We start from the raw sequence: 98,986 nt of genomic DNA, 5'->3' as shown, positions 1-98,986 counted from the left end.
TCCTGTGGGGGGGGGTGGGGGACCGTGAACAGGGAGGGGGGGGAAGGGGAGCCGGTTCCCACCCACCCGGGCCCTGTGTTGTTGGCTCGGGGGGGGAGCCCCCCCCCTCCCCCCCCCCCGCCGGGGTTTTCGGTACCGGACGACGGGGTACCCCGTGTCCTAACTAGACGATGAGGAGTAGACGATGCCGATCGCCCAGATGCTTGCCAACGAGGCCACGCCCGGCCCCACCTGGATCGGCATCGTCTTCGCCGTCCTCGTCGTGATCGGACTCGTGTTCCTGCTGATGATGCTCAAGCGCCGGGGCCGGTGACCCCGCCGGTCAGAACTGCCACTGACCGCCCAGGCTGCAGCCCGGGGCGCCGGCCGCGAACCCGTACTGATCGTTGCCCTCCAGGTCCTCACTCACCGCGACCCCCGGTCCGGCCTGGCAGGACCCGCTGGTGGAATAGCCCTCCTCCAGGTTTCCGGGCATCGCCTGGTAGCCGAAGCCGCGACCGGCCGGGAAGCCGACCCCGGCCGAGAAGTTCAGCCCCCAGTCGCCGGTGTCGTCCTGGGAGTAGCCGACCCCCAGGCAGATCCCGAAACAGCCCTGGAAGCCGATGGTCTCGGTGAGCAGGCCGGTCGGGTCGGTGTTGTTGATCGGGTTGTCGCCGGCGTAGGCGTACCGGTTGCCGGTGCCGGGGTCGCCGATCACGTTCAGGCTGTCCTGCTGGGTGAAGCGGCCGGTGTTCGAGTCGTACCAGCGCTTGCCGAACTTGATCAGGTTGCCGTTGCGCAGCCCGCCGGCAAAGCCGAGCGCCACCTCGTTGATGAACGGCTCGTTGGCGGTGACGTTCGTGGTGCGGCCGTACGGGTCGTAGGTGTAGTGACCGGCCAGCGAGCCGTCCTCCTTGATGAAGCTGACCACCGAGCCGAGCCCGTCGATCGTGGCGAAGTAGGTGGCCCGCTCGTTCGTCGACTTGGTGTAGACCCGCAGCCCGACCACCGAACCGCCGCCGTCGCGGTCGACGAAGTGGTCGTCGTAGCTGGTGGTGGTGTACTCCTCGAGAGCCGGCTGACCGCCCGCGTCGGACCGTCCCCAGGAGAAGTAGGTGTCGTCCTCGCCCTTGGTGATCATCTCGAGCTCGGTCTGGTCACCGCCGAGGTACTCCAGCTCCTTGGTGTCGGCGCCGGTGCCGAGGGTCAGCGTCTGACCGGCCCCGTTGTAGGTGGCGCCGGCCGCGATCGAGCCGTTCGTCTGGTTGCCCGCGCCGTCGTAGCTGTAGCCGCTGGTGGTGATCTGGTTGCCGGAGTTGAAGGTGAGCCGCTGCGTCTCGGTGCCGTTGAGCTTGACGCTGGTGCGGTTGCCGTTGCTGTCGTAGGTGTAGTCGTAGCTGCCGCTGGCCAGGTTGGTGGCCTTGGTCAGCCGGTTGCTCTTGTCGAAGGTGTAGACCTGCACGGCCCCGCCGCGGTGGTGCTCGGTCTGCCACTGGCGGATGCCGGTGTCGTCGGCCTTGGCGGTCGAGCAGGCGGCCGTGCCGACCCGCTTGGCATAGCAGTAGGACACGTCGTAGACGACGAACTCCTGGTCCGCGCCGTTCACCTTCTGCCACCGCTTGGTGGTGGTCCGGGTGAGCCGGCCCGAGTCGTCGTACGCGTTGTGCGTGGACGCCGCCGTCTCCGGAGCACCCCACTCGCCGGCCATCTTCGTGTCGGTGCGGCGCCCCTCGTCGTCGTAGCTGAACGTGTACTCGGTGAACCGGTCGACCACCATCTTGGTCAGCAGGTTCCGCTTGTCGTACGTGTACTCGGTGTCCCCGCGCCAGTCCCCGTGCAGCCTGGTCAGGTTGCCCACCGGGTCGTACGTGTACTGGAAGGCGTAGTACTCCGGCCCGCGCTGGGTCAGCCGGTTCATCCGGTCGTAGACGAACGTCTCGTCCTCGCCGTCGTGCGAGCGTCGGATGGTGTTGCCCGCGCCGTCGTACTCGAGCTCGACCGGGCTGGTGTCGTCGGAGTACGAGACCCTGGTGGTGCGGTCGTCCAGGTCGTACTCGAACGTGGTGGTCCGGCCGCCGCCGTCGGTCGCGGTGCGAAGGCGCCCGAACGCGTCGTACGTGTAGTCCCGCTTGCCCAGGCTGTTGCCGGTCGGCGGGGTGACCGAGGTGAGCTGCTTGTCCCCGTCGTAGCCGTACCGGCTGGGGTTGCCGGTGTTCATCGGGTCGGTGGCCGTCTTGACCGTGCCGTCGCTGTTGTAGTCGACGTCGGCCTGGGCGGCGTCGGCGTTCTTGGACGACGTCCGGTTGCCCGCCCCGTTGTAGGTGTACGTGCTCTCGTTCTTCTGGCTGTCGGTGCTCGACGACGGCTGGAACGAGCCGGTCGGGTTGGTCGGCGTGGCGGCGTTGCCATAGGCGGCGGACGCCCCGGCGCCGGTCGGCGAACTGGTCCCGGTGATCGACTGGCCGCCGTTCGCCCCGTACGTGTTGGTCGAGACTTTGCCCATGGCGTCGGTCGACGTGGCGACGTCGTGGTAGGGCGTGTAGGTCGTGGACCGCTCGTGCCCGTCCGGGTCGACGGACTTGGTGACCCGCCGCTCGTCGTTCACGGTGTACGTGGTGTGCGCGACGTCCGAGACCCGCTTGGTCAGGTCGGTGTTCGCGTCGGCGAGCTGCGTCTCGGTCGACGACAGATAGGCCCACCGGGTGACCGCGAGCCGGCCGTCCGGGTTGTCGGTCGACTCGTTCGCGAGCACCCGGGTGATCGCGGAGACCCGGTGCTGGCTGTCGTAGTCGATGCGGGTCTCGGTGCCCGGCTCCGAGCTCAGCCCCGCGGTGATCTTGTTGACCCGCTGCGACGAGTCGTAGCCGAACCGCACCGCGTGCCCGGACGACGGCAGGATCTGCGAGAGGTTGCCCTTGTTGTTGTACGTGTACTGGATCTGTCGCGCGTTCGAGGCGTCCACCGACTGCAGCAGCCGGGTGATCTTCCCGTTGGCGTAGTTGACGACCACGGTCTTCGCGCCCGTGGCGCCCCGGTCGGAGACCACCTTGGTCAGCTCGTCCGACCCGTTGTACGTGTAGTCGGTGACGTTGCCGTTGCGGTCCTCGATCTTGTCGAGAATCCCGGCGGACGTGAAGAAGAGCTTGCGCCCGGCCTCGTTCTCGGTGAACTTCCAGCCGTCGCCGTTCTTGGTCAGCGTGCCCTTGAACTGCTTCGGCGTGTCGTAGCCGGTGCCGTTGACGGTGAACCGGCCGACCACGCCGTCCGCGGCGACATAGGTCAGCGAGTTGTCGTCGGCCTTGATCAGCTTGACGTCGGCGCCCGCCCGGGCCCGCCACCCGCGCCCGTGCGCGCCGATCTCGATGTCGCTGCCGACCAGCAGGCTGTTGTACGCGGCCCCGAGCACATGGTTGCTGGAGACGCCCGGCAGCACCAGATCGGTGGTGCGGATCAGCAGGTTGCCGGACCCGGCGTTGACCTGGATCTTGACCCGGTCGGTGACGTCGAACGAGGTGAACGTGGCGCTGTTCTCCGGCCCGGTGCCCTTCGGCGTGGAGATCGGCCCGGCCATCAACGGCACGGTTCCCTTGCTGGGCCCGAGCGCGATCCGATCGCCGGATCGGGGCGAACCGGGCTGGCTCGGCGCGGCGGACCTGGACTTCGGCCGGTCCGGCGCCGGTGCGGCGGCGGCCGGTCCGGAGACCGGCACGATGACGGCGGCCGCGGCCAGCAACGCGGCGCCGAACAGCATGGACTTACTCACTCACTGCCTCCCCCGTGATCACTGAATGAAGTCATCAGAGAGTGTCAAACGCCACAGTGGAGGGTGGGGACGCCGCCGAGAAATTCAAGATGGTGAGCGCATTGCCGAACGGGTCACACGGCGCGACCTGTTTGCGCTATGGCAAACGTTTATCCATGGCAGCGCAGCCGGGTTCCACTGTGCTCAGTGCAATGAGTCCAGCCAGCTCACGACGGGAGCGACGCCGTCCTCGGCGCCCAGAACGGCGGCCAGGTGCCTCGCGCGGGCGCGGCGGTGCGGGTTGCCGGTGGCCTCGGTCAGGGCCGCGGCCAGCGTCCCGGACGTCAGGCGGCGCAGCGGGATCGGGCGGGTGGCCGCGCCCAGCGCGTGCAGCCGGCCGGCCCAGAACGGCTGGTCCGCGAGCACCGGCACCGGCACCGCCGGAACCCCCGCGCGCAGACCCGCCGCCGAGGTGCCCGCTCCGGCGTGATGCACCACGGCCGACATCAGCGGGAAGAGCCGATCGTGCGGCGCCTCGCCGATGGTCAGCACCTCGGCGGAGGAGGCCGGGTCCAGATCGGCCCAACCGGCCTGGACCACCGCCCGGACGCCGGCCGCCCGGACCGCCTCGCGGATCACGCCGGACAGGTCCGCGCCGGGCCGCATGCTGCCGAAGCCGATGAACACCGGCGGCGCCCCGGCCGCCAGGAAGTCGCTCAGGCCGGCGGGCGGCTCCCAGGGCGATCGCGCCGGCCACCAGTAGCCGGTGATCCGCAGCTGCGGGCGCCAGTCGGACGGGCGCGGCACCACCGCCGGGCTGAAGCCGTGGAACGTCGGATGCCGGCCGCCGTCCTGCCACGCGCGCAGGCTGCCGATCGGCTCGTGCGGCAGGCCCAGCTCGCGGCGCAGGTCGCGGACCGGGCCGGCATAGAGCACCTGGCTGACCCGGCCGGCCAGGGCGGTGACCGCGTGGTTGCCGCGCCGGCCGATCCAGCGGCCGCCGAGCAGCACCGAGCCGAAGTCGCCGGTCGGGGCGATCGGCTGCAGGAACACCCCGGCCCACGGGATGCCGAGCGCCTCGGCCACCTGGTAGCCGAGCGGCGCCACCAGCGTGGACAGCAGCAGGACGTCCGGGCGGAACGCCTCCGCCGCGGCCGCGATGCCGGCGCCCAGGTCGGCGATCAGCGGCCGGGCCAGGCGCAGCAGGCGGGTCAGCGCGCGTGGGCCGGTGCCCGGAACGGCCCGCGTGAGCAGCTCGCGGAGATCTCCCGGGATCGGGGTGAAGGGGAGGCCGGCGGCCTCGAAGGCGGCGGCGAACGGCGCGTGCGAAGCCACCGCCACGTCGTGGCCGGCCTCGCGGAGACCACGACCCAGACCGGTGTACGGGGCCGCGTCGCCCATCGACCCCGAGGTCACGATCAGCACCCGCACCCTCGAAGAATGTCACGACCCAGCATGCCTTGACAGTTATATAACTGACCTGGCATGTTCGGGGCATGGCGCTGGATTCCTTGACCGTGCTGGCCGAGCCGTCCCGGCGGCGCATCGTGGAGGTGCTGCGGGCAGGCGAGAGCAGCGTCGCGGGGCTGGTCGCCGAGCTGCGGATGAGTCAGCCGGCGGTGTCCAAGCATCTGCGGGTGCTGCGCGACGCCGGTGTGGTGAGTGCCCGGCCGGTCGCCCAGCAGCGTCTCTACCGGCTCGAGCCGGGGCCGTTCCAGGAGCTCGACGCGTGGCTGCGGCCGTACCGCGAGCTGTGGAGCCGGCACCTCGACCAGCTCGAGCGTCACCTCGACCGCAACCCCTGACTGGAGTGATCATGTCTTTGGATCTTGGCGAGCCGGGCGGCGCCACCGTCGTCCCGGCGGACGACGGCTGGACCCTGATCTTCGTGCGCGAGCTGCGGCACCGGCCCGAGCGGGTGTGGACCGCGCTGACCGACCCGGCGGAGATCGACCGGTGGGCGCCGTTCGCGGCGGCGCGACCGCTCGGCGCGACCGGCGACACCACGCTGACCATGGTGGACGGCGACGAGCGCACCGACCTGCCGGCCACCGTGCTGGCCGCCGACGAGCCGCGCCTGCTCGAATACACCTGGGGCGAGGACCGGCTGCGGTGGGAGCTGGAGGCCGTCGGCGCGGGCACCCGGCTGACCCTGCGGCACAGCTCGCCGAACGCGGGCATCGAGCCGATGGTCGCCGCGGGCTGGCACCTCTGCGTCGTGGTCCTGGGCCGGCTGCTGGACGGCGACCCGGTCGGCGTGATCCGCGGCCAGGATGCGAAGAACCACGGCTGGGAAGACCTCCGGGACGGGTACGCGAAACTGCTGCAACCTTCCTGACCCGCCCGGTGTCCTGGAGAGTGACACAACGGGGGAGGGCGACGGTGGGCGGCGACTTCGACGAGTTCGTGCGCACCCGCAGCACACGACTGCTGCGGGTGGCCTACCTGCTGACCGGGGACCGGCACGCCGCCGAGGACCTGCTGCAGGAGGTGCTCGAGCAGATGTACGTGCGCTGGCGCCGGATCGGTGACTCCGCTGAGGCGTATGCCCGCCGCGCCCTGGTCAACCGCTCGACCAACCGCTGGCGCCGCCGCGGCCGCCGGCCTGAGACGCCGCTCGACCATCACGACGTGCCGCAGCGCGACCACAGCGACGACGTGGCGATCCGCGCCGCCGTGCTCGACGCGCTGCGCGAGCTGCCACCCCGGCAGCGGGCCGCCGTGGTGCTGCGTTACCTCGACGACCTGCCGATCGCGGACGTGGCCAAGGCCCTGGACTGCTCGGAGGGCGTCGTCAAGAGCAACGCCTCACGGGGCCTCGCCCGCCTGCGCACGTCCCTGGGGATCCACGAGGGGAGCCTGCGATGACCGATCTCGACGTCCGCGACGCGCTGGAGCGCGCCACCGGGCACCTCGACGCGCCGCCCGACCTGCTCGACCGGGTGCGGGCCGGTGGACACCGCCGGGTGGTCCGCCGCCGTGCCGTGCTGGGCGCCGGGCTGGCGGCCGCGGTCGCGGGTTCGGCGGCCGCGATCCGCTGGCACCCCGGCGGGCCGGACGCGGTGCCGCCGGCCTCGGACCTGCTCGACCTCCCGACCCGCGGCGACCTGGCGGGCGACAAGGACTTCCTCCGGCAGGTCCGCGCGGCCTGGCCGGCCGACATCGGTGAGGTCCGCACGGTGGGCCCGCCGCACGTGGCGTGGGCCGGGCAGACACCGGCCGGGCCGGTCGCCCTGGTCGCGCAGCGCATCCCGATCCGCGAGGTGCCCGGGGCCGGCGTGCAGGAGTTCGGCATCATCGGGTTCCTCGAGCGGGTCGACGGCCGCCTGGGGAAGGCCTCGTTCGAGGGACTGTCGACCGCGTCGGACCACAGCCGCGCCTTCCTCGCCGGGCCGCGGCGCGATGTGCTGGTCGTGATCGACGACGGGCGGCCGGTGGACTACTCGCCCGAGCTGCGCTGGGACGACGAGGGCCGGCCCGATCGCAGGTTCACGCGGCTCACCTTCCGCGACGGCGCTTCGGTCACCAGGGTGCCCGCGCAGGCCGGCGGCATGACCATCGCGCTGCGCTCCGGCGGCGACGGCGGTCCCGGGCTGGCGAACGTCACCACGATCACGAATGTGCGAACCGATCCGATGCCCACCATCGTGCGGCAGCTCGGCCGCGTCGATATCGACTGGGACCCGGCGGTGGGGGAGGACTATCACGACCGGTTCGGCTTCCCGGTGCCGCCCGAGGTGATCACCTGGCGGATCACCGGCGCGTTGCCGGGCGGCAGCCCGTTCGTGGTTCAGACGGTCGCCGTCAAGCGCACCGTCCGAACCTACGCCTACCTCGGCGGCAAGTCGTTCTTCTTCGGCGTGACCGAAGGGGACCCGGCGCAGCCGGCGAGCCTGCGGGTGCGGTTGCCCGGCGACCGCGGCTTCGTGGTCGCGACCGAGAGCGCGAGCCTCGCCTACCGCGTGGGCAACGGCGACTGGCTGCCGGTGCAGGGCGACGCCGCCCTGCTGCCGCCGGCAGCCTCGTCGCTGCGGGTCACCCGGGGCGGCCGACCGGCGGTGGAGGCCCTGCCCGATTAGGGTCGGACCATGGACGTCGTGATCGGGATCGACACCGGGACCACCGCGACCAAGGGCGTCGCCGCCGGGCTGGACGGCGAGCTGCGGGCGCTGACCAGCGTGCACTACCCGCTGTCGGTGCCCGCGCCGGGCCGCGCCGAGCTCGACCCCGACCAGCTCTGGAAGGCCGCCGTCAAGGCGATCGTCGACGTGGCCGCGGAGTGCACCGGGCGCGGCGACCGGGTGGTGGCGGTCAGCCTGAGCGCGTTCCTGCACGCGCTGGTGCCGATGGACGACGCCGGTCGCCCGCTCGGCCCGCTGGTCACCTGGGCGGACGGCCGGGCCGGCGGGCAGAGCGAGAAGCTGGCCGGGCGGGCGAAGGCGCTGCAGGCTCGCACCGGCACCCCGGTGCACCCGATGTCGCCGCTCACCAAGCTGGCCTGGTGGCGGGAGAACGACCCGGACACGCTGCGCGAGACCCCGCGCTGGGGTGGCGTCAAGGAGCTGGTGCTGGCCGCGGTGGCCGACGCGCCGTTCCTGGTGGACCTCTCGATCGCCTCCGGCACCGGGCTCTACGACATCCACACCCGGCAGTGGGACCCGGAAGCGCTGGAAATCGCCGGCGTGCGGGCCGACCAGCTCGCCGAGGTGGTCCCGACCACCACGAAGCTGACCCTGAAGCCATCGGTCGCGGACGCCGCCGGCCTGCCCCGGGACACCCCGCTGATCATCGGCGCCGCCGACGGCCCGCTGGCCAACCTGGGTGTCGGCGCCACTCCGGCCGGCGTCGCCGCGGTCTCGCTCGGCACCAGCGGCGCACTGCGCACGGTGGTGAACGCGCCGACCGCGGACGCCGCCGGCCGGCTGTTCTGCTATGCGCTCACCGAGGACCGCTGGGTGGTCGGCGGCGCGGTGAACAACGCCGGCTCGGTGATCCGCTGGGCCGGGCAGAGCTTCGCCGGCGGGTTCGCCCGGCCGGCCGCCGAGGGCGAGGACGCCGACGAGACCGACGCCGCGCTGCTCACCGAGGCGCAGACCGCGCCGCCCGGCAGCGAGGGCCTGCTCTGCCTGCCCTATCTGCTGGGCGAGCGGGCGCCCTGGTGGCGGGCCGGGATGCGCGGGGCCTATATCGGGCTGCGCCGCGAGCACGGCCGGCCGCACCTGGTGCGCTCCGCGGTCGAGGGCGTGTGCCAGCAGTTGGCGCTGGTCAGCGACTCGTTCGCCGCCGAGGGCTTCCCGCTCACCGAGGTGCGGGCCACCGGCGGCGCGGTCGCCTCCGAGCTGTGGGTGGGCGTGCTGGCCGCCGCGCTCGACCTGCCGGTGTCGATCGCGGACACCCCGGAGGGCACCGGGCTGGGCGCCTGCCTGCTCGGCTGGCACGCGCTCGGCGACCTGCCCGACCTCGATCAGGCGGCGGCGCTGGTCAAGATCGCCGAGCCGACAGTGCCCGACCCAGACAACGCCGCCCTCTACCGCCGGATGCGGCCGCTGATCGAGCGGTCCGCGCTGGCCGTGGCCGATCTGGTGGCCGAGCTGGACAAGATCGCGCCCGAGCCGCTGCCCGGCACCGAGAAGGCCGTGTCGACCCGCGGCGGAAAACAGACGGAAGACGGCGTCGCGAACGCATCACATTGACGGTGCACCTTCCCGTCGGGTTGAGTGGCGGTCGAGCGGTAGTGGAGGAACCCGGTGCGAATCCGGGACGGTCCCGCCACTGTGACCGGGGATCCTGCTGATCCCGGGAGTCAGGAACTCCAGCCGCTCGATGCACCGGAGCGCGGGCGTGGACACCCGCCGGAAGGGATGACCGTGCTGCCGCCGTACCCGTTCTCGGCCGTCGTGGGCCTCGACGATCTGCGCCTCGCGTTGCTGCTCACCGCCGTTTCCCCGGCCGTCGGCGGGGTGCTGGTCCGCGGCGAGAAGGGCACCGCGAAGAGCACTGTGGTGCGGGCGCTGGCCGCCCTGCTGCCCGAGGTCGAGGTGGTGCGCGGGTGCAGGTTCGCGTGCGATCCGGGCGCGCCGGACGCCGACTGCCCCGACGGCCCGCACGACGCCGACGCCCCGCACGGCCCACGGCCCGCGACGCTCGTGGAGTTGCCGGTCGGCGCCACCGAGGACCGTGTCGTCGGCACCCTGGACATCCAGCGCGCGCTGGCCGACGGCGTCAAGGCCTACGAACCGGGTCTGCTGGCCGCCGCGCATCGCGGCGCGCTCTACGTGGACGAGGTCAATCTGCTGCCCGACCACCTCGTCGACCTGCTGCTGGACGCGGCGGCGATGGGCCGGGCACACGTCGAGCGCGACGGGGTGTCGGTCAAGCACGCCGCCCGGTTCCTGCTGGTCGGCACGATGAACCCGGAGGAGGGCGAGCCTCGCCCGCAGCTGGTCGACCGGTTCGGCCTGGTGGTCACGGTCACCGCGCCCCGGGACGCGAAGCAGCGCGCCGAGGTGGTGCGCCGGCGGCTGGCCTACGAGGCGGATCCGGTCGCGTTCGCGGCCCGCTTCGAAGGGTCGGACGCCGAGCTGGCGGCCCGGATCGCGGCGGCCCGCGCGGCGGCGCCGTCGGTCCTGCTGCCCGATGCGGAGCTCGACCGGATCGCGCGGGTCTGCCTGGCCTACGGGGTGGACGGCATGCGCGCGGACATCGTGGTGGCGCGCTGCGCGGTGGCGCTGGCCGCGTGGCACGGGCGAAACCGGGTGACCGGCGAGGATGTGCAGGACGCGGCGCGGCTGGCGCTGCCGCACCGGCGCCGCAAGGATCCGCTGGACCCGCCGGGCAGCGACGAGCAGAAGCTGCAAGACGCGCTCGACGCGGCCGGCGACGGCGAGGACGACGAGGACCCGCCCCCGCCGCCGCCACCGCCCGGTGGGGGAGACGGGCCCGAGCCGTCCGACGGCCCGCCGCCGGAGAGCGGCGACGGAACGAACCGGACCGAGGAGCAGGTGGAACAGGACGGGCAGCCGGTCCGGGACCAGCAGCCGGCCCAGGACCAGCAGCCGGCCCACGACCCGCAGCCGGTGCCGGTCGCGGCGCCCGCCGCGGCCGGGCCCGCCTACCGGCCCCGCACGTTGACGATCGCGAAGCGCGGCGCGGTGGCCGGGCACGCCGGGCGGCGGTCGCCGTCTCGCGCGCGGCGCGGCCGGGTCACCGGGTCGCGGGAGCCGGTCGGCAAACTGGCCGGGGCGCCGCACCTGCCCGCGACGCTGCGCGCGGCGATCCACCGAGGATCGCGCACGGTCGAGCCGCGCGATCTGCGCGAGGCGGTGCACGTCGGACGCGAGGCCAATCTGGTGCTCTTCGTGGTGGACGCGTCCGGCTCGATGGCGGCGCGCAAGCGGATGACCGTGGTGAAGACGGCCGTGCTGTCGTTGCTGCGGGACGCGTATCAGCGCCGGGACCGGGTCGGCATGATCACGTTTCGGGGCAAGACGGCCGAGCAGGTGCTGCCGCCCACGTCGAGCCACGAGGTCGGGGTGCTCCGGCTGGCGACTCTGCGCACGGGTGGGCGTACCCCTCTCGCCTTGGGTTTGCGGGCCGCGGTGACCACCATCGCGACCGAGCGACGGCGCGATCCACGACGGCGGCCGCTGTTGATCGTGGTGACCGACGGGCGCGCGACCAGCGGGCCCGACCCCGCGCTGATCGCGCCGAGCCTGGCCGGGGTGGCCGCCGTGGTGGTCGACTGCGAGTCCGGGCCGGTGCGGCTCGGCCTGGCCGGTCGGCTCGCCGCCGCGCTCGACGCCGACCTGGTGCCGCTCGACGCCCTGGAAGCCGCCTGATGCCGCAGGGAAGGGTCGAGGTCGTTCCCGACGACGGGCTCACCACCCGCCAGCGCCGCCGGCAGGCCGTGCTGGCCGTCCACACCGGACACGGCAAGGGCAAGTCGACGGCGGCGTTCGGGATGGCGTTGCGGGCCTGGAGCGCGGGCTGGGACATCGGCGTCTTCCAGTTCGTGAAGAGTCCGAAGTGGAAGGTCGGTGAAGAGAAGGCGCTCAAGGCGCTGGGCGAGCGGATCACCTGGCACAAGATGGGCGAGGGCTGGTCCTGGATCCAGCGGCCGGGCACCGAGCGCGACCACGCCGCCGAGGCGGCCGAGGGCTGGGCGCAGATCAAGCGCGACCTGGCCGCGCAGACGCACGCGTTCTATGTGCTGGACGAGTTCACCTATCCGATGAAGTGGGGCTGGGTGGACGTCGCGGACGTCGTCGACACGTTGCGGAACCGGCCGGGCACCCAGCACGTGGTGATCACCGGGCGGGACGCGCACCCGGACCTGATCGACGCGGCCGACCTGGTCACCGAGATGACCAAGGTGAAGCACCCGATGGACGCGGGCCGCAAGGGCCAGGCGGGCATCGAGTGGTGAGCGTCCCGCGGGTGGTGATCGCCGCGCCCGCCTCCGGCCACGGCAAGACCACGGTGGCGACCGGGCTGCTGGCCGCCTTCGCCGCCCGCGGCCTGACCGTGGCGCCGTTCAAGGTCGGGCCGGACTACATCGACCCCGGCTACCACGCGCTCGCGGCGGGCCGGCCGGGCCGCAACCTCGACCCGGTGCTGTGCGGCGAGGAGCTGATCGGGCCGCTGTTCGCGCACGGCTCGGCGGGCGCGGAGCTGGCCGTGGTCGAGGGCGTGATGGGCCTCTACGACGGGCGCACCGGGGCCGGCGAGACCGGTTCGACCGCGCAGGTGGCGGCGCTGCTCGAAGCGCCGGTGCTGCTGGTCGTGGACGCCGCCGCGCAGGGCCGGTCGGTGGCCGCGCTGGTGCACGGCTTCCGCAGCTTCGGCAACGCGCGGATCGCCGGGGTGATCCTCAACCGGGTCGGCTCGGAACGGCACGAGGGCATCCTGCGCGACGCCTGCGAGGAGGTCGGCACGCCGGTGCTGGGCGCGTTGCGGCGCGCCGATGCGGTGGCCGCGCCGTCCCGGCATCTCGGTCTGGTCCCGGCCGCCGAACGCCGCGCCGAGGCCCTGGCGTCGGTCGCCGCGCTCGCCGACCTGATCGCGGCCGCGGTCGATCTCGAGGCGGTGCTGGCGGTCGCGCGATCCGCGCCCGCCCTCTCGGCCGCGCCGTGGAGCCCGGCGGCCGAGGATCCGGTGCCGGGCCGTCCGGTGGTCGCGCTCGCCGGTGGTCCGGCCTTCTCCTTCGCGTACGCGGAAACGGCCGAACTCCTGGCCGCCGCCGGCGCCGACGTGGTGACCGTGGACCCGCTGCGCGACACCGCCCTCCCGCCGGGCACCCGGGCGCTCGTGGTGGGCGGCGGCTTCCCCGAGGTCTATGCGAGAGAACTGTCGGCCAACACCCCGATGCTCGAGGCGGTCGCCGACCTGCGCGGCCCGATCGTCGCCGAGTGCGCCGGCCTGCTCTGGCTCTGCCACACCCTGGACGGCGCCCCGATGTGCGGCGTGCTCGACGCGGACGCCTCGATGACCCCGAAGCTGACCCTGGGCTACCGGGACGCGGTCGCCCTGACGGACAGCCCGCTGGCGCCGGCCGGCACCCGGGTGACCGGCCACGAGTTCCACCGCACGAGCGTGCACCCGCGGTCCGGTCTGCTGCTCTCACCGGCGGGTGGCGCGGCCTGGCAGTGGCGCGGCGACGACCCCGAGGGCTTCGCCACCCGCGCTCTGCACGCGTCCTATCTGCACCTGCATTGGGCCGGGCATCCGGCCTTCGCCCGCCGGGTGGTCGCCGCGGCAGCGGCGGTCTGACGGGCCCGCCCGGCGCCGGGGCGGAGGGGGTGACCCGCGACGGCCCGGCGGGTGTGCCACGCCGGATTCTCCGTCGCGCGTAGCCGTCTGAATTTGATCTTGACGTTAGGGCAGTGGCCACTCGTGGACGGGGATGTTCTCGTGCATCGGCGGCAGGTAGCGGCGCAGCATCTCGTGCAGCGCCTCCTGCCGGTCCAGGCCGTCCGCCTCCAGCGCGTGCAACGTCGCCACCTGCCACGAGGCGCCGTTGCGGTGGGTCAGGCAGCGCTGCTCGATGATGCCTAGCATGCGGTCGCGCTCGCCGGCCGACACTCCCCAGCGGTCCAGGCCCTCCTTGGCCATCGGCAGCAGCCGGCGCAGCACCAGTTCGGTGACCGGCACATAGCCCAGGCCCGGCCAGAACACCGAGGCGTCGATGCCGTGCCGGGCGCCGGCGTGGAAGTTCTCCTCGGCCGCGCTGAACGACATCTGCGTCCACAGTGGCCGCTCCGCCTCGGCGAGGACCCGGACCAGCCCGTAGTAGAAGGCGGCGTTCGCGATGGTGTCGACCACGGTCGGGCCGGCCGGCAACACGCGGTTCTCCACCCGCAGGTGCGGGCGGCCTTTCACGACCGCGTAGATCGGCCGGTTCCAGCGGTAGACCGTGCCGTTGTGCAGGCGGAGCTCGCTCAGCTCCGGGGTGTCCCCGCGCTCCAGGATCTCGGACGGTTCGTCGTCGTCACAGATCGGCAGCAGCGCCGGGAAGTAGCGGACGTTCTCCTCGAACAGGTCGAACACCGAGGTGATCCAGCGCTCGCCGAACCACACCCGCGGGCGCACCCCCTGGGCTCTGATCTCCTCCGGCCGGGTGTCGGTGGCCTGTTCGAACAGCGGGATCCTGGTCTCGCGCCACAGCTCGCGGCCGAACAGCAGCGGCGAGTTCGCGCCCAGCGCCACCTGCACGCCGGCCACCACCTGGGCGGCGTTCCAATAGGCGGCGAACTGCTCGGGGCTCACCTGCAGGTGGAACTGGGTGCTGGTGCAGGCCGACTCGGGCGCGATGGTGTCGGTGGTGACCGACAGCCGGTCGATGCCGTCGATCCGGATCTCCAGGTCCTCGCCGCGGGCCGCGAAGATCTGCTCGTTCAGCAGCGCGTACCGCGGGTTGGCGGAGAGCGCGTCCGCGGTCATGTGCTCGCGGCGCAGCGTCGGCAGGATGCCGATCATCACCATGTGCGCGCCCACCGAGCGGGCATGCTCCTCGGCGTTGTTCAGGCTGGCCCGCAGCGTGCGCTCGAGGTCGGCGTTCTCCTCGCCGGCCAGTCGCCGCGGCGGCAGGTTGATCTCGACGTTGAACTGGCCGAGCTCGGTCTGGAAGTCCGGGTCGGCGATCGCGCCGAGCACCTCGGCGTTGCGCATCGCCGGGTCGGCGTTCGCGTCGATCAGGTTGAGCTCGATCTCCATGCCGGTGAGCGGCCGCTCGAACTCGAAGCGGGACTCGCGCAGCATGGACGCGAACACGTCCAGGCTGCGCCGGATCTTGTGGCGGTACTTCGCGCGGTCCTCGCGGGTGAAAACGCGCTGCTCGACCTCTTCGCCCACCGCGTACCGCCCTCTCACGCACTGTAGTTGCCCGACCTATGATCTCCCGCTGACCGGGCCCGCGCCAGCGGTGAGGCGTTGTTACACGCTCTTTACAGCGGCCTCCTAGACATCGAGACTCATGCATGTCTGCCATGCATAGGGGGAGTTCAATGCGAGGTAAGGGACTTATTGCCGCCGGAGTCGTCGCGGCGACGCTCGCCTGGGGGTCGCCCGCTCAGGCCGCGGGGGCCGGGGATTGGACCACCACGTGGGCCACCGCGCCGGCCGCGGCGGTCGGCGGCAACCAGCAGGGGTACGTCGGATTCACCATCCGGAACGTGGTGCACACGACCGTGGCCGGCACCAAGGTCCGGGTGCACCTGTCCAATCGGTTCGGCACCGCGCCCGTGCTGATGGGCCACGTGACGGTTGCCGTCTCCGCGCACAAGGGCGGGCAACGCACCGGCGCCATCGACCAGAGCGACGGCGCGGCGGTGCCCGGCACGATGCGCGACGTGCTGTTCAACGGCCGGTCCACGTTCACCATCCCGGCCGGCGCCGACGTGGTCAGCGACCCGGTCGCGCTGCGCGTCAAGGCCGACCGTGACCTGCTGGTCAGCACCTGGACCCCGCAGCCGTCCGGCACCGTCACCTTCCACCCGGCGGCGATGCAGGACTCGGTGTTCAGCCGCGGGCCGGCCGACCACGCCGGCGACGAGGCGGCCACCGCGTTCGCCGAGCGCACCCAGGTCTGGCACTACGTGAGCGGCGTCGACGTGCAGGGCGGGCCGGGCACCGTGGTCGCGCTCGGCGACTCGATCACCGACGGCGTCACCTCCACCTTCAACGCGAACCGGCGCTGGACCGACTACCTGGCCGCGCGGCTGGCCCGGTCGCCGGTGCCGGACTACGGCATCGCCAACTCCGGGATCAGCGGCAACCGGGTGCTGCTGGACAGCAACTACCCGAACTACAACATCTTCTCGACCTTCGGGCGCAGCGCGCTGGTGCGCAACGGCCCGGACGTGCTGGACCGGGCCGGGGTGCGCACGGTGATCATCTTCGAGGGCGTGAACGACATCCAGCAGGACCCGCACCAGACCGACCCGCAGCAGATCATCGCCGGGCTGGCGCAACTGGCCGCGCAGGCCCGAAACCGTGACGTCCGGGTGATCGGCGCGACCATCATGCCGTTCCGGGGCTGGTTCTCCTGGTCGCCCGAGCTGGAGGCCACGCGGGTGGCGGTCAACGAGTGGATCCGCGCGGGCGGCGACGGCGCGTTCGCGGGAGTGGCGGACTTCGACGCGGTCACCCGCGACCCGGCCGACCCCACGCGGATCCTGCCCGTCTACGACAGCGGCGATCACCTGCACCCGAACGACGCCGGCGACGCGGCGATGGCCGGCACGGTGCCGCTCGGGAAGCTCTGACCGCCGCTATCTGATCCAGGCCGCGGTCACGCCGATCGCGATGGTCACGCCGAGCGCGGCCTGGATCAGCAGCGCCGGGCCCAGGTGCGACCAGAGCGTCGGGATGCGCGGCGTGAGCGGCTGCATGGTGGTGAGATTGACCATCCGGGTCAGGCGCGCCGGCAGCTTGGGGTCGGCCTGCGGCTGCGTGGTCACCTGCACCAGGTCGCCGCGGTGCAGGGCGGACGCCGCCAGATGGCCGTGCATCTCCACCTCGTAGACCTGGCCCAGGTCGTCGCGCAGGCGCACCGGTGTGACCAGGAACTCGGGACCCTTCTTCAGGTCCTTGAAGCGGCGTCGCACGCCCCGGAGCCGGATCAGCGCGCCGATCAGCCGGGCCACGGTGGCGGAGACGAACACGGCCAGCACCAGCGGCTGGCCGACCTTGATCTCGCGGGTGTACGAGGTGCGGAAACCGAGGAACCGGCCGGTGATGATCGGGCCGGCGTGCCGGAGGATCTGCTCGCGGTGCAGCTCGGTGTCGTCCATGCGTTTTATGGTACGAACGGTCACTGTCTGATCACAGAAAGTGAATTTCGGGGATTCACGTGACTGTTTGATCGTTCACCGGGCGGGCATTCCGCGCCGCATGAAGCTTCCGTCCTCACGAGGGCCGGTCTCCGAGGCCCTGATCCGGGCGCTGGCCGCCGCCCCGCACGATGTGTCCGTCCCGATCTCCGCCCCGGACGAAGACGACCTGCAGCTGTCGCTGTTCCTGCTCTACGAGCTGAACTACCGCGGCTGGGACGGGGTGGACGACGCCTGGGAGTGGCAGCCGTCGCTGATCGCCGTGCGTACCGGTCTCGAAGTCGCCTTTGAAGAGCGGCTGACCGAGCTGGTCGGGCCGGTGCGGGCGCCCGATGGGCCGATCGCGACCGAACTCGTCGCGCTGACCAGCGCGGACACCGGCCCGTCGCTGTCGAAATATCTGCGCGGGCGGGCCACCCGCGCGCAGTTCCGGGAGTTCGCCGCGCACCGCTCCGTCTATCACCTCCGCGAGGCGGACCCGCACACCTTCGCGATTCCCCGGCTGGGCGGTGCGGCCAAGGCCGCGTTGATCGAGATCCAGATCGACGAGTACGGGTACGGCCGCGCGCCCCGCATGCACCAGGAACTGTTCAAGCGGACGATGATGGCGCTCGACCTGGACACCACCTACGGCGCCTACGTCGACGCCGTGCCCGCGGCCACCCTGGCGACCAACAACGTGATGTCGCTGTTCGGGCTGCACCGCCGCCGGCGCGGGGCGCTGCTCGGACATCTGGCGGCCTACGAGATGACCTCGACGACGCCGAACCGGGCCTACGGCAACGGATTGCGGCGCCTCGGCGGCGACCCCGAGGCGACCGCGTTCTACGACGAGCACGTGGAAGCGGACGCGGTGCACGAGCAGATCGCCGCCAACGACATGTGCGGGACGTTCGCCGACGCGGAGCCGGAGCTGGCCGGGGACGTGCTGTTCGGGGCGCGCTGCGCGCTGGCGCTGGACGACGCTTGGGCCGCGGGGGTGCTCGCGGCTTGGAAGGCGGGCGGCTCGTCGCTGCGCGAACCCCTGCTGTGACCCCTTTGCTCTGCTTCCTCTGAGGGAGCGGCCGTCCTTGCTCTGCTTCCTCAGCGGGAGCGGCCGTCCTTGCTCTGCTTCCTCAGCGGGAGCGGCCGTCCTTGCTCTGCTTCCTCAGCGGGAGCGGCCGTCCTTGCTCTGCTTCCTCTGAGGGAGCGGCCGCTCTTGCTCTGCTTCCTCTGAGGGAGCGGCCGCTCTTGCTCTGCTTCCTCAGAGGGAGCGGCCGCGCACGCCGGAACGATCCCACGGCCGGCTCAGTCGCGGGGCGGGTCGCTGTCGCGGGTGGTGCCGGCGCGGAAGCCGATCGCCTTGTGGGTGCCGTCGCAGAACGGCTTGATCGCCGACTTGCCGCACCGGCACAGCGCGACCGTGCGACGCCCCGGCTCGATCTCCTCGCCGTCCGGGGTGAGCAGGGTGAAGTCTCCGCGAAGCAGCAGCGGCCCGTCCTCGTAAGGGGTGACGGTCGCGCCGTGGCCGGGTTCACTCATGGCGGGAGGCTGCCCTCCGCCCGGACCGCTCAAACCCGCCGGTGCGCGAGAGGCCGGTGGGACGGATGTCCGCCATGGGGTTACCGATTGCGCGAAACCGGCACGGAGCCGCGTACGAGACGGTGAACTTGGGCTTGACGTGTGTTCTCCCGGCGCGGCCGGGCGGCGCGCCGACGGGTTCGACGGGGGATGAGGGCAGGATGGCATCGACTGGCACTTACGTGAGGCCGGACAGCGTGCTCGCGCGCACCGCTCGCGAAATGGTGGAGGCGCACGCGGGCGGGGCCGGCCCGCGCGAGGGCATGATGATCTGCCCGGTCTGCGGGGAACCGCTGCCGTGCCCGTCCGGGCGAGCGGCGGCCGAGGTGCTCTTCGCCGCCGGGCTCGCCGAGTCGTCCGGCCTGGTCGAAGCGGCCCGCGCCCAAGGCCTCGGGGCCAGCACGCCGCTGGGCCTCCCCGATCTGCCGGCCGCCGGCTCCGACGCGGCAAGATCCTCCGGGTACGCCCCCACCGGCGCCGCCGTCTCCTTCACCACCCCGGCGCCCTCCTTCACCACCCCGGCGCCGGCGGAGAAGCCAGGTGACGCCGCGGCCCTGTCGTCCGGCGAAGTCCCGCCGCCAGAGGCTTCCGCAGAGGATTCGGCCGCGTCGGACGATTCCCCGACCCGGCGCATCGGCGGCGATCTCGTGGAGGCCGCCGTGGATCCGGAGCCGACCCGTGTTGGTGCGAGCGGCGACGGGTCGAGTGCTTCCTCGCACGGCAAGCTGCCGGGCCTGTCCGGTCCGGCCGCGGAGGTCGCCGGGGCGCCGGTCGGTGAGGACGAGCCGAGCGGCCTGGCATCGGAGGGAACACCGCCCCGCCCGGCGGCCGGCCCCGAAACCCCGGCCGACATCGCGAACCCGGAGAACGCGGATCCAACGGGTCTGAGCCGGACCGGTTCGGCGCCGACTGGCTTGGGTCAGGCTACTTCGGAGTCGACCGGTTCGGAGTCGACCGGTTCGGAGTCGACCGGTTCGGAGTCGACCGGTTCGGAGTCGACCGGTTCGGAGTCGACCGGTTCGGAGTCGACTGGCTTGGGTCGGGCTGCTTCGGGTTCGACCGATTTGCAGTCGACCGGCTTGGGTCGGGCTGGTTCGGAGTCGGCTGGTTCGGAGTCGGCCGGGTCTGGGTCGATCGGCTTGGGTCGGGCTGCTTCCGAGTCGACCGGATCGGAACCGACCGGCATGGGCGGGGCCGGCTTGGAGTCGACGGGCGTGCAGTCGACGGGCGTGCAGTCGGCCGGGGTGCAGTCGACCGGCTCGGATCGGACCGTTTCCGGACCGGCAGGGTGGCAGCCGACCGGGTTGGACGAGGCGGGGTCGGAACCGACAGGCCTGCCGCCGGCCCGGATGACACGTCCCGACCTGGATCCGACCGAGCCGGAGCCGGCCGTCGCGCAGCCGGAGCCGCCCGCATCGGAGCCGGTGATCGATCCGCTGCTGCTCGGCCCACCGCTCTTCGACCGCCAGAACCGCCCGCTGGACGCCCCGGCATTCCCGCGGGCGCCGCGCCCCGCCGAAGCCCCGACCGCCGCGGCACAGTCGGCGTTCGCTTCCGCACCGGCCGCCGCGGATCCGCCGCTTCCCGACCCGAACCGCCTCGGCCAGCCCGCCCACGGCCCGCAAGCCGCGCGCGGCCAGAGCGGGTTCCCCATGGCGAGCACTCCGCCTGCCGCCGCGCCGGCGACACCGGCCCAGCCGTCACCCGCACCGCAGGCCGCCCAGCCGGAGAGCCCGTTCCTGCGCTCCCAGCCCGCGCACCCGGGCGCAGGCCTCCTCGGCGCGGGCCAACCGGGTCCCGCAAGCACCACCGCCCCGACGCCCGCTCACCCATCCGCCACGCACCCGGCCGGCGCGCAGCCCGGTCAGCCCGGGGGAGCGCGGCTCGGCCAGGCCGGGGGAGCGCAGCCCGGTCAGACCGGCACCGCCAAGCCGGGTCAGCCTGGGACAAGTCAACCTGGGACAGGTCAGCCTGGTCAGTTCGGCGGCACTCAGCCTGGCGACGCACAGCCCGGCCGGCCCAGCGGCATCCACTCCGGTCAGCCCGGCAGCACCCAGCCCAGCGGCACCCAGCCCGGCAGCAGCCAGCCCGGCAGCAGCCAGCCCGGCAGCAGCCAGCCCGGCAGCAGCCAGCCCGGCAGCAGCCAGCCCGGCAGCAGCCAGCCCAGCGGCGCGCAGCCAGGCCAGCTTGGAGAAGCCCAGCCGGGTCAGTCTTCGGGTCCGCAGTTCGGCCAGTTCACCGCACCGCCCACCGAAACCCTCCCCACCGGCCACCCGCAGCAACCCGCCGCTGCCACAGCGCGCCCACCCCTGGAACCCCCGCAGATGGGCCAGCTCAACCGCCCGCCGACGACCCAGGACCCGCACACCTCGGCCACACCCGGAAGCCGGCCACCCACCGCGAGCCAGCCGGGAGCCACCCACCAGTCGAGCACCGTCTCGAAGCCTCCGGCAGGCGGTCAGCCGAGCGCCGGTTCCGACAGCCCGTTCCTGCCTCGCGCAAGCCAGCAGCCCGGCGCGTCGTCCCAGCCCGGCGCCGGCCACCAGCCGCCGCCGGCAAACCAGCCCGGCACCGCCTCCCGGCCCGGCCAGACCCAGCAACACCCCGGCGCGGCAGCCCAGCCCAGCGGCACCCACCAGCCCCCGACCGGCATTCAGCCCAGCGGAACCCACCAGCCCTCGACGGGCAATCAGCCCGACAGCGTCTTCCTGCCTCGCGCGAGCCAGCAGCCCGGCACGACGCAGCCACCGGCAGGCGGCCACCAGCCACCGAGCGCCAACCAGCCGGCCACCGCCTTCCAGCCCGGCGCGGCCCTTCAGCCCGGCCAGGGCCACCAGCCGCCCTCGGGCCACCAGCCGACCGGCGCCTTCCAGCCGGGCCCCGCGCAGCACCCGGTCGGCGTCCACCAGCCTCCGACCGCCGACCAGCCAGGCACCGCAGTGCACTCCAACCAGGGTCACCAGCCGCCCACGGGCAACATGCCCGGCACGGCGACGCACCCCAACCAAGGTCACCAGCCGCCCAGTGGCATCCAGCCCAGCGCGGCGCAGCAGCCCGTCGGCGGTCACCCTTCGCCCACCGGAACCCAGCCCGGTTCAGCGTTCCAGCCGGGCGCCTTCCAGCAGGCCGGCACCGGCCACCGTGGACCCGAAGGCCACCCGGGCGGCACCCAGACCGCATCCGCGCAAGGGCACCAGGCAGCCACCGCACCGCAGGGCCGTCCCCCACTCGAACCCCCGCAGATGGGCCAGCTCAACCGCCAACCCGCCATGCCAGACGCCGTAACCGGGCCAGCACCGTCGGGCCTGATGCCACCCGCCCCCGCCGCGGCCCCGACCCCCGCCGCGGCCCCGACCCCCGCACCGGGCACCGAAGACCCGGAAGCCGCCCCGAGCGGCCTCACCGGCCTGCCCGCCGCCCCACGCGTCCCCGACCGCCCCGAGCCGGAGCTCCCGCCCGAGGACGCCCCCAGCGGCCTCCCTCGCCGCCCCGGCCCGGACCAGCACTAACAGCAACCTGCGACCAAAAACCGAACGCCGCCGGCCCCGAAAGGCCGGCGGCGTTCGCCGTAAGCGGGTGTTGCGGATATGTGTGCAGAGCAAGGACAGGTCACGCCACGACGAGGCGGGTCCACACCACCTTGCCGTCGGAGAAGGGCAGCACGCCCCAGGACTCGGTGAGTTCGCGGACCAGGCGCAGCCCGCGCCCGCCCGCCGCGTCGAGACGAGGGTCGGCCGGCCGCGGAAGACCGCGGCTTCCGTCGCGTACGGTCAGACAGATCTTGTTGTCCCGCAGCCCCAGCGTGAACTCCATTGTGGTGTGCGCATGCCGCACCACGTTGGCCACCAGTTCGGTCGCGACCAGCGACGCCGTGGCCGCCGCCTCGGACAGCTGCCATGTCCCGCACGCCTGTGTGACCAGCTGCCGCACCTGGCGGCACGCGTCCGGCACCGGCCGCAGCCGCACCCGGATGCGCCGCGGTTCCGGCTCGTCGGCGATCGCGGCCATCGCGTCGTCGCAGCTCTCGGCATAGGTGATCTGCGCACAGCCCAGGTCGTGGCCGGCCGAGCCGGGGCCGCAGACCACCATCGGCACGTTCGGCCACTCGGCGGTCTCGGTCATCAGCGCGGGCAGCACGCGCAGCCCGCGCGGGTCGGTGATGCGGACCTTGCCGAGATCGACCAGCAGGGCTTCGGGCTGCGGGGCGACGATGCGGGCGACGGCTCGGCGCAGTGCGTCGCTGGTCTGCAGGTTGAGCTCCCCGCGCACGCTCAGGACGGCCACCGGCAGGGCTTTCTCCGGCCGGCAGACCAGATGGCTCGCCATTCGCCCCCTCCCACCGATGCGTCCGGGCAGCCCTCGATGCCCGCTGCGGACCATTGATAAACCCTCAGCCGGACCCGAGTCGCTGGTAAAGCCGCTGGTAGGACGCGGCCATCACGGCCGGCGTGAAGCGTCGCGCCGCCTCCGCGCGGCAATCCCGCGGCGACAGGGCGGCCGCCTTGTGCACGAGTTCGCCGAGTTCGTCCTCGGCCGGGGTGAGCAGGCCGGTGTGGTCCTGGTCGATCAGTTCGGGCAGGCAGCCGCGGGCGATGCCGACCACCGGCGTGCCCAGGGCGAGCGCCTCGACCACCGCGGTGCCGCCCGGTTCGTCCCAGCGCAGCGGGAACAGCGCCGCCCGCGCGGTCGCCACCAGGTCGTCGCGGTCGCGGCCGTGCACCATGCCGACCCAGCGCACCCGGTCGCCGTCCACGTGCGGCGCCACCTCGGTGCGCCAGAAGCGCACGTCCGGGTTGTCGTCGTCGCCGGCCGCCGCAAGATCAACTTCATTCTGGTACGGGCCCACGGGCCCCGCCAGCACGAGGTCGAACCCGTGCTCGTGAGCCAGCCGCGCCGCCAGGTCCTGACCCTTGCCCGGGGTGATCCGCCCGAGCACCACCGCGTGCCCGCCCTTCGCCACGTCCGGTCGCCGGTCCGCGTCGGTGGCCAGCGGCGTGGCCAGGTGCACGTGCCCGGCCGAGTGTGCCCGCAGCGCCGCCGGGGCGTGCGTGAGCTGGTCGGCGGAGACCCCGTTCACCCGCAGCCGCGGCCCGGCGTCCAGGCTGCCGTACAGCTCCGGGTGCTTGGTCAGGTCCCAGTGCAGGGTGTGCAGGACCGGCGGGCCGTCCGGGTCGTAGGAGGTCAGCCCGGCCGCCTCCACGTGGTCGTGCACCAGGTCGATGTCGCCGTCGCGCAGCCGCCGGCGCACCCGGTGCTGATGCGCCGGCACGATGCCGCACACCTGGTTGTACGGCCGCTGCAACCGGGCGAACTGGCCGGCCGCGAACACCGACACCCGCTCCTCCACCGGCAGCTCGCTCTCGCCGACCGTGGCCAGCACCACCTCGACGCCCAGCCGGCGCAGCTCGGGCACCAGGGCGGCGATCACGTTCTCGATGCCGCCGTAGCCGCGCGGCGGCACCGCCAGCCACGGCCCCGCGTTGATCAGAACCCGCATGCCGGCACTCCCCGCTGCAGGGCGGCGAGCGGCGGCCGCTCGTCCACGCCGATGTCGCCGACCACGATCTCGCGGTTCAGCCCGGGCATCGCGTGCTCGCCACCGCGCCGGAACTGGGTGAGCACGGTGGACGGTGGCCGCTGGTCTCGGGTCAGGCCGGCCCGGTGCAGCCGGGACCACGCGGTCACCATGATCTGCGCGGACATCCTGCCCAGCGCCTCGGTGTCCTGGTGGCGGTGGTGCCGCTCGCCGAGGTCCACCTGGGCCAGCGCGTCCAGCCCGACCAGCTCGAGCAGGTCGATCAGCATGGCGAGCTCGACGCCGTAGCCGGAGACGAACGGGATCCGTTCCAGCGTGCGGCGGCGGCCCGCGTACTCGCCGGCCAGCGGCTGGACCAGGCCGGACAGTTCCGGCCAGCACAGGCTGATCAGCGGGCGGGCGGCCAGCTCGGTGACCCGGCCGCCGCCGTCCGGCTCGGTGCCGGACGCGTGCCGCAGCGGGCGGTGGTAGAAGCCCTTGACGAACTCCACCGACTGATCGGTGAGCAGTGGCCCGATCAGCCCGGTGACGAAGTGTGCGGAGAAGTCGCGCAGGTCACCGTCGACGAAGGCGACCACGTCGCCGCCGGCCGCCGCGAGGCCGGCCCACAGCGCGTCGCCCTTGCCCTCCATCCGCGGCAGGCCGCGGGTCATCTCGTCCTGCGAGACCACCCGGGCGCCGGCCGCCTCGGCCACCTCCGCGGTGCGGTCGGTGGAGCGCGAGTCGACCACCACGATCTCGTCGACCAGCCGCACCCGGTCCATCAGGCACCGCCGGATGGTCGCCACGATCGGGCCGATGGTCGCCTCCTCGTCGCGGGCCGGCACCACCACGCTCACGGTGGTGCCGCCTTTGGCCCGCACCAGCTGTGCTGCCGGCCAGTCGCCGGCTGAGCTGCTGCGATAGGCCGCCCAGGCCTCCACCACCGGGGAAACGGTCACGTGCGAAGGCCGCATGGCCACCACCTCCGATTCGATGAGAGTCGCTTGGTCGATCGGGGACCGAGTTCCCTGTCCGGACGTCGTCAATCTGAACGGCACATAACAATGTCGATCTCGGGTAAGCGATGACGATGCTGACTCGAGTGGGGATGATCGGCGCCGGTGGCGTCGCGCAACGACATGCGCGGGTGCTGTCCGGGCTGGCCGGAGTGCGCCTGACCGCGGTGACCGACGTACGGCCGGAGTCCGCCGCCGCCCTGGCCGCCGAACACGGCGCCGCGGCCGTGCCGGACGTGCCGGCCCTGCTCGCCGGGGAGCCGGACGTGGTGTACGTGTGTGTGCCACCGTTCGCGCACGGGCCGGCCGAGCGGGCGGTGATCGCGGCCGGGCTGCCGATGTTCGTGGAGAAGCCGATCGCCCTCGACCTGGACACCGCCACCGACCTGGCCGGCCTGATCGCCCGGCGCGGCATTCCCACCGCGGTCGGGCACCACTGGCGCTACCTGGCCGTCGTGGAGCAGGCCCGGGCGCTGCTGGCCGACCGGCCGATCCGGCTGGTCACCGGCGCCTGGCTGGACAAGGTGCCGCCGGTGGCCTGGTGGGCGCGCCGGGACCGCAGCGGCGGCCCGGTGATCGAGCAGGCCGCGCACGTCCTCGACCTGGCCCGGCACCTGGCCGGCGAGGTGACCGAGGTGTGGGCGGCGGGCAACGGCACGCCGCCGCCGGTGGACGGCGCGGACGTGGACGGCGCCACCGCGGCCACCCTGCGGTTCGCGAGCGGCGCGGTCGGCAGCCTGGCCACCACCAGCGTGCTCGGCTGGAAGCACCGCGCCGGGCTGGAGATCTACGCCGACGGGCTGGCGCTGGCGATCAGCGAGACCGAGCTGGTGATCCGGGATGCGGACGGCACGCGGACCGTGGCGGCGGATGCCGAGGCGGCCCGGGTCGCGGTGGATCAAGCGTTCATCTCGGCCGTGCGTGGTGAGGGGGACGAGGTGCGGGTGCCCTATCCGGAGGCGCTGCGCACCCATGCCCTGGCCGTGGCCGTCGCCGAGTCCTCGGCCGGCGGCGGCGTGGTCCGCCCGCGTACCCCGGAGATCTCTCTTGTCTGACGAGCTGACCGTGATCGTCGCCGCGCCCGGCCGGCCGGAGATCACCACCGCGCCCGAAGAGGCCGTGCCGGATCGCGGATTCCGGGCCCGCACCCTGTTCAGCGGCGTCTCGGCCGGCACCGAGCTGAGCTTCGTCAAGGGCGTCCACCCGGCGCTGCACCACGGCTTCGACCCGGAGCTCGGCCTGTTCGGCGGGCCGGTCGGCGAGCCCTATCCGGTCGGCCGCCTCGGCTACATGGAGGTGGCCCGGGTGGAGGACAGCCGCACCCCGGCGTTCCGGGACGGCACCATGGTCGCGATGGCCTACGGGCATCGCACCGCCTACCCGGCCGACCCGCTGCGCGACCGCGTGGTGGTGCTGCCCGCGGACCTGGACCCGATCCTCGGCGTCTACGTCGCGCACATGGGTCCGATCTGCGCGAACGGCCTGCTGCACGCCGCGGCCGACGTGCACGGAACCGAACTCGGCGACGGGGTCCGCGGCCGGCGCGTCGCGATCACCGGCGCGGGCGTGGTCGGCCTGCTCACCGCCCTGTTCGCCCGCGCGCACGGAGCCGCCTCGGTGGTCGTGCTCGACCCGGACCCGGAGCGCCGCGCGATCGCCGAGGCGCTCGGCCTGACCGCGATGGACACCGCCGACGACCCCGCGACGACGCTGAAGACCGCGTGGCGGCACCACGCCGGGGACCGCGGCGCCGACGTCGTGTTCCAGTGCCGCGGACAGGACTGGGCGCTGCACCTGGCGCTGCGGCTGCTCCGGCCGCAGGGCACCGTCATCGACCTGGCCTTCTATCAGGGCGGCGCGGACCAGGTGCGGCTCGGCGAGGAGTTCCACCACAACGGCCTGGGGGTGCGCTGCGCACAGATCGGCCGGGTGCCGCGCGGGCTGGCCCCCGCCTGGGACCGGGAACGCCTCTCCGCGGCCACCGTGGACCTGTTGCGCGCGGACGGCCCGGCGATCCGCAAGCACCTGATCACCGCGGTGGTCCCGTTCGCGGAGGCGCCGCGGCTGCTCGCCGATCTGGCCGCCCGGCGCAGGCACGAGTTGCAGGCCGTGCTCGCGGCTACGCTTCCCCCATGGGGGACGACGACATAACCCGGGTCGGACTGCGAGCGCTCGGTCCCTACCTGCGCATCCATCGCGGCACGCTGATCGTGGTCGCCGTCCTGTCGCTGCTCTCCGCGCCGTCCGCGCTGCTGCAGCCGCTGCTGATCCGCGAGCTGCTGGACGCGATCGGGGCGAGCCGCCCGGTGGCCCGGCTGGTGCTGGCGCTGATCGGCCTGCTGCTGGCCGGCGCCGCCCTCTCCAGCGTGCGCGACTACCTGCTGCAGCGCACCGCCGAGGGCATGGTGCTGACCACCCGGCGGCGGCTGGCCGCGCACCTGCTGCGGCTGCCGATCCGCGAATACGACGCCCGGCGCACCGGTGACCTGCTGTCCCGGGTCGGCGCGGACACCACGCTGCTGCGCGCGGTGGTCACCTCCGGGCTGTTCGAGGTGGCCAGCGGCGCGGTGATGGTGGTCGGCGCGACGATCGCGATGCTGGTGCTCGACCCGCTGCTGTTCGCGGTGGCGGCGGTCGGGCTGGGCGCGGGGCTGACCGTGGCGATCGTGGTGTCCCGGCGGATCCGCCCGCTCTCCGAGCAGGCGCAGGCCCGGCTGGGCGAGATGACCTCGGCGGTGGAGCGGGCCATCTCCGCGGCCCGGACGATCCGGGCCAGCGGCGCGGAGGAGCGCGAGGCCGAGACGGTCGGCGTCGGCGCCAACCGGGCGTACGAGGCCGGCCTGCGCGTGGCCCGGCTGCGGGCGTTGATCGGCCCGGTCGCCTCGGCCGCCACCCAGGGCGCGTTCCTGCTGGTCCTCGGCGTCGGCGGGGCCCGGGTGGCGGCCGGCGCGATCGGCGTCGGCGACCTGGTGGCGTTCATCCTGTTCCTGTTCTTCCTGGTGATGCCGCTGGGCCAGGCGCTGAACGCGTACACCCAGCTGCAGACCGGCCTCGGCGCCCTGCAGCGCATCGAGGAGATCCTGGCGCTGCCCGCGGAGAGCTTCCTGGACGCCACCGGCGACGTCTCGGACCGGCCGGGCCCGGCGATCGTCTTCGACGCGGTCACCTTCGCCTATCCGGGTGGCGAGCCGGTGCTGCGCGACGTGACCTTCGAGGTGCCGCGAGGCAACCGGGTCGCCCTGGTCGGCCCGTCCGGCGCGGGCAAGTCGACGGTGCTCGCGCTGATCGAGCGGTTCTACGAGATCGGCGCGGGCACGATCCGGGTCGGTGGCACGGACATCCGTGAGCTGCCGCGCGACGCGTTGCGCCGCCGGCTGGGATATGTCGAGCAGGAGGCGCCGGTGCTGGCCGGCACGCTGCGCGACAACCTGCTGCTGACCGCGCCGGACGCCGACGACGACCGGCTGCTGGCCGCCCTCGCCCGGGTCAACCTCACCGGCCTGATCACCCGCACGCCGGACGGCCTGGACGCGCAGGTCGGCGAGGGTGGCGTGCTGCTCTCCGGCGGCGAGCGGCAGCGGCTGGCGATCGCCCGCACGCTGCTCGCCGACGCGCCGATCCTGCTGCTGGACGAGCCGACCAGCAACCTGGACGCGCGCAACGAGGCGGCGCTGCGCTCGGCGATCGGCGCGGCCGCCCGGGAACGCACCCTGGTGGTGGTCGCGCACCGGCTCAGCACCGTGATCGACTCGGACGTCATCCTGGTGCTCGAGGCCGGCCGGGTGGTGGCGAGCGGCCCACACGACGTCCTGCTCACCACCAGCCCGCTCTACCGCGAACTGGCGGCGCACCAACTGCTCCTCCCGGAGACGGAGGAGTCGGCACCAACCGTCCAGGAAAGTGAAGTACCGTAGCGCACCATGGGTGTGTCGCAGCGATTCAAGAAGCGCTTCCGCAAGTTCCTGCAGCGTCCGGGCACGACGGTCGATCTCGGCCCGTTCGAGAAGCGGCTGCCCGCCATCGAGGCGCGCGAGGAAGCCCTCAAGGAGCTGGACGACGCGGCGCTCACCGAGGCGGCCGGCAAGGCGAGCGACTTCACCGAGATCTGCGCCGTAGGCCGGGAGGCCGCCCGGCGCGCCCTGGACGAGCGGCCGTTCGACGTGCAGCTGCTCGGCGCGATGGCGCTGCTGGCCGGCAAGGTCGCCGAGATGGCCACCGGTGAGGGCAAGACGCTGACCGCCACCATCGCGGCCTACGGTCATGTCCGCCTCGGCCACGGCCCGGTGCACGTGGTCACGGTGAACGACTACCTGGCCCGTCGCGACGCCACCTGGATGGAGCCGATCTACACCCTGCTCGGCTGCACCGTCGGTTGGGTCACCGAGACGTCCACCCCCCAGGAGCGCCGCGAGGCCTACCTGGCCGACGTCACCTATGTCTCGGTCTCCGAGGCCGGCTTCGACTACCTGCGCGACCAGCTGGTCACCGACGTGGCCGACCGGGTGCAGCGCGACCTCGCCACGGCCATCGTGGACGAGGCCGACTCGATCCTGATCGACGAGGCCCGGGTGCCGATGGTGCTGGCCGGCAGCCTGTCCTCCGAGGCCGACCCGGTGCACGAGGCGGCCGAGCTGGTCCGCGAGCTCAAGGCCGGCAAGGACTACGAGGCCGCCGACGACGGCCGCAGCGTCGCCTTCACCGAGGCCGGTCTGCAGAAGCTAGAGGCCAGGCTGGGCATCGACCTCTATGCGGACGACCAGACCGAGCACCTCTCCGCGCTGAACGTCGCGCTGCACGCGCACGCCCTGCTGCGCCGCGACGTCGACTACATCGTGCGCGGCGGCAGCGTCGAGCTGATCGACGAGATGCGCGGCCGGGTGGCCCAGCGCCGCCGCTGGCCGGACGGCCTGCAGGCCGCGGTCGAGGCGAAGGAGGGCCTGACCGCCACCGCCGAGGGCGAGGTGCTGGACACGATCACCGTCCAGGCCTATGTGGCTCTCTACAAGACCGTCTGCGGCATGACCGCGACCGCCGTGCACGTCGGCGAGCAGCTGCGCGAATACTTCAAGCTCGAGGTCGCGGTGATCCCGTCGAACACCGAGAACATCCGTGAGGACGAGCCGGACCGGATCTACTCGGCACACGACACCCGCGACGAGGCCCTGGTCGAAGAGATCAAGATCGCCCACGACAAGGGCCGCCCGGTGCTGATCGGCACCCTCGACGTGAAGGCGTCCGAGCTCCTCGCCAAGCAGCTCGCCGCGGTGGGCGTGCCGAGCGTGGTGCTCAACGCCAAGAACGACGACGAGGAAGCCCAGATCATCGCCGAGGCGGGCGCGCTCGGCGCGGTCACCGTCTCGACCCAGATGGCCGGTCGCGGCGTCGACATCCGGCTCGGCGGCAGCGACGAGAAGGACCGCGACAAGGTGGTCGAGCTGGGCGGGCTCTTCGTGGTCGGCAGCGGCCGGCACGACAGCCGCCGGGTCGACGACCAGCTCCGCGGCCGCGCCGGCCGGCAGGGCGACCCGGGCGGCTCGGTGTTCTTCGTCAGCCTCGAGGACGACCTGGTGGTCCGGCACGCCGGCGACATCCTGCCGGCCTCGCCGCGGATGGACATGGACGGCGTCGTGCACGACGACGCGGTGGACTACGCGGTCGAGCACGCCCAGCGGGTCGCCGAGGGCGTCAACCACGAGATCCACCGCAACACCTGGCGTTACAGCGTGGTGATCGAGCAGCAGCGGGTGGCGATGGCCGAGCGCCGCGAGCGGCTGCTCACCTCCGAGGTGGCGACGATCATGCTGCTCGAGCGCTCCCCGGAGAAGGCCAAGGAGACCGACGAGGACGTGCTCTCCGACGCCGCCCGGTCGATCGCGCTCTTCCACCTCGACCGGCTCTGGGCCGAGCACCTGGCCGAGCTCAACGAGGTGCGCGAGGGCGTGCACCTGCGGGCGCTGGGCAAGCTCGACCCGCTGGACGAGTTCCACCGGGCCGCGGTGCCGGCGTTCCAGAAGGTGTTCACCGAGATCGAGCAGCGCACCATCGCCACCTTCGAGGAGGTCGACCTCTCCGACGGGTGGCAGCCGGACCGCGCCGAGATCGTGCGGCCCAGCGCCACCTGGACCTACCTGGTGCACGACAACCCGTTCGGCTCCGAGCTCGACCGCCTGATCGCCGCGGTCGGCCGCCGCCTGACCTCGACCGGCAACTAGCTGTGTGACGGGCCCGCATGGTGGGCGGCGAGGATGTCCCCGCCGAACTCGCCGTGCGGGCGCCGCAGCACACTGTGCGCGTGGTTGCCGTCCACAGTGGTGTTGTCGAATTCGATGAGCAGGTCGTCGCCCTGGATCCGGTAGTAGTGCGCGGTTCCCGGGCCGGGCGGGCCCTCCCACGCGAAGTGCAGATCGCCGGTGCCCAGCGGGATCGCGGACCGGCCGAGATAGACACCGACCAGCTCGTCGAGCATCTCCCGGGCGGCCGGCGGCAGGTCCGCCCGCGGCACGCCGAGCGGCTCGATGGCCGCCGCCGACGGCCGCGGTCCGGAGTGGATGTCATAGGGCGCCGCGTCCGCCACCACGGCCCGGTCACGCAGCCCGGCCGGCAGGGCGAGCAGCAGTTCGCGGCCCAGGTCCTCCTCGACGCCCAGCGGGCGCAGCACCGGGCGGCCGGCCAGGTCGACGCGGGCCGGGTTGGCGCCCAGGAAGATCGGCGCCGGTGACACCACGCCGTTCACCACGGTCATCGTGACCGACAGGTGGTGGCCCTCGAACCGCCACGCCCAGCGGTCGTCGCCGGGCGTGCCGAACAGCACCACCCGGTAGTCCTCGCTGTGCCGGCCGCGCTGCCACTCCTCCCGCCGGTCCAGCACCTCCTCGAGGGCGATCACGGCCATCGCCTGCGCGTAGGCCGGCGGGCTCAGCGCGGTGGCGAGCAGCCGGTGCGCGGCCTTACGGGCGGCCGGGCCCATGTCCGCGAGCAGCAGCCCGGGCCGGTACTGCGGGCGGTACTCCAGCCAGCGGCGCTCGCCGTGCTCGAACGGGCGGCAGGCGTCCTCCCGCTGCGCGTCGTCCAGCAGGGTGAGCAGGGCGGTGGCCTCGGATTCCTGGAGCACCACCGGAGGGTAACCTTCCGGGCTGTGGGTGACAGCGTCTACGTCGGCCAGGCGGGTGCGGACGGTGCCCGTAACCAGGGCTGGTTGCTCGGTCATTTCATGCCGCCCGGGCATCTGCTCCATTCCGAGGACGTCGAGATCAAGTGGGGTGTGCACCCGCCCGGCGACCGGCGCGCGGCGTGGGCCACCGACGAGACCCGCACCGCGCTGCTGGTGCTGATCCACGGCGCTTTCGACATCGAGTTGCGCGACCGCACGGTGTTGCTGCGCAAGCCCGGCGACTACGTGGTGTGGGGGCCGGGGGAGGACCACTCCTGGCAGGCCGGTGACGAGGAGACCGTCGTACTCACCGTGCGTTGGCCCTCGGTTCCCGGCTGGCGTCTGCCGCGTGACGATTAAACAAACGTCGGATTGGTGACGGAAATCGCACTCGGAAACGCGTCTTACCCGACTGCGGTTCGTAGCACGATCGCGCTACTGTTTGCGCTGCCACGGGTGGGGAAATGCATTTTCCCCACCATTCTGGTTCGCCAACGGGGAGGGCACGACCATGCCGGTCACGGCAGTCAAGCGGCGGCACAGCACCCGGCCCGCGCGAGTGCCCGCCGCACGTCGTGCGGCCGACCTGGCGAGTGCGGCCGACACCGAAACCGCCACCGCGACCATCGAGCCGCCGGCGGTGACGCTGACCATCAGCATCCCGATCACCGACGACGCGCTGAGCCCGCAGGCGCAGCGGCTGATCGACGCCGTGCGTGACCTGGCCGCCGTCGGCGGCCGCGTGGTCACCACCGAGGCGCCGGCCGTGCCCGCGCCGCGGCACCAGGAGCAGCCCGGCGACGGCCCCGAGGTGCGCCTGCTGACCGCGTCGCGCCGCGTGCTGGTCGACGGCGAGGCGTTGCCGCTGACCCGGCTCGAGTTCGAGCTGCTGCACTTCCTGGCCGGCAACCCGCGCCGGGTGTTCTCCCGGGCCCAGCTGCTGACCGGCGTGTGGGGTTACGAGCACACCGGCGAGCGCACGGTCGACGTGCACGTCCGCCGCCTCCGGCTGAAGCTCGGCCCCCAGGTCCCGCTGATCACGACGGTCTACGGCGTGGGCTACCGCCTGTCCGACGACGCCCACATCGTGGTCCTCCCGCACGACTAGGTTTTGCGGGTCCGCCCGGTCTCGCCCGAGACCCTCACCGAGGAAGTGGCCACCCGCCTGGCCGCCACCGACCCCGGTGCGTTCGTCCGGGTGGCCGTGGACGGCGCTCCCGCGGCCGAGCCCGCGGCCTTCGCCGACGCCCTGGTCGACCCGCTGCGAGTCCGCGGCCGCCCGGCGGTGCGGATCAGCACCGACGACTTCCTCCGTCCCGCCTCCGTGCGCCTGGAGTTCGGCCGCACCAACCCCGACACGTTCTATGCCGGCTGGGTGGACGAGGCCGGCCTGCGCCGCGAGGTGCTCGACCCGGCCGGCCCGGGTGGCTCCGGCCGGGTGCTCACCCGGCTGTGGAACGCGGCCACCGACCGGGCCGCCCGGGAGCCCTACGTGGCGTTGCCGCCCGGCGCGGTGGTGATCGTCAGCGGCGCGCTGCTGCTCGGCGCCGGGCTGCCCTTCGAGTTCACCGTGCACCTCGACGTCTCGCCCGCGGCACTCGACCGGCGCACCGCCGCCGACCAGCGGTGGACGCTGCCGGCGTACGTCAGATATCGGGACGAGGTGGACCCGTCGGCCTTCGCCGACCTGGTCGTGCGGGTCGATGATCTGAAGCATCCGGCGGTCGTCGAAGAGGGATTCTAGGTCCTACGTTCTGGACGTCCCACACGTCCGTCACCTGCGATGCGAAGACGCGTTCGCGCGGTCCGTAGCGGAAACCCACACGGACAGTTATGCTCCGACTACTTTTCAGCGAAGATCCCGTTTGGGAACTTCCGCGGTGGGTATCAGGCGGCTCCACGGTGCGGGAGCTCGGCTGCGGGGGAGCCCACCGGCAAGGGGCAGAGGGAAGGGCAGGGGGAACGCATGCTCGTCAATGGAGCAGTGATCGCGGGTAAGGGTGCCGAGACCGCCAAGGGGCGTTCCGCGGAGGACATCGAGCAGATCCGGGTGGTGCTGCGGGAGCGGTTCGACGCCCTCGACAGCGAGTACTCCCAGGCCGTGGCGGAGAACCAGAAGTTGCGGCTGGTCGAGATCGGCGACGCGGCCGGCGACGATCAGGCGGACAGCGGATCCAAGACGGCGGAACGGGACGCGGCCACTTCGCTGCTGCGCACCCTGCTGGACCGCCGCGAGCAGGCCGAGCTGGCCCTGCAGCGGCTGGACGAGGGCACGTACGGGAACTGCGAGGGGTGCACGAAGCCCATCCCGGTGGCCCGTCTCGAGGTCTTCCCGTCCGCCACCACCTGTGTGGCCTGCAAGTCGACGCGCGAGCGCCGCGCCGGCTGACCCCGACCGACGTCAACCGGTCCGTCGCCTGCGAAGGTCGGCGGACCGGTTTAGATTCCAGGTCATGGGCGAGATCGAGGTCGGCACGGCCTCCTGGACGGACCGCACGCTGCTGGACTCGGGCTGGTACCCGCAGACCGCGGACAACCCGGAGAAACGCCTGGCCTATTACGCCCGGCAGTTCCCGGTGGTCGAGGTCGACTCGACCTATTACGGGCCGCCGAGCGAGCAGACCACGCGGCTGTGGGCCGAGCGCACGCCGGCCGGCTTCACCTTCAACATCAAGGCGTTCAGCCTGCTCACCGGGCATCCGACCAAGGTTTCCGCGATCTACAAGGATCTGCGGCCGGAAACGGACAAGAAGAACGTCTACCCGGCCGACCTGCCCCCGCAGACGTACGAGGAGATCTGGTCCCGCTTCCTGAGCGCCCTGGACCCCCTGGTCGAGGCGGGCAAGCTGGGCGCCCTGCTGTTCCAGTTCCCGCCGTGGTTCGGCATCCGCAAGTCCAACAAGGAGTACATGCTCGAGGTCGCGGCCCGGTGCAAGCCGCTGCGCCCGGTCTTCGAGCTGCGCAACGCCTCCTGGTTCGAGGGCGCCAACCAGAACGAGACGCTCGACTTCCTGCGCGCCCACCGGCTGCCGTTCGTCAGCGTGGACATGCCGCAGGGGCATCGCTCCTCGATCCCGCCGGTGGTGGAGGCGACCGCCGATCTCGCTGTGGTGCGCTTCCACGGGCACAGCGACAAATGGACGAGCAAGGACATCCACGAGAAATTCGGCTACCGCTACTCCGACGACGAACTCGGCGCGTGGGCCCCGAGACTGAAGGAACTCGCAGCTCAGGCCGACACCACGCAGGTCTTCATGAACAACTGCTACTCCGACTACGCCCAGCGGAACGCAAGCACACTAATGGGGCTCTTGAGCGATTAGTGCACCGTTGTCGTACCGTACCCCGGGAAGTTCCGGTGAACGGAGGGAGTCGGCGCGGTGGTTTCCTGGGTCCTCGTGCCCTGTCTGGTGAGCCTGCGCGCGGAGTTCAACACGCTGTCGCCAGGTCGTGACAGGACCAGCGACGGGTCGATCGGCGATGAGGCGCACGCGGGCTCGTCGAGCGATCACAATCCCGATGAGACCGGCGTCACGCCTTATGAGGACGCTGACAACATCAACGAGGTCCACGCGATCGATGTGGACAAGGACCTGCGCAAATCCGGTTGGACCATGGACCGCGCACTGCAGGTGATCATCGGCCGGCATCGGGCCGGGCGCGACGACCGCCTGCAGAACGTGATCTACAACCGCCGCATCTGGTCCCGTTCGTGGGGCTGGACGGCGCGTGAATACACCGGTTCCAACCCACACGACAAACATGCGCATTTCTCTGCGCGTTACACGACCTCCCAGGAAAGCGACACGAAACCCTGGGGGCTCCTCGAGGAGGACGAATTGCCGCTGACCAACACGGACGCGGACATCATCCTGGCCCGCGACAACGTGCCGAATCCGTACGCGGACTCGGCCACGAATCCACGGATCACGGTGGCCACGGCGCTCAGGGCGGCGGCTCAGGCCGACGCCACCACGCGCAGCATCCTCAACATCGTGGCCGGCCTGCAGACCGAGGTCACCCGCCTGAGCGAGACACTGGGCCGGGTGGAGAGCCGGTTGACCAGCCTGGAGCAGCGGCTGGGCTCGCCGGACGTCTGAGCCGTCAGATCTCGTCCCACGGGACGGTGTCCCAGGCGGTGTGCAGGGCCTCGAGCAGCTTGTCCTGCTCCTCGAAGACGACGTCGTCGACGGCGGCGATCGGCTGGGCCGGGCACCGCGAATTGACCGCCGCCGCGGCCAGCAGATCGGGGAGCTGGTCGCGGCGCACCGGGCGCAGCGTCCACGGGATGCCGCTCATCGACAGGGCGATCTGCAGCAGCACCATGGTCACGCCCTTGAGCATCGGCGCCTGCGGGAACACCACCTGGGCGCCGTCCCAGAAGGCGACGTTCCACACCGTCCCCTCGCTGATCAGGCCGTCCGCGGTGACGAACAATGCGTCGTCGAAGCCGTCCTCGCGCGAGCGTCGTTGCGCGTACCAGAGGCCCATCGTGGCCGCGTGCTTCTGCTCCGGCCAGGGCCGCTGATAGGTCTCGGTCCGGACCCGCAGGGCCGGACCGGCGACGTCCGGCGCCGGGTCCGAGACCGTGATCAAAACCCCTTCCGACGTGTACGCGACGCGGAGCGTCGCGTCCGTCAGATCTCCGAGCGCGTGCCGCATCCAGCCCCGCAGCCGCAGCTCGTCGTCCACGTCGCCGCGCTTGCCGAAGAACGTGTCGTTGCCGTCGTCGAGCCGGGCCAGGTGCAGCGCCATCCCGCGGACCTTGGAGTCCCGCACCTGCATCGACGTGAAGTGGCCGTAGTTGGCGACGGCGATGGCGGCCAACTCGTCCGTGGTCGGCTCGCGCCCGTTCAGCTCGACATTGCGCACCGCATCAGGCTACGGCGTCCGGCTCACCGCACGATGCCGGAGGCGGGCGCGCCGAGCGAGGGTGACCGCGTCGGAGGGCGCGGCGCCGTGCTGGTCGTTGTTGAAGTAGATCCACGCGTCGCACCGGGCCGGCAGCCGCTTCAGCCAGGAGTCCAGAGCGGTGTTGCCGTAGCGCGGCCACGGCCGGGCCCGTCCCTCGTGCAGGCGCAGATAACACCAGTCCGCGGTGACCCACAGCGGCGTGACCGGGCGGCCGCGCCGATCCGCCCAGCTCAACGCCGCGTTGTGCCGTTCCAGCACGCCGCGCACCTCGTCCGTCCACCAGGACGCGTGCCGCGGCTCGACCGCCACCCGCACCCGCGCCGGGAACAACTTGAGCGTCTCGTCCAGCGCGTCCGGCTCGGCCTTCAGCGTCGGCGGCAGCTGCAGCAGCACCGGGCCGAGCTTGTCGCCCAGCCCGGCGGCCCGGTCCAGGAAGCGCTCGACCGGCTCGGCCGGCTCCTTCAGCCGCTTCACGTGGGTGAGATAGCGGCTCATCTTCACCGCGAACCGGAAGTCCGCCGGGGTCGTCGAGCGCCACTTCTCGAAGGTGCTGCGCTCCGGCAGCCGGTAGAAGGCGTTGTTCACCTCCACGGTGGCGAACCGCTCCGCGAAGTGCTCCAGCCAGAGCCGCTGCGGCAGCCCGGCCGGATAGAAGCCCGGCTTCCAGTCGCGGTACTGCCAGCCCGAGGTCCCGATGTTCAGCACACTTGCGGGCATACCCGCTGTTGTGGTCGGCCGAACAGGGTTATCGGCGGGCCGGTGGGGTAGTTCTCCCACCGCCACTGATCAACAACAGCGCGAGGAGTGTTCCATGCGACTCAACGACGACGACATCACTTCTGGCGGAACCCCCGCGGGCGAGGGCCCGGCGGACGGCGGCGCGAACCCGGGCGGCCACGACGGCGGTGCGGACGGCGGCGCGGGCGAGGGTCCGGCGGACGGCGGCGCGAACCCGGGCGGCCACGACGGTGGCGCGGACGGCGGCGCGACGGTCGCGGGCGAGGGCCCGGCGGACGGCGGCGCGAACCCGGCCGGCCACGACGGCGGCGCCGACGGCACCGCCTGAGCATGAGCACGCCGAACGACGAGGTGCCGGGCGGGGACTCCCGCCCGGCATTGCCCCGGTGCATCGCCACCGACCGGCAGAAGTTCGCGGACGCCTACTGGGGTCGCCAGCCCCTGCTGTCCCGCGCCGACGAACTGCCCGGCGACTTCACCGACCTGCTCTCCCCGGACGGCGTAGACGAGCTGCTCAGCCGCCGCGGCCTGCGCACACCCTTCCTGCGGGTGGCCGACCGTGGCACGGTGCTGCCGGCCGCGCGGTTCACCGGCTCCGGCGGTCTGGGCGCGGAGGTGGGCGACCAGGTCGCCGACGACAAGATCATGCAGCTGTACGCCGACGGCGCCACCCTGGTCCTGCAGGGCCTGCACCGGATCTGGCCGCCGCTGATCGACTTCGCCCGGCGACTCGGCGCCGAGCTGCGCCAGCCGCTGCAGGTGAACGCCTACCTGACCCCGCCCGGCAGCCAGGGCTTCAGCACCCACTACGACACCCACGACGTGTTCGTGCTGCAGGTCGACGGCACCAAACGCTGGCGCATCCACCCGCCGGTGCTGCCCGACCCGCTCGAGCGCCAGGCCTGGGGCGGCCGCAAGGACGAGGTCTCGGCCACCGCCGACGGCGAGCCGGCCATGGACGTGGTGCTGGCCCCGGGCGACGCCCTCTATCTGCCGCGCGGCTGGCTGCACTCGGCCGAGGCGCTGGGCGGCCGCTCGCTGCACCTGACCGTCGGGATCCGCGCCCTGACGCGCTATGCCCTGGTCGAGGAGCTGCTCGGGCTCGCCGCCGAGGACCAGCGCCTGCGCGCCACCCTGCCCTTCGGCCTGGACGTCACAGACCCGGACGACGTCACGCCGGAGCTGACCGAGACGGTCGAGGCCCTGCGCGACTGGCTGCGGACCGCGGATCCGGCGGTGGTGGCCGACCGGCTGCGCGAACGCGTCTGGCCGGCGAGTCGACCGGCACCGATCAGCCCGTTGGCCCAGCTCGACTTCGCCGGGCTGCTCAGCCCGGACAGCCGCATCCAGGTGCGCGGAGGCCTGCGCTGGCGGCTCGCCGAGGACGGCCCGGAGCACGTGGTGCTGCGCCTGGACGGGCGCACGCTGCGCTTCCCGGCCTACTGCGCCGCGGCGCTGCGGTTGGTGCTGGGCGGTGCCGCGTACCGCGTGGGTGACCTGCCCCTCGACGACGACCCGGACCGTCTCGTCCTGGCCCGCCGCCTCCTCAAGGAGGCCCTGGTCGTGCCGGCCTGACCGGTTCCGGCCAGCGCCCACCAGCGGGTGCCGCTCGGCGCGAGGCTGATCCCGGCGCGTTCCGGCACGCGCCGGGAGGGGGACCCCGATGGGCGACTTCATGCACATGGACACCGACGCGGTGAGCGGTCTGATGCGGGCGCTCGGCGACGCCGGGCGCGACCTCGACGGCGTGTGGCAGGGGTTGCGCGAGGCGATCACCGGCGGCGAGGACGCGTTCGGCGGCGACCGGATCGGCGATGCCATCCGTGCCGCCTACGAGCCGGCCCGCACGACGCTGCACGAGCACGCCGACCGGATGCCGCGCGCGATGATGGCCGACGCCGAGATCGGGGAGGCGAGCGCCGCGGACTACAAAGCGGCCGACGCCCGCGGAAGCGCCGCCCTGGGCGCGGTGCTGGACTTGAACCCGTTCGCCTAGGCCTCGGTGTTCAACGGGCGAAGTGGCGTTCGCTGAGTTCGAGGAGTCTCCGCCGGGTGCCGGCGTCATGGGACACCGGCGGTGTGGCCTTTTCGATGTCGCGGTCGAAGTACCCGCCGGTCACGCCGGTCAGGCTGGGATCGGTGGCGATGCGCAGCGTGGTGTCAGCTCCCTGGGCGGGGGTGCTGAGGCTGCGACGGATCAGTGCGCGGAACGGGCGCATCGGTGCGGGTATCAGGTCGTCGACGATGCCGGTGGCGACGATCCCGGGATGCAGAGCGTTCACGGTCACTCCGTCGGCGACGAGGTCGCATGCGAGGGCGTAACCGGCGGTGACGGTCATCAGCTTCGCGCGTGCGTACGCCTCGAACGGCACGAACCCCGCCGTGGGGTTCAGCTGGGCCAGGTCGTCGACGCCGGTCAGGTCGAGGGTCGCCGGGCGGGGCCGGCCGACGAGTTTGACCTGGCGGGTGTCGTTGACGGTGTCGCTGGCGACGTTCACCACGCGCGCCCGGCCGCGCCGCAGCGGGCCGTTCAGCAGGGTCATGAGGCCATAGGCGGCGAGGTAGTCGAGGGCGATGTGCATCTCGACGCCGTCGGCCGAGACGCGGTGCCCGGGGAAGTGCGCGCCGGCGTTGTTGATCAGGATGTGGATCTGGTCGTGCCGGGCGCCGATCCTCTGCGCGGCGGTTACGACGTCCGCACGTCGGGACAGATCCCCCGGCGATGACCTCGAGCCGGTTCGCCGCCCGCGGTCCGATGCGCACGCGCAGGGCGTCCACGCGGACCGGGTCGCGGGCACGTGCGCGCCCGCGCGGGCGAGGCGGGCGGCGATGATCTGACCCATGCCACCGGTCGCGCCGGTGACGACGGCGACCTTCTGCGTCAGGTCGGGGGTCGCGTCCGGGTCACTCCGGCCGTGTTCATCGCGGCGACGGCTGAGCGGATGCCGTCCGTGCAGACGGTCGTCGGTCCCTTGCCGGCTCCGCCCAGAGCGCTGATCACGACGTCGGCGCCGGGCAGGGCGTGGTCGAGGGTCGAGGTGTCCGTGACGTCGGGCCAGGTCATCTCGATCAGCCTTTCCCGGGGCGCGAACGACCCCGGCCGGCGGACGAGCGCCACCGCCTGGTGTCCCCGCCGGAGAGCGGTGGACACCACGTGCCGTACCCACCGAAACAGGTCCTCGATTTCTGCGCAGCCGGGAAGCGATCCTGCATGCCGCGCGCGAGCTGCTCCTCCAGAGGGGCCCGACAGCGGTGACGCACGTCCTCGTCGCCGAGCGGGCCGGGGTGGGGCGCGCCACCGTCTATCGGCACTGGGCGCGAGCCGAGCTCCTCCTGGTGGAGGCGATGGCCGCGGTACCCATGCCGTTCTTCGACGAACACACCGTCCCGACCAGGGACTGGCTGCGACGAGAGCTGACCGCGATGGCCCGGCAGCTCGAGCTCGACGAGGTGCGCGCCGTGTCCGCGACCCTGGCCTCCACCGCCCTCTGGGACGAGAACATGGACGCCCGGCGCGCCCAGTTCGCAGGCGTCGTGGCCGGCCGTCTCGCAGCCGCTCTCGACGACGCCCAGACGCGCGGCGAACTCACCCTCGCCATGCCCAGCCAGCATGCCGCCGCCATGGCCATCGGGCCGATGTACTACCGCAGCACGATCGAGCGCTCGTCCACCGACTCCAGCCTCATCGAAGCCACCATCGAGGCGCTGGGCACCTGGTCCACCACCTGATCGCGAACCTAACCCGCGGGGCCGCGCAGCACCGACCAGAGCACGCCCGCGGTCAGCAGGCCGGTGATCAGCACCGTGGCGATCTTCGAGGCGTCCAGGCCGACGCCGCGGCGGTCGGCCACCCGCTTCGCGCCGAAGACGGCCAGCACCGGCCCGACCAGCATCACGATCAGCGCCAGCACCGGCAGCCCGACCGCCCAATCGCCGCCGGCCGCACGCCCGGCCCAGCGCAGCAGCTGGTGCGCCACCACCCCCAATGCCCCGCCCAGGAATCCGAACGCCGCGAACATCGCCGTCGTCACCGTGGTCAGCGGGCGCGGCGGCGGTGTGTGCCGGACCTTGGCGGCGGCCTCCTCCAGGTATTCGTGCGCGTCCCGATCACGCTGCCGGGGCACGGTCGGCGCGGGCGGCGTCTTGCCGAAACGCTCGGCCTGCGGCCCGGTGTCGTGCACGAACCCCGACCACAGGTTGTAGACGTCCGCGTCGATGGTGTCGCGGGCCTTCTGCGCGTCCCGCACCGCCCGCTCGGCGGTGCGCACGTCCTCGTCGGCCGCCCGCACCCGCTCGTCCGCGGCGATCACCTTCTGATCGTGCCAGTCGGTCGCCTCGGCGCGGTCGGCGGCGGCCCGCGCGTCCAGCCCGGCCAGCCGGCTCAGCAGCCCTCGGTATCCGGCCGTGCCCGGGCCGGGCAGCTTGGCGGTCACGACGGACCGTACGGGATGATCACCTCGGCGCCGCGGTGCACCGAGCGGTCGAAGTGCAGCGCGCGCCAGGGACGCGGATACCACGGTGGCGCGCCGGCGCCGGGGAAGTACGGCGACAGCTCGCTCCCGTGCACGTCGAGCGCCACCCACGAGCCGATCGCATCGGTGCGCGACGCCTGCCCGCCGAGCGTGTCCCGCAGCAACGCCGCCCCCCGCCACCAGCCCAGCACGTGGATCCGCCGCTCCGGACCCTGCCGCAGGATCCGCCGCACGCTCCCGCCGTGCGCCGGCGCCGCGTCCACCGCATAGAGGAAGAGGAAGTGCGGCCGGTCGCCCGGCGCCTCCTCGGACGCCGCCGCGGCATCCTCCAGCAGCCAGTCCACATCGGAGCCGTCGTAGAAACCGGTGTCCGCCGGATTGAGCTCGCCGCGCAGCGCGTCCACCGCGGCGCCCGCGTCGGCGTCCAGGCAGGCCACCGAGAAGCGCGCCGCGCCCGGGGCGAACTGCGCGGCCAGCGACCGCGCGGCGGTGCCCAGCACCGCGCACGCCTCGTCCACCCGGGTGCCCAGCACCGCCAGGTTGCGGCCCGGCGCCCGGCGCAGCGTGGTCTTCGCCGACCGGGCGGCGACGTCGATCGTCTCGCCGAGCAGCACCACCGGCGCGGGCACCGACGCGGCCGGGGCGAGCCGGTGGAAGTCGGGGCTGTCGCCGAGCTTGGGCACCGCGTCGCCGTCGAAGAGCCGCGGCGCCGCGAGGTCGTGCGGCCGGCGTCGCCAGAGCCGGTGCTGCAACTCGTTCCAGCTCTCCCGGTCACCCGCCGCGGGCACCCGGACCACCCGGTTCGCCGGATATGCGCCGGAGTCCGCGTTGACCACCGCGTGGTAGCGCGGCAGCGACTCGGCCGCCGGGTTGGTCTCGGCCAGCACCCGTTTCGCCCGCGGCAGCGCGATCCGCAGCGAGAACTGCGCGACCAGCGCCGGCCGTCCCCAGAGCGCCTCGATGCCGGACACGTCCTGTGACGCCAGGACCAGGTGGATGCCCTGCGAACGACCCCGCCGGGCCAGGTCCTCGAGCAGATCGACCGCTTCGCCGGCGACCGCGTCCCGGCCGGCCAGCAGCACCTGGAACTCGTCGACCACGGCCACGATCCGCGGCCAGTGCCCCTGCGGGTCGTCCGCGCGCAGCTCGGCGAGGTTGGTCACCTCGTGCTGCTTGGCCGCGTCGGCCCGGCGGCGCAGCTCGCCGCCGAGGAAGCGCAGCAGCGCCAGTCCGAACTCGCGGTCGGTGTTCACGTTCACCCCGACCAGGCGCACGTGCGGCAGCCAGCTCGGGTCGCGGCGGCCCGGCGCGAACCGGGCGAAGGACACGCCCTCCTTGAAGTCGAGCAGGTAGAACGCCAGCTCGGTGGGGGAGTAGCGGGCCGCGAGCGCGCCCATCCACGCGTAGATCAGGTTGGTCTTGCCGGTGCCGGACGGGCCCGCGATCAGCGCGTGCGGCGGGTAGTCGCTGAGCGTCACCCGCACCTCGGTGCCCTGCGGGCTGTCGCCCAGCGGCGCGGTCAACCCGAGCGCCGAGTCCTCCTGCCACTCCACTTCGGGCAGCAGGCTGGCCAGCGCGGTCGGCGCCGGCCCGGCCGCCACCTCGTCGGCGATCCGCCTGCTGGTCAGGGTCAGCACCCCGGCCGGCGGGCCCGGGTCGAGCTGGATCGGCAGGTCGCCGGCGCCGCTCATCCGGGCCCGGTCGCCGGCCGCGGCGTCGATCACCTCGATGCCCGGCACGGCGCGCACGCCGAGCCCGCGCACCACCAGGTGTACGCCGCACTGAGCACCGCTGCGCAGAAGCCGCTCGAGCTGCTCGCGCTCGTGCCGGCTGAGCCGTCCGGGGCGCAGCAGCACCGCCACTCGCCACGGCTCCGGGCGGCGGCCGGTGGCGGCGGCCAGCTCGCGCAGCGACGTGTGCTCGCCGGCCAGCACGGTCTCGTTGATCCGGCGCACGTGCTCGACCAGGTCGTCGAGCAGCCCGGTCAGCCCGCCCGGCCCGACGAAGGTGAGCACCCCGGCGGTGGCCAGCGGCGCGAACCCGGCCAGCCCGCCGCCCAGGTGCTCGGGGTCGTAGCCGGTGAGCTGCACGGCGCCCGGCGTGGCGGTGCCCAGCGCGCGCAGCAGCAGCGCGGCCACCACCTCGTCGCCGAGCCGTTCGTCGCCGCGCACCACCACGTGCCCGCGATCGAGCAGCGGCACCAGCGCGGGCACCTCCCCGTCATAGGGCAGCAGCAGCCGGCCGATCCGCAGCTCGGGGGCCGACTCGCCGGGACCGCCCGGGGTCGGCTGCCACCGGTCCCACGGGTCGCCGGCCGCGCCCGGCGCATCCGCCTCGCCGGCCGCCGCGGCCGCGCCGGACAGCGCCGCCAGGTCGTCGTGCTGCCGGTCGCCGATGTCCCGCAGACGCTGGTCCCGGGCCAGCGCGAGCTGAATCTTCTGCTTCTCGGCGGCGGCCGCCACCCGGTCCCGGCGCTCGATCGCGGCGACGTGCCGGCGCTCGGCGGCCTCCAGCGCGGCGTCGGCGGCGCCCAGGGCCTGCGCCAGTGCCGCGCGCACGTCGATCACGTGCTGTGCTTGCTGATCAGGCATCGGCTGCTGCGCGGTGCGGCGGCAACGGCTCGGGGGCGTGCGGGTCCAGCGTGGACGGATCGCGGCCGAGGCGGGCCAGCAGCACGCCGGCCAGCACGCCGCCGGACACCGCGGTGTCCGCCGGGTGCGGCGAGGGCTGGTCCTTCGGGGCCGGCGCCCGGCAGATCCGGGCCAGGAGCTGCTCGAGCACGGCGGGCGGCACGCCGGGCAGCAGCGACCGCACCCGGCCGTTCACCGCCGTGCGCAGCCGGCCCAGATCCTCCGGGCGCGGCTCGTGGCCCAGCAGGTCGCCGGTCAGCCGCCGCAGCACCGGCGCGGCCGCTGCGGAGAGCGACAGCCCGGTGGCGGCGTTCACCTCGTGCAGGTCCTGACCGAGCCGGGCCCGGTCGCCGGAGCGCACCCGCGAGGCGACCCGGCGCAGCAGCTCGGCGGTGTCGATGCGGGCGCGCTGCCCGGCCGCCACCGAGGTGTCGCCGATCTGCTCGTGCGGCGGCGGCGCTTCGCCGGTGAGCTGCTCGACCCGGCGCTGCCACCAGGGCCCGAGACGCTCGGGGGAGGGCTGCCGGTCGGCCTCGCCGGGCGGCGGGGCCACCTCGGCGTCCCCCTGCCGGCGCTGCTCCTGCTGCTGTTCGAGACCGGCCCGCCAGTCCCCGTTCTGACCACCGCCGCCGTCACCGGCCAGCCCGAGCGCGGACAGATAGGCGGCGATCGCGTCCTGGGCCAGCCGCAGCGCGGCGGCGGCGTGCTCGGCGTGCTCGGTGGCGTTGCCGAGCTGCGGCACGCCGATCGGGTCGACCGAGGTCTGGCGCACCCAGTTGAGCAGTTCGGTGGCGCTGCGCAGCCGCTCCATCGCGGCCACGACCAGGCCGGTGGGCAGCTCGTCGGAGGTCGCCCTGAGCTGGGCTCCGAGTTCTTGCACGAGGGACATCGGAGTTACAGCGTCGCCGTGTAGGTCTGTGCCTGCTCGACCGCGAGCAGGGTGGCGCCGAGGCACTCCTCGAGCTGCTGGTCCGCCTGCGACAGGGACGCGTGCGCGGCGCCGACCGCGTCGTTCGCGCTGCCGTCCAGGGCGGCGGCCAGGCTCTGCTGGGCCTCACCGAGCTTTTCCCGAGCCGCCTGGATGGCCGCCTGACCCTCGGTGACCTGTTGCAGCGCGGCATCGACCGCCGCGCGCACCTCGGCGACGCTGGCCACTCGCGGAGCCTCCCGTGACTGAGTAGGTGGACCTCTCGTCAGAGTATCGCCCGCCCTGGGGCCCGTGTGCCTCACCGTCCCATTCACTCACCGCATTCTTTCGGGTAGCGCAGCGTAAACCCCGCAAAGTGGTAGTTCCGGCGTGCATCGGGGCGCCGGAGGCACTGCTGGGCTACCACTGTCATCGGGGCACTGACGACGGACCGCGCACCTCGGCGCCGAGCTCGGTCACCCGGCGGCGGAGCTCGCGGTCGGCCGTGACCACCACGACCCGCCGATCGCGGTTGGCCGCGACGACCTCGACGATCGTGTCGTCACCGGAGGCGGGCGCGCGCTCCACCCGTACCCCGGGGATCGAGGGTGTGTCCCGGGCCTTTCCCTCGACCACCAGGAGCACGTCGAGCGGGCCGGGAAGATCCGTGAGCCCCGCCGACGTTATGTCAACCAGCCGGTCGCGCAGGCGGATCGCCGCACCGGCCCGGTCGCGCCACCACCCGTCGGGCACCGAGCCCACCACGTTGGCGGCGTCGACCACGAGCAGCGGCTCGGCCCCGGAAGTCATGAGATCAGCGTCTCACGCGGGCATGGATGAAACGGCCGCAGACGCTGTTGTATGACGAAGCAAACGAGGAGTGAAGACATGGCTGACAGTCCGATGGGGCCGGGGCGACCCGGCGAGTGGGACGACCTGTTCGCGCGCTTCTTCGGTGCGGCCGAGCCGCGCCGGGCAGCGCAGCGGATCGATATCACCAAGTACATGAGCGACGACGCGCGTGCGGTCCTGTCGGACGCCGCGCGCCGGGCCGCCGAGACGGCCACCGGCAGCATCGCCGACCTCGACACCGACCACCTGCTGTGGGCGTTGCTCCAGCAGGAGCCGATGCAGGCGCTGGTGCGCCGGGCCGGCGCCGAGCCCGAGGCGCTGCTGTCCGGTCTGGGCACGCCGGCCCGGGAGTTCGGCGCGGAGCTGCCCGACCGGGTGGCGCTGACCCCGGCCGCCAAGCGCGCGCTGCTGGACAGCCTGCAGATCTCGCGGGCGCTGGGTTCCTCCTATGTGGGGCCCGAGCACATCCTGATGGCGCTGGCCGTCAACCCGGAGTCCGCGGGCGGGCGGCACCTGGCCGGCCGGCTGGACCCGCAGCTGCTCGCGCAGCCCGATCAGCCGGCCGCCGCGAAGAGCATCAGCAAGACCCCGACGCTGGAGCAGTTCGGCGTGGACCTGACCGAGCTGGCCCGGCGTGGCGAGATCGATCCGGTGATCGGCCGGGCCGACGAGATCGAGCAGGCGGTCGAGGTGCTCTCCCGGCGCACGAAGAACAACCCGGTGCTGATCGGCGAGGCCGGCGTCGGCAAGACCGCGATCGTGGAGGGCCTGGCCCAGCGCATCGTGGACAACGACGTGCCGCTGACCCTGGAGGGCAAGCGGGTCATCCAGCTCGACCTGGCCGGCCTGGTGGCCGGCACCCGCTACCGCGGCGACTTCGAGGAGCGGCTGCGCAAGGTCATCGACGAGATCCAGGAGAGCGGCGACGGACTGATCGTCTTCCTGGACGAGATCCACACCCTGGTCGGCGCCGGTGGCGGCGGCGGTGAGGGCGGCGGCATGGACGCCGGCAACATGCTCAAGCCGGCGCTCGCCCGCGGGCAGATGCGGGTGGTCGGCGCGACCACGCTGGACGAGTACCGCAAGCACATCGAGAAGGACGCGGCGCTGGCCCGGCGGTTCCAGCCGGTGCTGGTCGGCGAGCCGAGCGTGGACGACACCGTGCAGATCCTGCGCGGGCTGCGGGACAACTACGAGGCGCACCACCAGGTGCGGATCACCGACGAGGCGCTGGCCGCCGCGGCGGAGCTTTCCCACCGCTACATCACCGACCGGTTCCTGCCGGACAAGGCGATCGACCTGATCGACCAGGCCGGCGCCCGGGTGCGGCTGCGGGTGAAGACGACGCCGGCCGCCTACCGGGAGCAGCTCGAGCAGCTGGTCCGGGACCGCGACCAGGCGGTGGCGGCGGAGAACTACGAGAAGGCGTCGGAGCTGCGGGATCGGCTGGCGGCGATGCAGAAGCCGGAGGAGACCCCCGGCGTGCCGCAGGTGACCGCGGACGACATCGCCGACGTGGTCTCGCGGGCCACCGGCATCCCGGTCGCACAGCTCACCGAGGAGGAGCGGGACCGCCTGCTGCGCCTCGAGTCGCACCTGCACGAGCACGTGGTCGGCCAGGACGACGCGGTGGCCGTGGTCGCCGAGGCGGTCCGGCGCTCGCGGGCCGGGCTGGGCGACCCGGACCGGCCGGTGGGCAGCTTCCTGTTCCTCGGCCCGACCGGTGTCGGCAAGACCGAGCTGGCCCGGTCGCTGGCCGGTGCGCTGTTCGGCGACCCGGACCGGATGGTGCGGCTGGACATGAGCGAGTTCCAGGAGCGGCACACCGTGTCTCGGCTGGTCGGAGCGCCGCCCGGATACGTCGGCTACGACGAGGCCGGGCAGCTGACCGAGGCGGTGCGGCGGCGGCCGTACAGCGTGGTGCTGCTGGACGAGATCGAGAAGGCGCACCCGGACGTGTTCAACGTGCTGCTGCAGGTGCTCGACGACGGCCGGCTGACCGACAGCCAGGGCCGCACGGTGAGCTTCCGCAACACGGTGCTGATCATGACCAGCAACATCGGGTCGGACCTCATCACCGGCAGCAAGCGCAGCGTCGGCTTCGACACCGGCGCGGGTGGATCCGCTGACCAGGCACTCAGGGACAAGCTGGACCGCCGGCTGGGCGAGCACTTCCGGCCGGAGTTCCTGAACCGGATCGACGAGGTGATCGTGTTCCGTCGGCTGGAGACCGACCAGCTGCGGCAGATCACCGCGATGATGCTGGACGAGACCCGGGGCCGCCTGCACGCGCAGGACATCACCATGGACGTCACCCCGGCGGCGATCGACTGGCTCGCGGAGAAGGGCTTCCAGCCCGACTTCGGGGCCCGGCCGCTGCGCCGGACCATCCAGCGCGAGCTGGACAACCGGCTGTCCCGGATGCTGCTCAGCGCCGACCTGGCGCCCGGGCAGAAGGTCATCGTGGACGTGGCGGACGGGCAGCTGTCGCTGACCGCCCTCGCGGCGGCGTCCGTCTGACGAACCGGAGCTAGGCGGCCGCCAGCGTGTGGCCGCCCAGCTGCGGGTAGTCCCGCATCCACTCGACGTACATCGGGTTGCGGGCGACGACCTCCTGATAGGCGTCGATCGCCATCCCGGTGAGCCGCGGCGCGATGCGCGCGGCCGGCGAGTCGGGGTGCCAGCCGAGCACCTGCCGCCAGCGCACCGGCGCGCCGGCCAGCGGGCGGTGGGTGAGCCCCTCCGGCGGCCGGAAGGTCGGCTGGCACAGGCCCAGGGCCAGGCCGGACTCGACCATGTCGACGACGCCACGGATGTCCGTCTCCAGCAGCCGCTTCTGGGTGAACCCGGCCCGCGCGCAGGCGGCCGCGAAACAGTCGCTGAAGCAGCCGTCGCCGGTGCCCGCGGCCCACTGCTCCTCGGCCAGCTCGGCCAGATCGATCTCGACGTCCTTGGCGAACCGGGAGTCGGACGGCATCAGCACGCACACCGCGTCCACCGCGATGGTCTGCCAGACCAGGCCGTAGTCCGCCGACGGGATCGCGTCACCGCAGACGCCGACCTGCGCGTAGTCCAGCTTTCCGGCGAGCACCATGTTGGCCAGCTCGTCCACGTAGTACGACGCGTGGGTGGAGATCTGCGCCTCGGGCTGGGCCTCGGACAGCCGGTGCACCATGCCGCCGACCACCGGTCCGCCGATCGCGCCGATCCGGTAGCGGGTCATGGTGTCGTCCGAGCCGGCGCCGGCCAGCCGGGCGGCCTCGTCCTGCAAGCCCTTCATCGCGGGCAGCAGCACCCGCGCCCGGGAGAGGACCAGTTCGCCGAGAGCCGTGGGACGGGCGCCGCGCCGGTCCCGTTCGAAGAGTGGACCGCCGAGGGTCCGCTCGATACGTTGCAGCTGAGCGGTGAGAGCCGGCTGGGCGAGCCCGAGCAGGGATGCCGCCTTCGTCACGCTGCCCGTCTCGGCGATCGCGCAGACCACCTTGAGATGCCGCAGCTCCAGGTTCATAGCGTGACGGTAGGACGTTCGCGGGATCCCGGCTAGACCTTCGGCCAGTCAAAGATCCTCCTCTTGTGACAAACGGGTTAACCAAAAGGACTAATTGGCCCAACCCGACCGCCGAAATCCCTGCGTTACGGAGCGGTAACGTCACGTAGAGTGGAATTGTGTCTACTTTGTACTTTCTTTAAAGGTCGTTAAGGTAGGTCGTCCGGCGGCCCGCGACGTCCCGGGCCTTGTCGATCATCGCGACCACCGGGTCGACCACCTTGTTCCACGGCGGACGCGACGGCGTGCCCGGGTGCGGACGGGTCGGCGCCGCCTCCGCGGCCAGCTCGACCCGGTTGCCGATCCGGATCAGATCCTCCACCGGCACCATCTGCGTGAGCAGCGGGAACAGCTCGGTCGCGTCGGCGGTCACGTGCCGCTCGACCGCGGTGATCAGCTCGTCCTTGCTCGCGTCGCCACGGTCGAGCCGCTGCAGGATGAGCAGCAGCTCGTGGTCCTCGGCGAGTTCACGATCGATCAGCGCGTCGCCGTCCGGCACCACCGTGCGTACCGCGGGGTAGAGGTATTGCTCCTCCGCGGAGAGATGGCGGGACAGTTCGGCGATCAGGACCTGCGTCTCCTTCACCGAAGCGGCACGGGACGCCAGGGCGAGCAGGTCACGATGCTGGCCGGTGAGCACATCGACCACGTTGCGGCCGGTCGTCTCGCCGCCGATCGGCGGGAGCGGGGGAAGATTCAGCGCGGACACGGCGCCGTTGGTACCCGAGACGATCTCTACACAAACGGCTGGTATGAAGTGTGGATGACCGACACCGCCGTCGACGAGGTCGCCGGAATCTGCCAGGACCTGCTGCGGATCGACACCAGCAACACCGGCGACGCCCGCACCACGGTGGGGGAGCGTGTCGCCGCGGAATACGTGGCGGAGAAGCTCGGCGAGGCCGGCCTGGAGGTCGCCCTGCACGAGTCCGCGCCGAGACGCGCGAACCTGGTCGCCCGCATCCCCGGCGCCGACCGCTCCCGCGGCGCGCTGCTGGTGCACGGCCACCTCGACGTGGTGCCGGCCGACGCGTCCGAGTGGTCGGTGCCGCCGTTCGCCGGCGAGGAGAAGGACGGCTACCTGTGGGGCCGCGGCGCGATCGACATGAAGGACTTCGACGCGATGATGATCGCCGTGGTCCGCGACTGGCACCGCACCGGTTACGTCCCGCCGCGCGACATCGTGCTCGCCTTCACCGCCGACGAAGAGGCCGGCATGGAGTACGGCTCCCAGTTCCTGGTCCGCGAGCACGCCGACCTGCTGGAGGGCTGCACCGAGGCGATCGGCGAGGTCGGCGGCTTCTCCTACACGGTGAACGACGACCTGCGGCTCTATCTGATCGAGACGGCGGAAAAGGGCATCGACTGGCTCCGGCTGCACGCCCGCGGCCGCCCCGGCCACGGCTCGTTCGTGCACGACGACAACGCGGTCACCGCCCTGGCCGAGGCGGTCGCCGCGGTCGGCCGGCACCGCTTCCCGATGGTGGTCACCCCGACCGTGCGGCAGTTCCTCGAGGAGGTCTCCGACGCGCTCGGCATCGAACTCGACCCGGACGAGCCCGAGCTGGCCATCTCCAAGCTCGGCCCGATCGCCAACCTGATCGGCGCGACCGTGCGCAACACGGCCAACCCGACCCGGCTGGAGGCCGGTTACAAGGACAACGTGATCCCCGGCAAGGCGTCCGCCACCATCGACTGCCGCACCCTGCCCGGCCAGGCCGAGATCTTCCTGGACCAGCTGCGCGAGGTGATCGGGCCGGACATCGAGATCGAGCACCTGCAGCAGCAGGCCGCGCTGGAGACCGGCTTCGACGGTCCGCTGATCGAGGCGATCGGCGCCGCGCTGCGCGCGGAGGACCCGGCGGCCCGGGCGGTGCCCTACATGCTCTCCGGGGGTACGGACGCCAAGGCGTTCACCAAGCTGGGCATCCGGTGCTTCGGATTCGCCCCGCTCAAGCTGCCCGCCGACCTGAACTTCTCGGCGTTGTTCCATGGCATCGACGAGCGCGTCCCGGTCGACGGACTAAGGTTCGGCGTGCGCGTGCTCGACCGGCTTCTCCGCACCAGCTGAACTCTCTCTCGACATTCATTGGAAGGGAACCACCCTGATGACCGACCAGAACGCCGACCTGGACGCGGCGCTGGACCGGGTGGTCGAGGCCGCCCGTGCGCACCTGACCGCGGTCAAGGCCGCCGAGGGGCGCATCGACGACGACGCGGTCTGGCAGGCGTACGTGAACCTGAACAACGCGTCCTTCGCCTATGACGAGCGGCTGCTGGACGCCTTCGGCGAGGTCACGCCGTGGGATGTCGAGTCGATCGACCCGGACGAGGCGGACCAGCGTTTCGGGCTGGGCGTCGGCGGGCTGGACGGCACCGAGGCGGCCGACCCGCACCCGCAGGTGATCTCGGTCCGGCAGCGCCGCGACTACCGCGTGCCCAGCATCGCCGCGCTGCTGCGCGTGGCCGAGTCGGCGCGGCGCACCGCGGTGCCGGAGGACGAGGACCCGGGCCCGGTCGAGTCGGTCGGCGAGGCGGTGCTCGAGCTGCTGCAGGCCGGCGACGGTTCGCTCTCGTCGCTGGACGTGCCCGAGATGGAGCCGCTGGACGGTCTCATCACGGTCAGCGAGACGGCCAAGCCGCTGGACCTGGAGGCATATGAGGACTCCGACGGCGCGGGCCCCTTCACGCCGGCCGCGGACGACCAGCTCGTCGGCCGGCTGGACGAGCACCCCTACCTGCCGGACGAGGACGACGAGGCCTAATACGAGAGACCCGGCTGGTTGGTGTCCCGCCTCTTGCGGCGGAGCATCACCTGCCGGGTCCCATCGCGGAAGAGCTGCACCCTGGCCAGCTCCCATCCGGAGAATTCCGCCTGGATGGCCAGCTGCGCCGCAGCGGTCGGACGATCGACATTCGAAGGCAACCGGAGCGGCGCGTATTCGTAGTCCATAGCCTCTAATATGCGTCAGCGATCCCGGCCCGCACCAGCCCCTCCGGCTGCTCGATGATCGCGCGCCGCCGCAGGTGATAGGCGAGGGTGGCGGCGCCCAGCGCGACCCCCCAGAGCGGGAAGAACGCGATCGGCAGGGTCGCCAGGCTGATCTCGCCGGTGAACTCGGTGAAGAAGCCGTCGCTGGTGATGAAGGCCACCGCGGCCGAGGTGACGGCCAGCGCCACGAAGGTCGCCGGGATCGTCGCCAGCCGCACCGGCACCCGCCTGCCGGCCAGGCCGATCATCCAGCGCGGGAAGACCTCGCCCCAGCGCTGGATCAGCCCGAGGGTCAGGATGGCGCCGACGAGCGCGAAGGCGCCCAGCCCGGCGCCGGCGATGATCATGCCGTTCGACTGCATCTCGTGCAGGAACTCGCTCGGGATGCCGAGCGGGATGCCGGCGAACCAGGACAGCCGGACGATCGCGTACAGGGTGGGCACGGCGACCGCCACATAGGTCGCCCAGCGTCCCCAGCGGGCCGCCCGCTCGGGTGCGGTCCAGGCGGGCGCCGGGCCGCGGCGGGCCAGTGCCGCGCGGGCCAGCAGCACCCCGCCGGCCATGCACACCGCCTGGTTGCCCAGCGTCCAGGTGAACACGTCGGCGTAGTCGATCGGCGGATAACCGAACGGCGCCCCGATGATCAGGATCGGCAGGTAACCGGCGAGGGTCAGCAACCGGGTGTCCGGCACGACGATCACCAACCCGAAGACCACGATCCAGAGGTACGCCCGCAGTGCCCCACCCACCCGCGTCGTCCCGTTCATGATCAGCAGGACCACCGCGGTGAGCAGCATGATCCCGGCGAACAGCGGGGCGCCGACCTCCGGGGTCAGCGCGCGCAACGGGCTCGCGTCGCGCCCGGGGTCGGCGGGCCCGAACGGGAAGCCGCGACCGGTGATCGTCCAGAACAGTGCCAGGGTTCCGTATCCGGCGGCGAACCCGGCCGCCTTCGCGTAGATGCTCATGCCGGCAACGCTCGTCGCTCCCCGGACGCGGCAGATCCCGCCGAGGTGGGGACGCCCTCCCCAGTCAGGGGGAGATGAACCCCGAGCGGTACGCCAGCACCACGGCCTGCGTGCGGTCGCGGACACCCAGCTTGGTGAGCACGTTGCCGACGTGCGTCTTGATCGTCTCCAGGCCCAGCACCAGCCGCGCGGCGATCTCGGCGTTGGACAGCCCCTCGGCCATCAGCCGCAGCACCTCGCCCTCGCGCTCGGTCAGCTTCGCGCCGTTGATGCTCGCCTCGCGAGGCCCGTATGCCGCCGCCAGCCGCCGCACCGCCGCCGGGAACAGCAGCGAGTCGCCGCGCGCCACCACCCGGACCGCCTCCACGATCTGGGCCGGCCGGGACCGCTTGAGCAGGAAACCGCTGGCGCCGGCCCGGAGCGCCTCGTACACGTACTCGTCGTTCTCGAAGGTCGTCACCACCAGCACCCGCGGCGGGTCGTCGAGCCGGTCGAGCAGCAGCCGGGTGGCCTGGATGCCGTCCACCCTGGGCATCCGCACGTCCATCAGCACCACGTCCGGCCGCAGCTTGATCGCGGCCGGCACCACGTCGGCGCCGTCCGCGGCCTCGCCGGTCACCTCCAGATCCGGCTCGGCGGCGAGGATCGCCCGCAGCCCGGCCCGGATCAGGTCGTCGTCGTCGACGATCAGCACGGTGGTCATCGGGCTTCACCGGGCAGTCGCGCGAGCACCCGCCACTGCCCGTCGCTCGGCCCGGCCTCCAGCGACCCGCCGAGCAGGCGCACCCGCTCGCGCATGCCGGCGATGCCGCGCCCGCCGCCGCTGGTCGTTTCGCCGGCCACCGGGTTGATCACCTCGATCGTCGTCACGTCGTGGTCCTCACTCATCCGGAATCGCACCGTGCCGGTCCCGTGCTTCGCGGCGTTGGTCAAGCTCTCCTGCGCGATCCGGAATGCCTCGCCGGAGAGCCCGGTCACCGCGATCTCGGTGTCGACACGCACGCCGCCGGACCGTACGTCGGACAGCAACCGGTCGAGATCAGCCGGGGTCGGTGGCGGCCGGTCCTCGTCACCGGTCGCCCGCAACACGCCGAGCACGTGATCCAGATCGTCCATCGCGGACCGGCCGACCTCCTCGATCGCGGCCAGCGCCCGGCGCGCGAACTCCGGGTCGCTGTCGAACACCGCCCGCGCCGCGCCCGCCTGCAGGGTGGTCGCGGTCAGCGCGTGCCCCACCGAGTCGTGCAGCTCGCGGGCCAGCCGGTTGCGCTCGGCCAGCCGCCGCTCCCGCGCCTCGACCGCCGCCATCCGCTCGGCCGGGGACGGTCCGAGCAGCACCGGGGCCATGGTCGCGGCCAGTGCGCCCAGTCCGGCCGTCGCGTAGGCCGTACCGATCAGCAGCAGGACCCCCACCGCGGTCCACCACCACACATCGGTCGCGTGCAGCGGGCCGATGTCCAGGCCCGCGAGGGCCCCGTCGGTCAGTCCGAGCCGTTCGGCAAAGGCGATCAAAGCCATGGGTACGGCGATCAGCAGCGCCGTCCCGACGACGGCGCCGACGGCGAGGTGCACGGCGAACCACAGTGCCGCGCGCAGCCGGGTCTCCAGGGCCAGCGGCGCCTGCGGATCGTGCGCGGGCAGGTCGACCCGCAGCAGCGCCCGGACCGCGGCGATCTCCAGCTCGCGGGTGCCACCCAGGAACGGCGGCAGCAGCGCGACCACCGCCGCGGCCACGACGATCAGCAGCACCGCCGCGCGATGCTCGGTGTCGTCCACCAGCATCCGGCCGAGCAGCCCGGCGAGCAGCACATAGGGCAGCAGGAGCACCGAGCCGAGCAACAGGTAGACCGCCCGTCTGCCCATTTATCCCTCTCGCTCCGGGTAGCCGAACGGGACGGCCGAGACATCGTCGAGCGCCCGGGCGATCTCCCCGGGCAGGGTCAGCTCCTCGCTGAGCAGCGCGCCCTGCAACTGGCCGGCAGTGCGCGCCCCGATGATCGGCGCGGTCACCCCCGGGCGGTCGCGGATCCAGGCGATGGCCACCTCGATCGGCGACACGCCCAGCCCGCGGGCCGCGGTGGCCACCGACTCGACGATGCTCGAGCTGCGCGGCTCGAGATAGGGCTGCACGAACGCGGACAGGTGCTCGGACGCGGCCCGCGAGTCGAGCGGGCGGCCGTCGCGGTATTTCCCGGTCAGCACCCCGCGGCCCAGCGGCGACCAGGGCAGCACGCCGATGCCCAGCGCCGCGGCGGCGGGCAGCAGCTCGCGCTCGATGCCCCGCTCGAGCAGCGAGTACTCCATCTGCGCGGCCACGATCGGAGCCCGCCCGGGCCAGGCCGCCTGCCACGTCGCGGCTCGCGCGGTCTGCCAGGCGGCGAAGTTCGAGACTCCCGCGTACCGCGCCTTTCCGCTGGTCACCGCGTGATCGAGGGCGGCCAGCGTCTCTTCGAGCGGGGTCTGCGGGTCATAGCCGTGCACCTGCCACAGGTCGACGAAGTCGGTGCCCAGCCGGCGCAGCGACCCCTCCAGCGAGCGCAGCAGGTGCCCGCGCGAGCCGTCGCGGCGGCGCCAGCCGTGCGGCGTCAGCCCGGCCTTGGTCGCGATCAGCAGCTCGTCGCGCGGCACCAGCTGGTCGAGCAGCGAGCCGATCACCGACTCGGCGTCGCCGTCGCCATAGACGTCCGCCGTGTCCAGCAGGTTGCCGCCGCACTCGACGAAGAACTTGAGCTGCGCGGCCGCGTCCTCGGGCTCGGTGTCCCGTCCCCAGGTCATGGTGCCGAGCGCGAGCCGCGAAACCGCCAGCCCGCTTCGGCCGAGCGGTCGCTGTTGCATGGGTGAACCATATTCAGACACCGCCACGCGCGACATCCCGCACCACGTCGGTTACCGGACCGAAATCACTCTGGGTGTGTCAGTAGGCTCGGGGTCGGAGACTCGTTGATCTGGAGGAGGTCGCGTGCGGCTCGGACTCAGCCTCGGCTATCAGGCGGCGTGGACCACGCCGGCCGACCATCTCGCGCTGGCACAGGAGGCGGATCGGCTCGGCTTCTCGGTGGTGTGGGCCGCGGAGGCGTACGGCTCCGACTCGCCCACGATGCTGTCCTGGATCGCCGGCCAGACGCAGCGCATCGACCTGGGCGCCGCGGTGATGCAGATCCCGGCGCGCAGCCCGGCCATGACCGCGATGACCGCCGCGACCATCGACGCGCTCTCCGGCGGCCGGTTCCGGCTCGGCCTGGGCGTCTCCGGCCCGCAGGTCTCCGAGGGCTGGCACGGCGTCCGGTTCGCCAAGCCGCTCGCCCGCACCCGGGAATATGTGGACATCGTCAAGCTGGCGGTGGCCCGCAAGCCGGTGGCCTACGACGGCGAGCACTACACGCTGCCGCTGCCCGACGGCCCCGGCAAGGCGCTGCGGCTGGGCTTCCACCCGCCGCGCGAGCACATCCCGATCTACCTGGCCGCGGTCGGGCCGAAGAACCTCGAGCTGGCCGGCGAGATCGCGGACGGCTGGCTGGCCATCTTCTTCGCCCCGGACGCGGCCGGTGAGCTGCTGCAGCACATCGAGCGCGGGCGGTCCAAGTCGGGCGCGGGCCTGACCGGCTTCGACGTGGCGCCGAGCGCGCCGGTGGTGATCGGCGACGACGTCGCGGCCTGCGCGGACGTGATCCGGCCCTACGCGGCGCTCTACGTCGGCGGCATGGGCAGCCGGGAGCAGAACTTCTACAACCAGCTCGCCGTGCGCATGGGATATGCCGACGCCGCCAAGACCGTGCAGGACCTCTACCTGGACCGGAAGATGCGCGAGGCGGCGGCGGCCATCCCGCAGGACTTCATCACGCGCACCTCGCTGATCGGCCCGAAGCCGCGGATCGTCGAGCGCATGCGGGAATATGCGGCGGCCGGGGTCGGGACGCTGTCGGTCAGCCCGTACGTGGGGGATCTGGAATCGGGTCTGGCCACGCTCCGCACGGTGGCCGAAGCGTTCGACGAGGCCGGGGTGGCGTCCTAGTGGCGACTGTTCTGCTGATGCGGCACGGGCGCACCACCGCGAACGCCTCCGGTGGGCTGGCCGGGCGCCTGCCGGTCGAGCTCGACGAGGCCGGGCGCGCCCAGGCCGAGCGGGCCGGCGAGCGGTTGCGCACGCTGCCGCTGGTGGCGGTCGTGACCAGCCCGCTGATCCGCTGCCGGCAGACCCTCGAACTCGCCCTGCCGGACGCCAAGCCGATCGAGGACGAGGGCCTGATCGAGTGCGGTTACGGCGACTGGGAGGGCCAGCCGCTGAAGAAGCTGGCCAAGGACCCGTTGTGGCCGGTGGTGCAGCAGCACCCCAGCGCGGCGGTCTTCCCCAACGGCGAGGCGATGGCCGCGATGTCGGCGCGCGCGGTGGCCGCGATCCGGCAGTGGGACACCCGGATCAACGCCGAGCACGGCCCGGAGTCGCTCTGGCTGGCCTGCAGCCACGGCGACGTGATCAAGGCGATCGTGGCCGACGCGATGGGCCTGCACCTGGACGAGTTCCAGCGCATCGTGGCCGACCCGGCGTCGATCAGCGTGATCCGTTACACACCGACCCGCCCGTTCCTGGTGCGGCTCAACGACACCAGCGACCTGTCCTCGCTCGTCCCGCCCAAGCTGAGCCCCTCCAAGAGGCCCCGCCGGCGGGCCTCCCGAGCAGCCTCTTCGCAGAGCGACGCGGCGGTCGGCGGTGGCGCCGGCGGAGGCGTCTGACGACACAGCGTGACGAAGCATTGTCGCTGGGTAGGTGCCCGTTTGCGCCCTCGGCGAACCCCGCCGGTGCGCTGCGCGTCCACGCCCATGGGCGGATAGGGTCGTTCTCATGACCCACCAGGTGCATGCCTTCGAGCCGCCGGAGCGGTTCGTCGCCGGGACGGTGGGCGAGCCCGGTGACCGGACGTTCTTCCTCCAGGCCCGGGGTGGCGGCCGGGTGATCAGCGTGGCGCTGGAAAAGGTGCAGGTGCAGCTCCTCGCCGAAAAGCTCGAGGAGCTGCTCACCGAGGCCGGCCGCCGGTTCGGCGTCGACATGCCCGACGCGCCGGTGCTGCCGCTGCACGACAACGAGCCGCTCGACACCCCGGTCGACGAGGAGTTCCGGGTCGGCACGCTGGGGCTGGCCTTCGACGTCGACACCACGACCGTGGTGATCGAGGCGATCGAGGCCGGCGAGGGCGACGCCGAGGTCGATCTGGGCGCCGAGGACGACGACGATCCGCCGGTCGACGATGACGATGATGACGAGCCCGACGACGACCTCGACCGGCTGCGGGTGCGGCTGACCCCCGAGGCGACCAGGGCGTTCATCGACCGGGCCCGCCGTGTGGTCGCCGCCGGGCGCCCGCCGTGCCCGCTCTGCGGCCAGCCGCTCGACCCGGCCGGCCACCTCTGTCCGCGGCACAACGGCTATCACCGGTGACCGTCTCGGTGCTCCCCGAGGACGATGCCGTCGAGTTGCTGACCCGCGGCGAGATGGAGCTCGAGGGGCGTCTCGTGGACGCTTCGAACACGACGCTCCGCGCCGAGATCTCCCTCGACGGCCTGACCCGCCGCTGTGTCTACAAGCCGGTCCGCGGTGAGCGGCCGCTGTGGGACTTCCCCGACGGCACGCTGGCCGGCCGCGAGGTCTCGGCCTACCTGGTGTCCCAGGCCACCGGCTGGGGGCTGGTCCCGCCGACCATCCTGCGCGACGGCCCGCTCGGCGTCGGCGCCTGCCAGCTGTGGATCGACGAGCCCGAGGACGCGGCGTCGCTGATCGGGTTCGTGCCGGCCTACGACGTGCCGCAGGGCTGGCTCGCGGTGGCCAACGCCCGCGACGAGGACGGCGACGCCTATGCGCTGGCGCACGCCGACGACGCCCGCCTGGCCCGGCTCGCGGTGCTCGACGCGGTGATCAACAACGCGGATCGCAAGGGCGGCCACGTGCTCTATGCACCGGAGGACCGCATCTTCGGCGTGGACCACGGCGTGTCCTTCCACGTGGAGAACAAACTGCGCACCGTGCTCTGGGGCTGGACCGGCAAGCCGCTGCCCGAGGAGTCGGTGGAGACGCTGACCGCGCTGGGCGTGGCCCTCGACGGCCGGCTGGGCGCGACGCTCGAGGAGCACCTGACGATCACCGAGGTGCAGCACGTGCGGCTGCGGGTCAAGCGCCTGCTGCGCGCCTCGCGTTACCCGAAGCCGCCGACCGACTGGCCGGCCGTTCCGTGGCCGCCCGTGTAAGAGGTTTGGATCACTGATCCCGGAAATTGTCGGGTGTCCTGGCTAGGCTCGCCAGCATGGATGCATGGGTGGGGCACGAGGTGCCGACGCTGCCGACTCCGGCCGGCTCTGTGCCGCTGCGGCTCTACGACTCGGCGCGGCAGGTGGTGGCCGAGTCCACCCCGGGCGAGACGGCGACGATGTATGTGTGCGGCATCACGCCCTACGACGCCACGCATCTCGGCCACGCCGCCACGATGATCACCTTCGACGTGGTCCAGCGCCTGTGGCGCGACGCCGGCCACCGGGTGACCTATGTGCAAAATGTGACCGACATCGACGACCCGCTGCTCGAGCGCGCGGCCCGCGACGGGGAGGACTGGGTGGTCCTCGCGATGCGCGAGACGGCCCTGTTCCGCGAGGACATGGAGGCGCTGCGGATCATCCCGCCGGCGCACTACGTCGGCGCGGTCGAGTCCATCCCGCGCATCGCCGCCCACGTCCGCGAGCTGCTCGCCTCGGGCGCGGCATACACGCTGGAGGACGGCTCCGGCGACGTCTACTTCTCGATCGCCGCGGCGCCGAGGTTCGGTTACGAGTCCAACCTGTCCCGCGCCGAGATGCGGGTGCTGTCCGCGGAGCGCGGCGGCGACCCGGACCGCGCCGGCAAGCTCGACCCGCTCGACCCGCTGCTCTGGCGCGGCGCCCGCGACGGCGAGCCGGCCTGGGAGGGCGGCGACCTCGGCCCCGGCCGTCCCGGCTGGCACATCGAGTGCGCCACGATCGCGCTCGGCCTGCTCGGCAACCGCATCGACGTGCAGGGCGGCGGCAACGACCTGCTCTACCCGCACCACGAGTGCTCGGCCGCGCACGCCGAGACCCTGACCGGCGAGAGCCCGTTCGCCGCGCACTACGTGCACGCCGGCATGATCGGCCTGGACGGCGAGAAGATGTCGAAGTCCAAGGGCAACCTGGTCTTCGTCTCCCGGGTCCGAGCCGACGGCGTCGACCCGATGGCGGTCCGGCTGGGCCTGCTGTCCGGCCACTACCGCGAGGACCGCGAGTGGACCGACGACGTCCTCAAGACCGGCGAGGAGCGCCTGTCCCGCTGGCGCGCGGCCGCGTCGTCGGCGTCCGGCCCGTCGGGCGACGGCCTGCTGGCCGCACTCCGCGAGGCCCTGTCCGACGACCTGGACACCCCGGCGGCCCTGACCGTGGTCGACGCCTGGGCGGACGCGACGCTGGCGGGCGCGGGCGACGACCCCACCGCACCGTCCACGATGGCCACCGCGGTCGACGCCCTCCTCGGCGTCCGCCTCTGACATGCCCTTCAGGCTCGTGCCTCCTCCTCCTCCTCCTCCTCGCCGGCGGCGAAGTGCGGCTCGGCCGACGCCTGGGCGGACGCGACGGTGGCGGGCGCGGGCGACGACCCCACGGCACCGTCCGCGATGGGCACCGCGGTCGAGGCCCTCCTCTGACATGCCCTTCAGGCTCGTTCCTCCTCGTCGCCAGCCGCGTAGCGCGGCTCGGCCGACGCCTGGGCGGACGCGACGGTGGCGGGCGCGGGCGACGACCCCACGGCACCGTCCGCGATGGCCACTGCGGTCGACGCCCTCCTCTGACATGGCCTCCAGGCTCGTGCCTCGTTGCGGGCGGCGCAGCGCGGCCCGGCCGACGCCTGGTTCTCTGCGGCGGCTGAGCGCGGCTGGGCCCGGGCCTGGTTCTTTGCGGCGGTTGAGCGCGGCTGGGCCCGGGCCTGGTTCTTTGCGGCGGTTGTGTGCGGCCCGGCCCACGCCTGCTTTTCAGCGGCGGTTGAGCGCGGCCCGACCTCCGCTTCCTTCGTGGTCGCAGATCCGCTTGGGCGGGCGCTGACGATGATCGCGGGGGCACCGCGTGAGCGGGTGGCAGCCGAGCCTGCGCTTCCTATCTGGTCGCAGATCCGCCAACCTGTTCGACCTCGCCGCGGTGACCGTGCCCAACGGGTGCACCGCCGACGGCCGCCCGGCCAGGGCGGGCGCAGACTGCGGGAGCGAGACGTCGCAGGCGGACCGCGATGACCGCGGGGGCACCGCGTGAGCGGGTGGCAGCCGAGGTCGCGGCGCGCGGCGCGGACGCCGTCGTCGACGGATGCCTGAGCCTGCTGGCCGGGCACGAGGCGGACGTCGCCCTGCTGGTCGTGCTCGGCGGGTCGCACGCGCCGGGCTACCTGGACGCCCCGGCCGAGCACCGCTATTGGTTGCGGGTCTGGGCGGCCCGCGGCCTGCTGTGGGCGCCGTGGCGGTCCCGCGCGGCCGGCCCGATCTCCGACGCCTTGAGCGACGAGGCGTGGCGAGTCCGCGAGATGGCCGCCAAGGTGGTGGCCCGCCACCGGGTCGACGAGGCCTTCGACGCCATCACCACCGCCTTGAGCGACGAGAACCACCGGGTCCGCCACCACGCATCCCGTGCCTTGCGCCTCCTGACGGTGGCCGACCATGGCTAGGCGCTATGTGGCGCGCGGCATCCCGGGCGGTTACCAGATCTGGGACAACAAGCGCCGCCGCTTCTGGGGCGAGCCCTTCGAACTGTGCCCGGACGACCTGCTCACCGAACTCAACGGCGACGCCGACCACACCAAGATCACAGCGCTCCTGAAGCACTACCGAGCCCTCAAACGCTGACCCGACCTCACGCGACCGTCTCGCGCCGCGAGGGCTTTCGAATCTCCTCGCGCGCCCCGCCGCCGCCCCCACCCCGGCACTGGGTGGGCTTCAACTTGGGCCGGCGGTACGACAACTTCCCGCGGCGCAGTGGCATCTCTGTGGATAGCCGGGCAGGCCGCGAGCACGTGCGCGGCCGGGCTTCGAACCCGACGACCGTCGGAGGGGCGGGACTGATAGTTGAGGAGGGTGAGTGGGCACGGACATGGCAGGCGACGCGCAGCGAGCCGATCTCGGCGGGAGCTGCGGCGCGCGACCACCCACCAGGGTGCGACCGAAAGAATGTGATCTTCAGGCGAGCGCGAACCCAGGGTCCGGGTCGGGGTCCGGCGTGGGCGCGGGGATGCGGTAGTCCTCGGTGAGCGTCGTCATCGGGCCCGGCCACGTCGCCTGCGAGACCTCGATCGGCTTGCGGCTCTCGTCGAAGGCCACGTGCAACAGGTGCAGCACCGGCGTGTCCGGGCGGATCTGCAGGATCTCCGCCTCGTCGCGGCTCGGCTGGCGGGCCGTGATGGTGTCGGTCGCGGAGGCGTAGCGGCGGCCCAGCGCCTCCTCGGCCTCCTGATAGAGCGGCCGCCCGAAGGCCTCGCGCCGTTCCAGCGACGTGCCGGTCACGTCCTTCACCCGGAACCAGGACGCGCCCACCTCGACCGTCGCGTCGTCGGTGCGCACGATGTGCCGCCGCACCAGCATCTCGGTGCCGTCGCGCACGCCGAACGCGTCCGCGACCTCGGGCGGCGCCGGCTCGCGGCCGACGCCCGCCAGCTGCTGGCGGTAGCGGGCCGCGAGGTCCGCGTGATAGCCGCGGTGACTGCCATATCTGCCGCGGGCCAGGCGGTTCAGTCGCCGTCTCGTTCCTCTGACGTACGTTCCGGAGCCCGGCTTGGTGATCAGGATGCCCTCGACCCGGAGCTGGTCGACGGTCCGCTGCACGGTCTGCTTCGCCACGCCGAACATCTCCGCCATCGCGGGGATCGACGGCAACCGCTCGCCCGGCTGCCAGTCGCCGCGCCGGATGCGTTCCTTCAGCTGCGACGCGATCTGCCGGTGGGGAAACTCCGCGGTGCCCGGGTTGATCGTCATGGCGTGCCCTCCAAGCCCTAGGTTCCTAGGATGCCGCAGCGAATGTGTGCGGGGCGGCAGCGACACGCCATCTCGTGTCTGAGAAGCTCTCCGGCGTGGAAGCTCTCCGGTTGATCCTTCGATACGCCCACCTGATCGGATTCGCGCTGCTGCTCGGCGGGGCGATCGCCCAGTTCGTGTCCGCCAAGCTCCGGATCAATCCGGCGATGCTGTGGGGCTCGATCATCCAGGTGCTGACCGGCATCGCCCTGGCCGCGCCGCTGCGCGGGGGCGGCGACGCCGAGCCGAGCCCGATCAAGCTCGGCGTCAAGCTGCTGATCGCGATCATGATCTTCGTGATGGTGTTCTTCTCCCGCAAGCGCGCCGACGTCAACCGCGGCCACTTCATCGGCATCATCGCGCTGACCCTGGCGAACGCGGCCGTGGCGACGTTCTGGCGCTGAATCTCGCTTGCCCGGGTCCCGGGTCTCGCCCAGTGTCGGGGACATGCTGACTTCTGAGGTGCTGGCGTACTACGAACGCGGCGGCGAACTGTCCCGCCTCGACGCCGGCAACGGGCGCCTGGAGTTCCTCCGCACCTGGGACATCCTGAGCCGGGTGCTGCCTCCGCCGCCGGGCCGGATCATCGACGTGGGCGGCGCCACGGGCGTCTACGCCGGGCCACTCGCCGCAGCGGGCTACGACGTGACCGTGGTCGACCCGGTGCCGGCGCACGTGTCGGCGGCCGGCGAGCTGCCCGGGGTGTCCGCCGTGCTGGGCGACGCCCGCGCGTTGCCGCAGGCCGACGAGTCCGCGGACGCGGTGCTGATGCTCGGCCCGCTCTATCACCTGACCTCCGCGCCGGACCGGCTCGCGGCGTGGCGGTCGGCGGTCCGCGTCGTGCGCACCGGGGGAGTCGTCGCGGGCGCCACGATCAGCCGGTTCGGGTCGATGCTCGACGGCTTCGCGCACGGCTCGCTGGCCGACCCCGAGTTCCGGCTGATGGCGATCGACGACCTGGCCGACGGCGTGCACCGCAACGTGGCGGAGCGGCCCGGGTGGTTCACCACGGCGTACTTCCACCGCCCGGAGGAGGCCGCGGCCGAGGCCCGCGAGGCGGGCTTGAGCGAGGTGCGCACGGTCATGGTGGAGGGCCCGTTCGGCATGGCGGTCGATCGGGTACGCGCATGGCTGGCCGACGCCGAGCTCACCGTGGTGCTGCTGGAAACACTGCGCCGCTTCGAGGCCGAGCCCAGCCTGCTGGGCGCGAGCAGCCACGCCCTCACCGTCGGTGTTCGCGGTTGATCGGCGCATTTCGTCTGAAACCACTCAGGCGTGAGCCGATTTGGCACATGACGTCGGCTGCACCGCAATCTGCTGTATAGCTATTACGTCCAGTTGGGCCGCATAATGAGTCCAGCGTCACGAATGGGGGCCGGAGACGAAGGAGGCGACGCCCAGCTGCAACTGAGCGCCGCCTCGGGCATCCGACCCCGGATCGGGAAGGGATGTGCCCTCTCAAAAGCCATCCTTCTCCCACGTTCCGGGTCGATGCAAGACCCCGTGCGGAAGGAGGTGAGAGTTGTGACTGACTTCTACCGAAGCCGGGAAGTGGTGATCACCCAGGACCGGATCCGGGTGCGGATCTCCGGCGGCTGGCAGGTCTGGGTGCTGTCCGATCTGAATGATCTGGGGATGATGCACGAGGGCATTCCGCCGGCCACCGGGGTGTGGCCCATCGGCACGTCCTCCGTCCTGGTCGGGCTGCTGGCCTTCCAGCTCGAGGGCTGGGCGATCCCGGTCGCGCCGGTGGTCTTCTCGGTCGCCCTGGTGGTGGCGTACTGGGAGAGGCGGCGGGTGCGGGCCCGATCGCGGTCCCAGCTGTGGGCGACCTACCACGGAGCGGACGTCGTGGTGTTCGAGTTGCCGCGCAGGCAGTTCGAGACGGCTTGCCGCGGGCTGATCAAGGCCTTGGAGTTCAGGCAGGAGTTCGGCTAGGGCATGTCCCGGAAAAGGAGGGCTCGTCGGCGTAGTGTACGGTCCGGATCTGCGGTACAGCTGGTAGTGGTACGGCAGGATTACTATCCGTGGTCATGAGGGGAACGTCGCATCGTGGCGTCGCAGGGAGAGTCGCCGGCCGTCGCTCGACGGCGGGTCCGGCTCGCCCTGCGAAGAGCGCGGGAGTCGAAAGGCATGACCCAAGGCGAGGTCGCGAGAAACTTCGGATGGTCTCTGTCGAAGGTGCAGCGCATCGAGGCCGGCGATGTCAGCGTCTCCGGCACGGACCTGCGCGCCCTACTCGATCTTTTCGGGGTCATTGACGACGAGGAAATCGACCAACTCGCGGAAGAGGCGAGGATCTCCCGCCGTCAGCGGTGGTGGACCGCTACGGAATACCGTGAGCACCTCACCCCGGGCTACCTGCAGTTGCTGCAATTCGAAGCCGAGGCGACCGCGATCCGAAGCTTTCAGATTGTGCTGTTCCCCGGTCCGATGCAAACCCCAGGCTACGCCGAGGCGCTCCTCGGGTTTTACGACCGCACACTCTCCGCTGATGAGCGAAGGGTTCGATTCGAGGTCCGGATGCGTCGGCGGCAGATGCTCGAGGCCGAGGATGGCGTGCGTTACCTGGCGATCCTCGACGAGTCGACTCTCAAGCGGGAGATCGGCGGCTTGGAAGTGATGGCCGATCAGCTCCTCTATCTCGCCGAGCTGGCGCAGCGGCCGAACGTGAACATCCGTGTCGTGCCGATGAGGGAGGGCGCGATGTTGGGCACCATCGGGCCGTTCACGGTGGTCGACCTGGGGGATGACGACCCGGAGGACGCTGTCCTCTATCGAGAGACTTTCGGGCGTGATCACATCGTTCATGAGCCGGCCGAGGTGAGATTTCATCGACAGGGATTCGAACGTCTGTGGTATCGCTCCCTCGATGAAGAGAAATCTCTCCGCGCTATTCAGGCCGAGGAAGCGTCTCTGCGTGCGCGCCGCGACCGCGAGTAAGGCCGCATTCGTCGCGGCTCGGCGGTGGTCGGGCGGCGGTTTCCCTGATGGATTCGCAGAGGAGAGGTTCGGAATGAGCAAGGCCACGATGAAGTGGGTCAAGAGCAGTTTCTGCTCTGAAGGCACGTGCGTGGAGATTGCGGTCGACGGCGACCGCATCGTTGTGCGGGATGGCAAGGACACCACGCGGCCGGCTCTCGGCTTCTCGCGTGTTGACTGGCACAGCTTCCTCGATCAGGTCGTCGCCGGCGAGGTCGTGCGTTGAGTTGAGCAGGTGAGCGGTGCGCGCCGGACCTGGTCTGGCGCGCACTCACGCTCGCTTAACCTTCGTTAAGTCTGCGACACTCACCTAGGCTGATGTGCGCGACGAGGGAGGGTTCCCATGAGTTCGACGTCTGAGAGCCTGGTCTGGACCCGAAGCAGTTTCTGCTCCGACGCCACCTGTGTCGAGGTCGCCGTCCTCGGTGACCAGGTGTTTGTTCGCAATAGTCGGCAACCCGAAAACGTGATCGAGTTTACCGTGCGCGAGTGGGAAGTGTTTCGGCTCGGGATGGTTGACGGCGAGTTCTGACGGTCACCAGGAGCCGGCGGTCGGGCCGGCCGAACCACCGCGCCGCCGCAGATATTTCTCGAACTCGCTCGCGATCTCGTCGCCGGTCAGCGGCTTGATCCCGTCGTCGCCGACGCGTTCCTCCAGCTCACGGACATATTCGCCGAGCTCTGCGTCCTGCTCCGCCGCCGCCTTGATGCGCTTTTCCCACTCGTCCGCCTCCTCGGCCATCTCGGCCATCGGCACCGGCAGGTCGAGCACGTCCTCCAGGCGGTTGAGCAGGGCCAGCGTCGCCTTCGGGCAGGGCGGGTTGTTCGCGTAGTGCGGGACGTGCACCCAGAAGCTCACCGCGTCGAGCTCGGCTCGCTCGCTGGCCTCCTGCAGGACGCCGACGATGCCGGTCGGTCCGTCGTAGCGGGTGGGGACGACCTTGTACTTCTCGGCGACCTCGCTGCGGGACGCGCTGCCGCTGATCGGGAGCGGACGCGTGTAGGGAACGTCGGCCAGCAGGGCGCCCAGCAGCACGATGCGGTTGACCTCGAGGCTGTGGCACAACTCCAGCACCTGCTCGCAGAACGTGCGCCACCGCATGCTCGGCTCGATGCCGCGGATCAGCACCACGTCGCGGTCGGCCCCGGGCGGGCTGGCCACCATGAACCTGGTGGTGGGCCACTCGATCGTGCGGGTCTCGCCCTCGGCCATCGTGACCGTCGGCCGGCTGACCTGGAAGTCGTAGAAGTCCTCCGGGTCGATGGTGGTGATCTCGCGGGCCTGCCACACCTGCTCCAGGTGCTCCACCGCCGCGGTCGACGCGTCGGCGGCGTCGTTCCAGCCCTCGAAGGCGGCGATCGCCACGGGGGAGCGCAGCAGGGGGAGGCCGTCGAACTCGGTCACGGTGTCAACCTTCCGGTATTCGTACCCCTGAGACTACGTGTCGCGTCCGGGCCGCACCCGGCGGCCGCGCCGCGCGGCGTGCCCGGCCGAGAGCCCCATCACATCGGTGCGGCACCACGGGTGACGGGTTCGGCACGCCCGCGCTCAGCGACTAGCCTGGCAAGGTGCCGAACTCCGCTGACTTCCTCGCCGCCCTGGCCGATCGTGTCCTTGTCGCCGACGGGGCCATGGGCACCATGCTGCAGGCCGCCGACCTGAGTGTGGACGAGGACTTCCAGGGACTCGAGGGCTGCAACGAGATCCTCAACGTGACCAGGCCCGACGTGGTCCGCGGCGTGCACGAGGCCTACCTGGCGGCCGGTGCCGACTGTGTCGAGACCAACACCTTCGGGGCCAACCTCGGCAACCTCGGCGACTACGACATTCAAGATCGGATCCGCGAGCTCTCCGAGGCGGGCGCGGCGATCGCGCGCGCCGCGGCCGACGCGTTCTCCACCCCCGACCAGCCGCGGTACGTGCTGGGCTCGATGGGTCCGGGCACCAAGCTGCCGACCCTGGGTCACACCACCTACACCACGCTGCGCGACGCATACCACGAGAACGCGGCCGGCCTGATCCTCGGCGGCGCCGACGCGCTGATCGTGGAGACCTGTCAGGACCTGCTGCAGACCAAGGCCGCCGTGGTCGGGTCGCACCGGGCGATGGCCGAGGTGGGGCGCAAAATCCCGCTGATCGTGCACGTGACCGTGGAGACCACCGGCACGATGCTGCTGGGCAGCGAGATCGGCGCGGCGCTGACGGCCCTCGAGCCGCTCGGGATCGATCTGATCGGGCTCAACTGCGCGACCGGGCCGGCCGAGATGACCGAGCATCTGCGCTACCTCGCGCAGAACGCGGGCGTACCCGTCTCGGTCATGCCGAATGCCGGCCTGCCGGTGCTCGCCGCCGGCGGCGCCTATTACCCCTTGACCCCCGATGAGCTCGCGGAGGCTCTCGGGCGGTTCGTCAGGGAATACGGCGTGTCGCTGGTCGGCGGCTGCTGCGGGACCACGCCGGAGCACATCGCCAGGGTGGTCGAGGCGGTGCGCGGCGATGTCGCGTCGGCCCGGCAGCCCGCACACGACCCGGGGGTGTCGTCGATCTATCACGAGACGCCGTTCCGGCAGGACGCCGGCGTGCTGATGATCGGCGAGCGCACCAATGCGAACGGTTCCAAGGCGTTCCGTGAGCCGATGCTCGCGGGCGACTGGCAGGCCTGCGTGGAGATCGCCCGCGGGCAGGCCCGGGACGGCTCCCACGTGCTCGATCTCTGCGTCGACTACGTCGGTCGCGACGGCACGCAGGACATGCGCGAGCTGGCCGGCCGGTTCGCGACGGCGTCCACGCTGCCGATCATGCTGGACTCCACCGAGCCGCAGGTGGTCGAGGCCGGCCTGGAGATGCTCGGCGGCCGCTCGATCGTGAACTCGGTGAACTACGAGGACGGCGACGGTCCCGGCTCCCGGTTCGGCCGGATGATGCCGATCGTCAAGGAGCACGGCGCCGCGGTGGTCGCGCTGACCATCGACGAGGAGGGCCAGGCCCGCACGGCGGAGTGGAAGGTGCGGGTCGCCTCGCGGCTCATCGACGCGCTGACCGGCGAGTGGGGCATGCGGCGTTCGGACATTCTGGTCGACTGCCTGACCTTCCCGATCGCCACCGGTCAGGAGGAGACCCGCAAGGACGGCCTGGAGACGATCGAGGCGATCCGGCGGCTCACCGAGCTCTACCCGGGCGTCAACTTCACGCTGGGCATCTCGAACGTGTCCTTCGGGCTCAACCCGGCGGCCCGGCAGGTGCTCAACTCGGTGTTCCTCAACGAGTGCGCGCAGGCCGGCCTGACCAGCGCGATCGTGCACGCCAGCAAGATCCTGCCGATGTCGCGCATCCCCGACGAGCAGCGCAAGGTCGCGCTCGACATGGTCTACGACCGCAGGGCAGAGGGGTACGACCCCCTGCACCGGTTCATGGAGTTGTTCGAGGGTGTGGACGTGGCGTCGGCCCGCGAGACCCGGGCGCAGGAACTGGCCGGGCTGCCGCTGAACGAGCGGCTCAAGCGGCGCATCGTGGACGGCGAGCGCAACGGCCTCGAGGCCGACCTGGACAGCGCGCTGGAAACGACACCGGCCCTGGCGATCGTCAACGACGTGTTGCTCGACGGCATGAAGACGGTCGGTGAGCTGTTCGGCTCCGGCCAGATGCAGCTGCCGTTCGTGCTGCAGTCCGCCGAGGTGATGAAGGCGGCGGTGGCCTATCTGGAACCGCACATGGAGAAGAACGAGGACGAGGCCGGCAAGGGCCGCATCGTGCTCGCCACGGTCAAGGGCGACGTGCACGACATCGGGAAGAACCTGGTCGACATCATCCTCAGCAACAACGGTTACGAGGTCGTCAACATCGGCATCAAGCAGCCGATCAACGCGATCATCGAGGCGGCCGAGGAGCACCACGCCGACGCGATCGGCATGTCCGGCCTGCTGGTGAAGAGCACCGTCGTGATGAAGGAGAACCTGCAGGAGATGGCCTCCCGCGGGATCGCCGCGCGCTACCCGGTGATGCTGGGCGGCGCGGCGCTCACCCGGTCCTACGTCGAGGACGACCTGCGCTCGCAATACGACGGCGAGGTGCACTACGCGCGCGACGCCTTCGAGGGGCTGTCCCTGATGGACCGCGTGATGACGGCGAAACGTGGTGGCGTCGCGGTGGTCGACCCCGAGCGCGAGGCGGCACTGGCCGCCCGCCGGGCCCGGCGCGAGCGCCAGCGCGCCCAGGTGACGGAAAACTTGCCCCCGCTGACCGACACGTCGGTCCGCTCGGATGTGGCGACCGGGGTGCCGGTGCCCCGGCCGCCGTTCTTCGGCACTCGCGTGATCAAGGGCGTGCCGCTGTCCGACTACGCGTCGATGCTCGACGAGCGGGCGACCTTCCTCGGGCAGTGGGGTCTGCGTGGCTCGCGCGGCGGCAGCGGCCCGTCCTATGAGGAGCTGGTGGAGACCGAGGGCCGGCCACGCCTGCGTTACTGGCTGGACCGCCTGATCGCCGACCACGTCCTCGAGGCGTCGGTGGTCTACGGCTACTTCCCGGCATACTCCGAGGGCAACACGCTGGTGGTGCTGGACGAGAACGGCGCGGCCGAGCGGGCCCGGTTCGAGTTCCCGCGGCAGCGGCAGGAGCGCCGGCTGTGCCTGGCCGACTTCTTCCGCCCGCGCACCGACGGCGAACTCGACGTCGTGGGCCTGCAACTGGTCACGGTCGGCCAGCCGATCAGCGAATACACGGCGAAGATGTTCGCCCGCGACGAATACCGCGACTACCTGGAGGTGCACGGCCTGTCGGTGCAGCTCACCGAGGCGCTGGCCGAATATTGGCACCGGCGCGTGCGGGCCGAGCTGGCACTGCCGGACGGGACGACGGTGGGTGCGTCGGATCCGGCGGACCTGGCCGGCATCCTGAAGAACGACTACCGGGGTTGTCGATACGCGTTCGGTTATCCGGCGTGCCCGGACCTGGAAGACCGGGCCAAGGTGGTCGACCTGCTGGACGCGACCCGCATCGGAGTCACCCTCTCCGAGGAGTTCCAGCTCGAGCCAGAGCAGTCCACCGACGCGATCATCGTCCACAACCCGGACGCAAACTACTTCAACGCCAAATAGCCGGCACACCGCCCTGATGGCGCCTTGACGGGGGATCTGATCTCAGCCACAAAGTTTTCTGGCGGTCCCCGCTATGTCGAACGCCAGGCCGATGAATGCGAGCCCTTCCGCTGCCACGGCCAGCAGGATCGTCAAGAAGGCGATCGTCGAGTTCGAAGCCTTTGTCGGACGCACGAAGAAGGCGTCGATCACCGCGGCGATCGCCGCAGCGCCGATGCTCGCCAAGCTGCCACGATCCAGCCAGGACACGAACACGTCGGTGACATACATCTGACAGGCGGTGGACCCGCCGAATCCCTCGAAACGGTGGGCCGTCAGGCGCCTTTCGGGCTCATTCGCCTGCCGGCCCGCCACCTCACCAGGCACCGCAGGGGGCTGGTGCCCGGCGCGGGCGTGCTCGCAGACTGGTCCTACGGCGCGGTGATTTCCCAGGTCACCGGAGCAACGAAACAGGGGTAGCCCTGATGCACATCACTCCTCGCGACGAGTGGAACGCCCGGGCCCCGCGGTCGCGGGTCACCGTCAAGGCGTCCCGTCGCCGCTTCTTCGTCATTCACCACTCCGGCGGGCCGGTGACCCAGACCGTGCGGGCGATCCAGGACTGGTGCATGGACGGCCGCGGGTTCGCCGACATCGACTACAACTTCCTCGTCCGGGCCGACACCGGCGAGATCTACGAGGGTCGCGGCTGGAATGTGATCGGCTCGCACACGCTCGGCTTCAACACCGAGGGCATCGGCGTGTGCGTGATCGGCGACAACGCGGACCTGTCCGACGAGGCGCGCATCGCGCTGCTCTGGCTGCGGGACGAGGCCGATCGGCGCTGCGAACGGACGCTGATGGTTCGCGGCCACGGGTCGCTCACCGAGACCGACTGCCCGGGCTCCAAGCTGAACGGCTTCATCACGGCGGGCATGCCCGCACCCGAGGAGGAAGAGATGACCGACGAGGACATGCGGAAGTTGGCCGGCTACATCGCCGAGGCGATCATGGGTACGCCGGTGAAGGTGGGCGAGGAGGACTGGAAGCTCTCGACCGCCGTCGGCTACCAGACCCGCAAGCTGTTCGAGATCGACAAGAACACCCAGCAGAGAGGCTGACTCCGCGGCGATGCGGCGGATCGCGGCCGGAGGAGTCAGTCGGGGAGCCGAGAGCGGATCTCGGCGGTCAGCGCGGCCAGGTGCGCCGGGTCGAGGATGCGCTGTTCCTTGCCGTAGAGCTCGCCGAAATGCGGGTCGTCGAAGACCATCCCGTGCCACGCGCGATCCCGGCGGTATCGCGGGACCACGTGCAGGTGGACCTGGGCGTCGGCGTTCATCAGGAACGCGTGGTTGAACTGGTCCGGGGTGAACAGGGCGCCGACGGCCGCCGTCAGGCGGGTGATCTGGTGGTGCAGGTCCAGCCACTCGTCCCGGTGCAGGGCGGTGACCGACTCGACCGGGCGGTTCGCGACCAGCATCGTCTTGCCGATCAGGTTCTGGTTCCAGTTGACCGTCAGGGTCCACAGCGGGCCGGTCTCGATCACGGTTTCCGACGGCAGCGCGAGAGACATGACGGTCAAGATAACGCAGCCGGATGAGGGCGTGGAATGGTGCGGCGAGTGGCCCGGGAGGAGCACCTCCCGGGCCACAGAAATGGGTTACCAATGCGTCAGACGGTGATTCATTCGGCATTGTATTGACGCTGCCGAATCAAGTCTATTTGCAGGTGGAAATGGTGCCGCGGGCCCGATTCGCGTCCGTCCGGTCCGCGTCGTCGAGCACGTGCCGGATCGTGGTCGCCAGGCCGTCCGCGGCGGCCAGCAGTGTGCGGGCCGCCCCCAGATCACCCCGCTCGGCCGCGCGCCGGGCCAGCGCGTCCGACGCGAGCACCTGCACCTCGAGGTTCTCCGCGCGCCGGGCGTCGTGCAGCACGGCTTCCAGGTCCTCGGCGGTGGCCGCCCGCAGGCATCGGGTCAGCAGAGCGCCGTCGCCGCCGGCGACCCGATACCAGTGGTCGGCGAGTTCCAGCAGGCCGCGGGCGGCGTACTCGTCCCCGGCGGCCAGGTGGATCCGGGCCAGGTGCACCCGGGCGGTCGCCGTGATCCGCGGGTCGCTGCTCTTCCGGGCGGCCACGATCGCCCGGTTCAGCGTGTCGATCGCCGCGGCGGTCTCGCCGGTGCGCTGCTGCACCCGGCCGAGCGTGGTCAGGTGCAGGGCGGCCTGACCCAGGAAACCGAGCCGGTCGGACTCCGCGGCGGCCCGGGACAGTGACCGGGCGGCGTCGTCCAGGCGGTGCTCGGCCTGGGCGACGGCGCCGAGCATGCCCTCGGCGTGGACCAGCCCCCACGAATCGCCGATCGGACCGAGCAGCCGGGCCGCCTCGTCCGCCGCGCGGGTGGCCGACGCGGTGTCGCCGAGCATGATCGAGCCGAAGGCCGCGAGCAGCAGGCTCACCGCCGTCTCCCACGCCAGGCCGAGCGGCCGATAGACGGCCAGACTCGTGGCGGACGATTCGAGCACGTCGTGCGGACGGCCCTGCTGAATGCGCAGGAACGCCAGGTGCCGGTGGGCGTCGGCGACCAGGCGCTCGTCGCCGAGCTGCCCGGCCAGGCGGAGCGCTTCGTCGAGATCCGTGGCGGCGAGCGCGACATCGCCGGCCGACGCCTCGAGCCACCCGGCGAGCAGGAGGCCGTCGAAACGGGCGCGGGCGAAGGCCAGCGGCGCGGCCGCCAGGGCCGCGCGGACCCGGGCGGCGCCGGCCACCCCGTCGCCCAGGACCACCCAGGTCCATCCGAAGCCGTTGACGATCCGCACCCCGAGCCCCGGATCGTGCTCCGCGCACCAGGCCAGCGCCGCGTCGACGTTCGCCCGCTCGGCCCGCGCGAACGCCAGGCACTCCGCCTGCGCGGCGCCCCGCACGACCTCGGACCGACGCGCGGCCTCGGCGGCGAACCACGACGCGTGCGCCGCCCCGGCCACCTCCGCGACCCCGGCTTCGCGCAGACGCGACGACGCGTACGCCCGGATGCTGTCCAGCAGCCGGTAGCGCACGACATCGCCGAACTCGGCGCTGACCAGCGACCGGTCCACCAGCCGCCCGACCACGTCGACCGCGGACGACGGCGGGACGCCGAGCGCGGCCAGCACGTGCTCGGCCGCCGCCAGCGGCGCGCCGCCGGCGAAACACGACAGCGCCCACAACCCGCGCTGGTCGTCCGGGAACAGCAGGTCGTAACTCCAGGCGATGGCCCCGGCCAGCGAACGGCGGCGCGAAGCCGGGTCACGCAACAGCGCGAAACGATCGTCGAGGCGGCGCGCTATCTCGCGTACCGAAAGGGATTTGATCCTGGCCGCGGCCAGCTCGATGGCCAGCGGCAGGCCGTCCAGGGAACGGCAGACCTCCGCCACGGTCTCCCTGGTGGCGGCGTCGAGCACGAACTGCCGCCGAGTGGCGTGGGCGCGCGCCGCGAACAGCTCCACCGAGTCGGCGATCGCCAGCGGCTCCAGCGGCAGGACCGCCTCGCCGTCCAGGCCGAGCGGCAGCTGACTGGTCGCCAGCACCCGCAGCCCGGGCGCCGCGTCCAGCAACCGGCCGGTCAGCGCCGCCACCGTCTCGACGAGGTGCTCGCAGTTGTCCAGCACCAGCACGGTCTCGGCGCCGGCCAGCCGGTCGTCCAGATCGGCCGGGGCCACCCGCAGCGTCTCGGCGATCATCCGCCGCAGCGAGGTGCCGGCGTCGGCCGCGTCGAAGCGCACCAGCCACACCCCGCCCGGCGCCTGCAGCCGGCGGGCCACCTCGATCGCCAGCCGGGTCTTGCCGACCCCAGCCGGGCCGACCAGGGTCACCAGCCGCCGGTCGCGGATCCGCTCGTCGACGGCCGCCAGCTCGGCGACTCGTCCGACCAGCGGGGAGGACAGCGCGGGCAGATTGCCCACCCGCGGCGCTGCGGCGAGCGCCGGGCTCTGCCGCAGGATCCGGCTTTCGAGGGTACGCAGCTCCGGCCCCGGATCGACGCCGAGTTCCTCGACCAGCAGCCGCCGCACGCGAGCACCGGCCGCCAGGGCGTCGGCCTGCCGCCCGGCCCGGTAGAGCGCCGTGATCAGCGTGTGCCACAGGCCCTCCCGCAGCGGGTGCTGCTCGACGAGTGCCTCGAGCTCGCCGATCACCTCCCCGCCGGCGCCCACGTCGACGCGGGCGGCGAGCAGGTCCTCGATCAGGCCGAGGCGGATCTCGCCGAGGCGTACCCGATGGGGTTGAAGCCAGTCGGCCTCCGGCAGCTCGCCGCGGAAGAGCGCCAGCGCCTCGGCGGCGAGCGTCAGCGCCGTCGCCGGGTCCGCGGACCGCCGGGCCGCGCCCACCGCCGCGGCCAGCCCCGCCACCCGCAGCGCATCGACCTGCTCCGCGCCGATGGCCAGCAGGTATCCGCCGTCGCGGCCCACCACCAGCGCCGGATCGCCCAGCGCGCGGCGCAGCTGGGACACCTTCGACTGCAGCGTGTTGCGTCCGGTGGCGGCGCCCCACAGGTCCTCGATCAGCCGGTCGGCGCGCACCACCCGCCCGGCCTCCAGGGCGAGCCGGACGAGCACCTCGGCGGTCTTGCCGGACGGCACGCTCAGCGGGGCGCCGTCGCGGTGGATCTCGAGCGGGCCGAGAACCGCCACGGTGATCACAGCGTGAGCCTAAACCCGCGCATCGCCGCAGGTCGTCAGGCCGCCGTCAGCGCATCGTCAGCGCCCGTCGCCAGGGTGTGTCCATGGCCGACGACATCGAGAACCTGATCCGCCGGATGATCGGCGGCGCCGGCGACGCCGCCACGGAGATCCTCGACCGGGCCGCCACCGACGAGACCCCGGCTCTGCTGGTCGCCTGGATCGCATTAGGAGCACGCACATGAGAGACACCCTTCGCTGGCTGGTCACCTTCCTCGGCTTCCCGGCCGGTGGGCTGACCGCCTTCCTGCTCGCCGGCCCGGTCGACGGTCCGCTGCCGGCCCTGCTCGGCGGCCTGATCACCGGCGCGATCCTCGGCGCGGCGCAGGCCTGGGGCCTCGGCCCGGGCCGCCCGCCGGTCGCACAGTGGATCGCCGCCACCGGCATCGGCCTGGCTCTCGGCCTCGGGGCGGGCGCCGCCGCGGTCGGCTACGCCACCGACCTCGGCTCGCTGGTCGTGCAGGGCGCGATCTCCGGCCTCGTGGTCGGTGCCGCGCAGGCTCTGGTGCTCCGGCACCGGGCGGCTCTGGCCTGGCCGGTCCTGCTCGCCGCGATCTGGGCGCTCGGCTGGACCGTCACCACCGCGATCGGCGTGCAGGTCGAGGACCGGTTCACCGTCTTCGGATCCAGCGGCGCCGCGGTGGTCACCGTGCTCACCGCCGTGCTGCCGCTCGCCCTCAACCGCCGCGCCCGGGTCCTGGAGCGTGCCGCATGAGCCGGCACGTGGTCTTCGGCACCGGACAGGCGTCGCCCGCTCACCTGGTTCGGAAAGGAACAGTCATGAACTCCGCCAACCGGCTCGCCGCCGCCCTGCTGTCGGCCGCCGCCCTGCTCGCCATCGCCGGGTTCACCGCCCTCGGCTCGATCCTCGACTATCCGCAGATCCTCGAGGAACCCACCGCCGACATCCTGGACCTCTTCCGCGCGCACCGGACCGGCGTCGTGAGCTGGTTCCTGGTGCTGGTGATCAGCGCCGCGATGCTGGCGCCGGCCGGTGTGCTGCTCGGCCGGATCGCCGGCCGGACGCGCGGCCGCTGGATCGCCGGCCTCGGCATCGCCGCCGCCACGGTGCAGGTCGCCGGACTGTCCCGGTGGGTGCTGTTCGTGCCCGGCATCAGCGACCACGCGACGTTCGAGCGGTTGCACTTCTGGCTGGGCGAGATCGTCGGCGAGACCATGGGTTACGCGCTCACCGCCGCCTTCACGGTGCTGGTCGCCCACGCGGTCGCGCCGCGCTGGTTGACATTCCTCGGCTACGCCTCGGCCGCTCTGATCGCGACCGGCGTCATCGTCCCGCTGGGCGCGGACTTCGCCACCAGAACCAACTTCGCCGGGTACGTGGCCTGGTGCCTCTGGCTGATCGCGATGTCGGCCGCCCTCTGGCGCTCCGCGTCCGCACCGGACGTCACTGACGAGCGAGTTCCTCGACCTGCCCGGCCTTCGGGTTCACCAGCCATCGGCCGGCCACGTGCACGGTAGGCACCGTCTCGTTGCCGTCCGCCACCGCGCGGACGGCCGCGGCCGCCTCCGCCGACTCCCAGATGTTGATCTCGGTGAACGCCAGCTTCCGGCGCCGCAGCCCCCGCCGCAGCATGAAGCAGTACGGGCACCCCGGCCTGGTGTAGACCACCACTTCCGTCATGCGTCCGCCCTCCGCGACTCCCGCAGCCGGCCCGGGAGGTCCACGATGGACCGGAGCCGGTGAGCCTCCGGGACCCGCGGGTCGTCGCCGATCAGGAACGCGTCGATGCCGGCCGCCCGAGGACCCAGATAGTCCGCGCTGACCGAGTCTCCCACGAAGACCGCCTCGGCGGCCGGCACGCCCATCGCGGACAGCGCCGTCGCATAGACCGACGGGTGCGGCTTGCGCCGGCCCACCACGACCGACAGCACCACCGCGTCGAAGTGCTCGGCGACCCCGAACCCGGCCAGCAGCGACGGCACCATCGCCGGGCTGTTCGTGTTCGACACCACCGCGAGCCGGTGCCCGCGCGAGCGCAGGTCCGTCAGGAGTCCGTCGAGCCCGGCGACCGGGGTCACCGGCGCGGACCACTCTTCGAGATAGACACTCTCGAACTCGGCCACCGCCGGGTCGTCGATCGGCCGGTCCAGGAAGACCGCCATCATCTCGGCCATCGAGGACTCCCGGTCGCCGTCGTCGAAGCCCGCGAACGTGCGGTCGAGCCGGGCCACGAAATCCGGGTAGGACAGCGACGGCACCAGCGCGTGCGACCGCGGGTAGCCCTGCGACGTGCGGCTGGGGGAGTAGTCGACCAGGGTGCCGAAGAAGTCGAACAGGATCGCCTTCATCGGGCCGGGACGGCGCCGTGCACCTGCGGGGCCAGGATGGCCGTGCAGCGCAGGTTGCGGTAGTGCCCGTGGTAGTCCAGGCCATAGCCGACGATCAGGCCGGACGGCACGTCGAAGCCGATGTGGGTCGGGGTGTCGCCGAACTGCGGGGTGTCCGGCTTGCGCATCAGCGCGCACACCGCGACCGACGCCGGGCCGCGCTGCTTCAGATTCGCGATCAGCCAGGACATGGTCAGGCCGGTGTCGATCACCCCGTCGACGATGATCACGTCCCGCCCGGCGATGTCCAGATCAAGATCCTTGAGCAGGCGTACGGACCCGGAGGCCCGGTTGCGCGTGCTGTACGACTTGATCGCCATCCAGGAGATCTCCACCTGCCCCGCATAGGCGCGCGCCAGGTCGACGGTGAACGTGGCCGCTCCGCCGAGCACCCCGACCAGCACCGGGTTGCGTCCCGCGTATTCCTCGCCCAGCTCCGCGGCCAGGGCGCCGACCCGGGTGAGGATCTGCTCCTCGGTCAGCACCACCGACTCGAGATCGTCCGCCACGTGCTCGGCGTCCACGCCAGCCCCCTGGGAGAGAACAACAAGAACAGGACCGAATCCTGACACGCCCGCTGCCGTGCACCAATTTCGTGAGACGTGCTCGTCGCGCTTTGTCCGTTTGTCCGCTGGCCCTATGCTCCCTGTCGTCTTCTGTTCACCTTCACATCACATCAGCGGGGTTGCGGCAATGGTGGAACGGGTTTCGCTGGCCGAGGTGCGCGATCGCACGTACAAGGATCGCGACGCCTGGTGGACGGTGTGGCTGGTGGACCCGCTCGCCTCGCGCCTGGTCCGGCTGGTCGCGCCGTGGCGGGCGCTCACGCCGAACCGCATCACGCTCGCCGCGTTCCTGCTCGGCGTCGCCGCCGCCGCGTGCTTCTGGCAGCAGACCTGGGGCTGGCTGATCGCCGGCGCCGTGCTCTTCCACCTGAGCTTCGTGCTGGACTGCATGGACGGCAAGATCGCCCGCCTGAACGGCACCGGGTCGGTGTTCGGCGCCTGGCTGGACTACGTCTTCGACCGGCTCCGGGTGCTGGTGTGCACGATCGCGCTGATGGGCGGGCAGTACGCGCGTACCGGAGAAATGGTTTTTCTCTGGCTCGGTGGTCTGGTCATCTTCCTGGACATGTTCCGCTACCTGAACGCCCTGCAGATGGGCAAGGTCAAGAAGGACATGAAGGACAAGCTCGCCGAGGCGCGCGGGGTCGGTTCCGTCGCCTTCTATGAGGAGACCGTCACCGTGCACCGGGAGGACCGGGCCGACACGGACGACGCGGTGGACGTCTACGGCGACTTCCGCGGCCGGTTCGGCGCGTTCGTGCGGCTCCGCAACAAGCTCGTCGGCCAGCGCATCCGGGCGCACCTGTTCAGCGGCATCGAGTTCCAGATGTTCGTCTTCATCGTCGGCCCGATCACGGGCTGGATCATCGGCACCACGCTGATCTCGGCGGCGCTGCTGATCGCGTTCGAGCTGCTGCTGATCTACAAGCTCTACACCGCGACGAAGAGCTTCGCGCGCCAGCTCGCCGCGCTGCCGCCGCTCGAGGCCGTGCTGGTCACAGCATCCGATGCAGTTGCACCAGGTCGGTGACCCTCTCGAAGCCGGCCCGCCGATAGAGCTCGAGCGCCCGGGTGTTGTCCGTCTCGGTCTGCAGCGACAGCCGGTGCGCGCCCTCGTCGTGCGCCGCCTCGGCCACGTGCGCCAGCAGCGCCCGGGCCAGACCCCCGCGGCGCGCGTCGGGCGCCACGTAGAGATCGCGGATCAGCCAGACCGTCCGCAGGGTCAACGACGCGGGTACGACGGACACCGTGCACACGCCCCGGACCAGATCGTCGCGGGCCGCCGCATAGACCCGCAGCCGGTCGGTGACCATCTGGTCGCGCATCCACTCCTCGACCGCGGCGGGCGCCGGGTTCGCGCCGTAGTGCTGCCGATAGCCGTCGAACAGCTCCACGACGTCGGCCACCCACGGATGCGACAGCGTCAGCCTCACCACCACGGTCATGTGATCATGATGTCGCATCGGCCCTGAGGCCGGGTGAAACCGGGCATAATGCGCCTGTGGATCGCGACCAGCCCGCCATCGGATCGGCCGAGGAAACGGCCGTCTTCGTCCAGCCGCGCGGCCAGGTCTTCGTGACCATGCTCTGGGTCATCGCGGCCGCCCATGCGATCTGCCGCGGCCTCCTGCTGCTGGCCACGCTGCTGGCCGGGGCGCGCCCGCGGGCCGACGACATCGCCCCGACCGTGACCAGCCTGATCGTCGTGCCGGCCGTGGCCGCCGCGGTGATCGTGCTGGTGGCCTGGAACCGCCTGGGCTGGCTGCACAGTTCGGCGCACGGCCTGGAGTTCGCGGCCACCGGCCGGCGCGGCGTGGCGATCCCGTGGTCCGGCGTGGCCTCGGTCGCGCTGCGGCACCGCGGCGTGTTCACCGAGCTGGTGGTGACCCCGGCCGGCCCCGAGGCGGTCACCGAGCTGTCCGGCCCGGGACGCCGGCCGCGCCGCCACCGCGGCGCCTACCTGGTCGACATCGGGCTGATGTCTCCCGGCCCGAAGACCCTGCTCGCCGAGCTGCATCGCCGCATGCCGAGCAAGGTGTAACGTCCAGCGACCATGAGCGACCTGATCATCACGCGGATCTTCGACGCGCCGCGGGCGGAGGTCTACCAGGCCTTCGTCGACCCCGGCCGGCTCGCGCAGTGGTTCGGTCCGGTCGGCTGGACGGTGCCGCCGGACACCGTCGACATCGACGCCCGCACCGGCGGGCATCAGCGCTTCACCATGGTCAGCCAGGAGGACCCGAGCCAGACCTCGGTGGTCGAGGCGACGTTCCTCGAGGTGGTCGAGGACCGGCTGATCGTCGGCGAGGCCGGCGGCATGCGGCTGAGCATCGAGTTCCACGACGAAGAGGGCGGCCGCACCCGCCTGGAGCTCACCCAGGGGCCCTATCCGGACGAGTTCGAGGCGCCCGCGCGCGAGGGCTGGAGCTCGAGCTTCACCAAACTCGACAAGCTGCTCAGCCGGGGTCGCTGAGCACCGGGTCGCTGAGCACGGCCGGCGCGCCGAAGGTGACCGCCACGCCGGGGGAGTGCAGCACGCTCACCGGCGGCCCGGCCGGCGCGGGCAGGCCGGTCGCCGCGATCAGCGACTCGTCCAGGTGCACCAGCGAGGCCCGGTGCAGCGGCCAGCGCGGGTGCTCGTTCGGCAGGTGCAGGGTCTTCCCCCAGGCGCGGGTGTGCAGGCCCCAGCGGGCGGTCACGAAATGATCGACCGGCGTGGGGTCGGTCAGCTCCGGGCCGCACTCGACCGCGAACGAGCCGGCCGCGTCACGCCGCCGGCTCTGATAGGTGAGCACGTCCCGGTCGCGCACCACACTCATCCGCGCCCACCTGTAGGGCAACCGCAGCGTCGCGCGCGCGACCAGCACCGGGATCAGCCGCTCGGCGTCCAGCGACAGGAACACCACCGCGCGCCGGCCGAGGTCGTCCACGCTGTAGAGCCGCACGTTGGTCTCGCAGAAGGTGCCCAGCCACGGGATGCCGGGCCCGCGCAGCAGCCCGAGCCCGACCATCCGGAAGCCGATCAACCCGACATAGGTGGCCCCGTCGAGCACGTCCGGCCGGGTGCCCGGCGGCAGGAACGGCGCCACCACCGCCGGATCCACCGCCCAGTGCAGGAACGCCAGGTCGTGCCACGACTGCACGAGCCATGGGCGGCGCACCGGGCGGGACGTCTCCGGCGTGACGTCCTCGATGGGGGTCACGCAAGCCTCATGAGTGGAACCTACGCTTGTTCCGGGTTCGTAGGCTCGCGGCGTGACGAGACTCGCGCACCTGGTCGGCAGCGTCCCGCTCGCCTCCGCGGAAGAGGTGTTCCGGACCGCGGCCGGGAAACTCGGGCCGCACCTGGACCGGATCCCGGACGGCGAGACCGGCGAGCGGACCAACTGGGTCAGATTCCAGCGGCGCCTGCTGGCCACGCACCCGGGGATCGAGGAGATCGGCGGCCGGCTGCGGTTGCGGGCCGGCGAGGTCACCTTCGACGAGCTGGGGTACGCCCGGGCCGCGATCGACTCCTACGCGACCTTCGCCCGGCTCAAGGCCGACGGCGTGATCCCGGCCGCCACCCGTTTCCAGGTGAGCCTGCCGACCCCGCTGGCCCCGATGATCCTCTACGTCGACCTCGCCGATCAGCTGCGGACCGAACCGGCGTATCGGGCGGCGATGCTGGCCGAGCTGGACCGGATCGTGGCCGCCGTCCCGGCCGGTCAGCTGGCCGTGCAGTGGGACGTGGCACCGGAGATCGGCCTGCTCGAAGGCGTCTGGCCGGCGCCCTTCGCCGACGTCCGCGGCGAGGTGGCCGACCGGCTGGCCGCCCTGGCCGCGCACCTCCCGGCCGACGTGCCGGTGGGCTTCCACTTCTGTTACGGCGATCTCGCTCACCAGCACTTCGTGCAGCCGAAGGACACCGCGACCGTGGTCGGCCTGGCGAACGCGCTGGGCGAGCGGATGGCCCGGCCGCCGGCCTGGATCCACCTGCCGGTGCCGCGGGACCGGGCCGACGAGCCCTATTTCGCGCCGCTCACCGACCTGACGCTCGACCCGGGCACCGACCTCTTCCTGGGTCTCGTGCACGCCACCGACGGCGTCGCCGGGGCGCGCGCCCGGATGGCCGCGGCGGACACCGCGGGACTGCCGTTCGGCCTCGCCACCGAGTGCGGCTTCGGGCGGCGCGACCCGTCCGGTGTGGCGGCGCTGCTCGATCTGCACCGGGACCTGCTTCAAGGGCCGAGTTCCCACATCAGCCGGTAGTAGGCCAGACGTTCGGGGTCGGGCTCCACGTCGTACGCCGCGTAAAAGGTCTTCTCCCAGCCCGGCCCGAAGTTCCAGTCCAGACTCCAGGACGCGACCGCCAGGTCGGCCCAGCGGTCGGCGACGCCGAGGGTGGCCATGTCGACGTGCCCGGTCCAACTGCCGTCCGGGCCGACCAGCGTGTTCGGCGCGCACGCGTCGCCGTGGCAGACCACCAGCCGGTCGATCGGCGGCCGGTCCACCGCCTGGTTCAGCGCGTCGGTGACGGTGAGGTGCTGGTAGTCCGGATGCCACATGCCGGTGTCGATCAGGCCGCGCGCGGCGCGCTCGCACGCGGAGGCGAGGCGGCTCTCCGCGGACCAGCTGAACGGGCAGTCGTCGACCGGCAGGGCGTCGTGCAGCGCGCGTAACCCGCGGCCGATGGCGGCCACCGCCGGGGCCGGATCGGCCAGCCAGCGGGCATCGACGGCGTTGGTGCCGGGCAGGGCCGCGGTCTCCAGCCAGGTGCCGGTGTCGTCGGTCCCCGAGCTCAACACCCGCGGCACCGGCGTGAATCGTTTCGCCCACGCCAGGCGCTCGGCCTCCCGGTGCAGCGGCAGCCCGCTCCCGGCCGGCGCGAACTTCACGAAGCTGCGGCCGTCGTCACCGTCCACCTCGAACGTGACCCCGCCGAGGACGTTCAACCAGACCGGCCGCAGGGTCCTCCCGGCGGCGACGCTCAACACTGCGGACGGGATCATGATTTCCCTCTCCGGTACGCCCGACAGCATGAACGCCTCCCGATCCGGTGATGATCCGTGTTCGGCTCTTACACGTATCGTGGAGTACCCCGGTCACGCCAGCCCTCGGAGGACCCGCATGCCGGCGCCGCGCCGCCCTCGTCTCGCGCTCCTGACCGCTGTGCTAGCCGCTTTCGTTGCGCTGGGCTGTGTTTCGGCTCCGCAGAGTGGTGGCGCCGGCCCGGCCGGAGAAAATGAGACGCCCGCCACACCTGACGCCACGGCGTCCGGAAACGATCCGGACGGCACCGACACCCCGGAGGAATTCAAGAAGGACATCGGCGACGCCACGGAGATCGCCGAGGTGTACTGGGCGGAGATCTTCAAGGACAACGGGCTGCGGTTCACGCCGGTGACCCAGGTGATCCCCTATGAGACCGAGGGCGAGGTGGAGTGCGGCGGGCAGCCACTCGGGCTGAACAACGCCGCCTACTGCTCGGCGGGCGACTTCATCGCCTACGACATCAACTGGGCATTCGGCGCCTTCCGCCAGATCGGCGACGCGTTCATCTTCTATCTGCTCGGTCACGAGTACGCGCACGCGATCCAGCTGCGGCTCGGGATCCAGGCGCAGTTCACCATCCAGCAGGAGCTACAGGCGGACTGCATGGCCGGCGCGTACATCGGGGACATGGAGCGCAAGAAGCGGCTGAGCCTGCAGGACGGCGACACCGAGGAGCTCGCCGCCGGACTCGAGGCGGTCGGCGACGACCCGGGCCAGCCGTGGTTCGCGGAGGGCTCGCACGGCAGCCCCAAACAGCGCACCAGGGCTTTCGTGAACGGTTATCAGGAGTCCCTGGAACCCTGCAACCTGACCTGAGCGACAATGGACCGGCTCCCACCCGCTTCCCTGGAGGCCAGCCCTGACAGCACGACTACCGGCCGCGGTGCTCTTCGACATGGACGGCACGCTGGTCGACAGCGAGCGGGTCTGGGATGTCGCGCTCCGCGAGCTCGCCCAGCGGGCCGGCGGCACCCTGACCGACGCGACCCGGCTCGCCATGGTGGGCAGCAACATGGCCCGCACGATGGCGTTGCTGCGCGCCGACCTGGGTCAGCCGGACCGTCCCGAGGCGCCCGACGCGCAGTGGCTGACCGACCGGGTGTTCGACCTGTTCGGCGAGGGCCTGATCTGGCGGCCGGGCGCGTTCGAGCTGCTCAAGGCGGTGCGCGCGGCCGGCCTGCCGACGGCGCTGGTGACCTCGACCGGGCGCCGGTTGGTCGAGGTGGCGCTGCGCACGATCGGCCGGGAGAACTTCGACGTGATCGTGGTCGGTGACGAGGTCAAGAGCCCCAAACCCGACCCCGAGCCCTACCGTACGGCCGCCGAGCAGCTCGGCGTCCCGATCGAGGAGTGCGTGGCGATCGAGGACAGCCCGGTGGGCGTGGCGAGCGCGCTGGCGGCCGGAGCCGCGGTGCTGGCGGTCCCGGCCGAACTGGAGCTGCCCGCCACGGACGGCGTGCACCTGCGCACGTCCCTGGAGGGCATCGACCCGGCATACCTGGCGACCCTGCTCAAACGCGCCGACTGACCGGGTGTTGGGGGGGGGGGGGGGGGGGGGGGGGGGGGCCCCCCCCCCCCCCCCCCCCCCCCCAACAGGCTTGATCACTCGTGGGCGATCGCGCCCAGGACGTTCAGGCGGGCCGCCCGGATGGCCGGCGCCACCGCGGCGATCGCGCCGACCACCGCGGCCAGGCCCAGATAGGTGCCCATCCGGGTCCACGGCAGCACCAGGTCGGTGATGCCCTCGCTGTTCAGCGCGCGGACCACCGCGGTGCCCAGGCCGGCGCCGACCGCGACGCCCAGCAGCGCGCCGAAGACCGAGATCACCACCGCCTCCACGGTCACCATCCGCATGGTCTGCGCACGGCCCAGCCCGACCGCGCGCAGCAGGCCCAGCTCCCTGGTGCGTTCCAGCACCGACAGCGCGAGCGTGTTCACCACACCCAGCACCGCGATCAGGATCGCCAGCGCGAGCAGGATCTGCACCATCGTGATCAGCTGGTCGAACTGCTCCGCCTGCTGCCGGATGAACGCCCCGCGGTCCTGCGCGGCCACCTCGGGGCTGTCCGCCAGCAGCGCCTTCACCTCGGGCAGCACCTGGGCGATCGGGGTGCCGTCGGTGAGCCGCACGAAGCCCAGCACCGGCTGCGGGATGCCGAAGTTCTTCGTCGCGGCGGCCGGCAGCTGCACGTTGCCGGGGACGGCGTCCTCCGCATAGGTGGCCACCACCGTGTAGATCTGCGGGTCGCCCTTGGCCAGTTGCACGGTCACCTTCGTGCCGAGCGGCCAGCCCTTGTCGACGCCGGCCGCCATCTCGTCCGGCTTCAGGGTGCGCAGCGTGCCCGTGGTGGCGGTCGCGCCATAGGCATCGGCGAGCTGGCCCAGGTCGTCGGCGGCGAACAGGTATTGCCGCTCGCCGTTGACCAGTCCCTGGTCGTTGTAGAGGCCGGCGGCCGCGCGTACCCCGGAGATCTGCCTGGTTTTGGCCAGGACCTCGGCGTCGAACGTCGGCGGGCGGGGACCGGACTGCTCCCCGCTGATCACGAGCTGCGCCTTGATGGTGTCCTCGGCCGACGCGGAGAGGCTGTGCTTGGCCGATTCCATCACCACCGTGACGCCGGTGACCAGCGCGATGCCGACCATCAGCGCGGCCGCGGTGATCGCCGTGCGGCGCGGGTTGCGGCCCGAGTTGCGGCGGCCCAGCCGGCCCGGCAGCGACCAGGAGAACAGCCGGCCGAGCACCGACACCACCGGCTTGCTGATCAGCGGGGTGAGCAGCGCGACGCCGATGAAGGTCAGCAGCACGCCGGTGAGGATCACGGTGAGCGTGTTGGAGATGTCGGCATAGAGGCCGACGCCCAGCGTCGCCGCGCCGGCCGCGCCGATCGCCGCGCCGGTCACCGTGATTTTGGTGAGCGGCCGGTCCGGCGTGGCCACGTCCTGCATCGCGGCGACCGGCGGGATCCGGGCCGCCCGCAGCGCCGGCAACACCGCCGCCACCACGGTCACCACGACTCCGACGATCAGCGAGCTGAGCACCGCGGCCAGCGGCACGCCGACCGGCGCCAGCGTCAGGCCACCGGCGAACGTGGCGAACAGGTAGGCCAGCCCGAAGCCCACGCCGACCCCGGCGGCCAGTCCGACGATCGCCGCGAGCACGCCGATCACCAGCGCCTCGACCAGCACCGACCCGATCACCTGGCGGCGGCTCGCGCCCATCGCCCGCAGCAGCGCCAGCTCGCGGGTGCGTTGCGCCACGATGATCGAGAACGTGTTGAGGATCAGGAAGACGCCGACGAACAGCGCCACCCCGGCGAAGCCCAGCAGGAACTGCGTGAAGAACGCCAGACCCTCCTGGATGCCGGCCGCCGTGTCGGTGGCCAGCTGGTCGCCGGTCTTCACCTCGTAGCCCGCGCCCAGCGTGGCCGCGATCCGGTCGCGGAGCTGCTCCTGGGTCACCCCGTCGGCCGCCTGCACGCTGATGTTGGTGAACACCCCGGTCTCGCCCAGCATCAGCTGCTGTGCCACCGGCGTGGTGAACAGCACTTCTTGGGTGCCGCCGAGGCTGTCCCGGTCGCCCGAGTAGCCGAAGACGCCGGCCAGCGTGAACTCCTTCTTGGGCTGCAGCGTGAGCACGCCGACGCGGTCGCCGACCTTGAGCCCGGCCTGCTCGGCGACGAGCGCGTTCACCACGATCTCGTCGTCGGAGCGCGGCTCGTGCCCCTCGCGCAACACGATCAGGTCGCCGGGATCGACCCAGTTGCCGCCCAGTCGCGGCGGGCCCATCGAGGTCAGCACCTTGCCGTCCGAGCCGATCACCCGGGCGCCGTCCGCGCCGACCATGCCGGTCACCGTGGCGACGCCGTCCACCGTGCGGATCCGGTCCACCAGGGACGCGGGCACCGGCGTGGCGACCTCCTCACCCTCCATCTCGGACACGGCCACCTTGGGCACGGCGGCGACCCCGACGTCGGTTCCCTCATAGGCACTCGCGAACACCTGGTCGAACGAGCGGCTCAGGGTGTCCGTCACCACGAACGCGCCGGCCACGAACATCACGCCCAGCACCACGGCCAGGCCGGAGAGAACCAGCCGTAGCTTGCGCGCCAGCAGGCTCTTCAACGTCGCGCGCAGCATCAGGCCACCACCGGCTCGCGGGCGTCCTCGAGGCGCTTCATGGCGTCCAGCACGGTGTCCGCGTCCGGGTCCAGCAGCTCGTGCACGATCTCGCCGTCGGCCAGGAACACCACGCGGTCGGCGTAGCCCGCGGCCACCGGGTCGTGGGTGACCATCACGATGGTCTGCCCGTGCACCCGCACGCTCTCCCGCAGGAAGGCCAGCACCTCGGCGCCGGACTTCGAGTCCAGGTTGCCGGTCGGCTCGTCCGCGAAGATCACGTCCGGCCGGCTCATCAGCGCCCGGGCGCAGGCCACCCGCTGCTGCTGGCCGCCGGAGAGCTGGCTGGGCCGGTGCCCGAGCCGGTCGCCCAGGCCGACGGTCGCGATCACGGTGTCCCACCACTGCGGGTCCGGTTTGCGGCCGGCGATGTCCAGCGGCAACCGGATGTTCTCCGCCGCGGTCAGCGTGGGCAGCAAGTTGAACTGCTGGAAGATGAAGCCGATCCGGTCGCGGCGCAGGCGGGTCAGCGCCTTGTCGCCGAGCCCTGTCACCTGGGTGTCGCCGATCCGGACCACCCCGCTGCTCACCGCGTCGAGCCCGGCGAGACAGTGCATGAGGGTCGACTTGCCGCTGCCGGACGGTCCCATGATCGCGGTGAACCGTCCCCGCCCGAAGTCGGCGCTCACCCCCTTGAGCGCCACCACGCGGGCCTCGCCCGTGCCGTAGACCCGCCACACCTCCTCGGCGCTGGCTGCCACCGGGCCATCGGTGCTCGTCGCCGTCACTGTCGTACTCCCTCGTCGTCGCATCATGTGCGGCTCAGTTTTCCGGCGCCGAAGGCCCCGAGCGTCCGCCGACGGGTGTAGCCGGACGCGGAGATTTCGCTGCGGGGAGCCACCTACGTTGGCTCAGGGATTTCCCCTATGCCACCATCATGACGCTTGACTGACGTCATCAATGACGTCATAGTGGTGGCATGGACCTGACGCCCTACCTCGAAACGCTCCGCGCCGACCTCGCCGCGGCGGCCGCGCCCGGCGGGCCGGACACCACGCGGGCGGCCGAGTTGCTCAGCCACTCGCTCGACGCGTCCGCCCGGCTGGCGCTGCTCGAGGCGCTGTCCGACGCGGCCGCCGAGATCACCACCCGGCTGCGCGACACCTCGGTCGAGGTGCGGCTGCGCGGCCGCGAGGCGGATCTCGTGGTGAACAGCACCGCCGCCGAGCCGGAGGAGCCGGCCCCCGCGCCGGCCCCGGTCGACGGCGATCTCACCCGGCTCACGCTGCGCATGCCGGAGGCGTTGAAGACGCACGTCGAGCAGTCCGCGGCCGCCGAGGGCATCTCGGTGAACGCGTGGCTGGTCCGGGCGGTCACCATGGCCGTCCAGCGCCCGGCCGGTCCCCCGCCCGGCCGGCACGGCGGTTCTGGCAAGCGCATCACCGGCTTCGCCCAGGCCTGAACCCCTCTGACCCACTGCGGAAGAAACGGAGCTTCACCATGCCCGAATTCGATCGATCAACCCCGGTGACCGTGGCGCTGAGCCTGCACGGCGGTCACGCCGACATCATCGCCGAGGAGCGCGTGAGCGTGCTCGCCGAGGCCGCGCCCGCGGACGGCAGCGACGCCTCCCGGCAGACGGCGGAGAACACCGAGATCAGCCTGGACGGCGACACGCTGACCGTGCGGGCGCCGGAGACGAACGGCTGGAACTGGCGCCGCAACGGCAAGCTGCGGGTCACCGTGCGGGTGCCGCTGGACAGCTCGATCGCCGCGAAGACCGCTTCGGCGGACGTGCGGGCGGCCGGCCGGTTCGCCGCCGTGCGGATCGACGTGGCCTCCGGCGACGTGAAGGTGGATGACGTCACCGGTGACGCCCACCTGGAGGCGGCGAGCGGCGACGTGACCGTCGGCCGGGTCGGTGGATCTCTGCGGATCCACAGCTCGTCGGGCGACCTGCAGGTCGGTGACGTCACCGGCGACGTCAGCGCCGACGCGGCCTCCGGCGACATCTCGATCCGCAGCGCGGCGACGTCGCTGACGGCCGAGACGGCGTCCGGCGACATCAAGGTCGGCACGCTGCGCTCCGGCGAGGCCCGAGTGCGCACGGCATCGGGCGACGTCAAGGTCGGCGTCCTGGCCGGCACCGGCGTCTGGCTGGACGTGAACACAGCGTCCGGCAAGACCCGCAACGAACTCGCCATGGGCACGGACGCCCCCGGCGCCAATGCGGTGTCCACCGGCGCCCAGTTGGAGCTGCGCATCCGCACGGCCTCCGGCGACATCGACATCCGCCGCGTCACCAACCACACGAAGGCGGCCGCCTGATGTCCCGGCGCAGCACCCCCAGCGGTAACTCGTCCATGGCGAGCCAGTTCGCGCCCGGCGGCAGCCTGGTGGCCCGCAGCACGCCCCGCGGCGGCGTCGTCTCCCGGCGCGTGTCCCGCAAGCGGTCCTGAGATGACCCGCCGCGGAGCGCACCGGCCGCCCGGAGGCCGATTCGTGCGTAAGCCATCCGCCGCACGCCGCGCCGGCGACCCCGGCATTTCCCCACCCTGGCCCCCACCGAGAGGCCCGACCTGACCGACGCGAGCGCCCGCCCCGAAAGGGCAACGGGCGCTCGCGCCGTCTCCGAGCGCGTCGCTCGCCACGTCACTTCCAGCCACGGGGTTGTGCCCGTGACGCCTCTCCGCGGTGATCCGTCCCGAGCTGCCGCGTCGTCTGCCGGAAGTTCGGGCTCGGAGTCTGATCGGACAGCACGGTGGCCGGCAAGGCGACCGTGTCGCCGGGGTTGGCCGGGCCGGTTTTGCGGGCGGGGACGGCGGCCTGGGCGTGGTGGGTCAGTCGCCGGGTTTGACCAGGCCGGTTTCGTAGGCCAGGACGACGGCCTGGACGCGGTCGCGCAGGCGCAGCTTGGTCAGGACGTGCCCGACGTGGGTCTTGATCGTGGTCTCGCTGACCGTCAGAGCCCGGGCGATCTCCGCGTTGGAATGGCCGCGGGCGACATGCACCAGCACCTCGCGCTCGCGGTCGGTCAGCGCGGCGAGCGCGTCCGTCGAGGTGGTCGCCGGGTCGGGCAGCGCGTCGGCGAATCGGGCCAGCAGCCGCGCCAGCACCAGCGGCGCGATCACCGCCCCGCCGGCCGCGACCGTGCGCACCGCCGCCACCAGCTCATCGGCCGGCACGTCCTTGCGCAGGAATCCGGAGGCTCCCGCGCCGATCGCGGCCAGCACCAGCTCGTCCCCGTCGGTGTCGGCGAGCATCAGCACCCGCACCGGCAGCCCCGAGTCACAGATCGCCCGGGTGGCCTCGACCCCGTCCACCCGCGCCAGCGCGGTGTCCATCACCAGCACGTCGGGCAGCAGGCGCCGGGCCAGGTCGACCGCCTCGGCCCCGTCGGCGCCCTCGCCGACGACCGCGAACTCACCCTCCGACCGGCCCAGCACCATGCGCAGACCGGCGCGATGCATGGGCGAACCGTCCACCAGCAGCACTCGCACCACGCAACCCTAGGGTGTCGCGCGTGCCGCACGCAGCCCCGGGCTCAGGCGTCGGCCGCGCCCAGCAGGTCCTCGGGCGGTGCGTCCGGCTCGGCAGCCGGCTCCGGATAGGGCGGCGGGGTGCCGCCGAACTCCGGGCAACTGCTCTGATGGCTGCACCACCCGCAGAGCCGGCTGGGCTTGGGCCGGAAGTCCTTCTCCTGCTTGGCCCGCTCGATCGCCTGGGACAGCGCCACCAGGGTGCGCTCGAAGCGCTCCAGCTCCTCGGCGTCGGGGCTGTAGTCGAGGACCTCGGCGTCCTTCAGATAGAGCAACCGCAGCACCCTCGGCACCACGCCGCGCGTGCGCCACAGCACCAGCGCGTAGAACTTCAGCTGGAACAGCGCCCGGCCCTCGAACGCCTCGCGCGGTGCGCCGCCGGTCTTGTAGTCGACCACGCGCAGGTCGCCCGCCGGGGAGACGTCGAGACGGTCGATGTAACCCCGGATCAGCAGCTCCTCGTCGACCAGCGTGGACACCAGGGCCTCGCGCTCGGCGGGCTCGAGCCGGCTCGGGTCCTCGACCGCGAAGTAACCGCCCAGCAGCCCGCGCGCGCTCTCGAAGAACGCCGCCAACCGGCCCGCCCCGTCGAGCGGCATGCCGTCGAGCACCGGCGCGGACGCCTCTTCGGTGGCGTCGAACAACGTCGCCAGCGACGGCTCGGCCTCGACCAGGTGCTCCCACGACGGCTCGACCAGGCCGGCCGCCGCGTCCGGCGTGCGCTCGAGAGGCGGCAGGTCGAACAGCCGCTCCAGCACCGCGTGCACCAGCGTGCCGCGGGCCTGATCGGCGCTCGGCGTCTCGGGCAGCCGGTCGATCGTGCGGAACCGGAACAGCAGCGGACAGGTCTTGAAATCGGCGGCCCGGGACGGCGACAGCGACGGGCCGGCGAACCGCTCCGACACGGCGGGCTCGGTGGGGGAGGGTGGAACGGTCACCGTCATGGGAAGAGGCTATCGACGCGGTACGACAAAACCGGGCGGCAGGGTCGTCCGTACCATCGTCAGGGTGGACCCCCGCGCAGAGCCACCCCACCGGGCCCGGCCCGGCCGCCTGGTGGGCCGGGTGCTGGGCATCCCGCTCTACCTGAACGCCTCGATGATCGTGCTCGCCCTGCTGGTCACGGTCGTCTACGGCGGCTTCGTGCAGAGCTCCCTCGACCTGCCCGGGCCGGTGAGCTACGCGGTCGGCTTCGGCTTCGTGGTCTGCCTGCTGGGCTCGGTGCTGCTGCACGAGCTCGGCCACGCGCTGACCGCCCGGCGCTTCCGGATCGGGGTCCGCGGCATCACCATCGAGCTGCTCGGCGGCTATACGGAGATGGACCGCGAGGCGCCCACCCCGCGGATCGACGCGCTGGTCGCGCTCGCCGGGCCGGCCGTCTCGATGGTGCTCGGCGGGATCGCCGCGGCCGCCGCGGTGGCGCTGCCGGACCGCACCATCGTCGGGCAGATCGCCTTCCAGTTGGCCGCCAGCAACATCCTGGTGGCGCTCTTCAACGCGCTGCCCGGCCTGCCGCTGGACGGCGGCCGGGCGCTGCGCGCGCTGATCTGGGCGATCGTCCGGGACCGCACCAGGGCCACCGTGGTGGCCGGCTGGGCCGGCCGGGTGATCGCGATCGGCACCGCGGTCAGCGTGTTCACGCTCTACCGGCTGGGCCTGATCACGCTCTTCGGGCTGGTGTTCATCCTGCTCGTGGTGTTCACCCTGTGGCAGGGTGCCGGGCAGTCGATCCGGCTGGCCCGGATGACCAGCCGGTTCCCGCTGGTGGACCTGGGCCGGCTGGCCCGGCCGGTGCTGGCGGTGCCGTCCGGCACCCCGCTGGCGGAGGCCGAGCGGCGCGGCGCCGAGGACGAGCGCACCGATCCGGCGCTCGGCGTGGAGGACGCCTCGGGCCGGCTGGTCGCGCTGGTGGACACCACCGCGGCGGCCCGCGTGCCGGTCGAGCGGCGGCCCTGGGTGCCGGTCGACACGGTGGCCCGCGACGTCGCGCGGCTCACCGCGCTCAAGTCGGATCTGACCGGCGAGCAGGTGGTGCGGGCGGTGCAGGCGTACCCGGGTGCGCAGTACCTGGTGGTCTCCGGGGAGGATGTGGTCGGCGTCCTCAACGTCGCGGACCTCGCGGCGGTGCTGGAGCCGAGGAAGACCGCCGCACCCGCGAAAGAAGGATCGTGACCGCTCAGCCCCTCGCCGACGAGACCCACACCGACCGGGACGACGACGTCGTGCTCGCCCACCGCGGCGACTTCCGGCCCGGCGACCGCGTGCAGCTCACCGACCCCAAGGGCCGCATGCACACCATCGTGCTGGAGCCGGGGAAGGCCTATCACACGCATCGCGGCGCGCTGGACCACGATGCGCTGATCGGTCAGCCCGAGGGATCCGTGGTGACGTCCGCGGGCGGCACGGCGTACCTGGCTCTGCGGCCTCTGCTCTCGGATTATGTGCTTTCCATGCCGCGTGGCGCGCAGGTGATCTATCCCAAGGACGCGGCGCAGATCGTCGCCATGGGTGACGTGTTCCCGGGCGCCAAGGTCCTCGAGGCCGGCGCCGGGTCGGGCGCGCTGAGCTGCAGCCTGTTGCGCGCCGTCGGGGCCGGCGGAGAGCTTCATTCGTACGAGCTGCGCGACGATTTCGCGGCCATCGCCCGCCGGAACGTGGAGAATTTCTTCGGCGGTCCGCACCCCGCGTGGCACCTGCACGAGGGCGACGTGGCGGAGGCCACCGAGACCGGTTTCGACCGGATCATCCTGGACATGCTGACCCCGTGGGAGGCCCTCGACATGGTCGAGAAGGCGCTCGTGCCGGGCGGGGTCTTCATCGGGTACGTGGCCACCACGCCCCAGTTGTCCGAGTTGGTCGAGGCGCTCCGCGAGCGCGGCGGCTGGACCGAGCCGCGGGCCTGGGAGTCGCTGGTGCGCGACTGGCACGCCGAGGGACTCGCGGTGCGCCCGGACCACCGCATGGTGGCGCACACCGCCTTCCTCGTCTCGGCCCGCCGGCTCGCCCCCGGCGTCACCGCCCCGCCGCGCCGCCGCAAGCCCAGCAAGGGCGCCGAGGCTTATGCCCTGCGCAAGGCCGCGAGGGCCGCCATCGCGGCGGAACAGGCCGACACCGGGGTGTGAGCGAGTGGTCGGCGTCGGGTAGTTTTCTGCCGGGGCCAAAGGCAGAGCCTTCAGACCGGTCAGGGGCGGCGGCGGGGCTGTGGACGGCGGGAGGATCGGGTGGGCACGATGAGTTCTCCGCCGTTCGGCGGCAGCAACGAGATGCCGGCGGTGTTCCCCGATTGGTCGCCCTATCAAGAGCTCGACTCCGCCGCGCGGGCCTACCTGCGCGATCCCGAGGTGGCGCTGGAGGCCCTGTTCGGCGTGCTCCGCGGCGCCGAGGTGCTCTGCTTCACGCTGGAGCGCTTCGTCAACGAGGTGAACGGCGTCTGGCAGGAGGTCGTCATCTGCGACGGCAGCCGGCTGGTGCTCTGGCACGGTGAGGACGTGGCGCCCGGCGACGGCCCGGTCGGCTCGATGACCTCGTCGCTGCGGGTGGTGCCGCTCTCCACGGTCACCGAGGTGGGCTGCCGGCGGCGCCTGACGCGCACCTCGACCGGCCAGGCGCGGGTCGACAGCATCGACGTCTATCTGCTGCTCAGCTCGGTGGACGACGCCGTGCCGCCGCCTGGCATGGCCGAGGACGAGACGCGGGCCGCGCTGCGACACGACGCGCTGCGCTTCGGCAAGACGCTGGACGACGGCGGGCCCGGCCAGATCGCCCGCCTGGAGGAGTTTTCGCGGGTGGTGGCGTCTTTGGTCGGCCGTCCGACGCTGTGAGATTTGCCCCACGGCGATGTCATCGGGCTGTAAAAAGCTCTTGCTATGCGGCGACGGCGCCTCAGCCGGCGTCCGGACCGGCCACTTCGACGTCGTCGTTGCTGCGTACGACGTGAATGCAGTCGCCCGGGCACTCCTTGGCGGCGTCGATCACCTCGAGCCGCAGCCGGGCCGGCACATCGGTGCGCACTCCGGGGGATTGCAGCAGCTCACCGCCACTGTCCTTGACATAGGCAAGGCCGTCGATGTCGAACTCGAACACCTCGGGCGCGTACTGAACGCACAGCCCGTCGCCGGTGCACAGGTCCTGGTCGACCCAGACCCGCAGCTCATCGGTTTCGGTCTCCGTCGTCACGCCCGTCCTCCCCTGTCGCGTACGCCTCTGACGGTACCCGACCGGGCCGGACTCGCAGGAACGTCAAGCACCCCTTGGCTTTCCCGAGTGTTGGATGGGTCGAAAACCGGCGCACAGCGGCTAGTGTTATCTCCCAAGACGTTCGAGCCCCCGGGGAGGTGGGACGTGGCACGTAGCGACGAGGCGTCAGGCGCCGCACGTTGGGAGAAAGAGGCCAACGATCTCTCCAGCCAGGTTGCGTTCCTGCAAGAGGAACTCGCTCTGGTCAGGCGGAAGTTGACCGAGAGCCCCCGACACGTCCGGCAGCTCGAGGAACGGCTCGCGGCAACGCAGGCGCAGCTGGCCCGACTGACCGAGAACAACGACCGGCTCGTGGCGACCCTCAAGGAAGCCCGCGCTCAGATCGTCACTCTCAAAGAAGAGATTGACCGCCTCGCCCAGCCGCCCAGCGGCTACGGCGTTTTCCTCGCCGCCCATGAGGACGGCACCGTCGATGTCTTCACCGGTGGTCGCAAGCTCCGGGTCGCCGTCTCGCCGAGCCTCGAGGTCGAGGAGCTCAAGCGAGGCCAGGAGGTTCTGCTCAACGACGCGCTCAACGTGGTCGACGCCTTCGGCTACGAGCGGGTCGGCGAGGTCGTCCTGCTCAAGGAGATCCTGGAGAACCCCGAGGGGGGTCCGGGCGACCGGGCGCTCGTCATCTCGCACGCCGACGAGGAGCGGATCGTCCACCTGGCCGACTCGCTGATCCTCTCCAAGCTGCGGGCCGGCGACTCGCTGATGATCGAGCCCCGTTCGGCTTACGCCTATGAGCGGATCCCGAAGAGCGAGGTCGAGGAACTGGTGCTGGAGGAGGTGCCGGACGTCGACTACACCGACATCGGCGGCCTGCACTCCCAGATCGAGCAGATCCGCGACGCGGTGGAGCTGCCGTTCCTGCACGCCGACCTGTTCCGCGAGCACCAGCTGCGCCCGCCGAAGGGCATCCTGCTCTACGGCCCGCCCGGCTGTGGCAAGACGCTCATCGCCAAGGCGGTGGCCAACTCGCTGGCCAAGAAGATCGCCGAGCGGCGTGGCGAGGAGAAGCACACCAGCTACTTCCTCAACATCAAGGGTCCCGAGCTGCTGAACAAGTACGTGGGCGAGACCGAGCGGCACATCCGCCTGGTCTTCCAGCGGGCGCGGGAGAAGGCCGGCGAGGGCACCCCGGTGATCGTGTTCTTCGACGAGATGGACTCGATCTTCCGGACCCGTGGCTCCGGCGTCTCCAGCGACGTGGAGAACACCATCGTCCCGCAGCTGCTCAGCGAGATCGACGGTGTCGAGGGCCTGGAAAACGTGATCGTGATCGGCGCCTCCAACCGGGAGGACATGATCGACCCGGCCATCCTGCGACCCGGCCGGCTCGACGTGAAGATCAAGATCGAGCGTCCGGACGCGGAGGCGGCGAAGGACATCTTCGCCAAATACATCCTCTCCGGCCTGCCGCTCAGCACCGACGACCTGGCCGAGCACGGCAACGACCGGGACGTCACGGTGGCCGCGATGATCGAGGCCGTCGTGCTGCGGATGTACACGGAGTCCGAGGAGAACCGCTTCCTGGAGGTCACCTACGCCAACGGTGACAAGGAGGTCCTCTACTTCAAGGACTTCAACTCCGGCGCGATGATCCAGAACATCGTCGACCGCGGCAAGAAGATGGCGATCAAGGAGTTCCTCACCTCGGGGAAGAAGGGGCTGCGGTTGCAGCACCTGCTCGACAGCTGCGTCGACGAGTTCCGCGAGAACGAGGACCTGCCGAACACGACGAACCCGGACGACTGGGCCCGCATCTCCGGCAAGAAGGGCGAGCGGATCGTCTACATCCGCACGCTCGTCTCCGGCGGCAAGGGCGCCGAGGCCGGCCGCTCGATCGAGACGGCCAGCAACACCGGTCAGTACCTGTAAGACGCTTCAGAGAGGCGGGGGGGGGGGGGGGCCCCCCCCCCCCCCCCCCTTTTCCCCCCCCCCCCCCCCGGGAGGGGTGGGCTTTTTGATGATGGCGCTTCGTTACTTCTTACGGACCCTCAGAAGGGAAGGCAGAGACCCC

The 98,986-nt window shown here is 72.1% G+C and carries 102 protein-coding genes and 1 riboswitch; of the genes, 60 read left to right on the top strand and 42 right to left on the bottom strand.

Annotation, left to right across the window (positions count from 1 at the left end; all coding sequences use genetic code 11):
- Positions 1-184: 184 nt before the first annotated feature.
- Positions 185-313: a hypothetical protein gene (locus ACZ6TI_RS43905; RefSeq protein ID WP_465351229.1), complete on the top strand. Its 129-nt coding sequence runs from the start codon at positions 185-187 to the stop codon at positions 311-313.
- A gap of 9 nt (positions 314-322) precedes the next feature.
- On the opposite strand, the gene ACZ6TI_RS43900 is transcribed toward ACZ6TI_RS43905, so the two are convergent.
- Entirely contained in the window at positions 323-3,742 is a 3,420-nt protein-coding gene (locus tag ACZ6TI_RS43900) for an RHS repeat-associated core domain-containing protein (protein ID WP_465351228.1), read from the bottom strand.
- A gap of 183 nt (positions 3,743-3,925) precedes the next feature.
- Positions 3,926-5,152 (bottom strand): glycosyltransferase, encoded by a 1,227-nt coding sequence (locus ACZ6TI_RS43895; RefSeq protein WP_465351227.1) that lies wholly within the window; start codon positions 5,150-5,152, stop codon positions 3,926-3,928.
- A gap of 65 nt (positions 5,153-5,217) precedes the next feature.
- Here ACZ6TI_RS43895 and ACZ6TI_RS43890 point away from each other — a divergent pair, with 65 nt between their 5' ends.
- The 8 genes from ACZ6TI_RS43890 (at position 5,218) to ACZ6TI_RS43855 (ending at position 13,489) form a co-directional block, all read left to right on the top strand.
- Positions 5,218-5,526, top strand: coding sequence for an ArsR/SmtB family transcription factor (locus ACZ6TI_RS43890; protein ID WP_465351226.1), 309 nt, complete (start codon positions 5,218-5,220; stop codon positions 5,524-5,526).
- A gap of 11 nt (positions 5,527-5,537) precedes the next feature.
- Positions 5,538-6,059: an SRPBCC family protein gene (locus ACZ6TI_RS43885; RefSeq protein ID WP_465351225.1), complete on the top strand. Its 522-nt coding sequence runs from the start codon at positions 5,538-5,540 to the stop codon at positions 6,057-6,059.
- A 44-nt stretch (positions 6,060-6,103) separates the two neighbouring features.
- Complete coding sequence (locus ACZ6TI_RS43880; protein WP_465351224.1) at positions 6,104-6,589, top strand: SigE family RNA polymerase sigma factor; 486 nt, start codon at positions 6,104-6,106, stop codon at positions 6,587-6,589.
- Positions 6,586-7,800 carry a hypothetical protein gene (locus ACZ6TI_RS43875; protein WP_465351223.1) on the top strand — a complete coding sequence of 405 codons (1,215 nt, stop codon included), beginning with the start codon at positions 6,586-6,588 and terminating at the stop codon, positions 7,798-7,800. The genes ACZ6TI_RS43880 and ACZ6TI_RS43875 overlap by 4 nt, the downstream gene beginning before the upstream one ends.
- A gap of 9 nt (positions 7,801-7,809) precedes the next feature.
- Positions 7,810-9,414 carry a gluconokinase gene (locus ACZ6TI_RS43870; RefSeq protein ID WP_465351222.1) on the top strand — a complete coding sequence of 535 codons (1,605 nt, stop codon included), beginning with the start codon at positions 7,810-7,812 and terminating at the stop codon, positions 9,412-9,414.
- 19 nt (positions 9,415-9,433) lie between these two features.
- Positions 9,434-9,556: riboswitch (cobalamin riboswitch) on the top strand.
- 26 nt (positions 9,557-9,582) lie between these two features.
- Entirely contained in the window at positions 9,583-11,559 is a 1,977-nt protein-coding gene (locus tag ACZ6TI_RS43865) for a VWA domain-containing protein (protein ID WP_465351221.1), read from the top strand.
- Positions 11,559-12,146 carry a cob(I)yrinic acid a,c-diamide adenosyltransferase gene (cobO, locus tag ACZ6TI_RS43860; protein WP_465351220.1) on the top strand — a complete coding sequence of 196 codons (588 nt, stop codon included), beginning with the start codon at positions 11,559-11,561 and terminating at the stop codon, positions 12,144-12,146. Before ACZ6TI_RS43865 ends, cobO begins: the two co-directional genes overlap by 1 nt.
- Positions 12,140-13,489: a cobyrinate a,c-diamide synthase gene (locus ACZ6TI_RS43855; protein WP_465351219.1), complete on the top strand. Its 1,350-nt coding sequence runs from the start codon at positions 12,140-12,142 to the stop codon at positions 13,487-13,489. Before cobO ends, ACZ6TI_RS43855 begins: the two co-directional genes overlap by 7 nt.
- Before the next feature lie 105 nt (positions 13,490-13,594).
- Here ACZ6TI_RS43855 and ACZ6TI_RS43850 read toward each other — a convergent pair whose 3' ends face one another.
- Positions 13,595-15,070 (bottom strand): glutamate-cysteine ligase family protein, encoded by a 1,476-nt coding sequence (locus ACZ6TI_RS43850; protein WP_465351257.1) that lies wholly within the window; start codon positions 15,068-15,070, stop codon positions 13,595-13,597.
- A 152-nt stretch (positions 15,071-15,222) separates the two neighbouring features.
- Here ACZ6TI_RS43850 and ACZ6TI_RS43845 point away from each other — a divergent pair, with 152 nt between their 5' ends.
- A complete protein-coding gene (locus tag ACZ6TI_RS43845; protein ID WP_465351218.1) occupies positions 15,223-16,482 on the top strand; it encodes an SGNH/GDSL hydrolase family protein in 1,260 nt (419 codons plus the stop codon).
- Between the two features lie 6 nt (positions 16,483-16,488).
- Here ACZ6TI_RS43845 and ACZ6TI_RS43840 read toward each other — a convergent pair whose 3' ends face one another.
- Entirely contained in the window at positions 16,489-17,010 is a 522-nt protein-coding gene (locus ACZ6TI_RS43840) for a hypothetical protein (protein WP_465351217.1), read from the bottom strand.
- Positions 17,011-17,110: 100 nt separating this feature from the next.
- Between ACZ6TI_RS43840 and ACZ6TI_RS43835 the strand changes: the two genes are divergently transcribed.
- Positions 17,111-18,082, top strand: coding sequence for an iron-containing redox enzyme family protein (locus ACZ6TI_RS43835; RefSeq protein WP_465351216.1), 972 nt, complete (start codon positions 17,111-17,113; stop codon positions 18,080-18,082).
- A 254-nt stretch (positions 18,083-18,336) separates the two neighbouring features.
- Here ACZ6TI_RS43835 and ACZ6TI_RS43830 read toward each other — a convergent pair whose 3' ends face one another.
- On the bottom strand, positions 18,337-18,570 hold the full coding sequence (locus ACZ6TI_RS43830; RefSeq protein WP_465351215.1) for a CDGSH iron-sulfur domain-containing protein: 234 nt from the start codon (positions 18,568-18,570) through the stop codon (positions 18,337-18,339).
- Positions 18,571-18,830: 260 nt separating this feature from the next.
- Here ACZ6TI_RS43830 and ACZ6TI_RS43825 point away from each other — a divergent pair, with 260 nt between their 5' ends.
- Positions 18,831-22,118 (top strand): hypothetical protein, encoded by a 3,288-nt coding sequence (locus ACZ6TI_RS43825; protein WP_465351214.1) that lies wholly within the window; start codon positions 18,831-18,833, stop codon positions 22,116-22,118.
- Positions 22,119-22,218: 100 nt separating this feature from the next.
- Here ACZ6TI_RS43825 and ACZ6TI_RS43820 read toward each other — a convergent pair whose 3' ends face one another.
- From ACZ6TI_RS43820 to ACZ6TI_RS43810, 3 genes are all read right to left on the bottom strand, one after another.
- On the bottom strand, positions 22,219-22,935 hold the full coding sequence (locus ACZ6TI_RS43820) for an ATP-binding protein (RefSeq protein WP_465351213.1): 717 nt from the start codon (positions 22,933-22,935) through the stop codon (positions 22,219-22,221).
- Between the two features lie 64 nt (positions 22,936-22,999).
- Positions 23,000-24,106 (bottom strand): glycosyltransferase, encoded by a 1,107-nt coding sequence (locus tag ACZ6TI_RS43815; protein WP_465351212.1) that lies wholly within the window; start codon positions 24,104-24,106, stop codon positions 23,000-23,002.
- Positions 24,094-25,101, bottom strand: coding sequence for a glucosyl-3-phosphoglycerate synthase (locus tag ACZ6TI_RS43810; RefSeq protein ID WP_465351211.1), 1,008 nt, complete (start codon positions 25,099-25,101; stop codon positions 24,094-24,096). The genes ACZ6TI_RS43815 and ACZ6TI_RS43810 overlap by 13 nt, the downstream gene beginning before the upstream one ends.
- 116 nt (positions 25,102-25,217) lie before the next feature.
- On the opposite strand from ACZ6TI_RS43810, the gene ACZ6TI_RS43805 reads away from it, so the two are divergent.
- From ACZ6TI_RS43805 to secA2, 4 genes are read left to right on the top strand one after another with little or no spacing between them, the layout of a single operon-like run.
- Positions 25,218-26,198 (top strand): Gfo/Idh/MocA family protein, encoded by a 981-nt coding sequence (locus tag ACZ6TI_RS43805; protein ID WP_465351210.1) that lies wholly within the window; start codon positions 25,218-25,220, stop codon positions 26,196-26,198.
- Positions 26,191-27,294 carry a zinc-dependent alcohol dehydrogenase gene (locus tag ACZ6TI_RS43800; protein WP_465351209.1) on the top strand — a complete coding sequence of 368 codons (1,104 nt, stop codon included), beginning with the start codon at positions 26,191-26,193 and terminating at the stop codon, positions 27,292-27,294. The genes ACZ6TI_RS43805 and ACZ6TI_RS43800 overlap by 8 nt, the downstream gene beginning before the upstream one ends.
- Positions 27,276-29,057, top strand: a complete 1,782-nt coding sequence (locus ACZ6TI_RS43795; RefSeq protein WP_465351208.1) for an ABC transporter ATP-binding protein — start codon at positions 27,276-27,278, stop codon at positions 29,055-29,057. The genes ACZ6TI_RS43800 and ACZ6TI_RS43795 overlap by 19 nt, the downstream gene beginning before the upstream one ends.
- A gap of 6 nt (positions 29,058-29,063) precedes the next feature.
- On the top strand, positions 29,064-31,355 hold the full coding sequence (gene secA2, locus ACZ6TI_RS43790) for an accessory Sec system translocase SecA2 (RefSeq protein ID WP_465351207.1): 2,292 nt from the start codon (positions 29,064-29,066) through the stop codon (positions 31,353-31,355).
- On the opposite strand, the gene ACZ6TI_RS43785 is transcribed toward secA2, so the two are convergent.
- On the bottom strand, positions 31,352-32,254 hold the full coding sequence (locus ACZ6TI_RS43785; protein WP_465351206.1) for a DUF3500 domain-containing protein: 903 nt from the start codon (positions 32,252-32,254) through the stop codon (positions 31,352-31,354). The genes secA2 and ACZ6TI_RS43785 overlap by 4 nt on opposite strands.
- Positions 32,255-32,278: 24 nt before the next feature.
- Here ACZ6TI_RS43785 and ACZ6TI_RS43780 point away from each other — a divergent pair, with 24 nt between their 5' ends.
- From ACZ6TI_RS43780 to ACZ6TI_RS43755, 6 genes are all read left to right on the top strand, one after another.
- Complete coding sequence (locus ACZ6TI_RS43780; protein ID WP_465351205.1) at positions 32,279-32,653, top strand: signal peptidase I; 375 nt, start codon at positions 32,279-32,281, stop codon at positions 32,651-32,653.
- A 151-nt stretch (positions 32,654-32,804) separates the two neighbouring features.
- The gene (locus tag ACZ6TI_RS43775; RefSeq protein ID WP_465351204.1) at positions 32,805-33,401 is read left to right on the top strand and encodes a winged helix-turn-helix domain-containing protein; all 597 of its coding nucleotides are present in this window, start codon (positions 32,805-32,807) and stop codon (positions 33,399-33,401) included.
- A gap of 3 nt (positions 33,402-33,404) precedes the next feature.
- Complete coding sequence (locus ACZ6TI_RS43770; protein WP_465351203.1) at positions 33,405-34,037, top strand: nucleoside/nucleotide kinase family protein; 633 nt, start codon at positions 33,405-33,407, stop codon at positions 34,035-34,037.
- A gap of 222 nt (positions 34,038-34,259) precedes the next feature.
- Positions 34,260-34,682 (top strand): TraR/DksA family transcriptional regulator, encoded by a 423-nt coding sequence (locus ACZ6TI_RS43765; RefSeq protein ID WP_465351202.1) that lies wholly within the window; start codon positions 34,260-34,262, stop codon positions 34,680-34,682.
- 64 nt (positions 34,683-34,746) lie between these two features.
- Entirely contained in the window at positions 34,747-35,616 is an 870-nt protein-coding gene (locus tag ACZ6TI_RS43760; protein WP_465351201.1) for a DUF72 domain-containing protein, read from the top strand.
- 87 nt (positions 35,617-35,703) lie between these two features.
- On the top strand, positions 35,704-36,393 hold the full coding sequence (locus tag ACZ6TI_RS43755; protein WP_465351200.1) for a hypothetical protein: 690 nt from the start codon (positions 35,704-35,706) through the stop codon (positions 36,391-36,393).
- A 4-nt stretch (positions 36,394-36,397) separates the two neighbouring features.
- Here the strand turns inward: ACZ6TI_RS43755 and ACZ6TI_RS43750 are convergent, their stop codons facing one another.
- Together ACZ6TI_RS43750 and ACZ6TI_RS43745 are read right to left on the bottom strand one after the other, a co-directional pair.
- Positions 36,398-37,165, bottom strand: coding sequence for an aminotransferase class IV (locus ACZ6TI_RS43750; RefSeq protein ID WP_465351199.1), 768 nt, complete (start codon positions 37,163-37,165; stop codon positions 36,398-36,400).
- A gap of 9 nt (positions 37,166-37,174) precedes the next feature.
- A complete protein-coding gene (locus ACZ6TI_RS43745; protein ID WP_465351198.1) occupies positions 37,175-37,924 on the bottom strand; it encodes a DUF72 domain-containing protein in 750 nt (249 codons plus the stop codon).
- A 94-nt stretch (positions 37,925-38,018) separates the two neighbouring features.
- On the opposite strand from ACZ6TI_RS43745, the gene ACZ6TI_RS43740 reads away from it, so the two are divergent.
- The 3 genes from ACZ6TI_RS43740 (at position 38,019) to ACZ6TI_RS43730 (ending at position 39,941) form a co-directional block, all read left to right on the top strand.
- A complete protein-coding gene (locus ACZ6TI_RS43740) occupies positions 38,019-38,273 on the top strand; it encodes a BatC protein (protein WP_465351197.1) in 255 nt (84 codons plus the stop codon).
- Positions 38,274-38,275: 2 nt separating this feature from the next.
- Entirely contained in the window at positions 38,276-39,520 is a 1,245-nt protein-coding gene (locus tag ACZ6TI_RS43735) for a cupin domain-containing protein (RefSeq protein WP_465351196.1), read from the top strand.
- 88 nt (positions 39,521-39,608) lie between these two features.
- On the top strand, positions 39,609-39,941 hold the full coding sequence (locus ACZ6TI_RS43730) for a hypothetical protein (protein ID WP_465351195.1): 333 nt from the start codon (positions 39,609-39,611) through the stop codon (positions 39,939-39,941).
- A 10-nt stretch (positions 39,942-39,951) separates the two neighbouring features.
- Here the strand turns inward: ACZ6TI_RS43730 and ACZ6TI_RS43725 are convergent, their stop codons facing one another.
- The gene (locus ACZ6TI_RS43725) at positions 39,952-40,830 is read right to left on the bottom strand and encodes an SDR family NAD(P)-dependent oxidoreductase (protein WP_465351256.1); all 879 of its coding nucleotides are present in this window, start codon (positions 40,828-40,830) and stop codon (positions 39,952-39,954) included.
- Positions 40,827-41,099: an NAD(P)H-binding protein gene (locus tag ACZ6TI_RS43720; RefSeq protein WP_465351255.1), complete on the bottom strand. Its 273-nt coding sequence runs from the start codon at positions 41,097-41,099 to the stop codon at positions 40,827-40,829. The genes ACZ6TI_RS43725 and ACZ6TI_RS43720 overlap by 4 nt, the downstream gene beginning before the upstream one ends.
- Positions 41,100-41,131: 32 nt before the next feature.
- On the opposite strand from ACZ6TI_RS43720, the gene ACZ6TI_RS43715 reads away from it, so the two are divergent.
- On the top strand, positions 41,132-41,674 hold the full coding sequence (locus tag ACZ6TI_RS43715; protein WP_465351254.1) for a TetR/AcrR family transcriptional regulator: 543 nt from the start codon (positions 41,132-41,134) through the stop codon (positions 41,672-41,674).
- An 8-nt stretch (positions 41,675-41,682) separates the two neighbouring features.
- Here ACZ6TI_RS43715 and ACZ6TI_RS43710 read toward each other — a convergent pair whose 3' ends face one another.
- The 5 genes from ACZ6TI_RS43710 to ACZ6TI_RS43690 form a co-directional block, all read right to left on the bottom strand.
- Positions 41,683-42,378 (bottom strand): hypothetical protein, encoded by a 696-nt coding sequence (locus tag ACZ6TI_RS43710; protein ID WP_465351194.1) that lies wholly within the window; start codon positions 42,376-42,378, stop codon positions 41,683-41,685.
- Complete coding sequence (locus ACZ6TI_RS43705) at positions 42,375-45,008, bottom strand: FtsK/SpoIIIE domain-containing protein (protein ID WP_465351193.1); 2,634 nt, start codon at positions 45,006-45,008, stop codon at positions 42,375-42,377. Before ACZ6TI_RS43705 ends, ACZ6TI_RS43710 begins: the two co-directional genes overlap by 4 nt.
- Positions 45,001-45,936: a hypothetical protein gene (locus ACZ6TI_RS43700; protein ID WP_465351192.1), complete on the bottom strand. Its 936-nt coding sequence runs from the start codon at positions 45,934-45,936 to the stop codon at positions 45,001-45,003. The genes ACZ6TI_RS43705 and ACZ6TI_RS43700 overlap by 8 nt, the downstream gene beginning before the upstream one ends.
- A 5-nt stretch (positions 45,937-45,941) precedes the next feature.
- Positions 45,942-46,202 (bottom strand): hypothetical protein, encoded by a 261-nt coding sequence (locus ACZ6TI_RS43695; RefSeq protein WP_023364464.1) that lies wholly within the window; start codon positions 46,200-46,202, stop codon positions 45,942-45,944.
- A 181-nt stretch (positions 46,203-46,383) separates the two neighbouring features.
- Positions 46,384-46,764 carry a PIN domain-containing protein gene (locus ACZ6TI_RS43690; protein ID WP_465351191.1) on the bottom strand — a complete coding sequence of 127 codons (381 nt, stop codon included), beginning with the start codon at positions 46,762-46,764 and terminating at the stop codon, positions 46,384-46,386.
- Between the two features lie 78 nt (positions 46,765-46,842).
- Here ACZ6TI_RS43690 and ACZ6TI_RS43685 point away from each other — a divergent pair, with 78 nt between their 5' ends.
- Positions 46,843-49,326, top strand: coding sequence for an ATP-dependent Clp protease ATP-binding subunit (locus tag ACZ6TI_RS43685; protein ID WP_465351190.1), 2,484 nt, complete (start codon positions 46,843-46,845; stop codon positions 49,324-49,326).
- A 10-nt stretch (positions 49,327-49,336) separates the two neighbouring features.
- On the opposite strand, the gene ACZ6TI_RS43680 is transcribed toward ACZ6TI_RS43685, so the two are convergent.
- Together ACZ6TI_RS43680 and ACZ6TI_RS43675 are read right to left on the bottom strand one after the other, a co-directional pair.
- The gene (locus ACZ6TI_RS43680; RefSeq protein ID WP_465351189.1) at positions 49,337-50,314 is read right to left on the bottom strand and encodes a LysR family transcriptional regulator; all 978 of its coding nucleotides are present in this window, start codon (positions 50,312-50,314) and stop codon (positions 49,337-49,339) included.
- A gap of 178 nt (positions 50,315-50,492) precedes the next feature.
- Positions 50,493-51,062, bottom strand: coding sequence for a hemerythrin domain-containing protein (locus ACZ6TI_RS43675; RefSeq protein WP_465351188.1), 570 nt, complete (start codon positions 51,060-51,062; stop codon positions 50,493-50,495).
- 54 nt (positions 51,063-51,116) lie between these two features.
- Between ACZ6TI_RS43675 and ACZ6TI_RS43670 the strand changes: the two genes are divergently transcribed.
- Complete coding sequence (locus ACZ6TI_RS43670) at positions 51,117-52,424, top strand: M20/M25/M40 family metallo-hydrolase (protein ID WP_465351187.1); 1,308 nt, start codon at positions 51,117-51,119, stop codon at positions 52,422-52,424.
- Positions 52,425-52,461: 37 nt separating this feature from the next.
- Entirely contained in the window at positions 52,462-53,118 is a 657-nt protein-coding gene (locus tag ACZ6TI_RS43665; RefSeq protein ID WP_465351186.1) for a hypothetical protein, read from the top strand.
- Here the strand turns inward: ACZ6TI_RS43665 and ACZ6TI_RS43660 are convergent.
- The 5 genes from ACZ6TI_RS43660 to ACZ6TI_RS43640 all read right to left on the bottom strand — a co-directional run bounded on the left by ACZ6TI_RS43660 (position 53,115) and on the right by ACZ6TI_RS43640 (position 57,148).
- Positions 53,115-53,306 (bottom strand): DUF5703 family protein, encoded by a 192-nt coding sequence (locus tag ACZ6TI_RS43660; protein WP_465351185.1) that lies wholly within the window; start codon positions 53,304-53,306, stop codon positions 53,115-53,117. The two genes, ACZ6TI_RS43665 and ACZ6TI_RS43660, sit on opposite strands and share 4 nt — an antisense overlap.
- Before the next feature lie 5 nt (positions 53,307-53,311).
- Positions 53,312-54,313, bottom strand: a complete 1,002-nt coding sequence (locus tag ACZ6TI_RS43655; protein WP_465351184.1) for a hypothetical protein — start codon at positions 54,311-54,313, stop codon at positions 53,312-53,314.
- A gap of 64 nt (positions 54,314-54,377) precedes the next feature.
- Entirely contained in the window at positions 54,378-55,016 is a 639-nt protein-coding gene (locus ACZ6TI_RS43650; protein WP_465351183.1) for a response regulator transcription factor, read from the bottom strand.
- Entirely contained in the window at positions 55,013-56,176 is a 1,164-nt protein-coding gene (locus tag ACZ6TI_RS43645; protein WP_465351182.1) for a sensor histidine kinase, read from the bottom strand. The genes ACZ6TI_RS43650 and ACZ6TI_RS43645 overlap by 4 nt, the downstream gene beginning before the upstream one ends.
- Positions 56,177-57,148, bottom strand: a complete 972-nt coding sequence (locus ACZ6TI_RS43640) for an aldo/keto reductase (protein WP_465351181.1) — start codon at positions 57,146-57,148, stop codon at positions 56,177-56,179. It lies immediately after the preceding gene.
- Positions 57,149-57,272: 124 nt separating this feature from the next.
- Here ACZ6TI_RS43640 and ACZ6TI_RS43635 point away from each other — a divergent pair, with 124 nt between their 5' ends.
- The 5 genes from ACZ6TI_RS43635 to mshC all read left to right on the top strand — a co-directional run bounded on the left by ACZ6TI_RS43635 (position 57,273) and on the right by mshC (position 61,851).
- Positions 57,273-58,325 (top strand): LLM class F420-dependent oxidoreductase, encoded by a 1,053-nt coding sequence (locus tag ACZ6TI_RS43635; protein WP_465351180.1) that lies wholly within the window; start codon positions 57,273-57,275, stop codon positions 58,323-58,325.
- A 17-nt stretch (positions 58,326-58,342) separates the two neighbouring features.
- The gene (locus ACZ6TI_RS43630; RefSeq protein ID WP_465351253.1) at positions 58,343-59,044 is read left to right on the top strand and encodes an MSMEG_4193 family putative phosphomutase; all 702 of its coding nucleotides are present in this window, start codon (positions 58,343-58,345) and stop codon (positions 59,042-59,044) included.
- 109 nt (positions 59,045-59,153) lie between these two features.
- Positions 59,154-59,747, top strand: coding sequence for a DUF3090 domain-containing protein (locus ACZ6TI_RS43625; RefSeq protein WP_465351179.1), 594 nt, complete (start codon positions 59,154-59,156; stop codon positions 59,745-59,747).
- Entirely contained in the window at positions 59,744-60,550 is an 807-nt protein-coding gene (locus ACZ6TI_RS43620) for an SCO1664 family protein (protein ID WP_465351178.1), read from the top strand. The genes ACZ6TI_RS43625 and ACZ6TI_RS43620 overlap by 4 nt, the downstream gene beginning before the upstream one ends.
- A gap of 56 nt (positions 60,551-60,606) precedes the next feature.
- On the top strand, positions 60,607-61,851 hold the full coding sequence (mshC, locus tag ACZ6TI_RS43615) for a cysteine--1-D-myo-inosityl 2-amino-2-deoxy-alpha-D-glucopyranoside ligase (RefSeq protein WP_465351177.1): 1,245 nt from the start codon (positions 60,607-60,609) through the stop codon (positions 61,849-61,851).
- Between the two features lie 8 nt (positions 61,852-61,859).
- Here the strand turns inward: mshC and ACZ6TI_RS43610 are convergent, their stop codons facing one another.
- Complete coding sequence (locus ACZ6TI_RS43610; RefSeq protein WP_465351176.1) at positions 61,860-61,985, bottom strand: hypothetical protein; 126 nt, start codon at positions 61,983-61,985, stop codon at positions 61,860-61,862.
- A 597-nt stretch (positions 61,986-62,582) separates the two neighbouring features.
- Here ACZ6TI_RS43610 and ACZ6TI_RS43605 point away from each other — a divergent pair.
- Together ACZ6TI_RS43605 and ACZ6TI_RS43600 are read left to right on the top strand one after the other, a co-directional pair.
- Positions 62,583-63,011 (top strand): HEAT repeat domain-containing protein, encoded by a 429-nt coding sequence (locus ACZ6TI_RS43605; protein WP_465351175.1) that lies wholly within the window; start codon positions 62,583-62,585, stop codon positions 63,009-63,011.
- The gene (locus ACZ6TI_RS43600; RefSeq protein ID WP_465351174.1) at positions 63,004-63,189 is read left to right on the top strand and encodes a hypothetical protein; all 186 of its coding nucleotides are present in this window, start codon (positions 63,004-63,006) and stop codon (positions 63,187-63,189) included. The genes ACZ6TI_RS43605 and ACZ6TI_RS43600 overlap by 8 nt, the downstream gene beginning before the upstream one ends.
- Before the next feature lie 330 nt (positions 63,190-63,519).
- Here the strand turns inward: ACZ6TI_RS43600 and ACZ6TI_RS43595 are convergent, their stop codons facing one another.
- Positions 63,520-64,311, bottom strand: a complete 792-nt coding sequence (locus ACZ6TI_RS43595) for a GntR family transcriptional regulator (RefSeq protein WP_465351173.1) — start codon at positions 64,309-64,311, stop codon at positions 63,520-63,522.
- Between the two features lie 95 nt (positions 64,312-64,406).
- Here ACZ6TI_RS43595 and ACZ6TI_RS43590 point away from each other — a divergent pair, with 95 nt between their 5' ends.
- From ACZ6TI_RS43590 to ACZ6TI_RS43565, 6 genes are all read left to right on the top strand, one after another.
- Complete coding sequence (locus ACZ6TI_RS43590; protein WP_465351252.1) at positions 64,407-64,754, top strand: hypothetical protein; 348 nt, start codon at positions 64,407-64,409, stop codon at positions 64,752-64,754.
- 43 nt (positions 64,755-64,797) lie between these two features.
- Positions 64,798-65,595: a class I SAM-dependent methyltransferase gene (locus ACZ6TI_RS43585; protein WP_465351172.1), complete on the top strand. Its 798-nt coding sequence runs from the start codon at positions 64,798-64,800 to the stop codon at positions 65,593-65,595.
- A gap of 279 nt (positions 65,596-65,874) precedes the next feature.
- The gene (locus ACZ6TI_RS43580) at positions 65,875-66,288 is read left to right on the top strand and encodes a DUF6232 family protein (RefSeq protein WP_465351171.1); all 414 of its coding nucleotides are present in this window, start codon (positions 65,875-65,877) and stop codon (positions 66,286-66,288) included.
- A gap of 114 nt (positions 66,289-66,402) precedes the next feature.
- Positions 66,403-67,293, top strand: coding sequence for a helix-turn-helix domain-containing protein (locus ACZ6TI_RS43575; protein WP_465351170.1), 891 nt, complete (start codon positions 66,403-66,405; stop codon positions 67,291-67,293).
- Positions 67,294-67,366: 73 nt separating this feature from the next.
- Positions 67,367-67,558: a DUF397 domain-containing protein gene (locus ACZ6TI_RS43570; protein WP_465351169.1), complete on the top strand. Its 192-nt coding sequence runs from the start codon at positions 67,367-67,369 to the stop codon at positions 67,556-67,558.
- A 117-nt stretch (positions 67,559-67,675) separates the two neighbouring features.
- Positions 67,676-67,864: a DUF397 domain-containing protein gene (locus ACZ6TI_RS43565; protein ID WP_465351168.1), complete on the top strand. Its 189-nt coding sequence runs from the start codon at positions 67,676-67,678 to the stop codon at positions 67,862-67,864.
- Between the two features lie 3 nt (positions 67,865-67,867).
- Here the strand turns inward: ACZ6TI_RS43565 and ACZ6TI_RS43560 are convergent, their stop codons facing one another.
- The gene (locus ACZ6TI_RS43560; protein ID WP_465351167.1) at positions 67,868-68,737 is read right to left on the bottom strand and encodes a PAC2 family protein; all 870 of its coding nucleotides are present in this window, start codon (positions 68,735-68,737) and stop codon (positions 67,868-67,870) included.
- A gap of 164 nt (positions 68,738-68,901) precedes the next feature.
- On the opposite strand from ACZ6TI_RS43560, the gene metH reads away from it, so the two are divergent.
- On the top strand, positions 68,902-72,429 hold the full coding sequence (metH, locus tag ACZ6TI_RS43555; RefSeq protein WP_465351166.1) for a methionine synthase: 3,528 nt from the start codon (positions 68,902-68,904) through the stop codon (positions 72,427-72,429).
- Positions 72,430-72,471: 42 nt separating this feature from the next.
- On the opposite strand, the gene ACZ6TI_RS43550 is transcribed toward metH, so the two are convergent.
- Positions 72,472-72,795, bottom strand: a complete 324-nt coding sequence (locus tag ACZ6TI_RS43550; protein WP_465351165.1) for a hypothetical protein — start codon at positions 72,793-72,795, stop codon at positions 72,472-72,474.
- Between the two features lie 98 nt (positions 72,796-72,893).
- On the opposite strand from ACZ6TI_RS43550, the gene ACZ6TI_RS43545 reads away from it, so the two are divergent.
- Positions 72,894-73,529 (top strand): N-acetylmuramoyl-L-alanine amidase, encoded by a 636-nt coding sequence (locus ACZ6TI_RS43545; RefSeq protein WP_465351164.1) that lies wholly within the window; start codon positions 72,894-72,896, stop codon positions 73,527-73,529.
- Positions 73,530-73,564: 35 nt separating this feature from the next.
- On the opposite strand, the gene ACZ6TI_RS43540 is transcribed toward ACZ6TI_RS43545, so the two are convergent.
- Positions 73,565-73,981 (bottom strand): HIT family protein, encoded by a 417-nt coding sequence (locus ACZ6TI_RS43540; RefSeq protein WP_465351163.1) that lies wholly within the window; start codon positions 73,979-73,981, stop codon positions 73,565-73,567.
- A gap of 145 nt (positions 73,982-74,126) precedes the next feature.
- Positions 74,127-77,081, bottom strand: a complete 2,955-nt coding sequence (locus ACZ6TI_RS43535) for a BTAD domain-containing putative transcriptional regulator (protein WP_465351162.1) — start codon at positions 77,079-77,081, stop codon at positions 74,127-74,129.
- An 83-nt stretch (positions 77,082-77,164) separates the two neighbouring features.
- Between ACZ6TI_RS43535 and ACZ6TI_RS43530 the strand changes: the two genes are divergently transcribed.
- The 3 genes from ACZ6TI_RS43530 to ACZ6TI_RS43520 all read left to right on the top strand — a co-directional run bounded on the left by ACZ6TI_RS43530 (position 77,165) and on the right by ACZ6TI_RS43520 (position 78,599).
- Positions 77,165-77,305 (top strand): hypothetical protein, encoded by a 141-nt coding sequence (locus ACZ6TI_RS43530; protein ID WP_465351161.1) that lies wholly within the window; start codon positions 77,165-77,167, stop codon positions 77,303-77,305.
- The gene (locus ACZ6TI_RS43525; protein ID WP_465351160.1) at positions 77,302-77,835 is read left to right on the top strand and encodes a hypothetical protein; all 534 of its coding nucleotides are present in this window, start codon (positions 77,302-77,304) and stop codon (positions 77,833-77,835) included. The genes ACZ6TI_RS43530 and ACZ6TI_RS43525 overlap by 4 nt, the downstream gene beginning before the upstream one ends.
- Before the next feature lie 65 nt (positions 77,836-77,900).
- Entirely contained in the window at positions 77,901-78,599 is a 699-nt protein-coding gene (locus ACZ6TI_RS43520) for a DUF4386 family protein (protein ID WP_465351159.1), read from the top strand.
- Here ACZ6TI_RS43520 and ACZ6TI_RS43515 read toward each other — a convergent pair.
- From ACZ6TI_RS43515 to hpt, 3 genes are read right to left on the bottom strand one after another with little or no spacing between them, the layout of a single operon-like run.
- Positions 78,526-78,762 (bottom strand): glutaredoxin domain-containing protein, encoded by a 237-nt coding sequence (locus tag ACZ6TI_RS43515; protein ID WP_465351158.1) that lies wholly within the window; start codon positions 78,760-78,762, stop codon positions 78,526-78,528. The two genes, ACZ6TI_RS43520 and ACZ6TI_RS43515, sit on opposite strands and share 74 nt — an antisense overlap.
- Positions 78,759-79,430 (bottom strand): HAD family hydrolase, encoded by a 672-nt coding sequence (locus ACZ6TI_RS43510; protein WP_465351157.1) that lies wholly within the window; start codon positions 79,428-79,430, stop codon positions 78,759-78,761. Before ACZ6TI_RS43510 ends, ACZ6TI_RS43515 begins: the two co-directional genes overlap by 4 nt.
- Complete coding sequence (gene hpt / locus ACZ6TI_RS43505; protein ID WP_465351156.1) at positions 79,427-79,993, bottom strand: hypoxanthine phosphoribosyltransferase; 567 nt, start codon at positions 79,991-79,993, stop codon at positions 79,427-79,429. Before hpt ends, ACZ6TI_RS43510 begins: the two co-directional genes overlap by 4 nt.
- A gap of 169 nt (positions 79,994-80,162) precedes the next feature.
- On the opposite strand from hpt, the gene ACZ6TI_RS43500 reads away from it, so the two are divergent.
- Positions 80,163-81,065, top strand: coding sequence for a CDP-alcohol phosphatidyltransferase family protein (locus ACZ6TI_RS43500; RefSeq protein WP_465351155.1), 903 nt, complete (start codon positions 80,163-80,165; stop codon positions 81,063-81,065).
- Here the strand turns inward: ACZ6TI_RS43500 and ACZ6TI_RS43495 are convergent.
- Positions 81,031-81,480: a GNAT family N-acetyltransferase gene (locus ACZ6TI_RS43495; protein WP_465351154.1), complete on the bottom strand. Its 450-nt coding sequence runs from the start codon at positions 81,478-81,480 to the stop codon at positions 81,031-81,033. The two genes, ACZ6TI_RS43500 and ACZ6TI_RS43495, sit on opposite strands and share 35 nt — an antisense overlap.
- Positions 81,481-81,536: 56 nt before the next feature.
- Here ACZ6TI_RS43495 and ACZ6TI_RS43490 point away from each other — a divergent pair, with 56 nt between their 5' ends.
- Together ACZ6TI_RS43490 and ACZ6TI_RS43485 are read left to right on the top strand one after the other, a co-directional pair.
- Positions 81,537-82,076 carry a hypothetical protein gene (locus tag ACZ6TI_RS43490; protein WP_465351153.1) on the top strand — a complete coding sequence of 180 codons (540 nt, stop codon included), beginning with the start codon at positions 81,537-81,539 and terminating at the stop codon, positions 82,074-82,076.
- Positions 82,077-82,088: 12 nt separating this feature from the next.
- A complete protein-coding gene (locus tag ACZ6TI_RS43485; protein ID WP_465351152.1) occupies positions 82,089-82,508 on the top strand; it encodes an SRPBCC family protein in 420 nt (139 codons plus the stop codon).
- Here the strand turns inward: ACZ6TI_RS43485 and ACZ6TI_RS43480 are convergent.
- Positions 82,492-83,238 carry a YqjF family protein gene (locus ACZ6TI_RS43480; protein WP_465351151.1) on the bottom strand — a complete coding sequence of 249 codons (747 nt, stop codon included), beginning with the start codon at positions 83,236-83,238 and terminating at the stop codon, positions 82,492-82,494. The genes ACZ6TI_RS43485 and ACZ6TI_RS43480 overlap by 17 nt on opposite strands.
- A gap of 52 nt (positions 83,239-83,290) precedes the next feature.
- On the opposite strand from ACZ6TI_RS43480, the gene ACZ6TI_RS43475 reads away from it, so the two are divergent.
- Entirely contained in the window at positions 83,291-84,286 is a 996-nt protein-coding gene (locus ACZ6TI_RS43475) for a hypothetical protein (RefSeq protein ID WP_465351150.1), read from the top strand.
- Here ACZ6TI_RS43475 and ACZ6TI_RS43470 read toward each other — a convergent pair.
- A complete protein-coding gene (locus ACZ6TI_RS43470) occupies positions 84,256-85,026 on the bottom strand; it encodes a phosphotransferase (protein ID WP_465351149.1) in 771 nt (256 codons plus the stop codon). The two genes, ACZ6TI_RS43475 and ACZ6TI_RS43470, sit on opposite strands and share 31 nt — an antisense overlap.
- 160 nt (positions 85,027-85,186) lie before the next feature.
- Here ACZ6TI_RS43470 and ACZ6TI_RS43465 point away from each other — a divergent pair, with 160 nt between their 5' ends.
- Positions 85,187-85,885: a neutral zinc metallopeptidase gene (locus ACZ6TI_RS43465; RefSeq protein WP_465351148.1), complete on the top strand. Its 699-nt coding sequence runs from the start codon at positions 85,187-85,189 to the stop codon at positions 85,883-85,885.
- A 67-nt stretch (positions 85,886-85,952) separates the two neighbouring features.
- Positions 85,953-86,597 carry an HAD family hydrolase gene (locus tag ACZ6TI_RS43460; protein WP_465351147.1) on the top strand — a complete coding sequence of 215 codons (645 nt, stop codon included), beginning with the start codon at positions 85,953-85,955 and terminating at the stop codon, positions 86,595-86,597.
- Positions 86,598-86,671: 74 nt separating this feature from the next.
- Here ACZ6TI_RS43460 and ACZ6TI_RS43455 read toward each other — a convergent pair whose 3' ends face one another.
- Together ACZ6TI_RS43455 and ACZ6TI_RS43450 are read right to left on the bottom strand one after the other, a co-directional pair.
- A complete protein-coding gene (locus ACZ6TI_RS43455; protein ID WP_465351146.1) occupies positions 86,672-89,206 on the bottom strand; it encodes an ABC transporter permease in 2,535 nt (844 codons plus the stop codon).
- Entirely contained in the window at positions 89,206-89,997 is a 792-nt protein-coding gene (locus ACZ6TI_RS43450) for an ABC transporter ATP-binding protein (protein ID WP_465351251.1), read from the bottom strand. Before ACZ6TI_RS43450 ends, ACZ6TI_RS43455 begins: the two co-directional genes overlap by 1 nt.
- A gap of 167 nt (positions 89,998-90,164) precedes the next feature.
- Between ACZ6TI_RS43450 and ACZ6TI_RS43445 the strand changes: the two genes are divergently transcribed.
- From ACZ6TI_RS43445 to ACZ6TI_RS43435, 3 genes are read left to right on the top strand one after another with little or no spacing between them, the layout of a single operon-like run.
- Entirely contained in the window at positions 90,165-90,647 is a 483-nt protein-coding gene (locus ACZ6TI_RS43445; protein ID WP_465351145.1) for a hypothetical protein, read from the top strand.
- A gap of 38 nt (positions 90,648-90,685) precedes the next feature.
- On the top strand, positions 90,686-91,513 hold the full coding sequence (locus ACZ6TI_RS43440) for a DUF4097 family beta strand repeat-containing protein (RefSeq protein ID WP_465351144.1): 828 nt from the start codon (positions 90,686-90,688) through the stop codon (positions 91,511-91,513).
- Positions 91,513-91,644 (top strand): hypothetical protein, encoded by a 132-nt coding sequence (locus ACZ6TI_RS43435; protein ID WP_465351143.1) that lies wholly within the window; start codon positions 91,513-91,515, stop codon positions 91,642-91,644. The genes ACZ6TI_RS43440 and ACZ6TI_RS43435 overlap by 1 nt, the downstream gene beginning before the upstream one ends.
- Positions 91,645-92,025: 381 nt before the next feature.
- On the opposite strand, the gene ACZ6TI_RS43430 is transcribed toward ACZ6TI_RS43435, so the two are convergent.
- Complete coding sequence (locus tag ACZ6TI_RS43430; RefSeq protein ID WP_465351142.1) at positions 92,026-92,685, bottom strand: LuxR C-terminal-related transcriptional regulator; 660 nt, start codon at positions 92,683-92,685, stop codon at positions 92,026-92,028.
- 44 nt (positions 92,686-92,729) lie between these two features.
- The gene (locus ACZ6TI_RS43425) at positions 92,730-93,668 is read right to left on the bottom strand and encodes a RecB family exonuclease (RefSeq protein ID WP_465351141.1); all 939 of its coding nucleotides are present in this window, start codon (positions 93,666-93,668) and stop codon (positions 92,730-92,732) included.
- Between ACZ6TI_RS43425 and ACZ6TI_RS43420 the strand changes: the two genes are divergently transcribed.
- The 3 genes from ACZ6TI_RS43420 to ACZ6TI_RS43410 all read left to right on the top strand — a co-directional run bounded on the left by ACZ6TI_RS43420 (position 93,667) and on the right by ACZ6TI_RS43410 (position 96,545).
- The gene (locus tag ACZ6TI_RS43420; protein WP_465351140.1) at positions 93,667-94,896 is read left to right on the top strand and encodes a site-2 protease family protein; all 1,230 of its coding nucleotides are present in this window, start codon (positions 93,667-93,669) and stop codon (positions 94,894-94,896) included. The two genes, ACZ6TI_RS43425 and ACZ6TI_RS43420, sit on opposite strands and share 2 nt — an antisense overlap.
- Positions 94,897-94,946: 50 nt before the next feature.
- On the top strand, positions 94,947-95,846 hold the full coding sequence (locus ACZ6TI_RS43415) for a tRNA (adenine-N1)-methyltransferase (protein ID WP_465351250.1): 900 nt from the start codon (positions 94,947-94,949) through the stop codon (positions 95,844-95,846).
- Positions 95,847-95,954: 108 nt separating this feature from the next.
- The gene (locus ACZ6TI_RS43410) at positions 95,955-96,545 is read left to right on the top strand and encodes a hypothetical protein (protein ID WP_465351139.1); all 591 of its coding nucleotides are present in this window, start codon (positions 95,955-95,957) and stop codon (positions 96,543-96,545) included.
- A gap of 61 nt (positions 96,546-96,606) precedes the next feature.
- On the opposite strand, the gene ACZ6TI_RS43405 is transcribed toward ACZ6TI_RS43410, so the two are convergent.
- Positions 96,607-96,900 (bottom strand): ferredoxin, encoded by a 294-nt coding sequence (locus ACZ6TI_RS43405; RefSeq protein ID WP_465351138.1) that lies wholly within the window; start codon positions 96,898-96,900, stop codon positions 96,607-96,609.
- A 165-nt stretch (positions 96,901-97,065) separates the two neighbouring features.
- Here ACZ6TI_RS43405 and arc point away from each other — a divergent pair, with 165 nt between their 5' ends.
- Positions 97,066-98,844, top strand: coding sequence for a proteasome ATPase (gene arc / locus ACZ6TI_RS43400; RefSeq protein WP_465351137.1), 1,779 nt, complete (start codon positions 97,066-97,068; stop codon positions 98,842-98,844).
- Positions 98,845-98,986 lie beyond the last annotated feature (142 nt).

This window comes from Actinoplanes sp. NPDC051388 (assembly GCF_055586225.1).
This window is presented reverse-complemented; position numbering and strand designations above follow the sequence as displayed.

Bases quoted from the DNA above. Each gene is read 5' to 3' on its own strand.
- ACZ6TI_RS43905 (WP_465351229.1), top strand. From the start codon at position 185: ATGCCGATCGCCCAGATGCTTGCCAACGAGGCCACGCCCGGCCCCACC.
- ACZ6TI_RS43890 (WP_465351226.1), top strand. From the start codon at position 5,218: ATGGCGCTGGATTCCTTGACCGTGCTGGCCGAGCCGTCCCGGCGGCGC.
- ACZ6TI_RS43885 (WP_465351225.1), top strand. From the start codon at position 5,538: ATGTCTTTGGATCTTGGCGAGCCGGGCGGCGCCACCGTCGTCCCGGCG.
- ACZ6TI_RS43875 (WP_465351223.1), top strand. From the start codon at position 6,586: ATGACCGATCTCGACGTCCGCGACGCGCTGGAGCGCGCCACCGGGCAC.
- ACZ6TI_RS43870 (WP_465351222.1), top strand. From the start codon at position 7,810: ATGGACGTCGTGATCGGGATCGACACCGGGACCACCGCGACCAAGGGC.
- ACZ6TI_RS43865 (WP_465351221.1), top strand. From the start codon at position 9,583: ATGACCGTGCTGCCGCCGTACCCGTTCTCGGCCGTCGTGGGCCTCGAC.
- cobO (WP_465351220.1), top strand. From the start codon at position 11,559: ATGCCGCAGGGAAGGGTCGAGGTCGTTCCCGACGACGGGCTCACCACC.
- ACZ6TI_RS43845 (WP_465351218.1), top strand. From the start codon at position 15,223: ATGCGAGGTAAGGGACTTATTGCCGCCGGAGTCGTCGCGGCGACGCTC.
- ACZ6TI_RS43840 (WP_465351217.1), bottom strand. From the start codon at position 17,010: ATGGACGACACCGAGCTGCACCGCGAGCAGATCCTCCGGCACGCCGGC.
- ACZ6TI_RS43835 (WP_465351216.1), top strand. From the start codon at position 17,111: ATGAAGCTTCCGTCCTCACGAGGGCCGGTCTCCGAGGCCCTGATCCGG.
- ACZ6TI_RS43830 (WP_465351215.1), bottom strand. From the start codon at position 18,570: ATGAGTGAACCCGGCCACGGCGCGACCGTCACCCCTTACGAGGACGGG.
- ACZ6TI_RS43825 (WP_465351214.1), top strand. From the start codon at position 18,831: ATGGTGGAGGCGCACGCGGGCGGGGCCGGCCCGCGCGAGGGCATGATG.
- ACZ6TI_RS43820 (WP_465351213.1), bottom strand. From the start codon at position 22,935: ATGGCGAGCCATCTGGTCTGCCGGCCGGAGAAAGCCCTGCCGGTGGCC.
- ACZ6TI_RS43815 (WP_465351212.1), bottom strand. From the start codon at position 24,106: ATGCGGGTTCTGATCAACGCGGGGCCGTGGCTGGCGGTGCCGCCGCGC.
- ACZ6TI_RS43810 (WP_465351211.1), bottom strand. From the start codon at position 25,101: ATGCGGCCTTCGCACGTGACCGTTTCCCCGGTGGTGGAGGCCTGGGCG.
- ACZ6TI_RS43805 (WP_465351210.1), top strand. From the start codon at position 25,218: ATGCTGACTCGAGTGGGGATGATCGGCGCCGGTGGCGTCGCGCAACGA.
- ACZ6TI_RS43795 (WP_465351208.1), top strand. From the start codon at position 27,276: ATGGGGGACGACGACATAACCCGGGTCGGACTGCGAGCGCTCGGTCCC.
- secA2 (WP_465351207.1), top strand. From the start codon at position 29,064: ATGGGTGTGTCGCAGCGATTCAAGAAGCGCTTCCGCAAGTTCCTGCAG.
- ACZ6TI_RS43775 (WP_465351204.1), top strand. From the start codon at position 32,805: ATGCCGGTCACGGCAGTCAAGCGGCGGCACAGCACCCGGCCCGCGCGA.
- ACZ6TI_RS43765 (WP_465351202.1), top strand. From the start codon at position 34,260: ATGCTCGTCAATGGAGCAGTGATCGCGGGTAAGGGTGCCGAGACCGCC.
- ACZ6TI_RS43760 (WP_465351201.1), top strand. From the start codon at position 34,747: ATGGGCGAGATCGAGGTCGGCACGGCCTCCTGGACGGACCGCACGCTG.
- ACZ6TI_RS43745 (WP_465351198.1), bottom strand. From the start codon at position 37,924: ATGCCCGCAAGTGTGCTGAACATCGGGACCTCGGGCTGGCAGTACCGC.
- ACZ6TI_RS43740 (WP_465351197.1), top strand. From the start codon at position 38,019: ATGCGACTCAACGACGACGACATCACTTCTGGCGGAACCCCCGCGGGC.
- ACZ6TI_RS43735 (WP_465351196.1), top strand. From the start codon at position 38,276: ATGAGCACGCCGAACGACGAGGTGCCGGGCGGGGACTCCCGCCCGGCA.
- ACZ6TI_RS43730 (WP_465351195.1), top strand. From the start codon at position 39,609: ATGGGCGACTTCATGCACATGGACACCGACGCGGTGAGCGGTCTGATG.
- ACZ6TI_RS43705 (WP_465351193.1), bottom strand. From the start codon at position 45,008: ATGCCTGATCAGCAAGCACAGCACGTGATCGACGTGCGCGCGGCACTG.
- ACZ6TI_RS43700 (WP_465351192.1), bottom strand. From the start codon at position 45,936: ATGTCCCTCGTGCAAGAACTCGGAGCCCAGCTCAGGGCGACCTCCGAC.
- ACZ6TI_RS43690 (WP_465351191.1), bottom strand. From the start codon at position 46,764: ATGACTTCCGGGGCCGAGCCGCTGCTCGTGGTCGACGCCGCCAACGTG.
- ACZ6TI_RS43685 (WP_465351190.1), top strand. From the start codon at position 46,843: ATGGCTGACAGTCCGATGGGGCCGGGGCGACCCGGCGAGTGGGACGAC.
- ACZ6TI_RS43680 (WP_465351189.1), bottom strand. From the start codon at position 50,314: ATGAACCTGGAGCTGCGGCATCTCAAGGTGGTCTGCGCGATCGCCGAG.
- ACZ6TI_RS43670 (WP_465351187.1), top strand. From the start codon at position 51,117: ATGACCGACACCGCCGTCGACGAGGTCGCCGGAATCTGCCAGGACCTG.
- ACZ6TI_RS43665 (WP_465351186.1), top strand. From the start codon at position 52,462: ATGACCGACCAGAACGCCGACCTGGACGCGGCGCTGGACCGGGTGGTC.
- ACZ6TI_RS43660 (WP_465351185.1), bottom strand. From the start codon at position 53,306: ATGGACTACGAATACGCGCCGCTCCGGTTGCCTTCGAATGTCGATCGT.
- ACZ6TI_RS43655 (WP_465351184.1), bottom strand. From the start codon at position 54,313: ATGAGCATCTACGCGAAGGCGGCCGGGTTCGCCGCCGGATACGGAACC.
- ACZ6TI_RS43650 (WP_465351183.1), bottom strand. From the start codon at position 55,016: ATGACCACCGTGCTGATCGTCGACGACGACGACCTGATCCGGGCCGGG.
- ACZ6TI_RS43645 (WP_465351182.1), bottom strand. From the start codon at position 56,176: ATGGGCAGACGGGCGGTCTACCTGTTGCTCGGCTCGGTGCTCCTGCTG.
- ACZ6TI_RS43640 (WP_465351181.1), bottom strand. From the start codon at position 57,148: ATGCAACAGCGACCGCTCGGCCGAAGCGGGCTGGCGGTTTCGCGGCTC.
- ACZ6TI_RS43630 (WP_465351253.1), top strand. From the start codon at position 58,343: ATGCGGCACGGGCGCACCACCGCGAACGCCTCCGGTGGGCTGGCCGGG.
- ACZ6TI_RS43625 (WP_465351179.1), top strand. From the start codon at position 59,154: ATGACCCACCAGGTGCATGCCTTCGAGCCGCCGGAGCGGTTCGTCGCC.
- mshC (WP_465351177.1), top strand. From the start codon at position 60,607: ATGGATGCATGGGTGGGGCACGAGGTGCCGACGCTGCCGACTCCGGCC.
- ACZ6TI_RS43605 (WP_465351175.1), top strand. From the start codon at position 62,583: ATGACCGCGGGGGCACCGCGTGAGCGGGTGGCAGCCGAGGTCGCGGCG.
- ACZ6TI_RS43600 (WP_465351174.1), top strand. From the start codon at position 63,004: ATGGCTAGGCGCTATGTGGCGCGCGGCATCCCGGGCGGTTACCAGATC.
- ACZ6TI_RS43595 (WP_465351173.1), bottom strand. From the start codon at position 64,311: ATGACGATCAACCCGGGCACCGCGGAGTTTCCCCACCGGCAGATCGCG.
- ACZ6TI_RS43585 (WP_465351172.1), top strand. From the start codon at position 64,798: ATGCTGACTTCTGAGGTGCTGGCGTACTACGAACGCGGCGGCGAACTG.
- ACZ6TI_RS43570 (WP_465351169.1), top strand. From the start codon at position 67,367: ATGAGCAAGGCCACGATGAAGTGGGTCAAGAGCAGTTTCTGCTCTGAA.
- ACZ6TI_RS43565 (WP_465351168.1), top strand. From the start codon at position 67,676: ATGAGTTCGACGTCTGAGAGCCTGGTCTGGACCCGAAGCAGTTTCTGC.
- ACZ6TI_RS43545 (WP_465351164.1), top strand. From the start codon at position 72,894: ATGCACATCACTCCTCGCGACGAGTGGAACGCCCGGGCCCCGCGGTCG.
- ACZ6TI_RS43540 (WP_465351163.1), bottom strand. From the start codon at position 73,981: ATGTCTCTCGCGCTGCCGTCGGAAACCGTGATCGAGACCGGCCCGCTG.
- ACZ6TI_RS43530 (WP_465351161.1), top strand. From the start codon at position 77,165: ATGGCCGACGACATCGAGAACCTGATCCGCCGGATGATCGGCGGCGCC.
- ACZ6TI_RS43525 (WP_465351160.1), top strand. From the start codon at position 77,302: ATGAGAGACACCCTTCGCTGGCTGGTCACCTTCCTCGGCTTCCCGGCC.
- ACZ6TI_RS43520 (WP_465351159.1), top strand. From the start codon at position 77,901: ATGAACTCCGCCAACCGGCTCGCCGCCGCCCTGCTGTCGGCCGCCGCC.
- ACZ6TI_RS43515 (WP_465351158.1), bottom strand. From the start codon at position 78,762: ATGACGGAAGTGGTGGTCTACACCAGGCCGGGGTGCCCGTACTGCTTC.
- ACZ6TI_RS43510 (WP_465351157.1), bottom strand. From the start codon at position 79,430: ATGAAGGCGATCCTGTTCGACTTCTTCGGCACCCTGGTCGACTACTCC.
- ACZ6TI_RS43500 (WP_465351155.1), top strand. From the start codon at position 80,163: ATGGTGGAACGGGTTTCGCTGGCCGAGGTGCGCGATCGCACGTACAAG.
- ACZ6TI_RS43495 (WP_465351154.1), bottom strand. From the start codon at position 81,480: ATGACCGTGGTGGTGAGGCTGACGCTGTCGCATCCGTGGGTGGCCGAC.
- ACZ6TI_RS43485 (WP_465351152.1), top strand. From the start codon at position 82,089: ATGAGCGACCTGATCATCACGCGGATCTTCGACGCGCCGCGGGCGGAG.
- ACZ6TI_RS43470 (WP_465351149.1), bottom strand. From the start codon at position 85,026: ATGATCCCGTCCGCAGTGTTGAGCGTCGCCGCCGGGAGGACCCTGCGG.
- ACZ6TI_RS43455 (WP_465351146.1), bottom strand. From the start codon at position 89,206: ATGCTGCGCGCGACGTTGAAGAGCCTGCTGGCGCGCAAGCTACGGCTG.
- ACZ6TI_RS43450 (WP_465351251.1), bottom strand. From the start codon at position 89,997: ATGCGACGACGAGGGAGTACGACAGTGACGGCGACGAGCACCGATGGC.
- ACZ6TI_RS43445 (WP_465351145.1), top strand. From the start codon at position 90,165: ATGGACCTGACGCCCTACCTCGAAACGCTCCGCGCCGACCTCGCCGCG.
- ACZ6TI_RS43440 (WP_465351144.1), top strand. From the start codon at position 90,686: ATGCCCGAATTCGATCGATCAACCCCGGTGACCGTGGCGCTGAGCCTG.
- ACZ6TI_RS43435 (WP_465351143.1), top strand. From the start codon at position 91,513: ATGTCCCGGCGCAGCACCCCCAGCGGTAACTCGTCCATGGCGAGCCAG.
- ACZ6TI_RS43420 (WP_465351140.1), top strand. From the start codon at position 93,667: ATGGGAAGAGGCTATCGACGCGGTACGACAAAACCGGGCGGCAGGGTC.
- ACZ6TI_RS43425 (WP_465351141.1), bottom strand. From the start codon at position 93,668: ATGACGGTGACCGTTCCACCCTCCCCCACCGAGCCCGCCGTGTCGGAG.
- ACZ6TI_RS43410 (WP_465351139.1), top strand. From the start codon at position 95,955: ATGAGTTCTCCGCCGTTCGGCGGCAGCAACGAGATGCCGGCGGTGTTC.